102 protein-coding genes and 1 other RNA gene (2 of these 103 cut by a window edge) are annotated in these 114,869 nt (G+C 62.6%); 48 read left to right on the top strand and 55 right to left on the bottom strand.

The genetic code is table 11. From position 1 onward, the window contains the following. From QD280_RS08210 to argC, 21 genes are all read right to left on the bottom strand, one after another. Positions 1 to 605: the 5' portion of a DeoR family transcriptional regulator gene (locus QD280_RS08210; RefSeq protein ID WP_043331724.1), read on the bottom strand. The gene continues 175 nt to the left of window position 1, outside the view; the window shows 605 of its 780 coding nt (coding positions 1-605); its start codon is at positions 603 to 605; its stop codon lies beyond the left edge, outside the window. A 221-nt stretch (positions 606 to 826) separates the two neighbouring features. Next, on the bottom strand, positions 827 to 2,197 hold the full coding sequence (gene glmU, locus QD280_RS08205) for a bifunctional UDP-N-acetylglucosamine diphosphorylase/glucosamine-1-phosphate N-acetyltransferase GlmU (protein ID WP_279836536.1): 1,371 nt from the start codon (positions 2,195 to 2,197) through the stop codon (positions 827 to 829). 326 nt (positions 2,198 to 2,523) lie between these two features. Further along, positions 2,524 to 2,946 (bottom strand): F0F1 ATP synthase subunit epsilon, encoded by a 423-nt coding sequence (locus tag QD280_RS08200; protein ID WP_054556360.1) that lies wholly within the window; start codon positions 2,944 to 2,946, stop codon positions 2,524 to 2,526. A 29-nt stretch (positions 2,947 to 2,975) separates the two neighbouring features. After that, entirely contained in the window at positions 2,976 to 4,349 is a 1,374-nt protein-coding gene (gene atpD / locus QD280_RS08195) for a F0F1 ATP synthase subunit beta (protein WP_043331716.1), read from the bottom strand. A gap of 56 nt (positions 4,350 to 4,405) precedes the next feature. Beyond that, positions 4,406 to 5,272: a F0F1 ATP synthase subunit gamma gene (gene atpG / locus QD280_RS08190; RefSeq protein WP_107335781.1), complete on the bottom strand. Its 867-nt coding sequence runs from the start codon at positions 5,270 to 5,272 to the stop codon at positions 4,406 to 4,408. A gap of 67 nt (positions 5,273 to 5,339) precedes the next feature. Continuing rightward, on the bottom strand, positions 5,340 to 6,884 hold the full coding sequence (gene atpA, locus QD280_RS08185; protein WP_200018224.1) for a F0F1 ATP synthase subunit alpha: 1,545 nt from the start codon (positions 6,882 to 6,884) through the stop codon (positions 5,340 to 5,342). 16 nt (positions 6,885 to 6,900) lie between these two features. Beyond that, complete coding sequence (locus tag QD280_RS08180) at positions 6,901 to 7,443, bottom strand: F0F1 ATP synthase subunit delta (RefSeq protein WP_043331710.1); 543 nt, start codon at positions 7,441 to 7,443, stop codon at positions 6,901 to 6,903. A 13-nt stretch (positions 7,444 to 7,456) separates the two neighbouring features. Then, the gene (locus QD280_RS08175) at positions 7,457 to 7,927 is read right to left on the bottom strand and encodes a F0F1 ATP synthase subunit B (RefSeq protein WP_043331708.1); all 471 of its coding nucleotides are present in this window, start codon (positions 7,925 to 7,927) and stop codon (positions 7,457 to 7,459) included. A 64-nt stretch (positions 7,928 to 7,991) separates the two neighbouring features. Next, positions 7,992 to 8,240 carry a F0F1 ATP synthase subunit C gene (atpE, locus tag QD280_RS08170; RefSeq protein WP_011508579.1) on the bottom strand — a complete coding sequence of 83 codons (249 nt, stop codon included), beginning with the start codon at positions 8,238 to 8,240 and terminating at the stop codon, positions 7,992 to 7,994. 101 nt (positions 8,241 to 8,341) lie between these two features. Then, complete coding sequence (gene atpB, locus QD280_RS08165) at positions 8,342 to 9,205, bottom strand: F0F1 ATP synthase subunit A (RefSeq protein ID WP_043331706.1); 864 nt, start codon at positions 9,203 to 9,205, stop codon at positions 8,342 to 8,344. Between the two features lie 9 nt (positions 9,206 to 9,214). Further along, the gene (locus tag QD280_RS08160; RefSeq protein ID WP_043331819.1) at positions 9,215 to 9,619 is read right to left on the bottom strand and encodes an ATP synthase subunit I; all 405 of its coding nucleotides are present in this window, start codon (positions 9,617 to 9,619) and stop codon (positions 9,215 to 9,217) included. Positions 9,620 to 10,024: 405 nt separating this feature from the next. Then, positions 10,025 to 10,972: a ParB/RepB/Spo0J family partition protein gene (locus QD280_RS08155; RefSeq protein ID WP_043331703.1), complete on the bottom strand. Its 948-nt coding sequence runs from the start codon at positions 10,970 to 10,972 to the stop codon at positions 10,025 to 10,027. A gap of 18 nt (positions 10,973 to 10,990) precedes the next feature. Then, on the bottom strand, positions 10,991 to 11,758 hold the full coding sequence (locus QD280_RS08150; protein ID WP_043331702.1) for a ParA family protein: 768 nt from the start codon (positions 11,756 to 11,758) through the stop codon (positions 10,991 to 10,993). A gap of 149 nt (positions 11,759 to 11,907) precedes the next feature. Then, a complete protein-coding gene (gene rsmG / locus QD280_RS08145; protein WP_043331700.1) occupies positions 11,908 to 12,558 on the bottom strand; it encodes a 16S rRNA (guanine(527)-N(7))-methyltransferase RsmG in 651 nt (216 codons plus the stop codon). After that, positions 12,555 to 14,477 carry a tRNA uridine-5-carboxymethylaminomethyl(34) synthesis enzyme MnmG gene (gene mnmG, locus QD280_RS08140; RefSeq protein ID WP_279838887.1) on the bottom strand — a complete coding sequence of 641 codons (1,923 nt, stop codon included), beginning with the start codon at positions 14,475 to 14,477 and terminating at the stop codon, positions 12,555 to 12,557. Before mnmG ends, rsmG begins: the two co-directional genes overlap by 4 nt. 17 nt (positions 14,478 to 14,494) lie before the next feature. Further along, positions 14,495 to 14,779: a hypothetical protein gene (locus QD280_RS08135; RefSeq protein WP_192839015.1), complete on the bottom strand. Its 285-nt coding sequence runs from the start codon at positions 14,777 to 14,779 to the stop codon at positions 14,495 to 14,497. A gap of 1,073 nt (positions 14,780 to 15,852) precedes the next feature. Next, the gene (locus QD280_RS08130) at positions 15,853 to 16,599 is read right to left on the bottom strand and encodes an amino acid ABC transporter ATP-binding protein (protein ID WP_054556363.1); all 747 of its coding nucleotides are present in this window, start codon (positions 16,597 to 16,599) and stop codon (positions 15,853 to 15,855) included. A gap of 109 nt (positions 16,600 to 16,708) precedes the next feature. Further along, positions 16,709 to 17,380, bottom strand: a complete 672-nt coding sequence (locus QD280_RS08125) for an amino acid ABC transporter permease (protein ID WP_107335776.1) — start codon at positions 17,378 to 17,380, stop codon at positions 16,709 to 16,711. Positions 17,381 to 17,530: 150 nt separating this feature from the next. Further along, a complete protein-coding gene (locus QD280_RS08120; protein ID WP_225996613.1) occupies positions 17,531 to 18,238 on the bottom strand; it encodes a transporter substrate-binding domain-containing protein in 708 nt (235 codons plus the stop codon). Positions 18,239 to 18,541: 303 nt separating this feature from the next. Next, positions 18,542 to 18,895: an iron-sulfur cluster insertion protein ErpA gene (gene erpA / locus QD280_RS08115; RefSeq protein WP_043331693.1), complete on the bottom strand. Its 354-nt coding sequence runs from the start codon at positions 18,893 to 18,895 to the stop codon at positions 18,542 to 18,544. A 147-nt stretch (positions 18,896 to 19,042) separates the two neighbouring features. Next, positions 19,043 to 20,086, bottom strand: a complete 1,044-nt coding sequence (argC, locus tag QD280_RS08110; RefSeq protein WP_054556364.1) for an N-acetyl-gamma-glutamyl-phosphate reductase — start codon at positions 20,084 to 20,086, stop codon at positions 19,043 to 19,045. A 253-nt stretch (positions 20,087 to 20,339) separates the two neighbouring features. Between argC and QD280_RS08105 the strand changes: the two genes are divergently transcribed. From QD280_RS08105 to QD280_RS08080, 6 genes are all read left to right on the top strand, one after another. Then, positions 20,340 to 22,091, top strand: a complete 1,752-nt coding sequence (locus QD280_RS08105) for a chloride channel protein (protein ID WP_131432849.1) — start codon at positions 20,340 to 20,342, stop codon at positions 22,089 to 22,091. Between the two features lie 169 nt (positions 22,092 to 22,260). Further along, positions 22,261 to 22,692, top strand: coding sequence for a protoporphyrinogen oxidase HemJ (gene hemJ / locus QD280_RS08100; RefSeq protein WP_043331686.1), 432 nt, complete (start codon positions 22,261 to 22,263; stop codon positions 22,690 to 22,692). 14 nt (positions 22,693 to 22,706) lie between these two features. Next, a complete protein-coding gene (locus tag QD280_RS08095; protein WP_279838884.1) occupies positions 22,707 to 23,591 on the top strand; it encodes a hydroxymethylpyrimidine/phosphomethylpyrimidine kinase in 885 nt (294 codons plus the stop codon). Between the two features lie 251 nt (positions 23,592 to 23,842). Beyond that, positions 23,843 to 25,135, top strand: a complete 1,293-nt coding sequence (hemL, locus tag QD280_RS08090; protein WP_043331681.1) for a glutamate-1-semialdehyde 2,1-aminomutase — start codon at positions 23,843 to 23,845, stop codon at positions 25,133 to 25,135. Positions 25,136 to 25,346: 211 nt separating this feature from the next. Then, positions 25,347 to 26,867, top strand: a complete 1,521-nt coding sequence (locus QD280_RS08085) for a bifunctional aminoglycoside phosphotransferase/ATP-binding protein (RefSeq protein ID WP_225347450.1) — start codon at positions 25,347 to 25,349, stop codon at positions 26,865 to 26,867. 125 nt (positions 26,868 to 26,992) lie between these two features. Further along, positions 26,993 to 27,403: a hypothetical protein gene (locus QD280_RS08080; protein WP_279838882.1), complete on the top strand. Its 411-nt coding sequence runs from the start codon at positions 26,993 to 26,995 to the stop codon at positions 27,401 to 27,403. 151 nt (positions 27,404 to 27,554) lie between these two features. On the opposite strand, the gene QD280_RS08075 is transcribed toward QD280_RS08080, so the two are convergent. The 7 genes from QD280_RS08075 to QD280_RS08045 form a co-directional block, all read right to left on the bottom strand. After that, the gene (locus tag QD280_RS08075) at positions 27,555 to 28,661 is read right to left on the bottom strand and encodes a hypothetical protein (protein WP_192839019.1); all 1,107 of its coding nucleotides are present in this window, start codon (positions 28,659 to 28,661) and stop codon (positions 27,555 to 27,557) included. A 312-nt stretch (positions 28,662 to 28,973) separates the two neighbouring features. Further along, complete coding sequence (locus QD280_RS08070) at positions 28,974 to 29,462, bottom strand: hypothetical protein (protein WP_279838881.1); 489 nt, start codon at positions 29,460 to 29,462, stop codon at positions 28,974 to 28,976. A gap of 357 nt (positions 29,463 to 29,819) precedes the next feature. Next, the gene (locus tag QD280_RS08065) at positions 29,820 to 30,653 is read right to left on the bottom strand and encodes a CsgG/HfaB family protein (protein ID WP_054556370.1); all 834 of its coding nucleotides are present in this window, start codon (positions 30,651 to 30,653) and stop codon (positions 29,820 to 29,822) included. A 26-nt stretch (positions 30,654 to 30,679) separates the two neighbouring features. Next, complete coding sequence (locus tag QD280_RS08060) at positions 30,680 to 31,093, bottom strand: curli assembly protein CsgF (protein ID WP_054556371.1); 414 nt, start codon at positions 31,091 to 31,093, stop codon at positions 30,680 to 30,682. Between the two features lie 76 nt (positions 31,094 to 31,169). Continuing rightward, the gene (locus QD280_RS08055; protein ID WP_043331669.1) at positions 31,170 to 31,673 is read right to left on the bottom strand and encodes a CsgE family curli-type amyloid fiber assembly protein; all 504 of its coding nucleotides are present in this window, start codon (positions 31,671 to 31,673) and stop codon (positions 31,170 to 31,172) included. Between the two features lie 11 nt (positions 31,674 to 31,684). Further along, complete coding sequence (locus tag QD280_RS08050) at positions 31,685 to 32,368, bottom strand: LuxR C-terminal-related transcriptional regulator (RefSeq protein WP_043331668.1); 684 nt, start codon at positions 32,366 to 32,368, stop codon at positions 31,685 to 31,687. Between the two features lie 582 nt (positions 32,369 to 32,950). Next, on the bottom strand, positions 32,951 to 33,589 hold the full coding sequence (locus QD280_RS08045) for a LuxR C-terminal-related transcriptional regulator (protein ID WP_052384307.1): 639 nt from the start codon (positions 33,587 to 33,589) through the stop codon (positions 32,951 to 32,953). 482 nt (positions 33,590 to 34,071) lie between these two features. Between QD280_RS08045 and rdgB the strand changes: the two genes are divergently transcribed. From rdgB to rlmJ, 4 genes are all read left to right on the top strand, one after another. Further along, positions 34,072 to 34,692, top strand: coding sequence for an RdgB/HAM1 family non-canonical purine NTP pyrophosphatase (gene rdgB / locus QD280_RS08040; protein WP_043331666.1), 621 nt, complete (start codon positions 34,072 to 34,074; stop codon positions 34,690 to 34,692). Next, positions 34,692 to 35,891, top strand: coding sequence for a radical SAM family heme chaperone HemW (gene hemW, locus QD280_RS08035; RefSeq protein ID WP_279838879.1), 1,200 nt, complete (start codon positions 34,692 to 34,694; stop codon positions 35,889 to 35,891). The genes rdgB and hemW overlap by 1 nt, the downstream gene beginning before the upstream one ends. A gap of 85 nt (positions 35,892 to 35,976) precedes the next feature. Continuing rightward, positions 35,977 to 36,639, top strand: a complete 663-nt coding sequence (locus QD280_RS08030; protein ID WP_279838877.1) for an OmpA family protein — start codon at positions 35,977 to 35,979, stop codon at positions 36,637 to 36,639. 228 nt (positions 36,640 to 36,867) lie between these two features. Then, entirely contained in the window at positions 36,868 to 38,577 is a 1,710-nt protein-coding gene (rlmJ, locus tag QD280_RS08025) for a 23S rRNA (adenine(2030)-N(6))-methyltransferase RlmJ (RefSeq protein WP_279838875.1), read from the top strand. Between the two features lie 126 nt (positions 38,578 to 38,703). On the opposite strand, the gene QD280_RS08020 is transcribed toward rlmJ, so the two are convergent. The 6 genes from QD280_RS08020 to rpmH form a co-directional block, all read right to left on the bottom strand. Then, complete coding sequence (locus QD280_RS08020; RefSeq protein ID WP_279838873.1) at positions 38,704 to 40,521, bottom strand: ABC transporter transmembrane domain-containing protein; 1,818 nt, start codon at positions 40,519 to 40,521, stop codon at positions 38,704 to 38,706. Beyond that, positions 40,521 to 42,413 carry an ABC transporter transmembrane domain-containing protein gene (locus QD280_RS08015; RefSeq protein ID WP_279838871.1) on the bottom strand — a complete coding sequence of 631 codons (1,893 nt, stop codon included), beginning with the start codon at positions 42,411 to 42,413 and terminating at the stop codon, positions 40,521 to 40,523. Before QD280_RS08015 ends, QD280_RS08020 begins: the two co-directional genes overlap by 1 nt. A 151-nt stretch (positions 42,414 to 42,564) precedes the next feature. Next, positions 42,565 to 43,983: a tRNA uridine-5-carboxymethylaminomethyl(34) synthesis GTPase MnmE gene (mnmE, locus tag QD280_RS08010; protein WP_279838870.1), complete on the bottom strand. Its 1,419-nt coding sequence runs from the start codon at positions 43,981 to 43,983 to the stop codon at positions 42,565 to 42,567. A gap of 210 nt (positions 43,984 to 44,193) precedes the next feature. After that, on the bottom strand, positions 44,194 to 45,858 hold the full coding sequence (gene yidC, locus QD280_RS08005; RefSeq protein WP_043331659.1) for a membrane protein insertase YidC: 1,665 nt from the start codon (positions 45,856 to 45,858) through the stop codon (positions 44,194 to 44,196). Positions 45,859 to 45,977: 119 nt separating this feature from the next. Continuing rightward, entirely contained in the window at positions 45,978 to 46,367 is a 390-nt protein-coding gene (rnpA, locus tag QD280_RS08000; protein WP_052384306.1) for a ribonuclease P protein component, read from the bottom strand. A gap of 11 nt (positions 46,368 to 46,378) precedes the next feature. Further along, complete coding sequence (rpmH, locus tag QD280_RS07995) at positions 46,379 to 46,513, bottom strand: 50S ribosomal protein L34 (RefSeq protein ID WP_043331656.1); 135 nt, start codon at positions 46,511 to 46,513, stop codon at positions 46,379 to 46,381. 886 nt (positions 46,514 to 47,399) lie between these two features. On the opposite strand from rpmH, the gene dnaA reads away from it, so the two are divergent. The 4 genes from dnaA (at position 47,400) to gyrB (ending at position 53,835) form a co-directional block, all read left to right on the top strand. Continuing rightward, positions 47,400 to 48,887: a chromosomal replication initiator protein DnaA gene (gene dnaA, locus QD280_RS07990; RefSeq protein WP_043331654.1), complete on the top strand. Its 1,488-nt coding sequence runs from the start codon at positions 47,400 to 47,402 to the stop codon at positions 48,885 to 48,887. Positions 48,888 to 49,032: 145 nt separating this feature from the next. Next, on the top strand, positions 49,033 to 50,136 hold the full coding sequence (dnaN, locus tag QD280_RS07985; protein WP_043331653.1) for a DNA polymerase III subunit beta: 1,104 nt from the start codon (positions 49,033 to 49,035) through the stop codon (positions 50,134 to 50,136). A 176-nt stretch (positions 50,137 to 50,312) separates the two neighbouring features. Next, positions 50,313 to 51,398: a DNA replication/repair protein RecF gene (recF, locus tag QD280_RS07980; RefSeq protein ID WP_153636738.1), complete on the top strand. Its 1,086-nt coding sequence runs from the start codon at positions 50,313 to 50,315 to the stop codon at positions 51,396 to 51,398. A 19-nt stretch (positions 51,399 to 51,417) separates the two neighbouring features. Next, the gene (gyrB, locus tag QD280_RS07975; RefSeq protein ID WP_043331649.1) at positions 51,418 to 53,835 is read left to right on the top strand and encodes a DNA topoisomerase (ATP-hydrolyzing) subunit B; all 2,418 of its coding nucleotides are present in this window, start codon (positions 51,418 to 51,420) and stop codon (positions 53,833 to 53,835) included. A 159-nt stretch (positions 53,836 to 53,994) separates the two neighbouring features. Here gyrB and QD280_RS07970 read toward each other — a convergent pair whose 3' ends face one another. From QD280_RS07970 to glyQ, 5 genes are all read right to left on the bottom strand, one after another. Beyond that, positions 53,995 to 54,924: an alpha/beta fold hydrolase gene (locus QD280_RS07970; RefSeq protein WP_279838868.1), complete on the bottom strand. Its 930-nt coding sequence runs from the start codon at positions 54,922 to 54,924 to the stop codon at positions 53,995 to 53,997. 170 nt (positions 54,925 to 55,094) lie between these two features. Continuing rightward, positions 55,095 to 55,607 carry an S-ribosylhomocysteine lyase gene (gene luxS, locus QD280_RS07965; protein WP_043331647.1) on the bottom strand — a complete coding sequence of 171 codons (513 nt, stop codon included), beginning with the start codon at positions 55,605 to 55,607 and terminating at the stop codon, positions 55,095 to 55,097. A 137-nt stretch (positions 55,608 to 55,744) separates the two neighbouring features. Continuing rightward, positions 55,745 to 56,374, bottom strand: a complete 630-nt coding sequence (gmhB, locus tag QD280_RS07960; RefSeq protein WP_153634999.1) for a D-glycero-beta-D-manno-heptose 1,7-bisphosphate 7-phosphatase — start codon at positions 56,372 to 56,374, stop codon at positions 55,745 to 55,747. Positions 56,375 to 56,750: 376 nt separating this feature from the next. Next, on the bottom strand, positions 56,751 to 58,820 hold the full coding sequence (gene glyS, locus QD280_RS07955; protein ID WP_279838866.1) for a glycine--tRNA ligase subunit beta: 2,070 nt from the start codon (positions 58,818 to 58,820) through the stop codon (positions 56,751 to 56,753). 2 nt (positions 58,821 to 58,822) lie between these two features. After that, positions 58,823 to 59,779, bottom strand: coding sequence for a glycine--tRNA ligase subunit alpha (gene glyQ / locus QD280_RS07950; RefSeq protein ID WP_107335756.1), 957 nt, complete (start codon positions 59,777 to 59,779; stop codon positions 58,823 to 58,825). Positions 59,780 to 59,948: 169 nt separating this feature from the next. Here glyQ and rfaD point away from each other — a divergent pair, with 169 nt between their 5' ends. From rfaD to QD280_RS07935, 3 genes are all read left to right on the top strand, one after another. After that, on the top strand, positions 59,949 to 60,905 hold the full coding sequence (gene rfaD / locus QD280_RS07945; protein ID WP_131431083.1) for an ADP-glyceromanno-heptose 6-epimerase: 957 nt from the start codon (positions 59,949 to 59,951) through the stop codon (positions 60,903 to 60,905). A gap of 117 nt (positions 60,906 to 61,022) precedes the next feature. Next, complete coding sequence (waaF, locus tag QD280_RS07940; protein ID WP_279838864.1) at positions 61,023 to 62,042, top strand: lipopolysaccharide heptosyltransferase II; 1,020 nt, start codon at positions 61,023 to 61,025, stop codon at positions 62,040 to 62,042. Beyond that, entirely contained in the window at positions 62,039 to 62,950 is a 912-nt protein-coding gene (locus QD280_RS07935) for a hypothetical protein (RefSeq protein WP_279838862.1), read from the top strand. Before waaF ends, QD280_RS07935 begins: the two co-directional genes overlap by 4 nt. A 162-nt stretch (positions 62,951 to 63,112) precedes the next feature. On the opposite strand, the gene QD280_RS07930 is transcribed toward QD280_RS07935, so the two are convergent. The 4 genes from QD280_RS07930 to QD280_RS07915 form a co-directional block, all read right to left on the bottom strand. Continuing rightward, positions 63,113 to 64,246, bottom strand: coding sequence for a glycosyltransferase family 4 protein (locus QD280_RS07930; protein WP_279838861.1), 1,134 nt, complete (start codon positions 64,244 to 64,246; stop codon positions 63,113 to 63,115). 2 nt (positions 64,247 to 64,248) lie between these two features. Next, on the bottom strand, positions 64,249 to 65,094 hold the full coding sequence (locus QD280_RS07925; protein WP_279838860.1) for a glycosyltransferase family 2 protein: 846 nt from the start codon (positions 65,092 to 65,094) through the stop codon (positions 64,249 to 64,251). Positions 65,095 to 65,166: 72 nt separating this feature from the next. Continuing rightward, the gene (locus QD280_RS07920) at positions 65,167 to 67,173 is read right to left on the bottom strand and encodes a DUF3413 domain-containing protein (RefSeq protein WP_279838859.1); all 2,007 of its coding nucleotides are present in this window, start codon (positions 67,171 to 67,173) and stop codon (positions 65,167 to 65,169) included. A 176-nt stretch (positions 67,174 to 67,349) separates the two neighbouring features. Next, on the bottom strand, positions 67,350 to 68,132 hold the full coding sequence (locus QD280_RS07915) for a 3-deoxy-D-manno-octulosonic acid kinase (protein ID WP_347881956.1): 783 nt from the start codon (positions 68,130 to 68,132) through the stop codon (positions 67,350 to 67,352). A gap of 4 nt (positions 68,133 to 68,136) precedes the next feature. Here QD280_RS07915 and QD280_RS07910 point away from each other — a divergent pair, with 4 nt between their 5' ends. Genes QD280_RS07910 through waaA form a run of 3 tightly spaced genes read left to right on the top strand, consistent with a single transcriptional unit; the run spans position 68,137 to position 72,055 of the window. Next, positions 68,137 to 69,300, top strand: coding sequence for a glycosyltransferase family 9 protein (locus QD280_RS07910; protein WP_153635005.1), 1,164 nt, complete (start codon positions 68,137 to 68,139; stop codon positions 69,298 to 69,300). Then, on the top strand, positions 69,300 to 70,730 hold the full coding sequence (gene hldE / locus QD280_RS07905; RefSeq protein ID WP_253063439.1) for a bifunctional D-glycero-beta-D-manno-heptose-7-phosphate kinase/D-glycero-beta-D-manno-heptose 1-phosphate adenylyltransferase HldE: 1,431 nt from the start codon (positions 69,300 to 69,302) through the stop codon (positions 70,728 to 70,730). The genes QD280_RS07910 and hldE overlap by 1 nt, the downstream gene beginning before the upstream one ends. Before the next feature lie 2 nt (positions 70,731 to 70,732). Then, positions 70,733 to 72,055 (top strand): lipid IV(A) 3-deoxy-D-manno-octulosonic acid transferase, encoded by a 1,323-nt coding sequence (gene waaA / locus QD280_RS07900; protein ID WP_279838856.1) that lies wholly within the window; start codon positions 70,733 to 70,735, stop codon positions 72,053 to 72,055. 135 nt (positions 72,056 to 72,190) lie between these two features. Here waaA and QD280_RS07895 read toward each other — a convergent pair whose 3' ends face one another. After that, on the bottom strand, positions 72,191 to 72,967 hold the full coding sequence (locus QD280_RS07895) for a DeoR/GlpR family DNA-binding transcription regulator (RefSeq protein ID WP_054556386.1): 777 nt from the start codon (positions 72,965 to 72,967) through the stop codon (positions 72,191 to 72,193). Positions 72,968 to 73,285: 318 nt separating this feature from the next. Between QD280_RS07895 and QD280_RS07890 the strand changes: the two genes are divergently transcribed. After that, positions 73,286 to 74,554 (top strand): NupC/NupG family nucleoside CNT transporter, encoded by a 1,269-nt coding sequence (locus QD280_RS07890; RefSeq protein ID WP_279838855.1) that lies wholly within the window; start codon positions 73,286 to 73,288, stop codon positions 74,552 to 74,554. A 349-nt stretch (positions 74,555 to 74,903) separates the two neighbouring features. Beyond that, positions 74,904 to 75,758 (top strand): outer membrane protein OmpK, encoded by an 855-nt coding sequence (locus QD280_RS07885; RefSeq protein WP_082388693.1) that lies wholly within the window; start codon positions 74,904 to 74,906, stop codon positions 75,756 to 75,758. A gap of 126 nt (positions 75,759 to 75,884) precedes the next feature. Here QD280_RS07885 and QD280_RS07880 read toward each other — a convergent pair whose 3' ends face one another. Next, on the bottom strand, positions 75,885 to 76,604 hold the full coding sequence (locus QD280_RS07880; RefSeq protein WP_279838853.1) for a DUF3157 family protein: 720 nt from the start codon (positions 76,602 to 76,604) through the stop codon (positions 75,885 to 75,887). 9 nt (positions 76,605 to 76,613) lie between these two features. Beyond that, on the bottom strand, positions 76,614 to 77,285 hold the full coding sequence (gene rpiA, locus QD280_RS07875) for a ribose-5-phosphate isomerase RpiA (RefSeq protein WP_054556388.1): 672 nt from the start codon (positions 77,283 to 77,285) through the stop codon (positions 76,614 to 76,616). Positions 77,286 to 77,522: 237 nt separating this feature from the next. On the opposite strand from rpiA, the gene ilvA reads away from it, so the two are divergent. Beyond that, a complete protein-coding gene (ilvA, locus tag QD280_RS07870) occupies positions 77,523 to 79,046 on the top strand; it encodes a threonine ammonia-lyase, biosynthetic (protein ID WP_279838947.1) in 1,524 nt (507 codons plus the stop codon). 780 nt (positions 79,047 to 79,826) lie between these two features. Here ilvA and QD280_RS07865 read toward each other — a convergent pair. The 3 genes from QD280_RS07865 to QD280_RS07855 form a co-directional block, all read right to left on the bottom strand. Beyond that, positions 79,827 to 80,543, bottom strand: coding sequence for a 5-formyltetrahydrofolate cyclo-ligase (locus tag QD280_RS07865; protein ID WP_279838852.1), 717 nt, complete (start codon positions 80,541 to 80,543; stop codon positions 79,827 to 79,829). A gap of 22 nt (positions 80,544 to 80,565) precedes the next feature. Continuing rightward, positions 80,566 to 80,748: non-coding RNA, 6S RNA (gene ssrS / locus QD280_RS07860), on the bottom strand. A gap of 73 nt (positions 80,749 to 80,821) precedes the next feature. Then, positions 80,822 to 81,199: a cell division protein ZapA gene (locus QD280_RS07855; RefSeq protein ID WP_064503224.1), complete on the bottom strand. Its 378-nt coding sequence runs from the start codon at positions 81,197 to 81,199 to the stop codon at positions 80,822 to 80,824. 260 nt (positions 81,200 to 81,459) lie between these two features. Here QD280_RS07855 and QD280_RS07850 point away from each other — a divergent pair, with 260 nt between their 5' ends. The 4 genes from QD280_RS07850 (at position 81,460) to QD280_RS07835 (ending at position 86,363) form a co-directional block, all read left to right on the top strand. Next, complete coding sequence (locus QD280_RS07850) at positions 81,460 to 82,101, top strand: UPF0149 family protein (RefSeq protein ID WP_279838851.1); 642 nt, start codon at positions 81,460 to 81,462, stop codon at positions 82,099 to 82,101. A gap of 134 nt (positions 82,102 to 82,235) precedes the next feature. Continuing rightward, entirely contained in the window at positions 82,236 to 83,579 is a 1,344-nt protein-coding gene (gene pepP, locus QD280_RS07845; RefSeq protein WP_279838850.1) for a Xaa-Pro aminopeptidase, read from the top strand. 4 nt (positions 83,580 to 83,583) lie between these two features. After that, positions 83,584 to 84,846: a 2-octaprenyl-6-methoxyphenyl hydroxylase gene (ubiH, locus tag QD280_RS07840; protein WP_279834038.1), complete on the top strand. Its 1,263-nt coding sequence runs from the start codon at positions 83,584 to 83,586 to the stop codon at positions 84,844 to 84,846. A 191-nt stretch (positions 84,847 to 85,037) separates the two neighbouring features. After that, entirely contained in the window at positions 85,038 to 86,363 is a 1,326-nt protein-coding gene (locus QD280_RS07835) for a UbiH/UbiF/VisC/COQ6 family ubiquinone biosynthesis hydroxylase (protein ID WP_279838848.1), read from the top strand. Positions 86,364 to 86,584: 221 nt separating this feature from the next. Here the strand turns inward: QD280_RS07835 and QD280_RS07830 are convergent, their stop codons facing one another. From QD280_RS07830 to gpmI, 3 genes are all read right to left on the bottom strand, one after another. Continuing rightward, positions 86,585 to 87,979, bottom strand: coding sequence for a S41 family peptidase (locus QD280_RS07830; RefSeq protein WP_279834040.1), 1,395 nt, complete (start codon positions 87,977 to 87,979; stop codon positions 86,585 to 86,587). Between the two features lie 226 nt (positions 87,980 to 88,205). Beyond that, complete coding sequence (locus QD280_RS07825; RefSeq protein WP_279838846.1) at positions 88,206 to 89,375, bottom strand: peptidoglycan DD-metalloendopeptidase family protein; 1,170 nt, start codon at positions 89,373 to 89,375, stop codon at positions 88,206 to 88,208. A gap of 118 nt (positions 89,376 to 89,493) precedes the next feature. Continuing rightward, entirely contained in the window at positions 89,494 to 91,056 is a 1,563-nt protein-coding gene (gene gpmI / locus QD280_RS07820; RefSeq protein ID WP_043331623.1) for a 2,3-bisphosphoglycerate-independent phosphoglycerate mutase, read from the bottom strand. A gap of 444 nt (positions 91,057 to 91,500) precedes the next feature. Here gpmI and QD280_RS07815 point away from each other — a divergent pair, with 444 nt between their 5' ends. The 11 genes from QD280_RS07815 (at position 91,501) to QD280_RS07765 (ending at position 100,155) form a co-directional block, all read left to right on the top strand. Next, the gene (locus tag QD280_RS07815; protein WP_043331622.1) at positions 91,501 to 91,920 is read left to right on the top strand and encodes a rhodanese-like domain-containing protein; all 420 of its coding nucleotides are present in this window, start codon (positions 91,501 to 91,503) and stop codon (positions 91,918 to 91,920) included. 125 nt (positions 91,921 to 92,045) lie between these two features. Next, entirely contained in the window at positions 92,046 to 92,549 is a 504-nt protein-coding gene (gene secB / locus QD280_RS07810) for a protein-export chaperone SecB (RefSeq protein WP_043331620.1), read from the top strand. 165 nt (positions 92,550 to 92,714) lie between these two features. After that, positions 92,715 to 93,461 carry a 16S rRNA (uracil(1498)-N(3))-methyltransferase gene (locus tag QD280_RS07805; RefSeq protein WP_192839041.1) on the top strand — a complete coding sequence of 249 codons (747 nt, stop codon included), beginning with the start codon at positions 92,715 to 92,717 and terminating at the stop codon, positions 93,459 to 93,461. 212 nt (positions 93,462 to 93,673) lie between these two features. After that, positions 93,674 to 94,645: a glutathione synthase gene (gene gshB / locus QD280_RS07800; RefSeq protein WP_192839042.1), complete on the top strand. Its 972-nt coding sequence runs from the start codon at positions 93,674 to 93,676 to the stop codon at positions 94,643 to 94,645. 108 nt (positions 94,646 to 94,753) lie between these two features. Further along, the gene (locus QD280_RS07795; protein WP_192839043.1) at positions 94,754 to 95,668 is read left to right on the top strand and encodes a TonB family protein; all 915 of its coding nucleotides are present in this window, start codon (positions 94,754 to 94,756) and stop codon (positions 95,666 to 95,668) included. Between the two features lie 15 nt (positions 95,669 to 95,683). After that, complete coding sequence (locus tag QD280_RS07790) at positions 95,684 to 96,241, top strand: YqgE/AlgH family protein (RefSeq protein WP_043331610.1); 558 nt, start codon at positions 95,684 to 95,686, stop codon at positions 96,239 to 96,241. Then, entirely contained in the window at positions 96,234 to 96,689 is a 456-nt protein-coding gene (ruvX, locus tag QD280_RS07785; RefSeq protein ID WP_054556397.1) for a Holliday junction resolvase RuvX, read from the top strand. The genes QD280_RS07790 and ruvX overlap by 8 nt, the downstream gene beginning before the upstream one ends. 98 nt (positions 96,690 to 96,787) lie before the next feature. Next, a complete protein-coding gene (gene pyrR, locus QD280_RS07780; protein ID WP_279838844.1) occupies positions 96,788 to 97,321 on the top strand; it encodes a bifunctional pyr operon transcriptional regulator/uracil phosphoribosyltransferase PyrR in 534 nt (177 codons plus the stop codon). Further along, positions 97,318 to 98,370, top strand: a complete 1,053-nt coding sequence (locus tag QD280_RS07775; RefSeq protein WP_052384301.1) for an aspartate carbamoyltransferase catalytic subunit — start codon at positions 97,318 to 97,320, stop codon at positions 98,368 to 98,370. Before pyrR ends, QD280_RS07775 begins: the two co-directional genes overlap by 4 nt. Further along, positions 98,367 to 99,632: a dihydroorotase gene (locus QD280_RS07770; RefSeq protein WP_279838843.1), complete on the top strand. Its 1,266-nt coding sequence runs from the start codon at positions 98,367 to 98,369 to the stop codon at positions 99,630 to 99,632. Before QD280_RS07775 ends, QD280_RS07770 begins: the two co-directional genes overlap by 4 nt. A 337-nt stretch (positions 99,633 to 99,969) precedes the next feature. After that, on the top strand, positions 99,970 to 100,155 hold the full coding sequence (locus tag QD280_RS07765; RefSeq protein WP_043331603.1) for a tautomerase family protein: 186 nt from the start codon (positions 99,970 to 99,972) through the stop codon (positions 100,153 to 100,155). A gap of 289 nt (positions 100,156 to 100,444) precedes the next feature. On the opposite strand, the gene serA is transcribed toward QD280_RS07765, so the two are convergent. After that, positions 100,445 to 101,695 (bottom strand): phosphoglycerate dehydrogenase, encoded by a 1,251-nt coding sequence (gene serA / locus QD280_RS07760; RefSeq protein WP_043331602.1) that lies wholly within the window; start codon positions 101,693 to 101,695, stop codon positions 100,445 to 100,447. A 321-nt stretch (positions 101,696 to 102,016) separates the two neighbouring features. Here serA and xseB point away from each other — a divergent pair, with 321 nt between their 5' ends. From xseB to QD280_RS07735, 5 genes are all read left to right on the top strand, one after another. Then, the gene (xseB, locus tag QD280_RS07755) at positions 102,017 to 102,301 is read left to right on the top strand and encodes an exodeoxyribonuclease VII small subunit (RefSeq protein WP_279838841.1); all 285 of its coding nucleotides are present in this window, start codon (positions 102,017 to 102,019) and stop codon (positions 102,299 to 102,301) included. Beyond that, a complete protein-coding gene (locus tag QD280_RS07750; protein WP_054556401.1) occupies positions 102,301 to 103,233 on the top strand; it encodes a farnesyl diphosphate synthase in 933 nt (310 codons plus the stop codon). The genes xseB and QD280_RS07750 overlap by 1 nt, the downstream gene beginning before the upstream one ends. Positions 103,234 to 103,245: 12 nt before the next feature. After that, positions 103,246 to 105,168 (top strand): 1-deoxy-D-xylulose-5-phosphate synthase, encoded by a 1,923-nt coding sequence (dxs, locus tag QD280_RS07745; RefSeq protein ID WP_279838840.1) that lies wholly within the window; start codon positions 103,246 to 103,248, stop codon positions 105,166 to 105,168. A gap of 239 nt (positions 105,169 to 105,407) precedes the next feature. Next, complete coding sequence (locus QD280_RS07740; RefSeq protein ID WP_279838839.1) at positions 105,408 to 106,037, top strand: glutathione S-transferase family protein; 630 nt, start codon at positions 105,408 to 105,410, stop codon at positions 106,035 to 106,037. A gap of 674 nt (positions 106,038 to 106,711) precedes the next feature. Then, complete coding sequence (locus tag QD280_RS07735) at positions 106,712 to 108,007, top strand: DUF4172 domain-containing protein (RefSeq protein ID WP_279838838.1); 1,296 nt, start codon at positions 106,712 to 106,714, stop codon at positions 108,005 to 108,007. A 215-nt stretch (positions 108,008 to 108,222) separates the two neighbouring features. On the opposite strand, the gene QD280_RS07730 is transcribed toward QD280_RS07735, so the two are convergent. Beyond that, positions 108,223 to 109,032 (bottom strand): hemolysin III family protein, encoded by an 810-nt coding sequence (locus tag QD280_RS07730; RefSeq protein WP_279838837.1) that lies wholly within the window; start codon positions 109,030 to 109,032, stop codon positions 108,223 to 108,225. Positions 109,033 to 109,167: 135 nt separating this feature from the next. Next, the gene (gene ribA / locus QD280_RS07725; protein WP_043331593.1) at positions 109,168 to 109,803 is read right to left on the bottom strand and encodes a GTP cyclohydrolase II; all 636 of its coding nucleotides are present in this window, start codon (positions 109,801 to 109,803) and stop codon (positions 109,168 to 109,170) included. A 324-nt stretch (positions 109,804 to 110,127) separates the two neighbouring features. Between ribA and hemE the strand changes: the two genes are divergently transcribed. From hemE to QD280_RS07700, 5 genes are all read left to right on the top strand, one after another. Next, positions 110,128 to 111,225 carry a uroporphyrinogen decarboxylase gene (gene hemE, locus QD280_RS07720; protein WP_043331592.1) on the top strand — a complete coding sequence of 366 codons (1,098 nt, stop codon included), beginning with the start codon at positions 110,128 to 110,130 and terminating at the stop codon, positions 111,223 to 111,225. Between the two features lie 154 nt (positions 111,226 to 111,379). Next, on the top strand, positions 111,380 to 111,766 hold the full coding sequence (locus tag QD280_RS07715; RefSeq protein WP_159055817.1) for a VanZ family protein: 387 nt from the start codon (positions 111,380 to 111,382) through the stop codon (positions 111,764 to 111,766). A gap of 287 nt (positions 111,767 to 112,053) precedes the next feature. Beyond that, on the top strand, positions 112,054 to 112,917 hold the full coding sequence (gene speE / locus QD280_RS07710; protein ID WP_043331591.1) for a polyamine aminopropyltransferase: 864 nt from the start codon (positions 112,054 to 112,056) through the stop codon (positions 112,915 to 112,917). 430 nt (positions 112,918 to 113,347) lie between these two features. Beyond that, the gene (locus tag QD280_RS07705) at positions 113,348 to 114,373 is read left to right on the top strand and encodes an amino acid ABC transporter substrate-binding protein (protein WP_153635024.1); all 1,026 of its coding nucleotides are present in this window, start codon (positions 113,348 to 113,350) and stop codon (positions 114,371 to 114,373) included. A 240-nt stretch (positions 114,374 to 114,613) separates the two neighbouring features. Further along, positions 114,614 to 114,869 carry the beginning of an amino acid ABC transporter permease gene (locus QD280_RS07700; RefSeq protein WP_043331589.1) on the top strand. 935 nt of this gene lie beyond the right edge of the window, so the window shows 256 of its 1,191 coding nt (coding positions 1-256); it begins with the start codon at positions 114,614 to 114,616; its stop codon lies beyond the right edge, outside the window.

The following is a 114,869-nucleotide window of genomic DNA, read 5'->3' as shown; positions in this document are numbered from 1 at the left end:
ACCACTTCACGCGACACCTCGGCCATCACGCGCGACAGGCCGATCAGCTCGTTGAAGGTGGTGGTGCCACGCTCGAGATCGAGACCATCCGCGCCGAGAAACACCTGATCAAAGTCATAGCTGCGCAGCACCTGCTCCGCCACCTGCCCCTGGAAGGAATCGGAGTGCGGGTCCCAGGTGCCACCGGTCATCAGCAGCACCGGCTCGTTTTCCAGCTCGCGGATGGCATTGGCCACGCTCAGCGAGTTGGTCATCACGATCAGGTCATCCCGGCCCTTGAGCTCGGGAATCAACACCACCGTGGTGGTGCCGCTGTCGATGATGATGCGCTGGTGCGCGCGGATGCGGCTCGCGGCGAGTCGGGCGATGGCCTGCTTGGCGGCGCTGACCGGCTCGTCATGCACCAGCAGTTCACGCGGCATGGCCACGGCGCCGCCATAGCGTCTGAGCAGCAGGCCACTCTTCTCGAGGAAGGCCAGGTCCTTGCGGATGGTGACCTCCGAGGTGGCAAGCTCCCGCGCCAGTGCCTCGACACTGACCTCACCGTCACGCGCCAGCTGATCAAGGATCTGGTGACGCCGTTGTGGTGTCAGTCGCTTTGACATCGGGGACTCCCATAAAGTTTCGAACCGAAAGATAAGAGAGATAAATCGAAACATCAAGTGAAAGACGCTAGAGGATGAGGCGATTCACTCCCGGCAGGTCGTCCAGCACAATCAGCCGTGACGAAAAACGGGGAGACACCTGTCGGTGCCTCCCCGCTGGTGATGCTCATCTCCCCTCAGGGGCAAACATCGCTACCACTGCTGCCAATCACAGCTGCCGATCACTTCTTGGTCGGACGCGGCCATTCCGGCTTGTCGATACGCTTGCCACGCGCCACGCTCAGCGCGCCCTCGGCGACATCGCGGCTCAGGGTAGAGCCGGCACCCACGGTGGCACCGGCACCGATCTTGAGCGGTGCCACCAGCGCCGAGTTGGAGCCGATGAAGGCATTGGCGCCGATTTCGGTGCGGAACTTGTTGGCACCATCGTAGTTGCAGGTGATGGTGCCGGCGCCGACATTGACGGCCTCACCGAGGGTCGCATCGCCGACATAGCTCAGGTGATTGATCTTGGCATCGACACCGACCTGGGCATTCTTGGTCTCGACGAAGTTGCCGATGCGTGCGCCACGCGCAAGCTCGGTGCCCGGACGCAGACGCGCGAACGGACCGACATTGTTGTCGCCTTCCAGCACGGCGCCGTCGATGACGCTGTGCGGCGCGATGTTGGCGCCGGCACCGATGGTGGCATTGCGGATCACGCAGTGGGCGCCGATGACCACATCATCCGCCAGGGTGACGTCGCCTTCGAAGATGCAGCCGACATCGATGCTGATGTCAGTGCCGATGGTCAGCTTGCCGCGCACGTCGATGCGTGACGGATCGGCCAGGCTGGCGCCTTCGGTCATCAGGCGGTTGGCCTCACGACGCTGGAAGGCACGCTCGAGATCGGCCAGCTGCAGGCGGTTGTTGACGCCCTGCACTTCCTCGACCGCCGCCGGCTGGGCGGTGGCGATGTTGACGCCTTCGCTGGCCGCCATGGCGATGATGTCGGTCAGGTAGTACTCACCCTGGGCATTGTCTGCGGACAGCGCCGGCAGCCAGCGCTTGAGCTGGGCACCGGTGGTGGCGAGGATACCGGTGTTGCCTTCCTGGATGGCCAGCTGCTCCGGCGTGGCATCCTTGTGCTCGACGATGGCGCTGACGCGGCCTTCGGCGTCACGCACGATACGGCCATAGCCTGTCGGGTCTTCCAGAATCACCGTCAGCAGGCCCAGAGTCTGCTCACTGACTTCGGCCAGCAGCGCCTCGAGGGTCTCGCGACGAATCAGCGGCACATCGCCATACAGGATCAGCACCTTGCCATCACCGATGGCGTCCAGTGACTGGGCCACGGCGTGACCGGTACCCTTCTGCTCTGCCTGCACCGCGAAGCTGGCGCCGGTATCGGCCAGCTGCTGCTGGACGCGCTCACCACCATGACCGATGACGACATTCAGATGCGCACCGTCCAGGCCTGCAGCGGTGTCAGCCACATGACGCACCATCGCCTTGCCTGCCAACGGGTGCAGCACCTTCGGCAATTTGGAACGCATGCGGGTGCCCTGGCCTGCGGCAAGAATGACGACGTCGGTACGCTCTGCGCTGCTCATCGGTGAACTCCTGTAGAAAGCGGGTCTTCATACCTGAAGCCCTGAAAATAGTGGCGCCATGATAGCAGCTGATCCGTGACCTGCCAGTGACGAGGTTTACCCACGGGACTGTCGCCGAGAACAGACCCGAGAAAGTAGCAGTGCTCGCGCAAGAGCTCTCAGCCAACCGGCTCAGCGCTCAAGGTGCTGACGGATGAGCACGCTCAGCCCTGAATCGCGCCAGGCTGCCCCAGTGGCAGACGGCCTGTCCCCGAGTGATGAGCACAAAAAAAGGCGACCCGAAGGTCGCCTCTTTCCTGTCACTGGCCGTCATGGCCCAGTGCATCTCAGCGCGTGTGACGACGCATCTGCTGCACGGTGCGCAGCTTGGCCATCGCCTCGGCCAGTTCGGCCGTGGCGCGTGAGTATTCCAGTTCGGAAGCCTGGTCGTTCATGGCCTTCAAGGCCACTTCCTTGGCTTCCTGGGCTGCCGCCTCATCCAGATCGTCGGCACGTACTGCGGTGTCGGCGAGGACTGAAACGAGGTTCGGCTGCACTTCGAGGAATCCGCCACTGACGTAGTAGATTTCCTCGGCCCCACCCTGACGCTGAACGCGAATCGGGCCGGGTTGCAGCTCGGTCAGCAGCGGAGCGTGACCCGGCATGATGCCGAGGTCACCTTCGCTGCCGGCAGCCACGAGACGCTCGACCAGGCCGGAAAAGATGCCTTTCTCAGCGCTGACGATGTCGCAATGGACGCTCATAGCCATACCTGTTTCCTCATGCCTGAACAGGGAAATTACATGCCCTTGGCTTTCTCGACAGCTTCGTCGATGGTGCCGACCATGTAGAACGCCTGCTCCGGCAGTGCGTCATATTCGCCGTCCAGGATACCCTGGAAGCCGCGGATGGTGTCCTTGAGGGACACGTACTTGCCCGGCGCGCCGGTGAAGATTTCCGCAACGAAGAACGGCTGTGACAGGAAGCGCTGGATCTTACGCGCACGTGCCACGGTCTGCTTGTCTTCGTCAGACAGCTCGTCCATCCCGAGGATGGCGATGATGTCTTTCAGCTCCTTGTAGCGCTGCAACACACCCTGAACGTTACGGGCAGTGTTGTAGTGCTCTTCGCCAACGACCAGCGGGTCGAGCTGACGAGAGGTGGAGTCGAGCGGGTCAACGGCCGGATAGATACCCAGCTCGGCAATCTGACGGGACAGTACGACTGTCGCGTCAAGGTGCGAGAAGGTGGTCGCCGGAGACGGATCGGTCAAGTCATCCGCGGGGACGTAGACGGCCTGCACGGAAGTGATCGAGCCAGTCTTGGTAGAAGTGATGCGTTCCTGCAGGACGCCCATCTCTTCCGCCAGAGTCGGCTGATAACCTACCGCGGACGGCATACGACCCAGCAGTGCGGACACTTCGGTCCCCGCCAGGGTGTAACGATAGATGTTGTCGACGAACAGCAGAACGTCACGACCTTCGTCACGGAACTTCTCGGCGATGGTCAGACCGGTCAGTGCCACGCGCAGACGGTTACCCGGCGGCTCGTTCATCTGGCCATAGACCAGGGCAACCTTGTCGAGAACGTTGGATTCCTTCATTTCGTGGAAGAAATCGTTACCTTCACGAGTACGCTCACCCACGCCCGCGAACACGGAATAACCGCTGTGCTCGGTGGCGATGTTGCGGATCAGCTCCATCATGTTGACGGTCTTGCCGACACCGGCGCCGCCGAACAGACCGACCTTGCCGCCCTTGGCGAACGGGCAGACCAGGTCGATGACCTTGATGCCGGTTTCCAGAAGCTCGTTGGACGCTGCCTGTTCCGCGAAGCTCGGGGCTGCACGGTGAATCGGCATGTGCTCTTCAGCACCCACGTCGCCAGCTTCGTCGATCGGCTGACCCAGCACGTTCATGATGCGACCCAGAGTCGCCGTGCCGACCGGCACGGAGATCGGAGCACCGGTGCTCTCAACTGCGAGACTGCGCTTGAGGCCTTCGGTCGAACCCATTGCGATAGTACGGACCACGCCGTCGCCCAGCTGCTGCTGGACTTCGAGTACGGTCTCGCTATCGGCGACGTTCAGGGCGTCGTAGACCTTGGGCACTGCGTCCCGCGGAAACTCGACGTCAATCACCGCGCCGATGATTTGTACGATACGTCCGCTCATTCCTGGTTCCTCTTAAACCTGCGATTGAAACCTGCTTGCCTGTTGCCACGCTGTCATCAGACGGCGGCGGCACCGGATACGATCTCGGAGATTTCCTGAGTGATCGCTGCCTGGCGGGCCTTGTTGTAGACCAGCTGAAGGTCGTCGATCAGGTCGCCGGCGTTATCGGTCGCACTCTTCATTGCGATCATTCGCGCTGCCTGTTCGCAGGCGATGTTCTCGACCACGGCCTGGTAGACCTGGGCCTCGACATAGCGCTTGAGCAGCTTGTCGAGCAACGAGACGGCATCCGGCTCATACAGGTAGTCCCATGTAGTGGGACCGGTTTCTTCGTCATTCAGATCAGCTTCGAGAGGAAGCAGCTGACGCACGACCGGCTTCTGCGTCATGGTGTTGACGAACTCGTTGAACACCACGTACAGACGGTCGAGGCTGCCCTCGTCGAATGCGTCCAGCATGGCCTTGACGCTACCGATCAGATCCTGGGCACCCGGGGAATCCCCGAGACCGGACTTGGCGGCAAGCAGGTTGCCACCGTAGTTGCGGAAGAAGGTACCGGCCTTGGAGCCGAGGGCACAGAAGTCCACCTCGACACCCTGGTCGCGCCAGCTCTTCGCATGCTTGGTGACAGCCTTGAACAGATTGGCGTTCAGGCCACCACACAGGCCGCGATCACTGGAGACCACGATATAACCGACACGCTTCACATCACGTTCCATCAGATACGGATGGCGATATTCCGGGTTGGCCCGGGCGATGTGTCCTACAACCTTGCGGATCTGATGAGCATAAGGCTGGCTGGCCGCCATGCGATCCTGCGCTTTACGCATCTTGGACGCAGCCACCATTTCCATGGCGCTGGTGATCTTTTGCGTATTTTTGATGCTCCCGATCTGGGAGCGAATCTCTTTTGCAGCTGCCATAGCGATCTGCCTTATTCATGCCACCCGAAGGGAAACGACAGGGCCCGGACTGGCCGGGCCATGCCACTTACCAGCTTTGAGTCGCCTTGAACTTCTCGACGCCAGCCTTGAGACCATTCTTGATCTCGTCATCGTAGCCGCCGGACTGATTGATCTTGTCCAGAAGATCCGCGTGCTCGGAGCGCATGAAGTCCAGCAGCGCCTTCTCGAAGCCCAGCACCTTGGCGACTTCGACGTCGTCCAAGTAGCCTTCGTTGGCCGCGAACAGCGAGATCGCCATGTCGGCCACGGACATCGGAGAGTACTGCTTCTGCTTCATCAGCTCGGTGACACGCTGACCATGCTCGAGCTGCTTGCGGGTCGCTTCGTCCAGATCAGAGGCGAACTGGGAGAAAGCTGCCAGCTCACGGTACTGAGCCAGTGCCAGACGCACACCACCACCCAACTTCTTGATGATCTTGGTCTGAGCAGCACCACCGACACGGGAAACAGACAGACCCGCGTTGATGGACGGACGGATACCGGAGTTGAACAGGCTGGTCTCGAGGAAGATCTGACCGTCGGTGATGGAGATCACGTTGGTCGGAACGAACGCAGACACGTCGCCACCCTGGGTCTCGATGATCGGCAGCGCAGTCAGGGAGCCGGTCTTGCCTTTCACTTCACCCTTGGTGAACTGCTCGACATAATCGGCGTTGACGCGTGCGGAACGCTCAAGCAGACGGGAGTGGAGATAGAAGACGTCACCCGGGTAGGCTTCACGGCCCGGCGGACGCTTGAGCAGCAGGGAGATCTGACGATACGCCCATGCCTGCTTGGTCAGATCGTCATAGACGATCATCGCGTCTTCACCGCGGTCGCGGAAGTACTCACCCATGGTGCAACCGGCGTACGGTGCCAGGAACAGCATGGCAGCCGGGTCGGAAGCGCCAGCAGCGACGATGATGGTGTGTTCCATCGCGCCGTGCTCTTCGAGCTTGCGCACGACGTTGGCAATGGTGGACTGCTTCTGGCCGACGGCGACGTAGACGCAGGTAATGCCCTTGCCCTTCTGATTGATGATGGCATCAATCGCGATGGCGGACTTACCAATCTGACGGTCACCGATGATCAGCTCGCGCTGACCACGGCCGATCGGCACCATGGCATCGATGGACTTCAGACCTGTCTGCACCGGCTGGTCGACCGGCTCACGGGCGATGACGCCCGGAGCGACCTTCTCAACCGCGTCAGTCAGCTTGGCGTCGATCGGGCCTTTGCCGTCAATCGGGTTACCCAGCGCGTCGACCACACGGCCGACCATTTCCGGGCCTACCGGCACTTCGAGGATACGACCGGTGCACTGCGCGGTCATGCCCTCTTCGAGCTGGAGGTAGTCACCCAGAACGACAGCACCGACGCTGTCGCGCTCAAGGTTAAGCGCCATACCAAAGACGCCACCCGGGAATTCAATCATCTCACCGAACATGACGTCTGCGAGGCCGTGGATCTGCACGATGCCGTCGGAGACGCTGACGATGGTGCCCTGATTACGGGCTTCGGATGCGACGTCAAGCTTTTCGATACGCTGCTTGATGATGTCGCTGATCTCGGAAGGATTCAGTTGCTGCATGCCATGTCCCTCGGACTCAGGAGTTCAGTGCTTCGGAAAGCCGGGCCAGCTTGCCGCGCACGGAGCCGTCAATGACGGTATCTCCGGCACGGATGATGACGCCGCCGAGCAGCGTACTATCCACCTGAGTGGTAATGGAGATGTCGCGGTTCAGACGCTTGCGCAGGGCAGTGGCGAGCTTTTCTTCCTGCTCACTCTCCAGTGCAAAGGCAGACACCAGGGTCACCTCGACACGCTGTTCCTGCTCGGCCTTCTGGGCCTCGAACAATTCGGCCACGGAGGGCAGGGCCGCAAGGCGGTCCTGCTCACCGAGAGTCCGGATGAAGTTGCGGGCGCTGTCATCCAGCGCCTCACCGCACACGTCCAGGAAGGTGCCAACCTTGTGCTCGGTGGAGAGCTTGGGGTTATCGAGCACCGCCTTGACGTTTGCGTCGACAGCGACGAGCGCCGCTGTCGACAACATGCCGGACCAGGCCTCTAGCGCCTGCTGGCCGCGTGCAAACTCGAACGCCGCCTTGGCGTACGGGCGAGCCGCGGTGGAGGTAGACGTTTCAGCCATGGAATCAGTCTCCTCAGAGCTCGGCAGCGAGCTTGTCAATCAGCTCGCGGTGCTTGGCTTCGTCGATGGAGGATTCCAGGATGCGCTCGGCGCCGACCACTGCAAGAGCAGCGACCTGACCACGGAGCTCGTCCTTGGCCTGGTTGATCTCCTGGGAGATTTCGGCACGGGCCTGCGCAACGAGACGCTCGCCTTCCGCACGTGCAGTTTCACGTGCTTCCTCGATCATCTGGTTGGAGCGCTTATGGGTCTGCTCAATGATGCGTGCTGCTTCATCCTTGCTTTCCCGCAGAGTCTCGGTGGCTTTTTCCTGCGCCAGTTCGAGGTCACGGGTAGCACGGCTGGCAGCATCCAGACCATCTGCAATCTTCTTCTGACGTTCTGCCAGAGCCTGTGTGACCGGCGGCCAGACATACTTCATGCAGAAATAAACGAAGACCGCAAAGGCGATGGCCTGACCAATCAGGGTTAAGTTCAGATTCACGCCAGCACCTCTCGCTTCACGATTGTTGGGTCAAAAACACGGTAGGCCGGAGGCCAGCCGATGTTTAACCGACAAACGGGTTGGCGAAGGTGAAGAACAGCGCGATACCAACACCGATCATGGTCACGGCATCCAGCAGACCAGCGACGATGAACATCTTGACCTGCAGCTGCGGGATCATTTCCGGCTGACGCGCTGCGCCTTCCAGGAACTTGCCACCGAGGATACCGAAACCGATGGCGGTGCCCAGGGCGCCCAGGCCGATCAGCAGGGAGACGGCGATAGCGGTCATGCCAAGAACTTGTGCTTCCATTGTGGAACTCCAGTTTTAGTCAAGTTTAAGTCAAGGGTTGAGGGTGTGAGCAGAGCTCGGAAATCTTGCCCCACGCCACGAATGGCGTGGGGCGAATTACATCAGTGGTCTTCGCTGGCCATGCTCAGGTAGACGATGGTCAGCATCATGAAGATGAATGCCTGCAGGGTGATGACCAGGATATGGAAGACCGCCCACGGGAAGTGCAGGGGCAGCTGCCAGATACCGACCAGCGAGATCAGGATGAAGATCAGCTCGCCTGCATACATGTTACCGAACAGACGCAGCGCCAGAGAGATCGGCTTGGCGATCAGCGTCACGAACTCAAGCAGGAAGTTGACCGGAATCAGCGCGATCTGTGCCAGCTTGTTCGGGGTGTTGAACGGGTGCAGCGTCAGTTCGGCCAGGAAGCCCTTGAGGCCCTTGACGCGAATGGAATAGAAAATGATCAGCGCGAACACGGACAGTGACATGCCCAGCGTGGCATTGATGTCAGTGGACGGCACCACCTTGAAGAACACGTGAGCCGGATCGGCGCCGAACATCTCACCGACCTTGGCAGCAACGCCAGGCAGCCAGTCGACGGGGATCAAGTCCATCAGGTTCATCAGGAAGATCCAGCAGAAGATCGTCAGTGACAGCGGTGCGATCAGGCGTGAACGACCGTGGAAGGTCTCACGCACGGACTGATCGACGAACTCGACCATCAATTCGACGAAGTTCTGCAGACCGCTGGGAACGCCAGTGGTGGCGGACTTGGCGACCTTGCGGAACAGGCACAGGAAGATCAGGCCCAGACCGATGGACCAGCCCATGGTATCCAGGTGGATGGCCCAGAATCCCATGTCGGCCGCTTCCTGAGCGCTGTGCGCCAGTGACCATCCGTGTTCCGGGTGGTTGCCGTACGTCAGATTCTGCAGGTGGTGCTGAATATATTCGGAGGGACTCGGGTTGGTGCCTGCCATGACTCTGCCTCAGGTTCGTGTGTACGGTGTTCGCTTCACCAGCCAGGGGCCCAGCCAGTGAACCGCCATTGCCGCCACGTAAGCGCAAAAAAATAAAGCGGGGTTTGAGGGCGGCACTGCAATGAAGAAGAACGCAAACAATACGGCCGTCAAACCGAACTTACCGGCCTCGGCCTGATAGAAGGCCTTGACCATTGCCTGGGCGTAGCGTGCACCGGTCACACGCAGTGAACGCCAGGCGAAAAACAGATTGGGCAGCAGGCAGACCAGCCCACCACACAGCGCGGAAAGCGCCGCACCACTGCCTTTCATCACTCCCGCCAGCAAGACGGCAATCACGATGACCAGCGCCTGGCCCCAGAGCAATCGAGCCACCTGAGGGCGTTGTAGAGCAGCGGGTGTCGTCTTGTGCATCTTGGACCTGTGTCTCGCAATGATGGCCTTCGCCATTTCTGGCGCTGCGCTGGACACAGCCCGGGAGCAAACTCGCCGGATTATAGGGGAGCGCTTCACCGCCATCAACCAAACGACAAGCTAAATTCCTTGATCTTTCGCAAGCTTACGACCAAAGCCTCACTATCTTGCGGGAAACCGATGACAGTTTGCTTACGTTGACAGTCGCTTGCGGTGCGAGCGACACAGGGTTGCATGAATCACAACCTGACGTCAGCAACATCCTTCAATATCTTGAATGTCAGATGCATTTCGCGCCCCTGCGACAATGAGTCACAGGGGCGCGAAAGAGGATCGTGATCCGTCAAGCGGAAAATTGCCGCCCGGGGAGGTGTGACGCGCGGTCAGCCCTCCCCTGCTCGCCCACTAGTGGATATGGCCAAGAATGCCGTCCAGCTCATCCAGACTGGTGTAGGAGATGGTGACCTTGCCCTTGCCGCTCTTGCCATGACGGATATTGACGGCAGCGCCCAGTTGCTCCGAGAGGCGCGTTTCCAGACGCTGGATGTCGGCGTCCGGTCGTGCCGGTGCCGGCTTGGGCTGCTCACCCTTCTGCACGCTTTTCACCAGCGCTTCGGTCTGGCGCACGGTCAGCTCGCGCTCGACGACTTCATGGGCCAGCTTGCGCTGACGTGCCGGGGTCAGGCCGATCAGGGCACGCGCGTGCCCCATGTCGAGCTCACCGCGTTCCAGCAGGGTCTGCACTTCCTGTTCCAGCGTCAGCAGCCGCAGCAGGTTGGTGACCTGGGCGCGTGAACGCCCGACGGCGTCGCCCACCTGCTGCTGGGTCAGCTCGAATTCCTCGAGCAGGCGCTTGAGCGCCAGGGCTTCCTCGACCGGATTGAGGTTCTCGCGCTGGATATTCTCGATCAATGCCAGCGCGAGCGCGATCTCATCGCTGATGCCTTCGCGGACGACGGCAGGAATGGTATCCAGCTCCGCCAGCTGCGAGGCACGCCAGCGGCGCTCGCCGGCGATGATCTCGTAGCGCCCCTCCCCCACCGGCCGCACCACGATGGGCTGCATCACGCCTTGAGCCCGGATGGAATCCGCCAGCTCCTCGAGCGCTTCCGGCTGAATGTCACGCCGTGGCTGATACTTGCCACGCTGCAGCTGCCCGAGCGGCAGGCGCTCGAGGCGCTCGCTGGGCAATTCCGCCGTGGCAGCGGCCGGATTCGCGGCCAGCGCGGCATCCGGTGACGCATCGATGGCGTCGCCATCGACAGCTTCTATATCGGCTTCGACATGGCGGCGGCGGTTTCCGGCGCCAATCAGGGCATCCAGGCCCCTTCCCAGGGCACGCTTACGCGTCATGGACCTTCCTCGGTGAAGTTACAGCGAGAGACGACGAATCAATTCCTTGGCGAGCACCCGATAGGCCTGGCTGCCACGCGACAGACGCGCATACTTGGTCACCGGCAGGCCGTGGCTCGGCGCTTCCGCCACCCGCACGTTGCGCGGAATGGTCGCCTTGATCAGGGTATCGCCAAAGTAATCGGAAAGTTGCTTGCTGACATCGCGGGTCAGACTGTTGCGAGCGTCGTACATGGTACGCACGATCCCGAACACGTCGAGGGCCGGATTCACGTTGCCTTGAATCTGCTCGACGGTATCGAGCAGTGCTGACAGACCTTCCAGCGCATAGAACTCGCACTGCAGCGGGATCAGCACGCCATGGGCGGCGGTCAGGGCATTGACGGTCAACATGTTGAGCGAGGGCGGGCAGTCGATCAGTACCACGTCATATTCCGCGGCGATCGGCGCCAGAGCTTCCGTGAGGCGGCGCTCACGCCCCTCGACACCGAGAAGATCGACCTCGGCGGCGGTAAGGTCGCCATTGCCGGGCAACAGGGCGTAGCCGGCATCGGGACAATCGAGAATCACGTCACTGGCACGCAGCTCACCCAGCAGCACATCCAGCACGCTGCCTTCGAGGTCGTGCTTGTCGATGCCGCTGCCCATGGTGGCATGGCCCTGCGGGTCGAGATCGATCAGCAGAACGCGGCGATCGAGTGCCGCCAGCGACGCCGCCAGATTGACGGCAGTGGTGGTCTTGCCGACGCCACCCTTCTGGTTGGTCAGCGCGATGATCTTGGTCACGAGCGACTTCCTTGGTTCCTTGAGAAGCGGGGCCATTGGCACCAGCCACATGCTCACGAGGACAGATCAATGATCTGCCCTCGTGAAAACATCAGGCTGCCTGCCTTTTGCGCCCGGCACAATCCCTGCGCACGCCTTAAGGCGCTTTATCAGTCGCGCTTGAGGCGCAGAAGGTGACGCTCCCCTTCCTCACCCGGCACTTCCAGCACCAATGTCTCGACCAGCGAGACACCCATCGGCAGGCGGGCAATCTCATCACTGGGGATGCGCCCTTTCATGGCCAGCCATTCGCCGCCCTCGGCGAGCACGGCCGCCGACAGATTGACGAAGGCATCGGTATCGGCGAAGGCACGCGAGATGATCTGTTCGAACGGCGCACCATCATAGGCTTCGATGCGTACCTGGGTCGGGCTCAGATTCTTGAGGCCCAGTTCATGGCCGGCCTGAATCTGGAAGCGCACCTTCTTGCCATTCGAATCCAGCGGCACGACGGCGATGTCGGGACGCATGATCGCGATCACGATGCTGGGCAGGCCCGGGCCGGCGCCGACATCCAGAAGGCGTGGCCCACTGATATATGGCAGCACACTGAGGCTGTCGAGCAGATGGCGAGTCACCATCGCCTCCGGCTCACGTACCGCGGTGAGGTTATAGGCGCGATTCCACTTGTGCAACAGCACCAGCAACGTCATCAGCTGGGCGTGCTGTTCCTCGCTCAGCGCCACTCCCATGGCGCTGGCACCACGACTGAGCAGCTGAGCGCAACGTTCACGCTGTGTCTCGTTGAGCGTCTGGCTCATTGCGCGGCCCCCGTGTCAGCCGTTGCGGCATCTGCGGGTGTCTCCGCCTTGATCAACTGACGCTTCTTCAAGTGAATCAGCAGGATAGAGACCGCTGCCGGCGTGACACCGGAAATGCGACCGGCCTGGGCCAGCGTCGCCGGGCGCGCTTCGTTGAGCTTCTGCTTGATCTCGTTGGAGAGACCGTCGACGGAATCATAATCGAGGCTGGTCGGCAGTTCGGTGTGCTCGTGACGACGCAGACGGTCGATCTCTTCCTGCTGACGCTGGATATAGCCTGCGTACTTGGCAGTGATCTGCACCTGTTCGGCGATGCGCCAGTCGTCGACCCCTTCCCCTTTCAGGTCTGCCACATCCGGATACTCGAGCTCCGGACGCTTGAGCAGCTCCATCAGGCTGGCTTCGCGCTTGAGCGGCGAGCTGAGCTTGTCGCTCAACGGGGCCAGCTCCGGGCTCTTCGGCGTCAGCCAGGTGCTCTCGAGACGCGCGGTCTCGCGGGCGATGGCTTCACGCTTGCGATCGAAGGCTTCCCAGCGGGCGTCATCGATCAGGCCCAGCTCGCGACCCTTGGCGGTCAGACGCAGGTCGGCATTGTCCTCACGCAGCAGCAGGCGATATTCGGCACGCGAGGTGAACATGCGGTACGGCTCGCGCGTGCCGAGGGTGATCAGGTCATCGACCATTACACCGGTATAGGCCTCGTCACGCAGCGGATGCCAGGACTCGTCGTCAGTGGCGCGCAAGGCGGCATTGACGCCCGCCAGCAGTCCCTGGGCACCGGCTTCTTCATAGCCGGTGGTGCCGTTGATCTGACCGGCGAAGTACAGGTTCTTGATGAAACGCGTCTCCAGGGAGTGATGCAGGTCCTGGGGATTGAAGAAATCGTACTCGATGGCGTAGCCGGGACGCGTGATGTGCGCGTTCTCCATGCCACGGATCGAGCGCACCACCTCGAGCTGCGTATCGAAGGGCAGCGAGGTGGAGATGCCGTTGGGATACAGCTCATGGGTATTCAGGCCTTCCGGCTCGATGAAGACCTGGTGGCTGTTCTTGTCGGCGAAGCGATGCACCTTGTCCTCGATGGACGGGCAGTAACGCGGCCCGATGCCATCGATGACGCCGGAGTACATCGGCGAGCGATCGAGATTGGCGAAGATGATCTCGTGAGTGCGCTCGTTGGTGTGCGTGATGTAGCAGTTGACCTGCTCCGGCTGCATCTCACGGCTGCCCATGTAGGACATCACCGGACGCGGAGTGTCGCCCGGCTGGGCTTCCATCTTGCTGAAGTCGACGCTCTTGGCATCGATGCGCGGCGGGGTGCCGGTCTTGAGGCGATCGACCCGGAACGGCAGTTCACGCAGACGCGATGCCAGGCCATTGGCGGGTGGATCACCGGCACGGCCACCGGCATGGTTGTCCAGACCGATGTGGATCACGCCACCGAGGAAGGTCCCGGTCGCCAGCACCACCGTGGTGGCGTGGAAGCGGATCCCGGTCTGGGTGACGACACCCCGCACGGTCTCGCCTTCGACGATCAGGTCTTCCGCACCCTGCTGGAACAGCGTCAGGTTCGGCTGGTTTTCCAGCACGTTGCGGATCGCGGCCTTGTACAGCGCCCGGTCAGCCTGTGCACGAGTGGCACGCACTGCCGGCCCCTTGCGGGCATTCAGGGTACGGAACTGGATACCCGCCATGTCGGTGGCCAGGCCCATGGCACCGCCCAGCGCATCGATCTCCTTGACCAGATGGCTCTTGCCGATCCCGCCGATGGCGGGATTGCAGGACATCTGGCCCAGCGTCTCGATGTTATGGGTCAGCAGCAGGGTCTGACGGCCCATGCGGGCAGCAGCCAGTGCGGCTTCCGTACCGGCATGACCGCCGCCGATGACGATCACGTCAAAGCGGTTCGGGTAATCCACGTTGGCACCTCGGGGTATCACGAAACTTGGGTGAAGCGCTGTTCGCTGGTTGGCGAAGCAGGCAAATCGGCCAGACAGGGCGATGAATCGATGCCTGGATGAATCAAGAACTGCCAGACGGCATGGCGAATGATGTCCGTCGCCGAAGGCATGTGCTCGACCGGTGAGGGAGCTTGCAAGCCAGCAGGATGACGTCCGGGCCGCACAGTATAAACCGCCTGTGGGTAAGCGTCAGGAGTTTTCCACAGCGCCTTGCCCTGGCAGGCCATGAGCGAATGCCCGGGTTGTTTCTTCTGGGGCATCAATCCACGCCGTGACGATTCACGAGCCTTGCGGATACGACGCGTCGATTTTCCGGGGAGGGATGCGCTACCCAGACAGCCGTTCGTTATCCCGAACACTTCGGATTCGGCGAGTTCACGTCAGGTCGATCGTGAGGTCTCGGTCCGTCCTTCGGGTTTCCGGATAACAAGATTATATAAAGAAAAGAAAAAGGGGTTCTGTTGATGTTGTAACTACTGTTGTGGACAAAATCAGTGGGAAATCGACTTTATTCGTTACAAATCAAAAGCTTACGATGTTGATATAGTTGGGGAGAAAATGCGGAGTACCTGAGGACGCCACCGGTCGCTTCCTGTGGATGAAATGCACCCTTGTCCACAGCCCCGATTATCCCCTGATTCATACCGAGCTGGTACCCGACTTTTCTGCCCTGCTGTGCACAAGAGGCGTTGTTACCCACAACCCCTAGTGCTGCATGGCCTGACGGCAAGAAGGCCGCGGATGATGCCGGAAAATGTCCACAGAGGCAAATGTCGATTTCCTGCGCTGCCCAAGGCTGTAGACAGCCATGGGATAAGTGGTGCGTGAATGGCTACAGCCCTCGCCAATGGTGCCAATGACGCGACGCGCCCCAGCCTGTGGATACTTTTTCGCTTGTTTTGCCCATGTCGCCCGCTGAGATTGCCTGAACGCTGTCCCGGCGGCTGACGGTGCACGTTATCCTCGTGTGGTTTTCCGGCTAGGCCCCTGATTTATCCCTGTTTTTCACACGCTTAAGCGACGCCTCAGCGAGGACTGTCAGGCGGGGAAAGCGTCATTCTTTCGAGCGCCAAGGCGTGTTTGCGTGACCTGGCAAGGGGGTGGCGGGGGCAAAAAAATTTGTTTTTTTCTTCTCGAAATGCCGACAGATGGCGTGGAGGGAGAAGATTTTTCATCGTTTGGCGATCCGCAGAGCTCGCGAGGGCCTCTGAGGACAAAAAAATGCCCCGACCTGACGGTCGGGGCATGCCCGCTGCACGCATGGCAGCGGGTAGGGTCATCACGTGCTCAACGCTTGTCTGACCAGTGGCTCAGCGAGCTTTGTGGAAGGCGCTCAGTGGGACAGTACGCGGGCCAGGAAGCTCTGGGTGCGTGGATGTTGCGGCGTATCGAAGACCTGCTCTGGCGTGCCTTCCTCGACGATGCTGCCCTGATGGATGAACACCACCCGGTCTGCCACTTCACGGGCAAAACTCATTTCATGGGTGACGATCATCATCGTCATGCCTTCGCGGGCCAGCTTGCGCATGACATCGAGTACCTCGCCGATCATTTCCGGGTCCAGTGCCGAGGTGGGCTCATCGAACAGCATCAGGCGCGGTTCCATCGCCAATGAGCGGGCAATGGCCACGCGTTGCTGCTGGCCGCCGGAGAGTTGCCCCGGGTACTTGTCGGCCTGCTCGAGGATATTGACCCGCTCGAGCAGCGTATCGGCTTGCTGCTCGGCCGCCGGTCGTGAGGTACCGCGCACCTTGATGGGGGCCAGGCTGACGTTGTCACGCACGCTCATGTGCGGGAAGAGGTTGAACTGCTGGAAGACCATACCGACTTCGGTGCGTATCGCCTTGAGCGCCCGGTGGCTCTTGCCGTGGGGGATCAGCGAATGCCCATCCACCTCGATGTTGCCGTCCTGAAACTCCTCCAGGCCGTTCACGCAGCGAATCAGTGTCGACTTGCCGGAGCCACTGGCCCCGATGATCACCACCACCTCCCCCTGGGCGACCTCGAGCTCGATGTCCTTGAGGACATGCAGGCTGCCGAAATGCTTGTTGAGCTTGTGCATCTTCACGATGGCAGTCATGGGGCGCTCCGAACCGGCGCTGCATGCCGGAAGGTCGTCAGGGAAATGAGATCAGGCTGAAGGAGAGAGGGCGCGGCTATATCCGTCGCGTGTGGGGGGCAGAGAGACATCATTGGCCCACCAACCCGCGGCGCTCGAGCATCCGCAAGCCAAATGACAGGCTGAGGGTGATCACCAGGTACAACAGCGCCACCATGAAGTAGGTCTCCAGCGCATTGAAGGTCGTGGCGATGTAGATCTGCCCCTGACGCACCAGCTCACCGACGCCGATCACCGAGAACAGCGAGGTGTCCTTGATCGAGACGATGCCCTGGTTGCCCAGCGCAGGGATCATGCGGCGCAGCGCCTGAGGCCAGATGACATAGCGGAAGGTCTGCGGGGTGGAGAGGCCGAGTGACAGGCCGGCTTCCCGCTGGCCACGGGCGATGGACTGTACGCCACCGCGCACGATTTCGGAGATATAGGCCGCCGAGTTCAAGGCGATCGCGGCGATACCGGCGGTCAGGGCATCGATGGGGCCACCGATGATCTGCGGCAGACCATAGAAGATGAAGAGCACCTGGACGAGCACCGGGGTGCCACGGAAGATCTCGATATAGGCGGTGGCGACCCAGCGCAGGAGGCGGCTAGGAGACAGGCTCAGCAGTCCGAACAGGATGCCGAGCACGAAGCCGATGGCGAGGCCACCGAAGGAAATGGCGAGGGTCCAGGGAATGCCCTCGAGCAGGTAGGGCACCGAATTGAGTGCGGCCTGCCAATCAAACTGGAACTGAACGTCCACGGGGGGCTCCTTGGCACGAACCTCTCATGCGCCGCTGGGCGCGCCGGAGGTTCGAGACGACCGACATTCCGGCAGGCTGTCGCTGCCGAAATGTCGTGATGATGATCTGCACTACGCGACGTGGGGCGTCTGAGACGAGTCGAAAGCGGCTTACTGGCTGTCGCCGGGCATGGCGCCGAACCACTTCTGGTAGATCTCGGCATAGCTGCCATCGGACTTCATCTCGGCCAGCGCCTTGTTGGCGGCCTCGGTCCACTCGCTGCCTTCGGTGAAGGCGATGCCGTATTGCTGGCCTTCATAGAGCGGCCCCACCGTCTTGACGCGTCCATTGCCCTTGGTCTTGGCGAAGTAGCCGACGTTGGGGGCATCGTAGAAGACGGCATCGACGCTGCCGGACATCAGGGCCATGTACATGTCGGCACTGCCCGGGTAAGGCGTGATGGTGGAGTCACCAAGGTTGGCGGTGAGGTAGTCGTAACTGGTGGAGCCGATCTTGGTGCCGATCTTCTTGCCTTCCAGGCCCTCGATATCCTCGATGTCGCCGTTGTTGGCCGAGGTCAGAATCTGCAGGCCGGAGTCATAGTAGGGGTCGGTGAAGTCGACGATCTTCTCGCGCGCCTCGGTGATGGTGATGCCGGCGATGGCGACATCGACGCTACCGGTCTGCACGGCGGGGATGATGCCATTGAAGTCCATGGTCTTGAGGTCGATATCGAAGCCGGCGCGCTCGCCGATGGCATTGAGGATGTCGATATCGAAGCCGACCATCTCGCCGCTTTCCTGGTCGAGCATCTCGAAGGGCACGAAGCTCGGGTCGGTCGCCGCCTTGAGGGTGACGGCATGGGCAGCGCTGGCCATGAAGGTGGCGGCCGCGAGGCCAGAGAGGGAGGCCAGCAGGTGAGATCTGCGCATTTTACATTCCTCTTTATATTTAGATTTTAGGATGTATAGCGTTTTTAGATTGACGAGCACACCGGACCCCGTCAAGTCTCCCGGCGCTGCCATGCGGCGAAGGGAAGCTTGCAAGCCACTGAGATGACGAAAAAAAATCGCCCCCTACCGGTTTCCGGTAGGGGGCGATCAGGCGCCAGCAAGGCGCCAATGTCGTGCGCAGGCGTGTCAGGCCCGCGTTCAGGCACTCACTGGTCAGACCCTCAATGATCAGACCATGAAGGATGACCCGCAGCCACAGGTGCTGGTGGCATTGGGGTTCTGGATCATGAAGCGGGCGCCTGCCAGACCTTCCTCATAGTCGATCGTCGAGCCGACCAGATACTGGTAGGACAGCGGGTCGATCACGATGGCGGCTTCGCCCAGCTCGACCACGGTGTCGTCATCGGCCAGATCGGTGGCGATATCGAAACCGTACTGGAAGCCGGAACAGCCGCCGCCAGTGACGTAGACCCTGAGACGCAGCTCCGGGTTGGCTTCTTCCGCGCGCAGCGCTGCAATCCGGGCACTGGCGCGCTCGGACAGGTACAACGGCGTCGGGATGAAGCTTTGTGCTTCGCTCATGCGGGCCTCCTGGAAGGAGTCGGAGGCCGGACGCTGGAGACAGCGCCCGGCACGGTATAGAGAACGGAATGAAGCCTATTATCCCTATATCCGAGCAAAAGGGTCAACTTTGTCTGACGTGCTGCCTTGCGGGCGTACGCTGGCGGTTCAGGGCATCATCGCCGGCGCGCCGATGCCCATCATCTCATCGAGACCGAACATCAGGTTGAGGTTCTGGATGGCCTGGCCTGACGCGCCCTTGACCAGGTTGTCGATCACCGACAGCACCACCAGGGTGTCGCCGTTGCCCGGACGATGCAGGGCGATGCGGCACAGGTTGGTGCCTCGCACGCTGCGTGTCTCCGGATGGCTGCCCAGTGGCATGACATCGACGGCGGGATGATCGGCGTAGCGCTGCTCGAACAGCGCCTGCAGATCTTCCAGCGTGCCGCTGAAGCCGCTCAGACGCGGATAGAGGGTGGAGTGGATGCCGCGGATCATCGGCGTCAGGTGCGGGACGAAGGTCAGACCGACCGCGCTGCCGGCTGCCAGGTCCAGCCCCTGGGTGATTTCCGGCAGGTGACGATGGCCGGAGGCGCCGTAGGCCTTCATGGACTCGCCGGCTTCACACAGCAGCGAGCCGACCTTGGCACCGCGACCCGCGCCGGAGACGGCGGACTTGCAGTCGGCGATGATGTTGTCGGTCTCGATCAGGCCGGCTTCCAGCAGCGGGATCAGCCCCAGCTGCACGGAGGTCGGGTAGCAGCCCGGCACCGCGATCAGGCGCGCTTCGCGGATGGCATCGCGATTGACTTCCGGCAGGCCGTAGACGGCTTCGCCGAGCAGCTCCGGCGCGCCATGCGGCTGGCCATACCACTCGGCCCAGACGTCGGCGTCCTTGATGCGGAAGTCCGCGGACAGGTCGATGACACGCGTGCCGCGTGCCAGCAGATCGCCGGCCAGGGCGTGAGCGACACCGTGAGGCGTGGCGAAGAACACGGCGTCACAGGCGGCCAGCACCTCGGCATCCGGCTCGCTGAACGCGAGGGTGTCGTAGTGGCCGCGCAGATTGGGGTACATCTCGTCGACACGCACGCCCTTCTCGCTTCGCGAGGTGATCACGGTCACTTCCACCTGCGGGTGGCTGGCCAGGAGCCTGAGGAGTTCCACTCCGGTGTAACCGGTGCCGCCGACGATACCTACCTTGATCATGCTGCCTCCCCGCCTTCGGGCGGTGTCCTGTTGATGCGAGATGTAATCTTGTGTCCGATCTGCTGCTGCGACCTTTGGTGGCCTGTGCGCGAGACAGGCGTTGCGCCATGCTGTGCCGAGGTTGTCGGATTGCGCACGGTCGCGACGGTTCGCAATCGATATGATACACAGGTGTCAGGCGGGCAGTAATGCGCTGCCGACATGGATGTCCTCTGTCATTGCCAGTGCCTTCAAGGAGTCGTGAGTGTCACGCCTGACGCGTCCGCATCTGCCTCGTCCCAGTCTCGACAATTTTCGGCGCAAGCTGGCGGCGGTCGATGCACTCCCGCAACTGTGTCTGCTGGGGCTGGTGGCAGGGCTGCTGACCGGCTCATTGATGGTCGGCTTCCGTCTGCTGTTGAGCGCCGGTGCCCTGGGCTTCATGCCCGATGACAACCCGGAGAACTTCGAAGGGCTTGCCCCCTGGGTGCGCGCCTCGCTGCCGCTGCTGGCGGTGCTGGTGATCGGCATCGTGCTGGGGCGACAGCATCCGGCGCAGCGCAAGCTGGGCATCGGTCATGTCATCGAGCGCCTGACATACCATCAGGGCAAGATGCCGCTGCGTGCCTGGCTCAATCAGGTCGTGGTCGGGGTCGTGAGCGTGCTCGGTGGTCTGTCGGCAGGGCGTGAGGGCCCGGCGATCCACCTGGGTGCCGGTGCCTCGAGCTGGATCGGCGAGCGTCTCAAGCTGCCCAACAACAGTCTGCGCGTGCTGGTCGCCTGTGGCACGGCGGCGGGCATCTCCGCCTCCTTCAATACGCCGATCGCAGGGGTCATCTTCGCCATGGAAGTGGTGATGATGGAGTACACCCTGATGGGGTTCATGCCGGTGATTCTGGCCTCGACCACCGGCGCGGTGGTCACGCAGATGGTCTACGGCTCGGCGCCGGCCTTCGCGGTGCCGTCTCTGCTACTGCATTCCCTGCTCGACCTGCCCTGGGTCATCGTCACTGCACTGGTCATCGGCCTGCTGGCGGGGGGCTTCGTGCATCTGGCACGTCAGCAGGCGCGCGTGGCACACCTGTCATGGGGGATGCGCATGGCGCTGGTCGGGGTCTCGACGGCCGCCGTGGCGTGGTGGTATCCCCAGGTGCAAGGCATTGGCTATGACAGCCTGGCCCAGTTGCTCGACGGCCAGCTGGCGCTGGATATCCTGTTGGCGCTGGTGATCGGCAAGCTGGTGCTGTCGGCACTGTGCGTGGCCTGTGGCGTGCCGATCGGCATCATCGGCCCGGTGGTGGTGGCGGGTGCCGCTGCCGGGGCATTGATGGGCATGCTGGGCGGCTGGCTGTTGCCGGATCAGGCCTCGGACATCGCGCTTTACGCCCTGCTCGGCATGGCGGCGATGATGGGCGCGGTGCTTCAGGCGCCACTGGCTGCCCTGATGGCACTGCTCGAATTGACGCATTCGCCGAATATCATCCTGCCCGGCATGCTGGCGGTGGTGGTGGCAGGCCTGACCTGTCGCCAGCTGTGTCACTGCCAGGGCTTCTTCATTTCGACGCTGACGGCGCAGGGCCTGCATCCGCTCCAGCAGCCATTGATGCAGGCGCTGTCGCGGGTGGCGGTGCCGGCGGTGATGGAGCGCTCGCTGGTCAGCGTGCCGCGCCGCATCACGCGTGAACGCGCTCGCGCCCTGCTCGACAGTAAGCCGGTCTGGCTGGTGGTCACGCGCTCGACGCCGGAAAAGCCGATGGTCGCGCTGCCGGCGGCGGATCTAGTGCGTGTGCTGATGGATGAGCACTGGCGAGAGCAGGAGGAGCTCGACCTGCTCGAGATCCCCGCTCAGCGTCTGGATCTCGCGCCCATCCACCTGCAGGCTACCTTGTCCGAGGCCTATGAGCGGCTGCTGCCCAGCGATGTCGATGCCCTCTATGTCGAGCACACCACCGCACCGATGATTCGCAAGATTTCAGGTATCATCACGCGGGATGCAATAGAGAGCTACTATCGCTATACGCCCTGAAGCGTGCCGTGGCACCTGCTTCTCAGGCGTGAATTCGCTCTGTGCGCGCCTGGCCGCGACCGCATACCGCATGGGCCTTGGCGGTGCAACATGCCATCGTGGCGATCCGATTGCTTCATCCGCGCGTCCACTTTCTGACCTTCCCGACCCTGACTGACGGAGCTCCCTCATGTATCTGTGGATCAAGGCTTTCCATCTGATTGCCGTAGTGTGCTGGTTTGCTGCCCTCTTCTATCTGCCCCGGCTGTATGTCTATCACGCCCAGGCGCGTGATGCCGGCGACCACAAGGCCATCGAGTACTTCAAGACCATGGAGCGCAAGCTCTATCGCGGCATCATGATGCCGTCGATGATCGCGACCCTGGTGCTGGGGATCTGGCTGCTGGCGCTGGTGCCGAGCTTCATGAGCATGGGCTGGATGCACCTCAAGCTGACCATGGTCGTGCTGCTGGTTGGCTATCACCATGCCTGTGGCCTGTATCTGAAGCAGTTCGCCGCCGATACCTGCAAGAGAACCTCGCGCTACTTCCGCTTCTTCAATGAAGTGCCGGTGCTGATGCTGGTGGTGATCGTCATCTGCGTCATCGTCAAACCGTTCTGAGGGATGGTTCAGCCATGACCGAGTGCTCAGCGCAACTGCCCTACGTGCTGGTATTGGCGGGGCATGACCCCAGTGGCGGCGCGGGTCTGATCGCCGACAGCGAGGCGATCCGCGCCGGTGGCGGCTGGGCGCTGACGGTGCCGACGGCACTGACGGTGCAGAACTCCTGCAATGTGCAGGCGGTGATCCCGCAATCGGGCGAGTCGATGCTCGCCATGGCCCGCACCCTGTGTGAGGACTTCCGCCCGGGCGCGCTCAAGATCGGTCTGCTCGCCAGCGAAGCGGCGCTCACGGCGTGCGTGACGCTGATCGAGGAACTCCAGCAGCGCTGGCCGGGGTTACCCGTGGTGTGGGACCCGGTGCTCAAGGCGGGCGGCGGGCTTGAGCTTTCCACCGAGTCGCTGATCCATCAGGCGCGTGAGAGCTTGCTGCCGCATGTGGATGTGCTCACGCCCAACCGCGCGGAGCTTGCGCGGCTGGCGGCTTGTCCCACGGGGTCGGGCGACGGCCAACTCGCCGAGCATCTGCTGGCGGCAGGCGCCGGGGCCGTGCTGGTCACCGGTACCGATCCTGTCGAGCGCGATGCTGACCCGCTGGGACACGGTGCTGATTCGCTGGCTGATTCGCTGGCTGATTCGCTGGCTGAGCCGTCGGTGATCCATCGCCTGTATCGCCGAGACCACGCCACGCTCGCACTGGACTGCCCGCGACTGACTGGCAGCTTCCATGGCAGCGGCTGCACGCTGGCCTCGCACCTGGCGGTGCGTCTGGCACGCGGCATGACATTGCCATCGGCATGGCAGGCTGCCCAGCAGGCCACCTGGCAGAGTCTCGTCGATGGCCAGCAGCATGGGCGAAAAGGCGCGCTGCCTGAGGCCCAGTTTCTGCCCTGGCGATAGCGCTATTGCCCCTTTCGATGCCGGCACCCCTTGCGCTCGCGCGGCTGCAACTCACCCGTGAGTCGCGTTAAGCTGTCGCCATCGATGGCATTCGGGTTATCCACACCCCCTTGCCGCCCCGAGGCTATCGGGCCGTTTCATCGCTTGTGGACAAGCTGCATTCACGTTATCCACAGCGTCTTTGTGTCTGATCCCCCTTTTCTCCATTTTCGCGGCCGATGGGCCGCTCGCCGCTTATCAAGAGGTATGTCATGACCACGTCCGCTGCCCAGTTCGAACGCGCCAGCCGTCATATTCCCGGTGGCGTCAACTCGCCGGTCCGCGCCTTCAAGGGACTGCATCGTCCGCCGGTGTTCATCGACCATGCCAAGGGCGCGTATCTGTTCGATGTGGAGAACACGCGCTATATCGATTACGTCGGTTCCTGGGGACCGATGATCACCGGCCACGCCGATGAAGATGTGCTCAGTGCCGTGCGCGAGCGTCTCGAAAGTGGCCTGTCCTTCGGCGCGCCCACCGAGATCGAATCCGAGATGGCCGAGCTGATCTGCGAGATGCTGCCGAGCCTCGACATGGTGCGCATGACCAACTCCGGCACCGAAGCCACCATGTCGGCGATCCGCCTGGCGCGGGGCTTCACCGGTCGCGACAAGATCGTCAAGTTCGAGGGCAACTATCACGGTCACTCCGACTCGCTGCTGGTCAAGGCCGGCTCCGGCGCGCTGACCCATGGCGAGCCCAGCTCCCCGGGCGTGCCGGCCTCGCTGGCCGAGCACACCATCACGCTGGACTACAACGACGCCGAGGGTGTGCGCCGTTGCTTCGCCGAGCTGGGTGACGAGATCGCCTGCATCATCGTCGAACCAGTCGCCGGCAACATGAACTGCATTCCGCCGGTTCCGGGCTTCCTCGAAAGCCTGCGTGAAGTGTGCGATGCCCACGGCAGCGTGCTGATCCTCGATGAGGTGATGACGGGCTTCCGTGTCGCCCTGGGTGGCGCTCAGGCACATTACGGCATCACGCCGGACCTGACCTGCCTGGGCAAGATCGTCGGCGGCGGCATGCCGGTGGGTGCCTTCGGCGGCAAGCGCGAGATCATGCACCATCTCTCGCCGCTGGGGCCGGTCTACCAGGCCGGGACGCTGGCAGGCAATCCGCTGGCGATGGCCGCTGGCGTCGCGCTGCTGCGCAAGCTCAAGGCGCCCGGCTTCCACGCCGAGCTTTCACGCAAGGTCGAGATGCTGTGTGAAGGCCTGGAAAGCCGTGCCAAGGCGGCAGGCATCCGTCTGATCACCCAGCATGCCGGTGGCATGTTCGGTGTCTTCTTCACCGATGACGCTGAGGTCAGCAATTTCGCCTCCGCCACGCGCTGCCGTCAGCAGGATTTCGTGACCTTCTTCAACGCGATGCTCGCCGAAGGCGTCTATCTGGCGCCCTCCGCCTATGAAGCCGGCTTCATGTCCGCGGCGCACACTGATGCTGATATTCAGGCCACGCTGGATGCGGCTGAGCGGGTCTTTGCGCAGATGTCCGCATCGAACTGAGTGCGACGCGAGACAGTACCTGAGTCCGCGGGTTGGCCAACGCAGACAGGAACCCGCTCGGCAGGCTGCCGGGCGGGCTGCCATCCGGTACACTTGTCGCCAACGATAGCGATTGCGCTAATGACCTTATAGCCAGCTTGCCTTAGCGGAGACGACCTTGAGCCAGGCCTTGATTCGAGCCCTTCACACAGCCGATTGCTTCGATCACCCCGTGAAGGATATCGAAGTGCACGAGACGCATATCTCGTGGATCGTGCTGACCGGCGACTACGCCTACAAGATCAAGAAGCCGCTGGATTTCGGCAGCTTCCTGGATTTCTCGACCCTTGAGCGCCGCAAGCTCCTGTGTGAACAGGAAGTGCGCCTCAACCGCCGTCTGGCACCGACGCTGTACCTGGATACCGTGGCGATCTCGGGCACGCCCGAAGCTCCGCGCATCGGAGACGACAGTGCTGTCTTCGAGTACGCGGTCAAGATGCGCCAGTTCTCCAATCGCCATCTGTTCAGCGCCCTGCAGGCCAGTGGCGAGCTGTCGCTGGAATTGCTGGATGATCTGGTCGACCAGCTGGTGGCCTTCCACGAGCAGGCCGAGCGCATCCAGGGCGATAGCGAGCTGGGTAGCCCGCAGATGGTCAGTCGTACCATCGACAACGAGTTCGAGCTGATTCGTCCGCGCCTCGGTGATGATGCCGAGGCCATCAAGCGACTCGCGCTGCTCAAGCAGTGGACCGAAGAGACCTTCCAGCGCCTCAATCCCGAGTTCGAGCGTCGCTGGCAGGAAGGCTTCGTGCGTGAGACTCACGGCGATATCCACCTGGGTAACGCCGTGCGCCATGAAGGCCGTGCCCTGTTGTTTGACGGCATCGAGTTCAATGAAGAGTTGCGCTGGAATGATGTCGGTTGTGATCTGGCCTTCCTGGTGATGGATCTTGAAGCGCGTGATGAGCAGGCCTTTGCCCATCATGCGCTCAACCGTTATCTCGAGCTTTCCGGCGATTACTCGCTGGTGCGTCTGCTGCCGTACTACAAGATCTATCGCGCACTGATCCGGGCCAAGGTGGCGATGATTCGCTATCACCAGCCGGACCTGTGTGAAGCGGATCGCGCCGATGTGCTGGCCGAGTACGAGCGCTATATCGGGCTGGCGGAGCGCTATAGCGAGATCCGCTTCCCTTACATGATCATCGGTGTGGGTGTCTCCGGCAGCGGCAAGAGTCGCTTCACCGAAGAGATGGTGCGTGAACTGGGCGGCGTGCGTATTCGCAGCGATGTCGAGCGCAAGCGCCTGTATGGCTTTGCGGCGGATGCCGATACCGAGTCCGGGCTCAATGGCGGCATCTATACCCCCCAGGCCACCCATGCGACCTACGAGCGACTCTCGAATCTGTCAGCCACGCTGCTGGAATCGGGCATCCCCGTCTGCATCGATGCCACCTGCCTGAAGAAGGTGCAGCGTGATCGCCTGCGTCATGAGGCAGAAGCCCGTGGCCTGCCGGTGCTGATGATCAGCTTCGAGGCCGATGACGAGACGCTGCGCAAGCGCATCATCAAGCGTAGTCAGCGCAGTGGCGAGGCTTCCGAAGCAGGTCTGGAAGTGCTCGACAAGCAATTGGCCAATCGCGAGCCATTTGCGCCAGAAGAGCATGGTCAGCTGGTCCATATCGACACGACAGCGCCCAACGCCAATGTCACCTTGGCTCGCCTGATTCGTGAGCAGCTCAGGCTGCATTGAGACGAGCGATAGTTGTCATGGGGCATGGCGGAATGACCGCCATGCCCTTTTTTTGTATTGCATAGTGCGCTCCCGAGTGAGCCTTGGCTTTGGTTGGGAAGCTATGCATCTGAGAAGGAATTATCATGCGCCAACAATGGGTCAATACCGCCGCCGCTGCCATCAGTCTGGCACTGCTCGCGGGCTGCTCCAGCCAGCCGACAACCGCTGATCTCATGCGCGGTCAGGCTGAGGAAGCCAAGGCCGTCGCCAAGGTGCGTGATCAGCTGGCCGATAATTGGGAGAGCGGCAAGTCTCTGGTGGCCGCGGGTGAGAAGCAGATCGTCAGTGGTGAGAATCTGGTCAATGATGGCGAATCCAATATCGCCAAGGGTCAGGCACTGATCGACAAGGGCAATGGTCAGATCAAGAAGGGCAAGGCGCGGATCACAAGCGGTAACAAGCAGGTCAGCAAGGGCCGCCAGATGGTGGATGAAAGCCTTGAGAGTTATCGCAAGTCCTTCCCGGAGAATGTCGTGACACCGCCAAAGAAGTAACTTGCCGCTGCGATAGACGTTTCGCAGCTGGTACTGGAAGGCCGCTGACAACTCTGTCAGCGGCCTTTTTCATTATATGGATTCACCGAGCGGAAAAAACGAAAAACCCCGCTTGCGCGGGGTTCTGTAAGACATCCTGGCTGGGGCGTGATCAGTACTGCATCACGTTGGCTACGTTGCCACCGCCAGTCTGGGTCACGCTGGAGGTATTCATCGCACCTGACTGTGTCACGTGGGCACTATTGGTCGCGAAGCTCAGGAAACCTCCACCCTGTTGGAGAATTTCTGAACGATGGCCACTGCCTGACTGAATGACGTGGGCATGATCATAGGCGCCGCTCTGGGTGATCAGAGAATCGCTGTTGCTGCCAGTTTGAACAACGATGGCCGCATTTTTATAGCCACTCTGAACATTAATGGCCAGGTTGTTTTCTCCGCTCTGACTGATATCGGAGTACTGCAGCATATCGGACTGTGTCACTAGTGCGGTGTTTTGCATCCCGCTCTGATTGATCAGAGAGTCGTGTGAGCTACCCTCCTGAGTCACACGTGCGACCTGTAAATCACCTGCTTGAGTAACGGTAGAGTCACTGCGCGAACCGGCCTGGTCGACGACGGCAATACCCATAGTGCCTGTCTGTGTCACGGTCGAGTTATGGAAGCGCCCATCCTGGGTGACACGAGCGCGGTTATATTCTCCCACCTGCAGGACATCAGAATCATGCTGGTAGCCTGTCTGAGTGACACGTGCGATGGCATGGCTGCCCTGCTGGGTAGCGCTGGATTTGTTGAACACGCCCTCTTGTGACACGACTAGCAAGTTTTCACGCCCAGCCGGCGAGCCACTGGCGCCCTGCCAAGAGGAAGATTTGTTTGCAAGGCCTTGCTGCGTGATACGCGCGGTATGCTTGTAACTTTTCTGGTTCATATCGACAGTGTTACGGACACCCTTTTGATCCACGATGCCAGTATTTGTGCTGCTATATTGGGTGGTTTTTGCGCGGTTTCCACCACCGACCTGATTGATGCGGATAACATGATTGACACCGTTCTGATAGGTCTTGGCCTTGTTGAAAGCACCTGTCTGATCGATATCACTGTTGTGGTTGCTATCGAGAGACCCGCCATTACGTGATGTCTGGTCAACATTGGCCATGTTCATGAAGCCAGTCTGATCGACATCTGCGGTGTTGTTGTCTGCCATCGCCTGAGAGGTAAAAGCAATCGCGATAGCCAGCAAGCTCATTTGAATTTTCATGGTTTGTTCCCTTGTGTAGATCATTTTTTGAGTTGTGTTTTTATTATTGACTTGCTTCTGGTCATGCATCCCCTGACATGATGGCGGTCTGGTTTTCGTGATCCGCGACATCATGTTGTACTGCTACTGCTCTTTTATGGCCTTGCCAGGAGGTTGTATTCGTCATGCAGGACTCTTGACTACATGTAAGTGAGAACCTCTCCTGGCCAGGCAAAATTCGTATTGGCGATTCGATGAAAGCTGATATTCAGCCACCACCTTCACAAGCATCATCGTCATATAGCGATGTCATGCGAGCCATCGTGGTAAAGATCACTGTTGTATGACCTGGACACGCATATGGCCCCGTGAATATTGAGTGATACTTGCCGGTACCTGACTACTGGCCTGTTGTAGAAGCGTGGCGCTTCCCCCGATGCCTGTCTGCTGAATGCTGGCGCTTTGCCCAACACCTTGCTGAATGATCAGCGCATCATGATATTGGCCATGCTGAAGAATGCTTGCCTCATGCAGGGCACCCTCTTGCAGTGTGTATGCCGTGTTTCCATTGCCATATTGGTCGACCCCTGCTTTATTCAGGACACCGCTCTGGTCAATCAATGAGGCGTTGCCATTGCCATGCTGAACGATCATCGCCGAGTTATAAGCGCCAGATTGCTCGATGACCGCCACTGAGTGGCTGCTCCCCAATTCGGAGGTGGTCGCCAGGTCATTGGCCAACACCCACAAGCTGAGTGTCAGTGATGAAAAGAAAAGGCAGGCCTGTAGCATTCTTCTTTGTTGATGCTTTGCCGAAGCCATGGCGTGAGCCCATCCAGGTGACCGTCTAAGTGCACTAACTATTGGTCTTTATCGAGGCCATCACCATCAGTCCTTTTCGGGTTTATGAGGGCTAGAGATTGCTACTCATAATGTCTTGGCCAATAGCGGTGAGTAATGATAAAGGGTGGCCAGATTTTCAGCACCGTTCAGGGAGGTATTACTGTTGACGGTATTAGGCGCATGATATTTCATGCTTTGTTGTTTTATTTATTTCTTATGTTTTGCGCAGACACGAAAAAAGGCAGCCACCTCTTGTGAGGTGACTGCCTTTTAAGGAAGAGATAAACACCGCGAATACCCCGATGCTCTCTACGGGGTCTTGAATGTGGGCTGGCTCTACAACATCGGGGTCGGGGCTTGCAGGTAATCCATCAGCTCTGATGTCTGAAGGCTGTCCGGGTCCTGGAGAACCCAGAGCTGGCGTTCGACGCCTTGCGCAATCAAGTGAATCACGGCAGATTCGATGGCGGACATGACCGCCATCTGTACGGGTTCATTGCTGGTATACCCCGCCTCCATCTCCAGCAAGCGACTGAAATCGATGAAGCGATAGACGCCCGCCCTCAGCTCGCGAGAGTAGATCGTCTTGCTGGTATTGACGTTGGCGATGACCTGCCCCGTGGTGATATCGACAGCACGCAGATTGACCGTCACCTGGTCTACCTGATACTGACCAGAGGCGCCGATCCCGAAGTATTCCGCGCCCGCCCCGCCTGTTCTGACATTGGAGTCGAAGGCAATGATGCCACCCTCGAACAGCAGGTTGGCGGCTTGCAGCGCGGCAAGATCATTCTGGCCCGTGCGTTCCATGTTGGCGCGGATGATCTTGCGCTCTGTCAGCAGGTTCTGCAGTCCCACGCGCTCGAGGGGGATGAACCAGCCGGAGTCCGACAGTGCGGCGCTCAGCATGGCGGCGCCGCCCTGGGTGACCGCCGTAGAGAAGGTACTGGCAGGGGCAGGCCGGTACTGGCCCGTCTGGTCACGGAAGTCATAGATGGCGACCGGAATACGTCCGGCGGGAGGCGGCAGACTGATCAGATCCTGATAGGTGGCGGTTCTTGGCATCAAGGTGCTGGGCACCCCTTCAAGACCCTGGGTATTGGCGACCATCGGCGCACAGCCAGCAAGCGCCAGGCTGGCAACGGCCAGCATGGAGGTGAGTGTCTTCATTGAGCGAACCCTTCATCAGTAGCGGATCAGAATGTATTGCCTGATGTGCCGAGGTTGATGACGGTGGTTTCACCTGTGGCGCGGTCAAGCACCTGCATGGAGAAACCGCCATTGCCGTTACTGATGACTTCGACACGCAGCTGAGCGCTGTCGATCACGCTGGAACGGCCGGGCTCTGTGGAATCGACAGCATCGGTGATGGCATCGGATACCAGGCTATTGCGCAGGTCGCTGATGAAAAGTTCTGTTTCGGAAAGACTATCGAAGGAGTAGGCATCAGGATCCTCGTGGGTGTCCTGGGCCTGGGCCTTGCCAAGCAGGTAGCTGCCATTGAGAGGATTGCCACCGAAACTCGGGTTGATGGGCTGATAGATGAGTTCACCGGCATATAGCGGCATCGCCGATAACAGCAACGACACCGCGAGTGTCTGATGCTTCATGATGTTCCCCTGTTCCCTTGCGTATTGTCAGGGTCTCCGTGTCCGGAGCCCATTTATTATGTCGGTCTTCAATACATCAGAATTCGTCACCGGCCATGTCCGGGTCGTTGCGCAGGGCTTCCATGACCTTGCGACGCAGGAACTGGTCGGAGACGCTTGATACCGCGGCGCTGGCGTACATATCCACGTCATTCAGGCGCGGAGGGAGCGTCGCTTCGTACAGAACGTTGTTGCCTTCGGTGATCCAGATGAGGCTGCCCCAGCGTGCTGAGGGGCGTTCATGGATGCTGAGGGATGTGTTGCGGATGGCTGGGCTATCGAGGCGTTGCTGGCTGAACTGGCGGAAGAAGGTCTTGCCGATCATGGTCATGGTGCGATCGATCATCACGCCGCTGAGACCGTCGGAGAGCGTGGGACGAGTGCGCTGGATGGCGACCCCATCTTCCCCCTGACGGCGAGCCTGCTGCTCTTCACTGGCAACGGATACCTCGGGTCGCACCGCCTCCGGCGCGGATTGCGCGAAGGCGGGCGACAGACTGAAGCATGTCAGTCCCCAGGCGACCACCTGGCGGCTTGTCATGCCCCGACCGTTCACGACATCTGTGCTCTGCGAGCGATGCGTGGGGTGCGCGAGACAGGCATTGCCAGGTTCTGACGTGCCCAGTTCATGGCCTGAATGCGGTTATGCACCTTGATCTTGCGGAAGATGTTGTAGAGATGTGACTTGACCGTGTGTTCACTGACGAACAGCTGGTCAGCAATCTCGGTATTCGAGGCACCCGTGCCCAGCAAGCCGATGATTTCCACCTCACGCTGGGTCAGACCACAGACCGGGCGATAGGCGTTGAGCTGCTGACGGCGATAGAAATCCAGCAGGCGGGTCATCAGCGGTCGGGACATCCACATGTCGCCTTCCAGCAGTTTCGCGATGCCCTTGCTGATCAGTGAGAGGCTGTCCTGTCGGTAGAACACGCCTTGAAGATGGGTGCTGACCAGCAGGCTGGCAGCTTCCTCTTCATCACTGATGTTGATAGCGGCCAGCTCTGCGCTGGCATCTTGGCTGGCATCTGCATCCCAGCGTTGCATCGTGCCTTCATCGACGTGGTCGGTGTCCAGCAGCACTATCGTTCTTTCTGCCTGCCCGGGTGTGTAATCCTCGTCGGGGCTTGCGGAAGCCACCTGACACTCAAGCTGCTGGCGAATGTAATCCATGAAAAGCGCTGACTGCGGATTGCAGTCAGTCACCAGCAGCACCATTGCGTTCCCTGTAATCATGGTGCGAGACCTCTGAGTTGTCGTACCGATTTTTCTTGGCGGAGCCATATCTGAAGTGTGGTTGGGTGAGTCGTGTAGCACTGCACTCATTCACGTCGGGCATTACGCGCTGAGCACCTTTATAGGATTGCGCGATAGTGGGGATAAGGCAACCTCTAATCAGTACTTGCTAAAATAACCAGTTTATCCTTCCCCTCCAGTCCTGATTTGACCCAGAAAAAGAATAGGAAAAACAGTACGTAAACCTGATGAAATTAGCGCCGGTCATGATGACCCTTCTCGAGAGTGCAATGAAAACCAGACCTTTGCGCTTTTTTTACCAAGCTTTCCACTGGTTCAAAGGTACCACAAATCTAATGCTGGAAGGCTTCTCTTCAATGTCATTATGTAACCGGGCTTGTCTTTTTGTATCCCCGCATTCGAGGGGTGTCAGGAATGCGACGCAGTACTGCGCATGAGTCATTTCACTCTTGGAAAGTGAAGCGCTTACTACGCGTAGCCGGCGTGAGACATGCTCTGTCGCTGTGGTGACCTCACAGATCCACCTGCTGGAAGAGATGCTCGTCCAGCGTCACCTGAGCCTCAGGATTCCGGCTCCGTCGTACGCTTGGGGATGTAAAGGTTGAGGTGCTCGTGGGCCCACTGGATCGCCTGATGGCGGTTGTGGACTCTGATCTTGCGAAAGATGTTATATAAATGAGACTTCACGGTGTGCTGGCTCAACATCAATCTATGCGCGATATCTGCATTACTTTGCTGTGACGCTATGAGTGACAATATTTCCAGTTCTCGTTGTGTCAGTCCCATGACAGGCTGGAAGGCAATCTGTTGTTGTTGACGATAATGACGAATCAACGTCTGCATGATATTGCGAGTCAGCCAGTTTTCATTCTCGAGTATCTTGCCGATACCCTTGCTGATTTGTTCAAGGCTGTCCTGGCGATAGAAGATCCCGCTGAAAGGAATATTCAGAAGTAGTGAGATGGCATCGTCTTCATGTTCGACATTGAAGGCAGCGATCTTGTCGATATGGCTCCATCGCATCATCTGGGCCAGACTGCACTGGGTGCTGTCGATCAGCACCAGGCAGGGAGATGACGGCAGTGGGGCTTCATGGTGGCAGGCCTCGACGACACATTTCAGTGTCTCTTGCAGGTACTCGACGAACAGTTCGGTCTGCGGTGAAGGGCTTGTCACGAACAGGACTCTGGTAGCAGTCATGGGGCGCTCCTGTCGCAAGCGTTTTGGGGGGCTCATCATCAGCAGGCTGAGGCGGAGACATGAATCCACGGTGATTCGATGGTTGTCTTGAAGTCTAGTCGAGTGACACCTGAGGGCTGGCGCTGCGCATAGTGTTAGATGGCATAACGCACATTTCTTTTATTTCCCACTTAAAGGCTATACAAAACATTGAGTTACGGGATTTTTTCGGTTGATGTTTACTTGCTTGAGCCGCGAGGCACAGACAAATCCTGCACAGGCATTAGCCCGCGCTGAGGCAGATAGCCTGTATCGGCCTGTCAGTCATCAAGTTGAGCACATGAGTGACATCGGCCCATGACATCATGGATCTCAGTCGTGCCTGGCGCAGACCCCTCGCGTGTACGCACCGGACTCACGCGCTAGAATGGGGTGCTGCAAGCGCCTTGCCCGTGTGACTCACACGCGGCCGCATTCTCGTTGTTTCTATCCCGGAGATTCACATGTCCGCTTCTTCTCTCGTACTGGCCAGTGGCAATGCCGGCAAGCTACGTGAATTTTCCCACCTGCTCGCACCGCTGGGGATCGAACCGATGCCTCAAGGGCAGCTGGGAGTGAGTGACGCCGAAGAGACAGGGCTGACCTTCGTCGAGAATGCGTTGATCAAGGCGCGCCACGCCGCACAGGTCACCGGCCTGCCGGCGCTGGCAGATGATTCCGGGATCGAAGTCGATGCGCTGGGCGGGGAGCCGGGCATCTATTCCGCACGCTTTGCCGCGCGGCGTCAGCAAGGTAGCGGTGATGGTGACAACAACGCCGCCCTGTTGGCAGCGCTTGAGGGCGTGCCTGAGCAAGCGCGTACGGCGCGCTACTGGTGCGTGCTCGTCTATCTGCGCCATGCGGCAGACCCGGTGCCGATCATCGTTCAGGCCAGTTGGGAGGGGCGTGTCCTTGACGCGCCTCAGGGCGAGGGTGGCTTCGGCTATGACCCGCTTTTCTGGCTGCCGGAACATGGCATGACCGCCGCGGCCCTGGATGCCGAGACCAAGAACCGTCTTAGCCACCGGGGACGTGCGATGCAGCAGTTGCTCGAGGCGCTTGCCGCGCAGAGCGGTCAGGCGTGATGTCCGCCGCGAACCTGCCGCCTCTGTCGCTCTATATTCACGTGCCGTGGTGCGTGCGCAAGTGCCCCTACTGTGACTTCAACTCCCACGGGGTCGGGCGTGATGCCGGCTTGCCTGAAGAGGAGTACATCACGGCGCTGCTGGCCGATCTCGATCAGGACCTGCAGTTGCTGCAGGGCCAGCCCGAGCGTGAGTTGCACAGCATCTTCATCGGCGGCGGCACGCCGAGTCTGCTGAGCGGGGCGGCTTACCAGCGACTGTTCGATGGCCTGCGGGCGCGCATGACGTTCTCTGCCGACTGCGAGGTCACGCTGGAGGCCAACCCCGGCACGCTGGAGCAGGGCCGCTTTGCCGCCTATCGCGCCGCCGGCATCAATCGCTTGTCATTGGGCGTGCAGACCTTCCAGCCGGAGCAGCTCGAGGTGCTGGGGCGCATCCACTCCGCTGAAGAAGCCGGGCGCGCGGTGGCCAGCGCACGGGTGGCGGGCTTCGACAATTTCAATATCGATCTGATGCATGGCCTGCCGGGCCAGACATTGGAGACGGCGCTGGATGATATCCGGCGTGCGCTGGCACTCAAGCCGACCCATCTGTCCTGGTATCAATTGACGCTGGAGCCGAATACCGAGTTCTATTCGCGCCCGCCGGTACTGCCGGAAGATGACCTGCTGTGGGATATCCAGGATCACGGTCACGCCGAGCTGGAGGCTGCCGGTTTCCGTCGTTACGAGATTTCCGCCTATGCCCTTGAAGGGCGCAGCGCGCGTCATAACCTCAATTACTGGAAATTCGGTGATTACCTGGGCATCGGAGCGGGCGCGCACGGCAAGTTGACGTTGTTGAAGACCGACTCGGCAGGGAACTTGAACGGCGAGTTGCAACTCCAACGCCGTTGGAAAAGTCGTCAGCCTGAAGCGTACTTGCGCAGGATGCAGGACCCTCGCGGGTTCGTGGCGGGTCAGCAGGAAATTGACCGCGATGAGCTGGCGCTGGAGTTCATGATGAATGCACTGCGCTTGACCGGGGGTGTCAGCTTCGAGGATCTGCGTCGCACGACCGGGCTGGATCGCGAGGCATTGGAGCCGGGCCTGAGCCAGGCGCGCTCGCGCGGGCTCATCGTTGAGGATGACGTGCTGTTGCGCGCCACGCCCCAGGGCTTATTGTTCCTCAATGACCTGCTGGCCATGTTCGACACCTGATTGATCAGGCATTATCGGAGGCATGACGATTATTTGCGCAATTGTCGTCTTGCCTTTAATGAGTGTGTAGATAGGGAGCGTTACCATGAAGAAGTCTGTACTCCTGGCCCTGCCGTTGGCAGCCGCCGTCGCGATGGCGGGTTGTTCCACGACCAACCCGTATACCAATGAGCAGCAGACCTCCAGTGCGGCGAAGGGTGCCGGCATCGGTGCGGTCGTCGGCGCAATCGCCGGGGCGACCAAGAGTGGTAACCATCGTCTCGACAAGGCGCTGATCGGCGCCGCTGCGGGTGCCGCCGCGGGCGGTGGTATCGGCTATTACATGGATGTTCAGGAAGCCAAGCTGCGTGATCAGCTGCAGGGCACCGGTGTCAGCGTGACCCGTGTCGGCGACCAGATCATCCTCAACATGCCGTCCAACGTCACCTTCGGCTCCGACTCCAGCACCCTGTCCGGCCAGATTCAGCCGGTCATGGATGGCGTCATCACCGTGCTCAAGGAATACGACGAGACTCGCGTCAACATCGCGGGCTATACCGATTCCACCGGTGCCAGCAATTACAACCAGAACCTGTCCGAGCTGCGTGCCCAGGCTGTCGGCAACTATCTGGCCAGTGGTGGCATCGCCTTCAACCGTCTGAACATGCGCGGTTATGGTGAAGCCAGCCCGGTGGCATCCAACGACACCGCCTCCGGGCGCGCCCAGAACCGTCGCGTCGAGATCACGCTGACGCCGCTGGAAAGCTGAGCCCCATCAGCTGTCATGGGCGACATGACGGTGAATGACCACGAGGCCTGCGCATTTGCGTGGGCCTCGTTGCTTGGCAAGCACGGCTTTTGGGGTGACAAGTGATCATCTCTGCTATCCTTCAGCCCCTTCGGCGGCCTTGTCTGGTTTTCCTCTCGTCGCCGCCCCCCGATTTCTATCTGCTGCCTCGCTGGATGTGGCAGATATCGCCGTATCAAGGAGGCGCTCTTGCTCGCCTATCAGCACGCCTATCACGCTGGCAATTTTGCCGACCTGCACAAGCACCTGCTCGCCACCACCCTGGTCGAGCAGCTATTACGTAAAGAATCTCCCGTTACGTTTATCGACACTCACGCCGGTCGTGGCTGGTATCCGCTGGCGGCCCGCGAGACGGAACAGCTGCGCGAATACGAGCAGGGCGTTCTGCCGTTGTGGCAGGTGCGTGATCGCTGGTTGACCGATGCAGGTGAGCCAAAGTCTCCGTCAGCTGACAAGCCGCTGGCTCGCTGGCTGGCACGTCTGGCGGACATGCAGCCGGATGCCGCCAAGGGCAGCGCCAGCGAGCTGAGCGTCTATCCCGGTTCGCCCTGGTGGCTGAGCCAGTCGCTGCGTCGCGGCGATCGCCTGTTGGCCTATGAGCTGCATCCGGGCGAGATCTACCACTTCGATCAGGCCCCGGTGCAGCGTGACAGCCTCGGCAAGGTCATGCGTCGTCAGCAGGATGGTCTGTCCGGTCTGTTGGCGGCCGTGCCGGTCACCACGCCGCGCGTCGCCGTGCTGATCGACCCCAGCTATGAGCTGAAGAATGATTACCGTGATGTCGCCGAGGTCGTGGTCGAGACCCTGCGCAAGTCACGTCATGCCACCATCATGATCTGGTATCCGCTGCTGCCGGCGGGTCGTCAGCATGATCTGCTCGAGCGCCTCAAGAAGCATTCGCCGGCACCGATGTGGCGCAGCGAGCTGACGATCGATTCGCCGGAAGGCGAGCACGGCATGTACGGCTCCGGCATGCTGGTGATCAACCCGCCGTGGCAGTTCGATCGTCAGTTCTCCACCGCCATGCAGGAAGTGGTCGAGGTGCTCAAGGGCGCGTTGCCGGCTCCGCAGTCGGTTGCCGTCGAGCACAAGGGCCTGTGGTGGCTGTCGGAGGAAGTCGCCCGCGAACGCAACGAGCCCAAGCCGATGCCGCGTGAGCGCCTGCTGTCGCTGCGCAAGCTCAACCAGAAGGTCAAGCGCGACAGCGATGTCGAGGTGACCCAGGCCAAGCCCAAGCGCGAGAAGCTCAAGCGCGGTGAAGGCTGGGCCAAGCCTCGCGTGCGCAATGACAGTGCGACCCCCAAGGCCAAGGGCAAGCGCCATTCCGCGACTGCCAAGCCCAAGACCAGCATCAAGGCGCAGGTCAAGGACGAGGTGCATGGGCATTCCGCGCCGAGCCAGAAGCGCGTCAGCGAGAAGCCTGCCGAGCGCAAGTCGACGGCCGCTGTCGAGCCGACTCGTCCGCGTGGCAAGGGTGAGACGGCTGGCAAGGGGGCGGGCAAGGACTCTGCCAGCTGGAGCGACTGGTCCTCCAGTGTGCCAGGCAAGGGCCGCCGCGAAGGTTCCACGCGGGTCAGCATGCGCAGCACGCCGGCGATCGGTCGTGATGGTCAGGTCAACCCGAACAGCACGACCAAACTGCCCAGGAAGTACGCGGCCAAGCAGCGTCCTGAAGACAACAAGGATGTCGGCAAGCCGCTGGATGCGCGTGAAGCGCGTGCCCTGCGTGAGAAGCAGGAAAGCAATGCCATGAGAGGCAAGGCTGCCAAGGGAGGCGCCAGCAAGGACAGTTCTGGCAAATCAGCCCCAGGCAAGGACAGCTCTGGCAAGTCTACGCCTGGCAAGACCACTTCTGGCAAGAAACAGAGCAACAAGCCACGCGGCCCGCGCAAGCCGTGATGGCTGGTGTGAATGCAGAACGCTGAGCGCCATATCATGAGCTCGGACTGACAACGCCCCCACCGGCCATGCCTGTGGGGGCGTTTGCATCGTGGGGCGTTTGTATTGTGGTGACCAGTGGCCTGATCAGTGCGCGATGTCTTCTCGCCATAACCGCCGATAGAGGCCGGGTTCTGCCATCAGGGCATCATGGCTCCCCAGCTGGGTGATGCGGCCCTGTTCCAGCACCAGCAGGCGGTCCGCATCGCGCACCGTGGCCAGCCGGTGTGCCACCACGATCAAGGTCACTTCGCCGCGCAGTTCATGCAGCGCCTGCTGCAACAGGGCTTCGGTATGGCTATCGATGCTGGCGGTGGCCTCATCCAGCAACAGCACGCGTGGCGTCGTGACCAGTGCGCGTCCGAGCGCCAGCAATTGGCGCTCTCCCGTGGAGAGACTGAGGCCGCGCTCGCCCAGCAAGGTGTCGAGCCCCAGCGGCAGACTATCGACCAGCGGCGCCAGGTGCGCTTTGTGCAGGACCCGTGACAGGTGCTGCTGGCTGATCTCACGACCCAGCAGCAGGTTGTCGCGCAGTGTCGTGGCGCGGATGAAGGGCTCCTGCGGAACGACGGCTATCGCGGTAGCGCGTTGTTGAGCCGACCACTCCATCAGCGGACGACCATCCAGCAGCAGCTGAGGCGCCGGGGCAGGGCGCTGCCCGCTGAGCAGATCGAGCAGGGTGGACTTGCCGCTGCCCGTCGGGCCGACCACGCCGAGAAACTCACCGCTCTCGATGGCAAGCGTCAGGCCATTGAGGGCCGGGCCCTCCGCACCCTGATGGCGGAAACTCAGCTGCTCGAGCTGATAGTGACCGCTCGCTATCACGGCATTGTCCGTGTGCCCACGCGTGGCTTTCCTCGCGGCGCGCGTGTCTGGCTCAGGCATCTCGCGTGGCCGGTCCAGTACCTCTTCCAGCCGGCCTGTCGCCACCAGCGCAGACTGGAAGACCTGCAGTCGCTGCGTGATCTGGATCAGGGGCTCGCTGATGCGCCCCAACCAGGCGATGAATGCGTAGAGCACCCCCAGTTCCGCACCGCCCCCCAATTCGCGCAGCCCGAACACGGCGACCAGCGAGAGCGTGATCAGCATCGCCATCAGGTCGATGGCCGAGCGCAACAGCAGTCCCGACACACGCACCGTGCGCATGCGCGCCTGATACTGAGAGACGTTGAGGTGGTGATAGCGCTGACTGAAGCGTTCGGTCTGGTCGCTTGCCTGCAGCACACTCATGCCGCCGATCGCCTCGGCGATTCTGGCATTCTGCAAGGCACGCAGGCGGCGCACCTCGCGTGCAGCGCGCCCGGAGAAGCGCTGATACAGCCAGATCATGCCGATGGAGAGCGGCACCAGCGCCGTCGCGATCATCGCCAGGGTGCCATCCATCAGGGCCATCGCCGACAGGATGCCGATCAACAGCACCACATTGCCGATCAGTGTCGCCAGCACCCCGATATACAGCTCCTTGAGCGACTCGGTGTCGTTGGTCACGCGGGCCACCAATTCACCGGCGGCGATATTGTCGAGGGTCGATAGTGGCTGGTTAAGCAGGTGTGTGAAGACTCGCTCACGGATATCGCGCACGCTGGCGAGGGCCAGACGGGCAAAGCGCAGCTGCTGGAAATAGCGTCCGGCGGCGGCGCCCAGCTGGGTGATCACGTAGATGCCCACCAATCCGGCCAGGGCCTCGGGGGCGAGGTTGCCGGGAATCAGGTAGTCATCCAGATAGCGCTGGGTCAGCCACGGGCCAAGCACATCCAGTACGGTCGCCGCGATCAGGATCAACAGCGCGCGCAGGACCTCTGCGCGGCGCCTGCCCAGCGGTTGCCAGAGCAATGCCAGTCGCCGTCGGCTGAGCAGGCGAGTGCCGCTGAGGGTGTCGGGTCGTGTTGCGGCATCGTGGCTCATTAGCGCTCCGCCTTGGCATCGTCTTCGCGGTTGACCTGCTGGGCTTGCCAGAGGCGCCAGTAAGCGCCGCGGGCGGCCAGCAGACTGGCGTGATTGCCCTGTTCCAGGATGCGCCCATCCTCGAGCACCAGAATCTGCTGGCAGGCCTGTACGGCAGACAGACGATGGGAATTGATGATCAGCGTGCGCTTGAGGCCGTGGTGATCGGGTTGCTGCAGGCGCGCGAGAGTCTTCAGCAGGGTGCGTTCGGTGACCTGGTCGACCGCCGACAGGGTGTCGTCCAGCAGCAGGATAGGCGCCTCGCTGAGCAGGCTGCGTGCCAGTGCCAGCCGCTGACGCTGGCCGCCAGAGAGCGTGATGCCTCGCTCACCCACCAGCGTTTCCAACCCCTGGGGGAGGCGGCGCAGATCTTCCTCGAAGGCTGCTGCGCGCAGTGCCTCTCGAATTCGCTCGTCGGAGGCCTCGGGGCAGGCGAGGGCGACATTGTCGGCTACCGAGAGCGCAAACAGGAACGGGTCCTGGGGGACCAGTGAGAACTGCTGGCGCCAGGCAGGTAGTGTGTACTCACTCGCTTCTCTGCCACCGAGCGTCAGGACCCCTTGCTCAGGCGTCAGAGGCCAGCTGCGCGACAGCAGACGCAGCAAGGTGGACTTGCCACTGCCGGTCGCGCCGACGATCCCCAGACTCCCCCCTGCCGCCACATGAAGGGAGAGGGGCCCCAGAGCACGTTGCTGGCTGCCCGGGTAGTGGAATTCATTGATTTCAAGGCGTAGTGAATGATCACTGACCTCGTCCAGAGTGCCGCTGTCCTCAAGGGCTTGTGGCGCGGCGTGGAAGGTAGCCAGCCGCCGTGCGGCTGCCGCGCCGCGCTGCAGGATATTCAGGCACCAGCCAAGCGCGAACATCGGCCAGATCAACTGCGCCAGATAGAGCGTGAAGCTGGTCAGTTGGCCCAGGGTGATGGCGTCATCCAGATAGCGCCAGCTACCCACGCCCAGCGTCAGCAGCGTCGCCGCCGAGAGTGCAATGAACACCACCGGATCAAAGGCCGCCTCCAGCTTCTGGACGCGATAATCGACGGCTTCGGCGGCGGCGGCACGCTGCGAGAATCTTGCGCCTTCATCCTCCAGCAAGGCATGGCTTCTGAGCATGCGAATGCCGGCGAAGGCTTCCTGGGTCTGGTCATTCAGGTCCGAGAAGCGCTCCAGCGATTCGCGGAAACGCTCTCCGATCCGTCGCGAGATACGTGCGAAGGCCCAGGCCATGAAGGGGAAGGGCAACAGGGCGAGCAGCGTCAGTGGCACATCGATGGCGATCAGCATGATGCCGAGCACCAGCACGAAGGTCATGGCGCCATCGACGCTGGACAGCACGCCTTCCGCGGCGGCCATCTCCACGGCATCGATGTCCTGACTGGCGTGCGCCATCAGGTCTCCGGTGCGGTGGCGCTGATAGAAGCCGGGGTCCAGGCGCGTCAGCTTGGCATGGAAGGCATCACGCTGCTCCGTCCCCAGCTGATAGGCGGTGCCGAACAGCGTCACGCGCCAGGCATAGCGCAGTGCATAGAGCGCGAGCCCCGCGCCTACCAGCCACAACAGGCGGCTCAGCAAGGCGTCGTGGTCGAGGCTGCCATCACGCAACGCATCGATGGTGGCGCCGATCGCCCACGGCAACAGCAGATTCAGCCCCGCGACCCCGATCAGGAACGCGATGGCCAGCAGATAGCGGGGCCAATGGCGGGTGAAGAAGTCGAGCAGCAGGTGGCGCAACGGGGCCTCGGGGAGAGGCCCGGAAGTCAGTTCGGCGGCGGGGGCCGGCGGGGGAGAGGCGCTGGAGTCACGGGACTCGCGATGGGCATCCTGCGGTCTGTTCGATGTCGCGCGTCCCGCCATGTCGGCTCCCGGTCTGCCCCTGCCCGCCTCCGCCACTCGGAGGGGTCGGCAGAGGCAGTATAACGAGAGGGAGACAGCCAGACGCAAGCACTGCCGGCAAGAGAGCCCGCCTGTGGGCGGGAGTCAGCTCGGCGCGATCACTTCGGTGCGATCACTTGCCGATGCAGAAGCTGCCGAAGATTTCCCCGAGCAGGTCATCGGCAGAGAATTCACCGGTGATCTCGGACAGCGCCATCTGGGCGGCGCGCAGGTCTTCGGCCAGCAGCTCGCCGGCGCCGGCGCCATGCAGCTGGGCCTCGCCGTTGTCGAGAGATTCGCCAGCGCGTTCCAGCGCATCCAGGTGGCGGCGGCGGGCGCTGAAGCGCCCCTCTGCCGTGCCGGTGAAGCCCATGATGTCCTTGAGGTGATCGCGCAGCGCATCGAGGCCCTGATTGTCGCGCGCCGAGATGCGCACCACGCTGGCCTGGTGGCGTGCCAGCTCGGCATCGCCATCCTGTGTTGCGGTGATGGCGGTCAACCCCGGCGACTCGCCGCTGGTGTCGATCTTGTTGCGGACCAGCGTCAGGCGGGACGGGTCCGGCAGGCGCGCGACGAATTCCGGCCAGATCTCCATCGGGTCCGTCGCCGAGGTGGTCGCGGCATCGACCAGCAGCAGGACGCGGTCCGCCTTCTCGATCTCGTCCCAGGCGCGCTGCACGCCGATGCGCTCGACGGCGTCCGGCGTGTCGCGCAGCCCGGCGGTATCGATGATATGCAGCGGCATGCCGTCGAGATGGATGTGCTCACGCAGCACGTCGCGGGTGGTGCCTTCGATATCGGTGACGATGGCGGTGTCCTGCTCGGTCAGCGCATTGAGCAGGCTTGACTTGCCGGCATTCGGGCGGCCGGCGATCACCACCGTCATGCCCTCGCGCATCAGAGCGCCCTGGTTGGCAGCGGCTCGCACGCCCACCAGCTCGGCCTTGACCTCATCGAGGCGCGCCGCGACATGTCCGTCGGCCAGGAAGTCGATTTCCTCTTCGGGGAAGTCGATGGCGGCCTCGACGTAGATGCGCAGCTCGATCAGGCGCTGCACCAACGCGCTGACGCGCGTCGAGAACTCGCCCTTGAGCGAGCGCAGCGCATTCTCGGCCGCCGCACGTGAGCTGGCGTCGATCAGGTCGGCGATGGCCTCGGCCTGGGCGAGATCCAGCTTGTCGTTCAGGAAGGCGCGCTCGCTGAATTCACCGGGGCGTGCCAGGCGTGCGCCCAGCTGCACGCAGCGCTCCAGCAGCAGGTCCATGATCACCGGGCCGCCGTGCCCTTGCAGCTCCAGCACGTCCTCGCCGGTGAAGGAATTCGGGCCCTGGAAGTAGAGCGCGATGCCTTCGTCGAGGGCGATGGGGTTGCCCTGGGTATCGAGTCCCATGAAGGGGCCATAGTGGGCGCGGCGTGCCGACGGGCATTGGCCCAGCATGGCCTGGGCGATGGCCTGACAGGCCGGACCGGAGACACGGATGATGCCGACGCCACCACGGCCGGGCGGAGTGGCCAGGGCCGCGATGGAGTCAGGCTGGTAGGCGGTAGACATGCACAAACCTCGGGCGCGAAGCCGGAATGAAGATGAAGGAGATGGCCGCTATTGTCGCGGCTGGAGGCCCGTGACAGCAAGCGGGGTGACGGGAAAGGCGCCTTGCGGTGGGAGTGTCGGCGCAGCCCCCAGAATCAGGGTCCTGAAACGCCACGACCCCCGCCGAGGCGAGGGTCGTGGGTGAGTCATGTCAGGCGAACCTGAAAGGCATCATGCGCCTTTCTTGGTTGGCTCGGCATTCTCGATCTGACGGGTGATGACGTACTGCTGAGCGATCGACAGCGTGTTGTTGACGATCCAGTACAGCACCAGACCTGCCGGGAACCACAGGAAGAAGAAGGTGAAGACGATCGGCAGCATCTTCATGATCTTCGCCTGGGTGGGGTCCGGAGGCGTCGGGTTCAGCTGCTGCTGGATGAACATCGTCAGGCCCATGATGATCGGCAGGATGAACAGCGGGTCCTTCACTGACAGATCCTGGATCCACAGCATGAACGGCGCGTGGCGCAGTTCGACGGATTCCATCAGCATCCAGTACAGGGCGATGAAGACCGGCATCTGGATCACGATCGGCAGACAGCCCCCCAGCGGATTGATCTTCTCCGTCTGGTAGAACTTCATCATCTCCTGGGAGACCTTCTGGCGGTCGCTGCCGTACTTCTCCTTGATGCGCTGCATCTCGGGGCCCATCTTGCGCATCTTGGCCATCGAGCGGTACGCGGTCGCGGACAGCGGGAACAGTACGACCTTGACCAGAACGGTCAGCAGGATGATGGAGGCACCCCAGTTGCCGACCAGCGCGTGGATGTGCTCCAGCAGCCAGAACAGCGGGTTGGCCAGGAACCACAGCCAGCCGAAGTCGACGACCAGCTCCAGGTAGGGAGCGGTCGCTTCCAGCTGGTCCTGATCCTTCGGGCCGACGAACAGGGTCGCGCCGAGCTCAGCCTGCTGACCCGCGGCGATCTGGGTCGTCGGGCTCGCGAAGGCGGCGACATTGCGGTTCTGCTTGTCGACGTTGGCGTAGTAGAGGTTCTTCTGGTTGTCAGCCGGCACCCAGGCAGACACGAAGTAATGCTGGATCATGGACACCCAGCCACCCTGGACGTCGACATTCTTGAAGCTGCCGTCCTGGATGTCTTCGAAATCGACCTTCTGGTAGTGGTTCTCTTCAGAAGAGAACGCCGCACCCAGATAGGACTTCATGCCCATGCCGCCACCGGAGGTCGGGTCCGCGCTGTTGTCACGGGCCAGCTGACCGATGAAGCGAGCATTGACCGGCTGCTGGGACTGGTTGTCCAGCAGGTAGTCGACCTTGATCTGGTAGCTGTCCTGGCTGACGGTGAAGCGCTTGATGACCGCAACACCATTGATGTCGGCCTTCAGGTCCACTTGCAGGCTGTCGTCACCCTCGGCAAGGGTGTAGCTGTTGCTGTCGGCAGAGAAGGCGATACGGCCCTTGTGGCCATCCAGCTGCAGGCCGGACTTGGCCACGTAGCTGCGTGACTGATTGTCGGACAGCAGCACGAAGGGCGACTCGGAAGCGTTGTTCTGCTTGTGCTCGAGCAGCGCTGCATAGACCACGTCACCGCCCTGCGGATCGATACGCAGGTCCAGCACGTCAGTCTTGACTTCAATCAGGTTGTTGCTCGGGGTGCTTGCTGCGCTATCCGGCGTGGAGAGGCCGGTATCGCCATTGGCAGTCGTGCTGCTGCTTGGGGCTTCAAGGCCTTGCGCAGTGGCATTGGCGGCCTGAGAGGCAACCTGGGGAGCCTGTGTTTCCGCAGCCGGCTGGTCGTAGTCCTTGTTCCACTGGACCACCATCAGATAGGCGACAACCGCAAGCGGAATCACGAGGAGTAATCGTTTGACGTCCATGGTGTATACCCGTTGGAGGGTGAATCAATCTGGCGGGGAGTCAGATGAGTCCGGTCACGAACGGTAGGGCGTATAACGAAAAAAACGCCACATGCCGGACGCACCGGGCAGGTGTCGCGTCAGGCAGGTGGCGTTGACTTGGCCGCTTTCTGGCGTCTGGCGTCCTTCTCCAGACGAGCCCACATGCCGTCCAGCTGGCGATGCAGAGTCTCGTTGTCCAGCTCGGTCACGCCTCGCTTGGCCAGTACGACAATGTCGACGGCCGGAAGGCGCTGCTGGCGGAGGCGAATGGATTCGCGCGTCAGACGTTTGAGGCGGTTGCGATCTACGGCACGGCGCACGTTCTTCTTGCTGAACACCAACCCCAGGCGGGCATGTCCCAGGTCATTCGGACACGCCAGGGCCAGAAGCCCCTTGCCGTGTACCTTGAGGGTGGTGTGATCGAAGACGTGCCGGTAATCCCCGGCAGTCAGCAAGCGAAGCTGCCGGGGAAATCCCTGACGGGACATCCGGGCCTCGATCAGGCGCTCAGACGCTTACGGCCTTTCGCACGACGACGCTGGATGACCTCACGGCCACCTTTGGTCGCCATACGAGCACGGAAACCGTGTGTGCGCTTGCGCTTCAGGACGCTCGGCTGAAATGTGCGTTTCATAGCTGCTTCTTCCCACGTGGTTGTTTGGAAAAGGTCAACGAATGTTGCCCTGTATCCACATGAGGACAGGGCAGATTGGTCAGGGGCAGGGATTCTAGTGAATCTGCAAGTGGCTTGCAATGTCGCGTTGGAAGTTGTCCACAGCCCGTTCGCGGCATTTGACGACAGATATCGTCTACGCCGCCCGCCATATGGCGCTTCGTGTCTCACGCGGATCACGCGCAAGACAGGCCTTCGGGCACAAAAAAATTCGATTTGGCGTCCTTGAGCCTACAGGCACCGCTCGCCAGGCAAGCGATCAGCGCTTTTTCAGCGCTCAGTGGGGCTGAGTGATTGGCATCGCCCGCCATGGCCGATGCACGGGAAGGCGCAAGTCCTGTGTCGGTCGTGAGCCTCAAGGACTCGCGTTTCTGACGAGCGGTTGTGCACTCCCGTCCCTGACGTGTCAGGCGCGCCGAAAAGTCGCAGTGGATAACCCGGGATTCTGTCGACGCGATCACAGCCCCTCACACCTCGTGTGATTCGAAGATCGCGGGGCTGCTGTCATTACTACAGAGAAGTAGTTCTGAATAACCAATAACTATTAAGGAAGGCAGTTGCTGTGGATAACCTGTTTTTTCCTATCTTGCTCAATTGCATGTCGATAGGACAGCTCTGGCGATAAGTGGTGAGTAACCTGCGTTCAGCCTGTGCATGGCCATGTGCATAACTGTCGTCTTGTCCACAGTCGAAATCTTGTGCGCGGATGCTCCCCAGCCTGTCCCGATGCGGATACTTGAAGAATACCGATGTTGTCCACAGTGCTTTTTGCGGCAGATGTCGTGTGGATAACTCGTGGCTTGGCCTATACAATGGCCGCCCCTTCGACAACTGGATGTGAGGTCGCGTGTCGCTCGCACTTTGGCAACAATGTCTTGACGCCCTGCAAGACGAGCTGAATTCACAGCAGTTCAATACCTGGGTTCGCCCCCTGCAGGCTGAGGAAGGCGACAGCGGAGAGCTGTGCCTGCTCGCCCCCAACCGCTTCGTGCGTGATTGGGTCAATGACAAGTACCTCAAACGAATTCACGAGCTGCTGCGTGAGCTGGCACCGGGCAAGCCGCCCAAGGTCGAGCTGAGCGTCGGTAGCCGCCGGACCGTCTCGAACCCGCGTCCGGAAGGCGCGGCTGCGTCGCCGGTATCTGCCCAGGCGCAAGCGCCGGGCCAGATGCCGAGCCCGCGTGCCCCTTCCGTGCATACGCCACCGCGGGGCAATTTCGCGGAAGAGCGTGAGATGGCCGGCGATGGCGCCCGGGAACAGGCACCGCGTCGCAACACGCGTCAGGTGCAGGTAGAAGGTAGCCTCAAGCATTCCAGTGGCCTGAATCCGAACTTCACCTTCGAAACCTTTGTCGAAGGCAAGTCCAACCAGCTGGCCCGCGCGGCCTCGCGTCAGGTCTCCGAGAATCCCGGCGGCGCCTACAACCCGCTGTTCCTGTATGGCGGCGTGGGTCTGGGCAAGACCCACCTGATGCACGCGGTGGGCAATCATCTGGCCAAGCAGGGCGGCGAGAATGCCAAGGTGGTCTACCTGCATTCCGAGCGCTTCGTGGCGGACATGGTCAAGGCGCTGCAGCTCAACGCCATCAATGACTTCAAGCGTTTCTACCGTTCGGTGGATGCGCTGCTGATCGATGACATCCAGTTCTTCGCTGGCAAGGAGCGCTCCCAGGAGGAGTTCTTCCACACCTTCAATGCGTTGCTCGAGGGTGGTCAGCAGATGATCCTGACCTCGGACCGCTATCCGAAGGAGATCAATGGGGTCGAGGAGCGTCTCAAGTCACGCTTCGGCTGGGGGCTGACCGTCGCCATCGAGCCGCCGGAGCTCGAGACGCGCGTCGCGATCCTGATGAAGAAGGCCGATCAGGCCAAGGTCGATCTGCCTCACGATGCCGCCTTCTTCATCGCGCAGAAGATCCGCTCCAACGTGCGCGAGCTGGAAGGGGCCTTGAAGAAGGTCATCGCCGACTCCCACTTCATGGGCCGCGCGATCAATCAGGACTTCATCCGTGAATCCCTGAAGGACCTGCTGGCACTGCAGGACAAGCAGGTGGGTGTGGACAATATCCAGCGCACCGTGGCCGAGTACTACAAGATCAAGATTTCCGATCTTCACTCCAAGCGCCGCTCGCGCTCCGTCGCCCGCCCGCGTCAGGTCGCGATGGCGCTCGCCAAGGAGCTGACCAACCACAGCCTGCCGGAAATCGGCGATGCCTTCGGTGGGCGAGACCACACTACGGTGCTGCATGCCTGTCGCAAGGTGGCCTCGCTGCGTGAAGAGAACGCCGATATCCGCGAGGACTACAAGAATCTGCTGCGTCTGTTGACCAGCTGATCGAATTGCAGCGGCAGGTCGGGTTGGCGACAATCACGCTATCGGCCTGCTGTGCTCCGGGCTTGCCTGTCGCGGCCCCGAATTTCTTTTGCGTGCGCGCTGCCTGTCAGCGAGCATTGCCCCGTTTCCAGAGAGTGGAGTCTCCATGAAATTTGCCATTTCGCGTGAAGCCCTGCTGCGCCCGCTGTCCCTGGTGGCGGGTGTCGTCGAGCGTCGCCAGACACTGCCGGTGCTGTCCAATGTGCTGCTTGAAGTGTCCGATCAGCAGCTGTCGCTGACCGGGACTGACCTTGAGGTCGAGCTGATCGGGCGCGTCGAGCCCAGCCGTGTCGATGAGCCGGGTTCCGCGACGGTGCCGGCGCGCAAGCTGATGGATATCTGCAAGTCACTGCCCGAAGGCAGCGAGATCATTCTCGCGCTGGAAGAAGGGCGTGCCATTCTGCGCAGCGGTCGTTCACGCTTCACCCTGTCGACCTTGCCGGTGGCCGAGTTCCCGAACATCGATGATGGCCAGGGCGATATCACCGTCAGTCTGCCGCGCGGCACCCTCAAGCATCTGATCGACGCGACCTCCTTCGCGATGGCGCAACAGGATGTCCGGTATTACCTCAACGGCATGCTGCTGGAACTGACCAGCAACCTGGTACGTACCGTGGCGACCGATGGTCACCGCCTGGCCGTCTGCGAGCAGGCCGCTGACATCAGCGTGCCGGAAGCGCAGAAGCTGATCATCCCGCGCAAGGGTATCCTTGAGCTGACACGCCTGCTCGACGGCAGCAATGAGCTGATGACGTTGACGGTCAGCGGGACGCACGTGCGTGCCCAGACCGGCGACTTCACCTTCACCTCCAAGCTGGTGGACGGCAAGTTCCCGGATTACGAGCGCGTTGTCCCGCGTGGCGGTGACAAGGTCATCGTGGCCGAGCGTGCCGAGCTGCGTCAGGTACTGTCGCGCACCGCGATCCTCTCCAACGAGAAGTACCGTGGCGTGCGTCTCTATCTGGAGGCCGGCAACCTGCGTGTGCTGGCCAACAACCCCGAGCAGGAAGAGGCCGAAGAGAATATTGCCCTTGATTATCAAGGGGCTGGCCTCGAGATCGGCTTCAACGTCGGTTACCTGATCGATGTGCTGGGAGTGCTGGATGCCGATCGCGTACAGCTGACGCTTTCCGATGCCAACAGCTCAGCGCTGCTGGAAGAGCCGGGTGGCGGCGATGCGCGTTACGTAGTGATGCCGATGCGTCTGTAATATCGTAATTGCTATTTAAATCAGCATCTTGAATCGTAATTGTGGCGCAATTGACGCGCGCAATCGCAGAATGAGCCTCGACAACACCCGCCATTTTCACTCCTGAATGGCGGGTGTTGTCGTATTTGAGCCCCGAAGGCGGCCATGGCTCTTTCTCTCTATCGAATGAGGCCGTCATGGCGCTTGAACGACTCCAATTCCAGAATCTGCGCAACCTGGCGACAGTCGATATGGCGCCGGGAAAAGGGGTGAATCTGGTCAGTGGTGCCAATGGCAGTGGCAAGTCGAGTCTGCTGGAAGGTATCCATGTGCTGGGGCTGGCGCGCTCTTTCCGCACGCACAAGCTCAAGCATGCCATTGCGCATGACACGGCGGGAATGACGCTGTTTGGCCGCCTGGCAGGCGATCCGCCGCGCCCCCTGGGGGTAAGGCGCGATCAGGCCGCAGATGGGCTGGAGATGCGGCTGGATGGCGAGAAGGTCGAGCGAGTCGCCCAGCTGGCTCAGGCCTTGCCGTTGCAGCTGATCAACCCTGATGCCTTCCGGTTGCTGGAGGGTTCACCCTCTGCCCGACGTGAGTTCCTCGATTGGGGAGTGTTTCACGTGAAACACGACTTCTTCGACGTCTGGCGCCGCGTGCGTCGGGCGCTCAAACATCGGAACGCACTGCTCAGGCATGGTAAGATGGACGTTCAGGCACTTAACGTCTGGGATCGAGAGTTTGCTCACTGGAGCGAGCGTCTTGATGCCCTGCGCATGGAATATATGCAGGCGCTGGCGCCTCTGTTTCAAGCCACGCTTGCCGAGCTGATTGATTTACCCGAGCTGACTCTGCGCTATCAGCGCGGTTGGGATGCCAAGCGCCCTCTGGGCGACGTGCTGGCAGCAGGGCGCGACAGTGATAGCCATATGGGCTTTACCCAGACTGGCCCACAACGCGCCGACTTGCGTATTCGCCTGGGGCGACGCCCTGCAGTCGAGGTGTTGTCCCGCGGCCAGCAGAAGCTGGTGGTCAGCGCTCTCAAGCTGGCTCAGGGTCGCTTGCTCGAAGAAATGAACGGACGTACCTGTGTCTACCTGATCGACGATCTGCCGGCGGAACTGGATGGCGAGCATCGCCGTCTGTTCTGCCAGCTGTTGGCAGGCCTCGAGTGCCAGGTCTTCGTGACCTGCGTCGAACCCGAAACATTGGATCGGGTATGGTTGCCGAACACTGATGTCAGGATGTTTCACGTGGAACACGGGCGACTGCACACGGAATGATTTCACGACGGAGAAGCCAATGAGCGAACAGGCTTACGACTCATCAAGCATCAAGGTCCTCAAGGGCCTGGATGCCGTACGCAAGCGCCCCGGCATGTATATCGGTGATACCGATGACGGCACGGGGCTGCATCATATGGTGTTCGAGCTGGTGGATAACTCCATCGACGAGGCGCTGGCCGGTCACTGTAGCGAAGTCCGGGTCGTTATTCATGCCGACGAGTCAGTTTCCGTCAGCGACAACGGTCGTGGTGTGCCGACCGAGATCCATGAAGAGGAAGGCGTCAGCGCAGCGGAAGTCATCATGACCGTGCTGCACGCAGGCGGTAAGTTCGATGACAACTCCTACAAGGTCTCCGGCGGTCTGCACGGTGTGGGTGTCTCGGTCGTCAACGCGCTATCCGAAGAGCTCAAGCTGACCATCTGGCGTCAGGGCAATGTCCACGAGCAGATCTATCGCCATGGCGAGCCGCAGTCGCCGCTGGGCATCGTGGGCCAGACCGAGAAGACCGGTACCCTGGTGCGCTTCAAGCCTTCCCCGCTGACCTTTGCCAATATCGAATTCCACTACGAGATTCTGGCCAAGCGTCTGCGCGAGCTGTCCTTCCTGAACTCCGGTGTCGCCATCCGTCTGATTGACGAGCGCAGCGGCAAGGAAGAGCTGTTCCATTACGAAGGTGGCCTCAAGGCGTTTGTTGACCATATCAACACCAACAAGGCGCCCTTGAATCCGGTGTTCCATTTCGAGATGGAGCGCGAGGATGGCATTGCCGTCGAAGTGGCGATGCAGTGGAATGAAGGCTTCGCCGAGAATATCTTCTGCTACACCAACAATATTCCTCAGCGCGATGGCGGGACGCACCTGGCCGGCTTCCGTGCGGCACTGACGCGTACGCTCAATAGCTATATTGAGGCGGAAGGTCTGCTCAAGAAATCCAAGGTCGGTACGACCGGGGACGATGCCCGTGAAGGTCTGACCGCGATCATCTCGGTCAAGGTACCGGACCCGAAGTTCTCCTCGCAGACCAAGGACAAGTTGGTCTCTTCCGAGGTCAAGACAGCCGTCGAGCAGGAAATGGGCCGTCTGTTCTCCGAGTATCTGATCGAGAAGCCCAACGAAGCCAAGGGCATCGTCAACAAGATGCTGGATGCAGCGCGGGCGCGTGAAGCCGCACGCAAGGCGCGTGATATGACGCGTCGCAAGGGCGCCCTGGATATCGCAGGTCTGCCGGGCAAGCTGGCTGACTGTCAGGAGAAGGACCCTAGCCTCTCCGAACTGTACCTGGTCGAGGGTGATTCCGCTGGTGGCTCTGCCAAGCAGGGGCGTGATCGTCGTACCCAGGCGATCCTGCCGCTGAAGGGCAAGATCCTCAACGTCGAGAAGGCGCGCTTCGACAAGATGCTGTCGTCTGCCGAGGTTGGCACGCTGATCACCGCGCTGGGTTGCGGTATCGGTCGTGAAGAGTTCAACCCCGACAAGCTGCGCTATCACTCCGTCATCATCATGACGGATGCCGACGTCGATGGTTCGCACATCCGTACGCTGCTGCTGACCTTCTTCTTCCGTCAGATGCCGGAGCTGATCGAGCGCGGTCATATCTTCATTGCCCAGCCGCCGCTCTACAAGATCAAGCGTGGCAAGCATGAGCAGTATCTGAAGGACGAGCAGGCGCTGCAGGACTATCTGACCGCCACGGCGCTGGACGGCGGCAAGCTGCACGTCAACGCCGATGCCCCTGGTATCGCCGGCGCTCAGCTGGAAGCACTGGTCAACCAGTATCGTGGCGTGATGAAGCGCATCGATCGTCTGGCGCGTGTCTATCCGTCTGCCGTGCTGCGCAAGATCGTGCACGCTCCGCATCTGGATGAGGCCGCACTCGCGGACCAGTCTCAGGTGCAAGGCTGGATCGACGGTCTCCAGAAGGAAATGGATGACCTGATTGCCTACGAGGGTGGCCCGCACTACAGCTTCACTCTCAGCCACGACGGCGAGCGCAATCTCTATCTGCCGGCGGTGACGCTGACGGCACATGGTGTCAGCAGCGATTACCTGTGGGATGTCGACTTCTTCAAGTCCGCCGACTACCGCGAGATGAGTGAGCTGGGCAACATGCTGGAAGGCCTGCTGGAAGTTGGCAGCTACGTCTCGCGCGGTGAGCGCAAGAAGGAAGTCGTCACCTTCTACGAAGCCCTCGACTGGCTGATGAAGGAAGCGGCACGTGGCTTCAGCATCCAGCGCTACAAGGGGCTGGGTGAGATGAACCCGGATCAGCTGTGGGAAACCACCATGGATCCGGAGTCCCGTCGCATGCTGCGTGTGACCGTCGAGGATGCGATCGGTGCCGATCAGATGTTCAACACCCTGATGGGTGACGAAGTCGAACCGCGCCGTGACTTCATCGAGCGCTTCGCGCTGGTGGCCAACCTCGACGTCTGACGGTGTTGAGCTAGCGCTTGGCGGATGTCTTGCCAAGCCGGGCCAGAAAAACGGCCCCTGATCTTCGATCAGGGGCCGTTTTTGCATGTGCGTGTTGCCGCAATCAGGGGCAAGGATAACAGCGAGGAGTAGGGCTCGGTCACGGCCGAGGGTGTCGTCTCAGCCGGTGCGTTGCTCGGCCAGCCAGGCGGTGATTCGCTCTGCCGTGATGGAGGACGTCGCAAGCCCCAGGTGATCAATTGTCTCGAGGACTTCCACCTGCGCCGCGGGGTGGTGGGGTTGCAGACATTGAGCAAGGCGCTCGGCATGAAACGCCTCGTCATGCTCGCCGATCAGCGCCAGCACTGGCAGCTGATGATGGGCGAGCGCCTTGAGGTCACTTTGATAGTCGCGAGGATTGAGGCCCGTCATCAAGCGCCACGAGTAGGCGTCGGTGGTATGTGCATCGCGGTACTCTGGCGGGATATTGAAGCCAAGGACCTCAATATGATCCAGGCGATGGATGCCGAGCCGATTCAGCAGCGCGCAGGCCAGCATTCGCGCGATACGCGGCTGCGCCCAGCGCGAATCACGGCGCATGTTGGGCGCGAGATGATGCAGGTACGGTGCCAGCAGTATGACGCCGTGCAGCGGAATGTTGGCAAGCTGGCGCTGGCAGACAGCGGCCGAGAAGCGCAGTGCCAGGCCGCCTCCGGCAGAGTGGCCAGCGACAATGACTCTGGCATCGGCTGGTATCTCGAGCGACAGGATCAGGTCCTCGAGATCTTCCTCGAGCTGAAGCAGGTGGTCGATGTCGCCACGTCGCTGCGGGGCTGGGCCGTGGCCGCGCAAGTCCGGCGTATGCACGTGATGACCAGCTTCAGCCAGGCGCGTTGCCAGCGATGCGAGATAACGGCTGTCAGCGCTGGAGCCATGCAGCAGGATGAGGTGTGAGTGGCTCCCTGACATGCCTGCTGCGGGATAATGGCGACAGCCCAGGCTGCTGTCATCGCGGCAGCGGTAGGGGACGAGTTCATTCGGCGCTGACCACGCTTCCTTGTCTGCCAGGAAGGTCGTGAAATCAAAGGCATGGCTGCTGGAATCTGGCATTGGCTACACTCGCTTGGATGTCACGTCATGAAAAAAGCCCGCTATCTGATCCGGTCAGATAGCGGGCTTTTTCGTTCAAGTGCTCGGCGCACTCGACAGGCTGATCAAGCACCGTGCCTCAAGGCTCGATGTCTCAAGGCTCGATGTCTCAAGGCTTGCTGCCTCAAGACTCAGTGCGCCTGATTGAGGAAGCCTTCATCCAGCTTCAGCTCGTCATTGCGGTTGACGCCGATATCGCGAGACAGGATGTTGCTGGCGATCTGCTTGGCTTCTTCCAGAGAGTGCATCTGTGCGGTGCCGCACTGATAGACGTTGAGCTCCGGAATCTCTTCCTGACGCGCCACGTTGAGCACGTCCTGCATGGCAGCAGACCAGGCTGCGGCAACGCGAGCTTCTTCCGGTTCACCGATCAGGCTCATGTAGAAGCCGGTACGGCAACCCATCGGTGAGATATCGATGATCTCGACGTCATCACCGTTGAGGTGCTCGCGCATGAAGCCGGCGAACAGGTGCTCGAGGGTGTGAATGCCTTTCTCGGAGAGAATCTCTTCATTCGGCACGCAGAAGCGCAGGTCGAAGACGGTGATGTTGTCGCCTTTCGGGGTGCCCATCTTCTTGGCCACGCGCACGGCAGGCGCCTTCATGATGGTGTGATCGACAGTGAAGCTATCCAGCAGTGGCATGTGAAGCCTCCAGCATGAGGAAGTGAGACAGGCAGGCAGTCGCCCGCCCGGATTCATGTCTGAAGGGTAGCATATCGCCGCTACTGATTAGAGAGGCAAGCGCGCCGTGCGCAGGGTTATCAGAGGGTAGGCATGCCTCACAGATAGCTTTCGGCAGCGGCTTCACAGCTCACGCAGCGGCGCTGGGACTTTCCCGGCTCACCATCCGACATGGGGTGGTTGAGCTCACCATCGAGCAGGCGGTTGGTGAAGTCGGCCAGGTTGGCCACTACCAGCACGTCCTTGAGCCCCTCGCCATCTGCCAGCGTCTTCTGGCCCTTGCCGGTCATCACCAGCGCGGCGCGACAGCCGGCCTTCTGGCCCGCGATGAGGTCACGCAGGCTGTCGCCCAGCATCCAGGCCCCTTCGAAGTCGGGAATCTGCAGGGCATCCTGGATCTGGTGGAGCAGACCGGGTTCCGGCTTGCGGCAATCGCAGCCGTCGTCCGGGCCATGCGGGCAGTAGGCAATGTGAGCGATATCGCCACCGGCTTCCTTCACCAACTGCATCATCTTGGTGTGCATCTGGTCGAGTTCGCGGTGGCCGAAATGGCCACGGGCGATGCCGGACTGATTGGTCGCCACGGCCACGGTATAGCCAGCGCGGGTCAGACGGGCAATGGCCTGGATGGAAGTGGGGTATTCGATCCACTCCTCGGCGTTCTTGACGAAGGCATCGGAGTCTTCATTGATGACACCATCACGGTCGAGCACGATCAGTTTTTGCATGGTCAACTCTTCACTTCAGGGCAGTCAGGGGCGTCAGCCGGGCTGCTTGTCAGGGGTCGCCGCTTTGCCTGGAAAATTGTGAGCCGAGTCACAAGATGACGCTCGCACGTGGGGATGGGCAAATGGCGCCGAGTGGTCGAAGTGCGTGGTGCGACAGGCTGCCGCGCTTTTCGAACACTGTTTCTATACTGGAATACTAGTGCGACCTAGGTAGGGGATCAAGGCAGAAATTGTGACATCGCTGCCGTGTTGCGTGAAATCCTGTCACGCAACACGGCATTTCGGGACCCCGGATGCAAAAGAACCCCGCCGTGGCGGGGTTCTTTTGCAGAGACTGCGAGTTACCGATGTCAGGGACAGCGTGGATCGGCAGTTCTTATTGGGTCAGCAGACTGATGTCGGCCACACCCATGAACAGGCCTTGCAGACTGGCCAGCATCGCCAGACGATTGGCGCGCACGGCGGCATCGTCGGCGTTGACCATCACCTGATCGAAGAAGGCATCGACCGGCTCGCGCAGGCTGGCCAGTGCATCGAGGGCCTCCTGGTAGCGCGCCGCGGCGAACAGCGGTGCCACTTCCGCGCCACGTGCCGTCAGGGCGTCTACCAGTGCCTGCTCGGCCGGCTCGCTCAACAGGCTCGCATCCACCTCGGTGCGACCATCGTGCTCGGCCTTGGCGAGGATGTTGGAGACGCGCTTGTTGGCTGCAGCCAGAGCAGCAGCCTCCGGGCGTTCGCCGAAGGCGTGCACGGCACGCAGACGACGTGCGAAGTCCAGCGGATTGCTGATCTTCAGGGTACGCACGGCCAGGTACAGTTCGGCACCCATGCCTTCATCGCTGGCCCAGGCGCGGAAGCGATCGAGCATGTACTCGAGCACGTCCTCGACCAGTCCTTCGGCCTTGGGCAGATCACGATGCTGCTCGGCGCTGACGGTCAGCAGCTCGCGCAGGTCGAGGTCCAGCTCACCCTTGATCAGGATGTTGAGCACCCCGATGGTGGCGCGACGCAGCGCGAACGGGTCCTTGGCGCCGGTTGGACGCTGACCGATGCCGAAGATGCCGGTCAGGGTGTCGAGACGGTCGGCAAGGGCAATCGCCATGCCGGCCTTGGTCGTGGGGATCGCATCACCGGCGAAGCGCGGCAGATACTGCTCTTCCAGCGCGAGAGCGACGGTGGCATCTTCGCCATCGTGACGGGCGTAGTAGTGGCCCATGATGCCCTGCAGCTCCGGGAACTCCAGCACCATCTCGGTGACCAGGTCGGTCTTGGCCAGCTGTGCGGCACGTGCGGCGTGGTCGACATCGGCACCGATGCGTTCCGCGATGTGGCGTGCCACGGCTTCGCTGCGACGGGCCTTCTCGGCCATGCTGCCCAGCTTCTGCTGGAAGACGACGCTCTCGAGCTTCTCGCGACGCGATTCCAGCGTGCTGCGCAGGTCGGTCTCGTAGAAGAAGGCGGCATCGCCCAGACGCGGACGAATCACCTTCTCGTTACCGGAGATGACCTGTTGCGGGTCCTTGCTCTCGATATTGGAGATGGTGATGAAGGCCGGCTTGAGCTTGCCATCGTTGTCCAGCAGGTGGAAGTACTTCTGGTTGGCCTTCATGGAGGAGATCAGACACTCCGCCGGCACTTCCAGGAAGCGCTCGTCGAAGGTGCCCGTCAGCGCCACCGGCCATTCCACGAGGCCGTTGACCTCGTTGAGCAGGGCTTCCTCGATGACGGCGTTGGCACCATAGACTTCCGCTTCGGCCTGGACCTGTTCGCGGATACGCTCACGACGCACCTCACGGTTGGCCAGCACGCGGGCATCTTCCAGCGCGTCGAGGTAGTCCTCGGCGTGCGCCAGCGTGATGGCCTGCGGCGCATGGAAGCGGTGGCCGAAGGTGGTGCGACCGGAGTCGAGGCCGAGCACGCTGGCCTCGATCACTTCGCTGCCGTAGAGCGCGACCAGCCAATGCACCGGACGCGAGAACTCGATGCGTGAGGCACCCCAGCGCATGTTCTTCGGTACCGGCAGGCGAGCCACGACCTGCTCCAGCATGGTCGGCAGCAGGGCGGAGAGATGCTCGCCCGGCTGGGTGTGACGATAGCCGAGCCAGGTGCCCTTGTCGGTTTCCAGCTCGATCAGGTCACTGACTTCGACGCCGCAGGAGCGGGCGAAGCCCTGCACCGCACGGGTCGGTTCGCCATCCTTGAAGGCGGCGGCCTTGGCCGGTCCGCGCTTCTCGATCTCGCGGTCCGGCTGGCGCTCGGCCAGGGATTCGATCATCACCGCCAGACGACGCGGTGTGGCGTAGGCACGTACCTGACCGAAGGCGACTTCGGCGTCGCGCAGACCATCGGCGAGGCCGTTGGCGAGGCTGTCAGCGAGTGCGTCGATGGCGCCCGGCGGCAGTTCTTCGCAGCCCAGTTCGATCAGCAGGGTATTCACGGAGGCCATGCTTACGCGTCTCCCTCGGTAGTGGTGTCATCGGCGGCGAGCAGCTCATCACGCAGCGCCTGCGGGGCCAGCGGGAAGCCAGCGGCCTTGCGCGAATCGTAATAGGCGTGGGCCACATCACGGGCGAGAGTGCGCACGCGCAGGATGTAGCGCTGACGCTCGGTGACGGAGATGGCGTGACGCGCATCCAGCAGGTTGAAGGTATGTGATGCCTTCAGGACCTGCTCGTAGGCCGGCAGCGGCAGGTTGGCGGTCAGCAGCTTCTGGCACTCGCTCTCGCAGTGATCGAAGGCAGCGAACAGCTCCGGCACGGCAGCGTGCTCGAAGTTGTAGGCCGACTGCTCCTTCTCGTTCTGCAGGAAGACGTCGCCATAGGTCACGACGGAGCCGTCCGGCGCGGTGGTCCAGATCAGGTCGTAGACGCTGTCCACGTCCTGCAGGTACATCGCGATGCGCTCGAGGCCGTAGGTCAGCTCGCCGGTGACCGGGAAGCATTCGATGCCACCTGCCTGCTGGAAGTAGGTGAACTGGGTCACTTCCATGCCGTTGAGCCACATTTCCCAGCCGAGGCCCCAGGCGCCCAGCGTCGGAGATTCCCAGTTGTCCTCGACGAAACGAATGTCGTGGACCAGCGGGTCGATGCCCAGACGCTCCAGCGAGCCCAGATAGAGCTCCTGCAGGTTGGCCGGTGACGGCTTCATCACCACCTGGAACTGATAATAGTGCTGCAGGCGATTGGGGTTTTCGCCGTAGCGGCCGTCGGTGGGACGGCGGGAAGGCTGCACGTAGGCAGCGTTCCAGGTTTCAGGACCGATGGAGCGCAGGAAGGTCGCCGGGTGGAAAGTCCCCGCGCCAACCTCCATATCCAATGGTTGCAGGATGATGCAACCCTGTTCGGCCCAGTATTGCTGCAGGGCCAGAATCAGGCCCTGGAAGGTTTTCACGTCTGGCTGTGTCATTGGTGAAGCCCGTTGGCCCATGAATTCGAGAACTGCCGAGTATACAATCCCCGCTTATCGGGTTATAGGCCGCAGACGAAACCGAGTGCGTGCCATTTCCAAATTCTGATGTGTCGCGTTACTGAACGCGCGCGTTGCCTACAAGCCTCTAGAGGCTCTGGGAGCTCAAATGATCGTCGTTACCGGAGGCGCCGGTTTCATCGGTGCCAATATCGTCAAGGCACTCAATGACCGCGGCCGTACCGATATCCTGGTGGTGGATGACCTGAGTGACGGCACCAAGTTCGTCAATCTGGCGGACCTGACCATCGCCGATTACCTCGACAAGGACGACTTCCTGATTCGCGTCCAGTCGAGCCTGATGGGCGAGTATGCCGAGTTGCCGAAGATCGAGGCGATCTTCCACGAAGGCGCCTGCTCCGACACCACCGAGTGGGACGGCCAGTTCATGCTCGAGAACAACTTCGAGTACTCCAAGGTGCTGCTCAACTTCTGCGAAGCGAACCGGATTCCCTTCCTCTACGCGAGCTCCGCGGCGACCTACGGCGACAGCCAGGTCTTCAAGGAAACGCCGGAGTTCGAAGGTCCGCTCAACGTCTACGGCTACTCCAAGCTGCTGTTCGATCAGCACGTGCGCCAGCGCTGGGACAGCCTGACCACCCAGGTCGTCGGCTTCCGCTATTTCAATGTCTACGGCCCGCGTGAGCAGCACAAGGGCAAGATGGCCAGCGTTGCCTATCACCATCACACCCAGGTGAAGGCGGGCGAGAATCCCAAGCTGTTCGGCGCCTACGATGGCTACGATGCCGGCATGCAGAGCCGTGACTTCGTCTATGTCGGTGATGTGGTCGACGTGAACCTGTGGTTCCTCGATCACCCGGAAGCCTCCGGCATCTTCAATCTGGGTACCGGTCGCGCCGAGCCGTTCAAGGCGATCGCCGAGACCGTCATCGAGTACTACGAGAAGGGCGAGATCGAGTACATCGACTTCCCGGAAAACCTCAAGGGCCGCTACCAGAGCTTCACGCGTGCCGATATCGGCAAGCTGCGCAAGGCCGGCTGCAACGTCGAATTCAAGACCGTTGCCCAAGGCACGCGCGCCTATCTCGAATGGCTGAATCGCTGAGTCCGAGCACGTGTGGACTGAGCGTGTGTGGATTGAGGGTGAGCGCCTGCCTCGCAAGGGCGATGGGGCAGGGCAAGCGCACCCGCAAGGAGGATTGGCCGTGAAGAGGAGCAAGGCATGAGTGAGCGCATTCTGGTGGTCGGGCCCAGCTGGGTCGGCGACATGGTGATGGCGCAGAGCCTGTTCATGACGCTGAAGCAGCGCTCGCCCGGCTGCCGGATCAGTGTGCTGGCGCCCGCCTGGTCGCAGCCGATCATCGAGCGCATGCCTGAGGTCGAGGAGGCACTGGCGTTGCCGGCGGGGCATGGTGACTTCGCCCTCAAGGCGCGCTGGCAGCTCGGGCGTTCGCTGCGTGGGCGCTTCGACCGCGCCATCGTGTTGCCGCGCTCGTGGAAGGCAGCGCTGGTGCCGTTCTTCGCGCGCATTCCGGTGCGCGTCGGCTTCACCGGCGAGCAGCGCTACGGCCTGCTCACCGAGTGCCGCAAGCTCGACAAGTCGGTGCTCGATCAGACCGTCAAGCGCTTCACGTCGCTGGGCCTGCCCGTTGAGGAGGCCAATCCGCCGGCGGGCATCCCGGAGCCCGCTCTGGTCACTGACAGCGCCAATCAGCTGCGCTTGCGCGGCGAGTTGGGACTGGTGGCGCCGCCGGCGCCCATCATCGGCATGATGCCCGGGGCGGAATATGGCCCGGCCAAGCAGTGGCCGCTGGCGCACTTTCGCGCGCTTGCCGGGTCATTGACTCGCCAGGGGGCCGAGGTGCGCATCTTCGGTGGCCCCAAGGATGTCGCGGCGGGGGAGGAGATCGCCCAAGGGCTTGCGGGCGTTCACAACCTGTGTGGCAAGACGCGGCTGGCGGATGCGGTGGACCTGATCGCCGAGTGTCGGGAAGTGGTCAGCAATGACTCCGGCCTGATGCATGTGGCGGCCGCGGTAGGAGCCCGTATCCAGGGCATCTACGGTTCCTCGTCGCCGCATTACACGCCGCCGCTGACGGCCAATCGCGAAATCCACTGGCTGGCGCTGGAGTGCTCACCCTGCTTCAAGCGCGTCTGCCCGCTGGGGCATACCAATTGCCTGAATCATATTGCTCCCGAGCGACTGTTGACGGCGATCTCGCTGGATGAGGATGCGCGGTGAACCTGCCGAGAAACCGTACGACGGATGATCTGATCCACCCGCGCATGCGCGGGGCCATGCAGCGTGCTCAGCGGATCGAGGCGCTGCGTGCCTGGTGCGAGCACCACCTGATACTGCCGTTCAGTCGTTGCTGGTTGATGCGCTGGAAGCGCCAGCGTGCACGCCACCAGTCCCTTGAACGCCGTGGCCTGCCGCGTCATGCGCTGGAAGACGTGATGGGGCAGGAGGCGTTGACGGTCTGGGTCAATCCGCGTGAGCTGGTGCGCGACGTCAATTTCGGGCGTGACAAGCGCAACCGGCCTTCCTCCAACGCCTTCATCTGGGATGGCGACTGGGACCTGCGGCGCGGCGCCTTCCGCTTCGGTTCACGCTCGCGGCTGATGCGGGACCTGATCGAGCATGGCGATGACCTGACAGTGACGGAGCGCTATCAGCACTTGAAGGCCTTGCTGGAAGCGGGTAAGCCGTGGTCGTCGCCGCGTGATGGACTGTTGATGGATAGCGAAGAGCAGATTCTCGGCTATCTGCGCTGTTATCGCGGTTATCTGCAGGACATGGCCAGCAATGGCTTTCGTCAGGGGGTCACCAAGGACGAGATGGGTGTCGCGGTGACGCGTGAGGGGCGCCTGCTCAAGATCAACCGTGGCCTGCATCGTCTGGCCATGGCGCAACAGGTCGGTGTGCCCAGCGTGCCTGTCGTCATCAAGGCGGTACATCGTGAGTTCTGGGACAGAGTGACCGCTGGTGCCGAAGGCGATGAGGCCTTGCAGCGGCTGCAGACTGCGCTGCGTGAGTGTCGCCCCGAAAGCGAACCAGGCCCGCTGGATCCCCGGACATATCCCGTGTTGGGTGTGGACGAAAACTGGCCGGATCTGCGCGGCCTGGAGGACGTTGATTCGCGCGCCTGAGTTGCTGACCTGCTGTTTGGAAAAACGAAAAAAGCCCTGTTTCATTGTGATGTTTCACATGAAACAGGGCTTTTTTCGTTCTTTAGCCGAGCGATAGGTACCTGGACGATAGGTGCTTGTGGGCCAGGTACTGGGGCGATAAGCGTCCGAGAGGAAAGCGGTCTAGCGTGCCAGCCGCTGATAAAGCCCCAGATAGGCCTCGCCCATGGCGCTGGGAGTGAAGCGTGCCAGATGCGCACGTGCCCCCGCGACCAGCCGCTCCCGACGTGGTGCATCAGCGACGAGTGCCACGATGGCGGCAGCCAGTGCCTGGGCATCGTCGGTGGGTACCAGCACGCCGGTGCTGTCGTCATGCACGATATCGGGGATGCCATCCACATCGCTTGCGATGATCGGGACGCCGTGATCCATCACGTCGAGCAGAATCGAGCCGAGACCCTCGTTGCGCGACGGGAAGGCGAACAGATCGAAGGCTTCCAGATAGTCGCCGACATTGGTGTGGAAGCCTTCCCAGACCAGATTGTCGAGATCGCCACTTTCCGCCTTGAAGGCCGCTTCGTCCTCGCCGGCGCCCAGGCAGACGAACAGCAGCTGCGGGTGGCTGTCACGCAGCCTGCGGGCCACCTCGATCAGCACTCGCTGGCCCTTGTGGCGGTCCACCAGGGCGCCGACATGCCCTATGACAACACGATCTCCTGCGGGCGTATTGCCGAAGCGCTGGCGGAGCTCGGCCACGGCTTGCTTGTCGCTGGGCAGATGGGCGAGGGTGCTGGGAATCAACGCCGTCTCACCCCATTGGCGCTCCCGCAGGTGAGATTCGATCACCGACGAAATCGCCACCCGGCAGGCGGCCGCGCGATAGGTCAGGCGATTGAACGGCTTGTCCTTCACCGGCTGGGGCACCCGGCGTGTCAGCAGGTAGGGCGTGCCGGTGAGGCGCTGATGCAGCCATGCCCAGTGCACGGCCTTGGCTTCGTGAGCATGCACGATATCGGCGCGGGGCTGGCCGAGATGGCCCTTGAAGCGTCCGCTGATCTCGATCACGTCCACCGTGGCGGCAAGCTCGAGCGCCGCCAGTTCGCTGATCAAGGGCGAGCCCCGCAGGCACACCAGTGACTGGCGGATCGGCGCGCCGGCTTCGCCGTTCTCCCCCGGGCTTGCGCGTCGCGCCAGGTCCGCGATCAGGTTGAGCGTCTGGCGCTCACCGCCGCGAAAGCCGCGTGCCAGATTGACATGGCGTACGTGAAGCGGGCGCGTCACACCTCGCGCGGCAGTCGGCTCACAGCTAGAGGTCATGGTCACCATACCTTGTTGAAATCTTCGGCCTCACGCACCTTGGCGTCGCGCTGGAATTCCAGCAGCTTGGCGTATTTCAGGTAGGCATTGACGCTGGCCGACAGCGCCACCGAGAAGCCATCGACGCCATCACGGAAGCCGGCCTGGAAGACGAACTTGCGCATAAAGGCATTGCTGGCATGCAGGAAGGGAGTGAAGGCGTTGGCGCGTTTTCCCTTCTGATACATGATCTTGGCGGCACGGTTCGAGAAACGGCCACTGGCCTTGACGAACAGTTCACCGAGATTGGCGAAGCTGTAATGCTCGAGATCGGCGTCCAGCTCGCAGGGGTGGTTGGCCTGCACCGAGCTGTGCTGACGCGAATCGCGGAAGGCGAGTTTCTCGCGGTCATACAGGCGCAGGCAGTAATCGGGGTACCAGCCGGCATGTCGCACCCAGCGCGAGCCGATGAAGTTGCGACGGCGCAGCGCGAAGCCATCGTGGGGCGTGCTGTCGAGTGCCAGTTCCCGGATGGCGCTGACGGCGCCATCGGTCAGGCGCTCATCGGCGTCCAGTGACAGCACCCAGCGGTGGCTGGCATGGCTCGGCCCGACATTCTTCTGCGGCCCGTCGCCCAGGTAGGGTTGATCGATCACCACGGCGCCCATGTTGCGCGCCAGCTCGCAGGTGGCATCGGTGGAGCCGGAATCGACCACGATCAGCTCATCGCAGACCTGGGCCAGCGAGCGCAGGCAGTCCTCGATGTTGTGGGCTTCATTGAGGGTGATGACACAGCCGGTGATGGGCACCGCGGTGCGCAGCTTGCCATCGGGTGAAGGGACGGCCGAGGCCTCGTCGCTCGTGTTCATGACGGTCTCTGTCTGAAGAGCGCCTGCAGCACGACGGGGTGGGGCAGGCGCCGATGGGACTCAGTGGCAGGCTCAGTTCGCGTAGAAGCGGCGCATGGCCTCCATCACTTTCATGACGGGGTTGGCGCCTTCGCCGAGCGCCTGCCGACGATTCATGTCGCCATCGTACACTGCATAGCCGCCGGTGCCTTCCAGTGCGTAGATGCGATCGCGCTGAATGATACCGAAGTCCTGATAGCTACCGGAGAGCACCCATTCGTTGTCGACCTCTGGTTGATGGTCGAGAGTGCGCAGCAGGTCATGGCCCATGCTGTAGTCGCTGGGGGGATTGCTGATGCCCATCACATGGCGTAGCAGTGTCGGGACGACATCATAATGCGCGGTGACGGGAGGCAAGGGCAGCTGGCTTCCATAGTGACCGGCAGGAATGCCGGGGCCGCGCAGAATCAGCGGTACCTGGGTCTGGTAGCGAGTGAAGTTGCCATTGTGTCCCCAGAAATTCTTGCCGCTGTCATTGAACTCCTGAGCATGATCACCGGTGACGACCAGCACCGTATTGTCCCACTCGCCGTGTTCTTTCAGGTCCTGAATCACACGCGCCAATTGCCTATCCAGATGATACAGCGAGTTCAGATACAGGTTGCGCACAGGCGTCGGGTCGGTGTCGGGACCCAGTGTCAGATAGTCCATGCCGGTGGCGCTGGGCTGGAAGGGAGTACTGGCACCTCTGGGTAGCGAGTATCCATGCGGAGCATCGTAGAACAGCACGCCCAGCCACGGTTTCAGCGCATGAGCGCCCTGCTGCAGCGCTGTCTGGCGGCGCTGGGCCTGCCAGGCGAGCCAGTCGGTCGTCATCACGCGGTCCCGCATGGCGGGACTGTCGCCCAGTGTGCGCAAGCGCAGATCTGGCACTTTCGGGAAGAGGCTGCGGTCCAGGCCGACACCATTGAAGCTTGCCGAGGAGAATAGCCCCAGCGGCCACTGGCGCTGCAGCGCCTGATTGACCAGCACGCTGCCCAGGCCGTCATTCTCCATCGGGGTGACGTAATTGGCGGTCAGGCCGGATAGCAGGCTGAAGAAGCCGGTGCGGGTGCTGTTGCCACCGGAGATGTGATCCGGGAAGTGCAGACCATCCGCCAGGGCAGCGTGCAAGTGGGGCATCGCCTCGGCAGTGAAGCTATCGGCGCGCCAGGAGTCGATCACCAGAAACAGGATGTTGGCAGGCTGGCCGTCGCCACCTCTGCTGGTGATGACATCGTCATCCTGTTTAAGCGGTACGGCAGGATAGGCCAGCGAACCCGCCCCGAAATTCTGGATATGCACCTTGGCCGCTTCTGCAGTCCGGGCATCCAGCCACCCGTGGTCTTCCATGAAGTCGCGCGCTGTGGCGGGGAACAGCAGCGGGAAGGCGGGCGCTTCGCGTGTCACCTGCAGGTTGTGATGGGCATCTGACACGATGTGCTGGATGTGGCTCGCCAGCAGCATGAGGAACAGCAAGGCATGCAGCTTGCCTGTCGGCAAACGGTGAGCGCGCTTGACTGCCGCAGGCCCACTCAGTCGATAAGCCAGCCCGCAGCAGAGCGCGATCAAGCCGAGCAGGGTGCAGGCACCCAGTAACCAGGTCGTGGCATCGAACTCGAAGATTTCACCGTTGCTGTCATTGAGGAACATCGACAGCATGAAGCCATTGAGATGGAAGCGGTACTGGGCATAGACGAGGCTGTCGATGATCAGTGCGCTCAATGCACTGCCGGCCAGAATGCCCGCAGGGAGCCACAGCCAGCGGCGAGCGCTGCGCGCGGGCAATATCATGCCGAGCAGGCCAACTGGCAGCCACAGTAGTTGGGCAAGCAGTCCGTAGTGACCCAGCCAGGTGGTGGCCAGGTAGGCCCAACCGCTCAGGCTGGCGGCACTTACTCCTTGCGGGAATGGGGTAAAGGGCAGATAGCGGGTCGCGACCAGCCAGATCAACACCAGGATGGCGAGAGAGAAGGTGGCGCTGTCGCGAAGATAGCGTCGGCGGCTGTCACGAGGTCGGGCGTTGGCGGGCGCAGGCGAGTCAGGGGTCTTTGCTGTCATCGGTCATATCCGGCGGATAGGAATAAGCGCGATAACCCATCAAGCGTGGGGAGCGGCAAGATAGTTATCATGCATAATATATTGTTAGCATGATATCTTGTTTTGCGCGCCAGATGACCACTTTGTCAGTAAAGAGTTGAACGGGGTGTCAGCAAAGAGTGGAACGGAGCGGGCGCCTACCCTTGATAGGCGCTGCGGATGCGGGCCAGGCACGCCGCATGATGTGTCGGGGTGAAGCGGGCCAACGAACGGCCCAGGCGGGAGAGATTGCTCTCGCGCCAGCGTGCATCCGTGGGAGCCTCGGCATGCAGCTGGCAGCGATCGAGATCGATCACGTAGACGCGTTCGCTTTCATCGATCAGCAGGTTGCGTGCGTTGAGGTCGACATGCTCGAGCCCGGCGTCATGCACGGCGCGGATGGCGTGGCCTGTGGCGTCGAGCAGGCGGAGCAGGGCTTCGGGCAGCTCGGCCCCGGCAGGCAGGCGCTGTGCTTCGAGGGCGATCAGGTCATCGGCGAAGGCGCGTGCGCCGGGAATCAGCACCGTGATCAGGGCGGCCTCGTAGGTCAGACCATGCCGCCACACGCAGGCACCGACGGGCTCTGGCACTGGCAGCCCCTGGCGATACAGGCGCTCCGTCAGGCGCAGTTCGGCGAAGGCGCGGGTGCGCTCAAGGCCGGTATAGAGGTAGCGCTGACTGGCGAGCTTCGCGATCAGGCCGCCGCGACGATAGGGGCGCAGTGCCCAGCGGCGAGCCGGTGTCGCGTTGGTATTGGCGGGTTGCAGTTCGGCGGGCAAACGACAGACATCGAGGAACAGACTCGCCCCGCGCCCCGGCGCTTCGCCGGTCACGGCGTCGTGTTCACGCCAGAACGATGGCATGAACCAGTCCGGCGTCATTTGTGGCGCTGTTTCGCCATCATATAGAATGTGGGCATTCTCATTTCGGAAAACTGCCATCCGCATGAAGCATCCTCTCCCTGCCCAGCCCGCACATATCTGCGTGCTCCGGCTCTCCGCTCTCGGCGATGTCTGCAATCTTGTGCCAACGGTACGCGCCTTGCAGCGTCAGTGGCCTGAGGCCCGCATTACCTGGATCGTCGGCAAGGGGGAGCACAGTCTACTGTCCGGCCTGACCGGGGTCGAGTTCGTGGTCTATGACAAGTCCACCGGTCTTGCGGGCATGCGCGCCATCTGGCGACAGCTCAAGGACACGCACTTCGATGTGCTGCTGCACATGCAGCAGGCACTGCGCGCCAGTGCGCTGTCGCTGGGCCTCAAGGCCAAGGTGCGCATCGGTTATGACCGTGCGCGTGCCAAGGACTGGCAGTACCTCTTTACCTCCCATCAGCTGGCCCCGCGAGAGCGCGCCCACGTGCTGGAGTCGTTCATGGACTTCGCGCGTACGCTGGGTGTCGAGGACTGCCGCCTCGACTGGCGCCTCGATGTACCGCCCGAGGCCTACACTGAAGCCGCACGCGTCACCGGTGAGGCGCCGTATCTGATCATCAGCCCGTGTGCCAATCCGCGACTGCGCAACTTCCGCAACTGGTCGCCGGAAGGCTATGCGGCGGTCGTCGATCATGCCTGGCAGCAATATGGCATCCGCAGCGTGATGACCGGTGGCGGCAGCCCGCAGGAACGTGAAATGGGCGCGCGAATCAAGGCGCTGGTCAGCGAAGGCGCGGTCATCGATGCCATCGGTGGCACCTCGCTCAAGGGCCTGCTGGCGATGATCGATCGCGCGGTGGCCGTGATCGCGCCGGACTCCGGCCCGGTGCATATGGGCAATGCGCTCAACACGCCGGTGATCGGCCTGTACGCCACCACCAATCCCGAGCGCGCGGCACCGTACTGCTGGCAGCATCTGGTGGTCAATCGCTATCCGGACGCCGTGAAGACCTATCTTCACAAGCAGATGGACGAGATCAACTGGGGTCAGCGCGTGCGCCATCAGGACGCCATGAGCCTGATTCGCGCCGAGGATGTCATCGCGCGCCTCGCTGAGCTGCTGGCGGACACCGATGGCGTCATTCGCGGCCAGAGCTGCGAACGTCTGCCGGTCGCGGCTGTCTCCTCTACGGATACCTCTTCTTCCCAATCCCCTTCTGCACGCGGAGACGCCTGATGAAGCTTGATCTGACTGCGCTTGAACAGGCTCGCCTGCTGGTCGTGGGTGATGTGATGCTCGACCGCTACTGGCACGGTGGCACCTCACGCATCTCGCCGGAAGCGCCGGTGCCGGTGGTACGAGTCGGCGAGAGCGAAGACCGCCCCGGCGGTGCCGCCAACGTCGCGCTCAACATCGCCTCGCTCGGCGCACACGCCACCCTCGCGGGTGTGGTCGGTCAGGATGACAACGCCGCCATCCTCACGCGCGCGCTGGAAAACGCCAATGTCATCACGCGCTTCCAGGCCAGTGACAGCGTGCCGACCATCACCAAGCTGCGCGTGATGAGCCGCAATCAGCAGCTGCTGCGCCTCGATTTCGAGGAGCCGCTGCACGAGGTGGATACCAGCGCGCTGGTGAGCCAGGTCGAGGCCGAGCTGGGCGCCAGCGGCGTGATGATTCTCTCCGACTACGGCAAGGGCTCGCTGAATCAGGTCGAGGCGCTGATCGCCGCCGCGCGTGCGGCGGGCAAGCGTGTGCTGGTCGACCCCAAGGGCAGTGATTTCTCGCGCTATCGCGGCGCCAGCATCATCACCCCCAACCTGACCGAATTCGAGACCATCGTCGGGCCGTGCCGCAGCGATGAGGAACTGGCCGAGAAGGGCGAGGCACTGCGTGCCGAGCTCGAGCTGGAAGCCCTGCTGGTGACGCGCAGCGAGAAGGGCATGACTCTGATCCGCGAGGGCTATCAGCCGCTGCACCTGCCGACGCATGCGCGTGAGGTCTACGACGTCACCGGCGCCGGCGATACGGTGATCGGCGTGCTGGGTCTGGCGCTGGCAGCCGGTCACGCCTTCCCGGAAGCCGTGATGCTGGCCAACCTGGCCGCGGGTCTGGTGGTCGCCAAGCCGGGTACCGCGACCCTGTCGGTGGCAGAGCTCTACACCGCGCTGCACGGCGACAAGCTGGCGGAATTCGGCGTGATCCAGGAGTCCGCGCTCATCCCGGCAGTCAAGGCCGCCCAGGCACGCGGCGAGCGTGTGGTGATGACCAATGGCTGCTTCGACATCCTGCACGCCGGTCACGTGGCCTACCTGCAGGAAGCGGCACGCCACGGCGATCGCCTGATCGTGGCCGTCAACGACGACGACTCGGTGGCACGCCTCAAGGGGCCGACACGCCCGATCAACCCGGTGCTGCGCCGCATGCAGGTGCTGGCGGGCCTCGGTGCGGTCGCCTGGGTGGTGCCCTTCAGCGAGGACACTCCGGCACGCCTGATCGAGGCCGTGCTGCCGGATGTGCTGGTCAAGGGCGGCGACTATCGTCCCGAAGAGATCGCCGGGGGAGAGGCAGTGATCGCCAATGGCGGTGAAGTCCGTGTGCTCGGTTTCGAGGACGGCGTCTCCACCACCGCGATGATCGCCACCATTCTCGATCGCGAGGACTAGGCGTGAGCCTTGCCCGCGGCCTCTACAGCACCGCGCTGACCCTGCTGTCGCCCCTCATCTGGCAGCGGGTCTGGCGCGAGCACGATGCCCAGCACCCGCGCCTGGAACGGCTGGGCATCATCCCCTCCACGCCGAACACCACGCCCGACAGTGAACGCCCCATCTGGCTGCACGCCGCCTCGCTGGGCGAGGTGGTGATGGTGGCGAGTCTTGTCGAGGCACTGCGTCAGCGCTACCCACGGCGCCCGCTGGTGCTGACGACCATGACAGCCACCGGCGCTGCACAGGCTGCACGTCTGCTGCATACGCCGCAGGGCTCGTCAGAGCTGGCCCCGGCCCGTCACCATTACCTGCCGCTGGATTTCCCGCTGAGTGCGCGGCGCTTCGTGCGTCGGCTGCGTCCGGCATTGGCGATCATGGTGGAAACCGAGCTGTGGCCCAACCTGATGGCGGCCTGCGCGCGGGATGACATTGCGCTGTGCGTCATCAATGGCCGCCTGTCACCGCGCGCCTTCCAGCGCTATCGCAGGATCGGCGCCCTGATGCGCGACAGTCTTGCCCACGTCAGTGGTCTGTCGGCCAAGTCGCAGCAGGATCTGGAGCGTTTCATGGCGCTTGGCCTGCCGCCAGCGCGTGGCACGGCCGTCGGCTCGCTCAAGTTCGAACTGGACATTGCTGAACAGGTCATTGCCGATGGCCAGGCGCTGCGCCAGTCATTCGCGCAGCGGCCGGTATGGATCGCCGCCTCGACGCATGACGGCGAGGATGGCCAGATACTCGCGGCGCATGCCGCGGTGCGTGACCAGCATCCTCAGGCCTTGCTGCTGTTGGTGCCGCGCCATCCGCAACGCTTCGAGGCAGTGGCCGCTCAGGCGGCGCAGTGGTGTCAGGCGCGCGGCGAGAGCAGCCTGCGGCGCAGTGCCATGTCAGAGAGCGGCACCGAGGTGGCTGACGCCGTATCGGTACTGGTCGGTGACAGTCTCGGGGAATTGCTGACGCTGTATGCGGCCAGTGATATCGCCTTCATCGGCGGCAGTCTGGTGCCCATCGGCGGGCACAACCTGCTCGAGCCCGCCGCGTTGGGGCTGCCACTGCTGAGTGGCCCATCGCTGGACAACTTCAGCGAGATCGCCGAGGTGATGGCCGCAGAAGGCGCGCTTCAGGTCGTCGCGGATGACGCGGCATTGGCCGAAGCGGTGAATGCGCTGTTCTCGGATCAGGCCGCGCAGCAGATGGCTGGTCAGGCGGCCAGCCAGGTCGTGGAGCGCAATCGCGGCGCGCTGAGTGGCACCTTGGCGATGCTCGAGCACCACCTGCCGCTGTGACGTCCCCGCGCACGCAAAGTGTGCATTGACTGTCTGGTCAGACAGAAAACGCCGCACAATCGTGCGGCGTTTTCTGTTTGTCAGTGGTCTGGCGCTGCGAGCGGCCTGGCTCTTTCCAGCAAGGCAATCTGCAGCTCAGCAGTCGACAAGCTCGGCCGTCACGCCCATTTCTGCCTCCAGCGCCCCCAGACAATCACGTGCGGCGGGGCTGGCATTGCTGATCACCACATCAAAGTCACTCAGCGGGGCGATGAAGGCGGGGCGCACCATCTCGAACTTGCGCGCATCGACGATCAAGAAGCGCTGCATCGCGCTTTCCAGAGCGGCCTGCTTGGCCGCGACCTCATGGAAATGGAAGCAGCTGACGCCTCGCTCGGCATGCACTCCGCCCGCCGAGAGAAAGGCCTTGTTGATGCCGAGGCGGCGGATGGCCTCCGGCATGTCGGTGGCGGTGAATGACTGGGTGGCCGGGTGAAAAAGGCCCCCCAGCATCACCAGCCGCACTCCGGGCAGATGGCCGACCGCATTGGCCACATTCAGGGCGCAGGTCACCAGGGTCAGCGTCTGCTGGCGGTCGATGGCGGCCGCCAGATGGACCAGCGTGGTGCCGCAATCTACATACAGGGTGTCGCCATCCTCGATATGACTGGCCAGCTGCTGGCACAGCGCTTGCTTGATCGGGGCGCTGGCGTCTATCTCGCGATCCAGGCGATAGACGCTGCCGGCGGATGAATCAACCAGCAACAGGCGGCCACCCAGAATTTCCAGCAGTCCGTTGCTGTGCGCCACGTCGCGACGAATGGTCATCTCCGAGACGGCGCAGAGCTGTGCGGCGTCGCTCAGTTGCAGGGGGCTGCCTTCGCGCAGAATGGCCTGCAGGCGGTCGAGTCGGGCGGCGCTGTGATTGTTCATGCGGCTTTTGTCCTTTGGTGCCGGTTCCGATGAGGGAGCGTTGGCGAAAAACTGGGCGGAAGCGCCACGTCCCACGTCAGAAGCAGATGATAAACCACTGACACACAGGGAGAACCTCAAAATGCCCCTGACACTGCCAGTCTGGCACTGGAAGACAAGTGGGCGTGAGGTAAAACGGACGTATTGACTATTTGGTCAGGCTGTGACTTTTTGAACATGGTGAGAATGCAGGATAACACTGCACGACGTGGAGAACGGGTCGTCGCAGCCCTGCACGCAGCACCCATAACAACCACAAGAACCCTCAGGATCTTCCCAATGAATCCCCTCATGAGTCTCGTCGGGATGGCTTCGCTCATCCTCATTGCCGTGGCGCTGTCGTCGAATCGACGCGCCATTCGCCTGCGCACCGTGGGTGGTGCCTTTGCCATCCAGCTGGCCATCGGCGCCTTCGTGCTCTACACCTCCTTCGGTCAGGGAGTGCTGGCCGGTGTCTCCGGTGCCGTCAGTCAGGTGGTCAACTATGCCGATCAGGGCATCAACTTCCTGTTTGGCAGCCTGGCCAATCCGGGCAGTGGTGTCGGCTTCATCTTCGCGGTCAAGGTGTTGCCGATCATCATCTTCTTCTCGTCGCTGATCGCGGTGCTCTACTACCTCGGCATCATGCAGTGGGTGATTCGCCTGCTGGGCGGCGGCCTGCAGCGTGTGCTGGGCACGTCGCGTACCGAGTCGCTCTCGGCCACGGCCAACATCTTCGTCGGTCAGACCGAGGCGCCGCTGGTGGTCAAGCCGTATCTGGCCAGCATGACGCGCTCCGAGCTGTTCGCGGTGATGTGCGGTGGCCTGGCCTCCGTCGCCGGTTCGGTGCTGGGCGGCTATGCGGCGCTGGGCATTCCGATGGAGTACCTGGTGGCGGCATCCTTCATGGCAGCGCCCGGCGGGCTGCTGTTCGCCAAGCTGCTATTCCCGGAGACGGAGAAGCCGGACGACTCGATCGCCCTCGCCGATGCTGCCCTCAAGGATGATGATGCGCCCTCCAATGTGCTGGACGCTGCGGCCTCCGGTGCGTCTTCCGGCCTCAAGCTGGCGGCCAATGTCGGGGCGATGCTGCTGGCCTTCATCGCGCTGATCGGCCTGATCAACGGCATTCTCGGCGGCCTGGGTGGCTGGTTCGGCATGGACACGCTGAGTCTCGACATGATTCTCGGCTGGTTGTTCGCGCCGCTGGCCTTCCTGCTGGGCGTGCCGTGGAGCGAGGCGACCCTCGCGGGTTCCTTCATCGGCCAGAAGCTGGTGGTGAACGAGTTCGTCGCCTACATCAATCTGGCGCCCTACCTCAGCGGTGACAGCATCGTCGCGGCCACCGGCGCGGTGATGACGCCCTACACCATGGCAGTGCTGTCCTTCGCGTTGTGCGGCTTCGCCAATCTGTCGTCGATCGCCATCCTGCTGGGGGGGCTGGGCAGCCTGGCACCGACACGCCGTCATGAGATCGCAAGCCTGGGGATCAAGGCGGTACTCGCCGGCACGCTGTCCAATCTGATGTCGGCGGCGATTGCCGGTTTCTTCCTGGCGCTGGCGGCCTGATGCATTCCTCGCTCTCCGCCCGGTCAGTCGACGGGAGCCATCCTGCCGGCATGCGCCGGGCGGAGAGCGAGGAAACATCGGGATGTCAGCTCGGGGAAGCCGGGGGTGACAAGGTGCCTGGCGAGAGTGTGAAAAGGTTCACATTGTCGTCGAAGGCACGTTGATCACCCCCGAAATGTCGCTCTGTCGTTTTTGCGAGGAAGTGCTAACATCGCCGCCTTTCCAGACTGGGCCCCGTGCGAGTTTCACTCCCGCGCCTTCGTAGGACTTCATAGCGACAAGACCCGCTCAGCGGGCAAGACCACAAGAATTCGAACAGTCTCAACATTCAGGACAGGATCGTTACGCGATGACCATGCTCAAGACCCTCGCGGCCAGCACTCTGGCTGCCACCACGCTGCTGACCGCTGCAGCACCGGCGCAGGCTACTGACTTCAATGGCGATATCCACGCCAATGATTACAAGTGGCTGACCTTCAACCTGATGCGCAGTGAAGACAACCGCCTGCCGTTCCGCAACAGCGAAGATACCTACCTGGAGATGGAGTTCGGCGGCCGCTCGGGCATCGTCGATCTCTACGGGTATGTCGACTTCTTCGACCTGCTGGACGACAGCTCCGATGACCTGAATGACGGCGACAACTTCTTCGCCAAGCTGGCGCCGCGCTTCTCGCTGGACGCCATGACCGGTTACGACCTGTCGTTCGGCCCGGTGGATGAGCTCTACATCGCCACCGTCACCAACATCGGTGACAACGGCGCATTCGGCGGTCTGTGGGAGCACTACGTCGGCCTGGGCAGCGATGTGCAGGTGCCGTGGTTCGGCAAGATGGGCTTCAACCTCTACGCGCGTTACGTGCGTGAGAACTACGGCGGTGAAGACGAGAGCAAGTGGGACGGCTACATGGCCTCCACCAACTGGTTCAAGCCGTTCGTCAACTTCGATGATGGTAGCTTCATCGCCTATCAGGGCTATCTGGACTACAAGTTCGATGCCGACGAAGTGGGCAGCCAGGCGGGCCGCAGCGTCAACAGCATGGAGTGGTTCAACGGCATCTACTACCACACCCAGCGCTATGCGATCGGCTATGGCCTGAAGTACTACAACAACATGGCGTTCTTCACCGATGGCTCCACTGCCACCGGCGTTCGCCAGGACACCACTGGCTTCGGCAACTACTTCAGCATCAACTACAAGTTCTGATCACCGCTTCGCTCTCGCTGAGCGACCGGCGCTAAAACAGAAATGGGAAGCCCCTCAGGGCTTCCCGTTTTTCGTCTGGCTGCTGTGGCATCTGACGCCTGGAAGCTGGCATCCGGCATCTGATGATCAGCGGAACTCCACCTCGGTGACTTCCACGCGCACCAGCTGGCGTGACCACTCGCCCTCCGGCAGCGAGACACGTACCTCGCGGCTATCGCGTGTCTGGCCGGGGCGCAGGTAGGTCTGGGGCAGGCGATATTCACCGACCCACAGTGGCACTTCACGTGTCGCGAGCAGATGGCCATCATCGGCATACAGGCGCAGTCTGGCCTGCACGCCGATGACACTCTGGCCGGCCGTGTTGTCGAGGCTGAACTGCAGAAGCGCCTCGTCATCCTCTTCGCTCACCGAGGACAGACGCGCGACCAGACCATCGCGGTGGCCTTCACTCAACAGGCGCGGATTGGCCAGCGCGCTGCTGTTGAGGCGTGACGCGCTGTCAGGCGCTGCGTTGCTGGCGCTGGCAGAGGCTGCACTGGCTGATGGTGAGGCCGAGTCGCCAGCCGGAGCGACCGCCGCCGTCACCGGCACGGCCGTCGAGGTCGGCACCAGCGCGCTGCCAGCCTTCACTGAGGGCTGTGTGGCCGGGGCGGAAGCGGCCTGCACCTCATCCAGCTGATATTCCCAGCTGTGGTCCGGCTTGAGCAGGATCTTGACGCCACTGTCGAGCGTCACGGTGACTGGCTGGCTGATCGGCAGGCTATCGGCCAGCGCCAGCGGACTTGCGCTGGCTGCCAGCAGCAGTGCGGTCGCCAGGCGCAGTCGTGGGCGCAGTTTCATCGTCATGCCAGCTCCTCAAGCAGTGATGCGTTCGACGCCACTTTCGCGTCCCACCAGCAGCACATCGGCACCGCGTGCCGCGAACAGGCCATTGGTGACGACACCGACGATGGCATTGATACGCGCTTCCATGGCGATCGGGTCCTCGATCAGGAAGTTGTAGCAGTCGAGGATGCGGTTGCCGTTGTCGGTCAACACGCCATCGCGGTAGACCGGGTCGGCGCCCAGCTTGACCAGCTCACGCGCCACATAGGAGCGCGCCATCGGGATGACCTCCACCGGCAGCGGGAAGCCGCCGAGAATATCCACCTGCTTGGAGCCATCGGCGATGCACACGAAGCGCTCGGCGCAGGCCGCGACGATCTTCTCGCGGGTCAGCGCGGCGCCGCCGCCCTTGATCATCGCCAGGCGCGGGTCGATCTCGTCGGCACCATCCACGTAGACCGGCACGGTGCCGACATGGTTGAGTTCGAAGACGTCGATGCCATGGCCCTTGAGGCGCTCAGCAGTGGCTTCGGAGCTGGCGACGGCGCCGGCGAAGTCGTGGCGCACTTCCGCCAGCGCATCGATGAACAGATTGGCCGTCGAACCGGTGCCGACGCCGATGATGGTGTCGCGGCTCAGCAGTGGGCGAATCTCGTCAAGGGCGGCGCGGGCCACGGCCTGCTTCAGCTCATCCTGGGTCATGTGATACCTCGGGTCGGTGGGGCGGTGGTGAAAGTGGGCATTGGCGCGGTCTTCCCTGCGTGGCCAGCAGTTTACCGCCGACAGGCACTGGAAAACGGCTTGACGTGAAGCGCAACGCCGGAAAACGCCACATTATAACGGCAAACCCGGCGATGGCGCTGGACGCTCTCGCCAGCGGTCTGATAACAATGGGGGTTCGGTCGCGCTCATGCGGCCCGCGCTGTGACACATCAGGACATTCCTATAATGCTCGAACATTACGTCAAGAAAATCCTGTCGGCTCGTGTCTACGAAGCCGCCCATGAAACTCCGCTCTCGCCGGCACCCTTGTTGTCGCGTCGTTTCGGCAATCACATCTTCATCAAGCGTGAAGACCTGCAGCCTGTCTATTCCTTCAAGATTCGCGGCGCCTACAACAAGATGGCCCAGCTGACGGATGAACAGAAGGCATGTGGCGTGATTGCGGCCTCGGCCGGCAATCATGCGCAGGGCCTGGCGATGGCGGCCAAGCTGATGGGCGTCAAGGCAGTGATCGTGATGCCGCGCATTACGCCGGAAATCAAGGTGCAGGCCGTGCGCGAGCGCGGCGCGCGGGTGATTCTCAAGGGCGACGCCTTCCCCGAGGCACTGGCCCACGCGCGTACCCTGATGGACGAGCACGGCTATACCTTCATCCCGCCCTATGACGACCCGGATGTCATTGCCGGTCAGGGCACCGTCGGCATGGAAATCCTGCGTCAGCACCCCGGCAAGATCGATGCGATCTTCGTGCCGGTCGGGGGTGGTGGCCTGATCGCCGGTGTCGCGGCCTACGTGAAGTACCTGCGCCCCGAGATCCGCGTCATCGGGGTCGAGGCGGAAGATGCCGCCTGCCTCAAGGCGGCCATGGAAGCCGGCGAACGCGTGGTGCTGGACCAGGTCGGCGTGTTCGCCGAGGGCGTGGCGGTCGCGCAGATCGGCGCGGCACCGTTCGAGCTCATCCAGCACACCGTCGATGAGGTCATCACCGTCAATACCGACGAGATGTGTGCAGCGGTCAAGGATATCTTCGAGGATACGCGCGCCGTTTCCGAAACCAGTGGCGCACTGTCTCTGGCGGGCCTCAAGAAATACATCCAGCAGTCAGGCGCGGAAGGGGAGACGCTGGTGTGCATCAACTCCGGCGCCAACACCAACTTCGATCGCCTGCAGCACATTGCCGAGCGCACCGAGCTGGGCGAGCAGCGTGAGGCGATTCTGGCCGTGACGCTGCCGGAGCGCCCGGGGGCCTACAAGCAGTTCTGCAAGGTGATCGGCAAGCGCATGGTCACCGAGTTCAACTATCGCTATGCCAACCCGGAGGAAGCGCATGTCTTCGTCGGCGTGCAGGTCAAGCCGGGCGGTGAAGACCGCGCTGCTGTGGTCGAGAAGCTGCGTGAGGCGGGCTATGCGGTGGAAGACCTGACCGACAACGAACTGGCCAAGCTGCACACGCGTCATCTGGTCGGTGGGCGCACGACCAGCGATCTCGAGGAAGAGGTCTATCGTTTCGAGTTTCCGGAGCGTCCCGGCGCCCTGATGAATTTCCTCACCCACCTGCCGGCGGACTGGAATATCTCGCTGTTCCACTACCGTAACCACGGCGCGTCGCATGGCCGGGTGTTGATCGGCATGCAGATCCCCAATGGCGACCGCGCGCGGGTCGAGGAATATTTCAATGAGATCGGCTATCGCTTCTGGAAAGAGAGCGACAATCCCGCCTACCGCCTGTTTCTGTCCTGAGTGAGGCAAGCGATGGGGCGATGATGGCTATATGAGTCATTGGCGTTGAAGGCGGCGAGCTGAGGCGCAGCTCATCATGCTTCATTGGTCACATTCGTGGATAGAAAAGCCCCGGCCTTCGCGTGGAAGGTCGGGGCTTTTTCATGCGTATCCGGCGGGCATGCCGCAGGAAATTCCACATTTCATGCCGAGCGCGAAAAAGAACGGTGTTTTTGACGAAAGCCCTTGTCGGCTGGGGCGAGCAGACATCAAAAGCTGCGTGGAAAAGCGTCCATTCAAACGATTGCATGGTGATTGTCATACAGAAGTCAGATGCCTATCATCTGGTCACTGTCAGGAAGACAGTCATCGACAACCGTCACGCGAAAGCCACTGACGATATAAGAAGAAGCCCGCTCTCATGAAACGTAAGCCCGATCTGGTCATGGCCCTGGTATTCATCTTCGGGATTGGTGTAGTGGCAACCGGCTACGCCCAGACCGTAATGGGTTCCTGAATCCTGCGCTGCTGCCCTCACCGGCGGTAGCGGTGCTGCTGGCGTCAGTCTCTCTGGCGCCACGCACCAATGCCATGACCCTCCTGCCAGGCTTTCCAGCGTTTCTGCTCCCGGCTTTCCAGCTCCCCGACTCCCCCCTCAGCTTGACCCCTCGTCTGGCTTCACTGCGTTGCTGCTTCGCCTCCTCACAGATAGCCCCTTTCTGCCTGCTGTTACCCGCGTGCTTCGGCGTCTCGCGGTCGTCTCATGGTCGTGCCATCGATCTCGTCATAAAGCCCAGCGCCTCACTCAGGGCGGGCAGGGTGCACGACTTCACGATCACTGACGATGGCGTCCAGCGGGACATCCCAGGGCTGTACCGGCAGGGCGGAGACCTTCTGACAGTGGTGGGCGAGACCGATCAACAGTGGCCGTGGGCCGGGACGGCGGGTAAAGGCGAAGCTGCGATCGTAGAAGCCGCCGCCCATGCCGATGCGGGCTCCGCGCCCATCGAAGCCGACCAGTGGCATCAAGACGACATCCAGCGCCCAGGCAGGCAGCCGCCGTGCCTTGGAAGCACCATGACGGGTGTCCGGTTCGGCGATGCCGAAGCGATTGCTGACCAGGGGGGTCTGATCGTCGTAGCGCACGAACCATAGCGAATTGGCCGCGAACGGACGCAGTACCGGCAGATAGACCTTCGCCCCCCGTCGCTGCAGCCAATCGCACAGACGCGTGGCATCGATCTCGCCATCGTAGGGCAGATACAGGGCGACGTGGCGGGCGCGCAACAGTTCCGGCAGCCGTTTCAGCTGACGCAGGAGCGCATCTTCGGCTTGCAGGCGAATGGCAGGTGGTAGCTGACGGCGGCGTTGGCGCAGCAGACGGCGAAGCGCACGGCGGTCGGCCTGAGGGTGATCGAGCTCGCTGGGCAGTGCCCAGAGCGTGGTATCGAGTGCTGCAGAAGGGTGTGGCGAGCGTGGGCTCGCGGGTGCGGCATAGACCGCGGGGGGCTTGCGCATGCCTGACAATCTCCGTCAGACAGGGTTCTCCAAGGTGCCGGTGTTACCGGGGGCCCTTGAACCCAGCGGTTCAAGGTGGGTAGTCCCGCGCAGCGCATCAGGCGTTCCGACGCACGGACATGCACACAGCACTGCGCAGTGGACTCCCTGGGAATAGCTTATAAGCTCGAGGGACATCGGCAACTGTCGTACACCCCAGAGAACTCATTCAGTCTACCAAACCCCGCCTGCCTGCCCAAGGGCTAATCCTGTCGGGAACAATCTGTTGCCTGAATGTATCAGTTATTTGATTCTGAAGCGTTTTTACGCTCAGCAGCGCGTGCCTTCGCCTGATCGGCATAGTCGGCTGGCAGCTGACTGAGCGCGGCATCCAGTTGACGGTCCAGCGCGGTGAGGCGAGTCTCGAAGTCGCGCTGCAGGGCGCGTTCGCTGTCACGGCTGTTGATCAACTCATGCGAGATATTGAGCGCTGCCATCAGGGCGACCTTGTCGGCGCTGATGGTGTTGCCGCGCTGCTGGATGCCTTGCATGGCGAGATCCAGATAAGCCGCCGCACGGGTCAGGCCATCTTCCTCGCCGGGCTGACAGCTGACGGTATAGCTGCGGCCGAGCAGGCTGATCTCGGTGGTATTGCGTGGGGTGGCGGAATCGCTCATGTAGATCCTCTCGGGCCTTGTCCGGCGTCATCCAGATTGATGCCGACGTCCTGCTGTCAGTGCGTCACCGTCGCAGTCAGGACGGCAAGCCAGAAGGAGGGCCAGTGCGGTAAGATGGGGGCATTCTCGAGCCACTATAGAGAGCCGCTTCTGGAGGGTCAACGCGCCGCGCGGCGCGGCTGCCTTGTGCTGCAGCACATCCTTCAGATGCCATTCTCCCGCTACAGAACCACTTCTCACTGACTCAATGGGGCCGCATCATGGCGATCATCAACGATACCTTCGACTTCTCGCTCATCGCAGACCACTTCCTGGCTCACGGCAGCCTCAACAATCCCTCCTTCCTCGATGGTCAGCTGGTGGCCGCACTGGCGCTGGATGACATCAGTGCCGAGGATTGGCTGGCGCGCGTCTGCGCCTCGCTGGGGGTCGAGCAACCGGCCACCCGTGAAGCCGGTGAAGTCTTCCTCACCTGGCGCACGCGCAATCAGGAGCGCCTGGCCGCCAGCGAGATGAGCTTCGAGCCGCTGCTGCCGGATGACATGTTCTCGCTGGCCGAACGTGGTCAGAGCCTGCGCGAATGGACGCTGGGCTTCCAGGAAGAGCTGGCCGGTGCCGATGACGATGTCCGCAGTGGCTGGAGTCAGGCGCTCAAGGATGCGCTGAGCGATGTCGAAGCCATCTCGAGTGGCCTCGCCAACGCCGAAGACCTCGACGACGACAACGCCGAGGACGAGGCCGATCTGTTCGCGCTGGCTGATCATGTGCGCATGGCGGCCTTGCTGCTGTATACCGAGCAGCACCCGGGCAACCCGAACGTCGAGAAGCCCAGCGATGACCAGCTGCCGGAAGGCGGTCTCGAGGGCAGCCTCGGCGTCAGCTCACGTACCGATACCCACTGAATCGATGGTCACCCACCGCTTGCGCCGCGTCTGATGCAAGGCTGGTACAAGAGGGCGGGTGACCCCATTTACAGCATCACGCCTGTTTGTCACTCGAACGCGCCATGCCCGGCGGGTTCTCGACGGAGATTGCCATGACTGCCCCAGCCATCCTGCCCGCACCTGCTGCCCTGACGGCAGAGGATTTTCGTGCACGCCGCCAGCGCCTGATCGCGCAGCTGCCGCAGGGGGCTGCCGCATTGGTGGTCTCGTCGGGCCTGGCCCAGCGCAACCGCGACAGTGAATACAGCTTCCGTCAGAACAGCGACTTCCACTATCTGACCGGTTGGCCGGAACCCGAGGCCGCCTTGCTGTTGCTGCCCGGGCGCGCCGAAGGGGAGAGCGTGCTGTTCTGTCAGGAGAAGGACCCGCTGGCCGAAGCCTGGACCGGCATCCGCATCGGCGCCGAGGGTGCCGTCGCCACGGCAGGCTTCGATCAGGCCTTCACCAATGAGGCCCGTGATGAGGTGATGGCCAGCCTGCTGGATGGCCGCGAGCGTCTCTATGTGCTGTTCGAGGATGACGAAGCTCTGGCGCTGGCTCAAGCGCTGCGCGATGAGCTGGCCGCTGCGGTGCGTCGCGGGGCACGGCCGCCGGCCGCCTTCGAGGATCTCGCGCCGCTGCTGCATGAGCAGCGCCTGATCAAGGATGAGCGTGAACTGGCACTGATGCGCCACGCCGCCGAGATTTCCGCGCGCGCGCATGTGCGTGCGATGCAGATCAGCCGTCCCGGCCTGCACGAGTATCATCTGCAGGCCGAGATCGAGCATGAATTCCAGTGGCAGGGGGCGCCGGCTCCGGCCTACACCAGCATCGTCGGGGCGGGTGTGAATGCCTGTGTGCTGCACTACATCGAGAATCGCGCGCCGCTGGAGGATGGTCAGCTGGTGCTGATCGATGCCGGCGCCGAGTACGCCCTGTATGCCGGCGACATCACGCGTACCTTCCCGGTCAATGGCCGCTTCAGTGAGCCGCAGCGCCGTCTGTACGAGATCGTGCTCAAGGCGCAGGAGCGCGCGGTGGCCGCCGTGGTGCCGGGTGCAACGTTGGTGGGTATTCACCAACAGGTGGTGCATGACCTGACCACGGGGCTGGTCGAGCTGGGCCTGTTGCAGGGTGAGGTCGAGGAATTGATCAGCAGCGATGCCTACCGTCGCTTCTATCTGCACTCCACCTCGCACTGGCTGGGGCTGGATGTGCACGATGTTGGCAGCTATCGCGAAGCGGGTGAGCCGCGTCCGCTGGTGCCGGGCATGGTGCTGACCATCGAGCCGGGCCTCTACATTCCGCAGGACGGCGACATTCCTGCCGAATATCGCGGGATCGGCATTCGCATCGAGGACGACGTCGCAGTGACTGCCGAGGGCCACGAGGTGTTGAGTCATGGCGTGCCCAAGTCCGTCGAGGCCATCGAGGCGCTGATGCGCGCGGAGGCCTGACGCCATGAGCGAGCCTGAAGCCATGAGCGGGCGTGATGCCGAACACTTCGACATCGTGATCATCGGCGGCGGCCTGGTGGGCGCCAGCCTGGCCTGTGCGCTGGCGCCGCTGATGGAACGTGTGGCCGACGAGAAGGGCCGTGAGGCCGCAGCGTTGCGTGTCGCCGTGATCGAGGCCAATGAGCTGCCCGCGGCGTCAGCAGATGCCCGGCGCTTCCAGCCCAGTTTCGATGCACGTGCCAGCGCCATCGCGGCGGGCTCACGCCAGCGGTTCACCGCCTTCGGGGTCTGGGAGGCGATGTGCGAGCACGCCACGCCGATTCGCACCATCCATGTCAGTGAGCGCGGCCACCTGGGCGCGACACGCATGCGGGCCTCCGAACTCGAGGTGGCCGCGCTCGGCCACGTGATTCCCAATGCCTGGATGGGCCAGGTGCTGCATCGCCAGCTGGCTGAGCTGCCGCTGGCCTGGTATTGCCCGGCGCGCGTGGCAGAAATCGCCGTTACGGCGCAAGGCCATCGCCTCACGCTCGAGGATGGTCGCCTGATCGAGGCTGAGCTGACCGTGCTGGCGGATGGCGGTCGCTCCGGGCTCAAGGAGCGCCTCGGTATCCACAGTGCGGCGCAGGACTATGAGCAGCATGCCTTGATCGCCACGGTGGAGATGAGCCAGCCTCACCAGGGAGTCGCCTACGAGCGCTTCACCAGCGAAGGCCCGATGGCGCTGCTGCCGCTGGCCGGCAAGCGCATGGAGCTGGTCTGGACGCGCTCCCCCGCTGACACGGAAAGCCTGATGACGCTGCCCGACAGCGACTTCCTGCAGGCACTGCAGCGCGCCTTCGGTGAACGCGCCGGACGCTTTCGCCGCGTCGGGCAACGCCACGCCTATCCGCTGTCGTTGGTGCGTGCCAGCGAAGGCACGCGCCCCGGCCTTGCGGTGCTCGGCAATGCCGCTCACGCCCTGCACCCGGTGGCAGGGCAGGGCTTCAATCTGGCGCTGCGCGGCGTGACCGACCTGGTCGCGGCCATCGAGGCGGGCCTGACGCGTGGCGAGTCGCCGGGGGCCACCAGCGTGCTGAGTGACTTCGAGGAGCGACGCGGCGCGGATCGCGACAATGTGGTGCTGTTCAGCGATGGCCTGATCCGCCTGTTCGGGGTCGAGAGTCGCTGGCTGGGGCATGCACGGGCAGCGGGCCTGATCGGGCTCAATCTGGTCTCGCCGCTCAAGCGCCTGTTGGCCAGACGCTCGATGGGCATTGAGCGCTGAAGTTGGTGGGCGCTCGCTGACTTGGCTCATTGGCAGAGCCTCGCAGGCAGGGCGTCACTGACAGGGCCTCACTGACAGCGCCTTGGTGTCGAGCCACGCGACGGGGCTTCGACATCAGGACACGAGATTGGTCTTCGAGATCAGGCTACGAGACTGAACTACGAGACAGAAAGACGAGACAGGGAGCAGGCATGAAGGACGGTCGATCAGCAGGTAGCGCACATGACGCCGATGTCGCCATCGTCGGTGCCGGTATCGTCGGTGCCACCCTGGCACTGCTGCTGGGGCAGGCGGGACTGCGGGTCATGCTGGTCGAGGGGCGTGAGTCCGCGACTCGCTGGCAACCTGATAGCGCCCCCGAGCCACGGGTGAGTGCATTGACGCCAGTCTCTCAGCAGCTGTTGAGCGGTCTGGGCGTGTGGCCGACGATCGCCGCCAGTCGCCTGATGCCCTATACCGGCATGCAGGTGTGGGACGCGGAGGGCAATGGCGAGATCCAGTTCAGTGCCGAGGACAGCGGTGTGCCGGTGCTGGGACATATCGTCGAGAACCGGGTCACGCTCGCCGCGCTGGAGCAGGCCATCGATGCCTGCCCGTCAATCACGCGCTGCTTCGGGGCGCGTGTGGCAGGCATGGCACTGCCACGCTCGGGCGCCACATCAGTAGTGAATGCTTACCAACTCGATGCGGCGGAATCGACCAGCCTGACGCTGACCGATGGCCGGACAGTCACCGCGGCGCTGGTGGTCGCGGCGGATGGTGCGCGCTCACGGCTGCGCGAGCTGGCCGGGATCGCCACGCGGGAACACGACACCGGCCAGGTCGCGCTGGTGGCCACGGTGCGCACCGAACTCGCGCATCAGGCCGTCGCGCGTCAGCGCTTCCTGCCGACCGGGCCGCTGGCCTTCCTGCCGCTGGCCGTCAATGACGCCCTGGCTCAGCCGGCCGATGGAGCCTCGGCCGCAGAGCGGCATTGCTCCATCGTGTGGTCGACCACGCCGGAGGAGGCCGAGCGGCTGCTGGCACTGTCACCGGCGGCATTCTGTAGTGAGCTGGAAGACGCCTTTGAAGGTCAGCTGGGCGCCATCGAATGGGCGAGTGAGCGCTTCAGTTTCCCGCTGCATCAGCGCCACGCCGAAGACTATGTGCTGCCGGGGCTGGCGCTGGTGGGGGATGCTGCGCATGCCATTCACCCGCTGGCAGGCCAGGGTGTCAACCTGGGCTTGATGGATGTGGCGGTGTTGGCAGACGAGCTGCTGGCAGGACATCGCCGCGGGGTGGCGCTCGGCGACGAGCGCTGGCTGGCGCGCTATCGCCGCCGGCGTCGCAGCGACAATGCCATGATGCTCAAGATGATGGATGGCTTCCGGCTGTTGTTCGGCAGCCGTCAGCCGGGCGTGCGGCTGCTGCGCAACTTCGGGCTTGGTTTCGTCGACGGCCAGGGCGATCTGAAGCGCATCCTGATGCGTCAGGCGATGGGGCAGCGGGGTGAGTTGCCCGCCAGCTGCAAGCCGTAACAAGAGTGAAGTTGGTGTAATTCCTGCGCCATCGGGGATGTGAGCGCCTACTATCATCGCTTGGGCACAGGTGGTCACAGGATGGCCGATCGCTGTCACACCTGTCGCTATATGCCTCCATGCAAGTGCGCATGTCATGCCCCCCCTGCAACGACAAGGCCCCGCCAGATGGCGGGGCCTTGTCGTTGTGGCCTGATGATCTGGCGATCATGGCGTGATGCTTACTCGTCGCTTGTGGGCACGGTGGCCTTGAGCGCCGCGCTGCGCCCCAGCACGTTCATGCCCTTGAGCAGATTGAGCGCCTCACCCAGCTGATAGTCGCTTTCCGCCACCACCGGGCTATCGGGCGCCTTGCTGCTGGCGGACTCGCTGGCGGCGTTGGCATTGTCGAGGCGCCCCTCGAGGTCAGCCTCGCGCACGCTGAAGTCACGCCGCGTGTCGCGCTCGAGGCGGCCTCGCACGACCTCGACATCCGGGCGGATGCCCTCGGCCTGGATCGAGCGACCGCTGGGCGTGAAGTAGAGCGCGGTGGTCAGCTTGAGTCCATCGCCATTGCCCAGCGGCATCACCGTCTGGACCGAGCCCTTGCCGAAGCTGTCGGTGCCCATGATGATGGCGCGGTGTTGATCCTGCAGCGCGCCGGACACGATTTCCGCGGCCGAGGCCGTGCCGCCATTGATCAGCACCACCAGCGGGGTGTCGCCCGCCGGGGTATCGGGCTTGGCCGAGAAGGACAGCTCGCTGTCGGGCAGGCGGCCTTCGGTGTAGACGATGCGGCCGCTGGACAGGAACAGGTCACTGATCTCGACGGCGGCCGAGAGAAGCCCGCCGGGATTGTTGCGCAGATCCAGCACCAGCCCCTTGAGCGGCTCGCCATCGTTGTCTTCCCGCAGCCTGGCCAGCGCCGTGTGGGCCTCGTCACCGGTCGCGCTCTGGAACTGGCTGATGCGCAGATAGCCATAGCCCGGGTCCAGCAGGCGCTGACTGACGCTGCTGCTCTTGATGATGGCGCGTTCCAGCACCACTTCGCGCGGCATGTCGGCGCCCTCGGACAGAATCAGCAGCCGAATGCGTGAGCCGGCCTCACCGCGCATCAACTTGACCGACTCCGACATCGACAGGCCGTCCAGCGGCGTATTGTCGATCTTGAGGATGACATCTCGCGGCTGCAGGCCCGCGCGCGCCGCCGGGGTGTCGTCGATGGGGGCGATGACGGTCAGCTGGCCATCGTCGCCGGTGCCGACCTCGATACCGATGCCGCCAAACTCGCCATCGGTATTCTCGCGCAGGTCCTGCCAGTCTTCCTGATCCAGATAGGCGGAGTGCGGGTCCAGCCCTTCGAGCATGCCACGCATGGCATTCTTGAGCAGCGTGCGGTCATCGACCTGATCGACGTAGGTGCGCTTGATGCGCTCGAAGACCTCGGCGAAGGTGCGCAGCTCATCCAGCGGCAGGTCCGTGCCCTGACGGGCATCCTGAGCGCTGTCGGCCGGTGAGGTGACATCTTCTGCACTGGCCGGCAGTCCGCCGCCCAGCAGGGCAAGGCTCAGCGGCACGCTGACCGCCAGCTGACGCAGGCGGCGCGGGGCAGGACGGAACGGCGACATTGCAGACATGCGATTTCCTTCTCGACGGATACTGACTCGACTGGTACCGAAATGCGCTGAGCGCCGGGGCCGGGTGTCGAGGCATGGCAGGGGGAACACCGCCCAGCATGCTCGCAGTCACAGGCTACTGCGAGCATATCCCGCGCGAGTGCCTGGCGACTAGCCCGCTGGGTGTTGGTGGCATTCAGCGCTGGCTGACAATCAGACGATGCGCGAGGTGCCGCTGCCAGGCACTTCAGCGGCGCGAGAGCCAGCGACTCGGGTCTGTCGGCTGACCGCTGCGGCGCACTTCGAAATAGAGCGCCGGGCCATCACGCCCGCCGCTGCTGCCGACACTGCCCAGCTGCTGGCCACGTGACAGGCTGTCGCCCGGGCCCACGCTGAAGCTTGCCAGGTGGGCGTAGAGCGTCAGCACGTTGTCACCGTGATCGAGTATCAGCAGGTTGCCATAGCCGCGCATCCAGTCCGCGAAGACCACGCGACCGGCGTGCGGCGCCGTGACGGCGGTACCCTGCGTCGCGCGAATCAACACGCCATCACGGTTGACGCCCTCGCCACGCCCATAGGCGGAGATCACCTTGCCCGGCGCCGGCCAATCCATCTTGCCCATCGCACGCGTGATGCGGGTCTTGGGTGGCGGCGCGCTCTTGATCGACTTGAGGCGCTTCTCGAGGGTCTGGATCAGCTGATTGGCATGTGCGCGGTCCTGGTCCAGTTCGGCGATCTTCGCCTCATGGCTGGCATAGCGCGCATCCAGCTTGCGCAGCAGGGCGGCGCGTTCATTCTGTTGCGCGATCAGCTGACTGGCCTGCCGCTTGAGTCCTGTCTGTACGTCATCCAGGCGTGTCTGGCGAGCCAGCAGTTGTGCGCGGGTGTCGGCCAGTGACTGGTTCAGCTCGGCCAGGCGCTCCAGCGCCGCACGCCGTGATTCGCTCAGGTGGTTCAGATAGACCTGCAGGCGCTCAAGACGTGCGGGATCATCCTGATTGAGCAGCAATTTCAGTTCAGGCTGACGACCGAGGCGATAGAGGGCGGCCATCTCTTCGGCGACCGCCGCCTTCTGGGCCGTCTGCTGCTGGCTGAGGGCTTCACGCTTGCGCGTCAGTGCCACCAGCTGCTGCTTGATGTCATCGCGCTCATCCTCGAGCTTGCCGGTCTGCTGGCGCGTGGCGTTGAGCTGGCGCTCGATCTTCTCCAGCCCGTTGCGCGTGTCGCTGCGCCGCGCTGCCGTGGCCTTGAGCTCGCCCTGCATCGCCTGGATCTCGCGCTTGAGGCGCTTGAGGTCTTCCTGGGAGGCCTGCTTCTTCTGGGTCAGGGTGGCGGTGTCGTCAGCGGCCTGCGCGGTGGTCGCCACCACGGGGCCGAGTGCCAGCGGGGCGAGACTCAGCAGCCAGGCAGACAGCACAACGCCGGAGACTCGGCTCCGGCGCTTGAAGATTCGGGGGCGGTCGCCCTGCCCGAGCGGCTTGCTCGGGCTGGGCGAGAGGCACGACGCACCGAAGGGTGCGCCATGCAGCCTGCTATCAGGCCTCGGCATAATCGACCAGCACCTTGCCATCCATCTCTTCCGGCACCGACTGGCCCATCATTGTCAGCAGGGTCGGGGCGAGATCGCACAGACGCCCGTCGGCGGCCAGCTTGGCATCACGCTGCGTCACGTAGATCAGCGGCACCTCGAAGGTGGTGTGCGCGGTCTGCGGATTGCCGGTTTCCGGGTGCACCATCTGCTCGGCGTTGCCGTGATCGGCGGTGATCAGGCATTCGCCTCCGACCTTCTCCAGCGCCTCGACCACGCGTGCCACGCACTTGTCGAGGAACTCGACGGCCTGGACGGCGGCGTCGAACTTGCCGGTGTGGCCGACCATGTCACCGTTGGCGTAGTTGCAGACGATGAGGTCGTAGCCGCCGGACTCGATGGCTTCCACCAGCTTGTCGGTGACTTCCCCGGCGCTCATTTCCGGCTTCTCGTCGTAGGTCTTCACGTCCTGCGGGGACGGCACGAGGATGCGCGTCTCGCCGGGATATTCCTCTTCGCGGCCACCGGAGAAGAAGAAGGTGACGTGCGCGTACTTCTCGGTCTCGGCGATGCGCAGCTGGGTCAGGCCACGGTCGGACACGACCTCGCCCAGGGTGTTGTGCAGCTCGGACGGCGGGAAGGCTGCCGGCGCCGGGATGTCAGCGGCGTACTGGGTCATCATCACCAGGCCGTCGTGGGCCAGCTTGGGCGGCGTGCGCTCGAAGCCTGCGAAGTCCGGTTCGACGAAGGCGCGGGTCAGCTCGCGGGCACGGTCGGCGCGGAAGTTCATGAAGATGGCCGCATCGCCTTCCTGCATGGCGACGGAATCGCCGATGCGGGTGGCGGTGACGAATTCATCGGTCTCGTCGCGCTCGTAGGCGGCAGCCAGACCGGCGACGCCGGTGGCGGCTTCATGCTCGGCTTCGCCGTTGGCGATCAGGCGATAGGCCTGCTCGACGCGGTCCCAGCGGTTGTCGCGGTCCAGTGCGAAGTAGCGACCGACCAGCGTGGCGACACGACCGTCTTCCAGGCCCAGGCCCGCGAGGTGCTCATCGGCACGCGCGATGGAGGCCTCGGCGCTCTTGGGCGCGGTGTCACGGCCATCGGTGATGGCGTGGATATAGATGCGCTTGGCGCCCCGCTCGGCGGCCAGGTCAGCCATGGCCAGGGTGTGGTCTTCGTGGGAGTGGACGCCACCCGGAGACAGCAGGCCGATCAGGTGCACGGCCCGCCCGGCCTTGACGGCGGCATCGATGGGCGCGGTCAGGATGTCATTGTCCTTGAGGGCATTCTCACGCACCGCCTTGGTGATGCGCGTGAAGTCCTGATAGACGATGCGACCGGCACCGAGGTTCATGTGGCCGACTTCGGAGTTGCCCATCTGGCCGTCCGGCAGGCCGACGAAGCCACCATCGGTGTGAATCAGTTCGCTGGGATATTCACGACGCAGGCGGTCCATCACCGGCGTGTCGGCGGCGAGGATGGCGTTGTCCTTCTCCTCTTCGCTGTGACCGTAGCCGTCCAGAATGATTAGGGCGACGGGACGCGGACCTTGTGCTTGAGCTGCCATGACTTCCTCGCTGTGATGACGAATGATCTGGGGTGAGCAGGGGCCGGGATGACAGGATGATGCTCGACGGGTGACGCATCATGCAGCTGTCATGTCCTGCGGCCATGCTGTGGCGCCTCCGTGGGGCAGAACCCTCGGCGGAGACGACATGTAGTGATAAAACTACCTGCTCGTTCTGCCCTCTATTAGAGGGGTGGTAAGGTGCCGAGTGCAAGTGCCGCAAGTGTATCGCCGGGATTGGGTTGCGCTATCGGTGGATCGCCCCGGCCCGGCTGAGCTGACAGCAGCCGGCGCAACGCCCGGCTACGCCTTTTTGATGCCATGCAGCGGCATTCATGCTTGGGCCTGTCATGTATAATGCTGGCTCCGTTACCTCAGGTAGCGGTCTATTTCCTTTGCCGCGTACGCGTCGGCATGCACGTCACAGCGGAGTTAGCCCGTCTCATGATCGAACAGCTGCTTCAGTTCGCGCAGAATCATCCCTTGCTGGTCGGCGCCTTCGTCGCCCTGCTGGTCGCCCTCATTGTCATGGAAACCATGCGTGGCAACCATGGCGTCAGCGTCAGCGAGGCCACGCGACTGGTCAATCGCGAAGAGGGTGTCTTCATCGACATCCGCGACAGCAAGGAATTCAAGGCCGGTCATATCGCCGGTGCCGTCAACGTTCCCAGCAGTCAGCTGACCAGCGAGACCACTCCGCTGGCCAAGTACAAGGAACGCCCGGTGATCATCGTCTGCAAGCACGGCCAGACGGCGGGACCGCTGGTGGCGCGCCTCGAGAAGGATGGCTTCAAGCAGGCCGTCAAGCTCAAGGGCGGCATGGGCCAGTGGGAAGCCGACAGCCTGCCGGTCGTGACTCGCTGAGTCGCAGACTCGCGCGTCGCGTGTCTGCCAGCTGTCATTGCCCCGCTGGCTGGGCAAGTTTGCGGGTCTGCTGGAGGCAGGCTCGCAACCAAGAATAAATCTCCGAACCCTCAAGGATATGTCTCATGGCTGAAGAACAGAACGCACAGGCTGCAGCAGGCGCAGAACAGGCTCAGGATCAGCTCCAGTTTGCCCTGCAGCGCATCTACGTGAAGGACGTGTCCTTCGAAGCCCCGAATTCTCCGGCGGTCTTCTCCCAGCCGTTCCAGCCGAAGGTCGCGCTGGAGCTGGATACCGAGCACCAGCAGGTCGGTGAGGAGCTGTTCGAAGTCTCCATCAAGGTCACCGCTCAGGTCACCAATGGCGAAGACAAGACCACTGCCTTCCTGGCGGAAGTCGAGCAGGCTGGCCTGTTCCGTATCGCTGGCCTGTCTGCCGAGCAGCTGGACCACACCCTGGGCGCCTTCTGCCCGAACGTGCTGTTCCCGTATGCGCGTGAAGCCATCGACAACCTGGTCAACCGTGGCAGCTTCCCTCCGCTGATGCTGGCTCCGGTCAACTTCGAGGCCATGTACGCGCAGCGCAAGCAGCGTGAAGCCCAGGGCGCCGCCGAGGCGACCGCTCACTGATCAGTGAGCCGGCCTTGATTGGCCACATGACAGGTACGACCAGCGACGGGCCCCAGTGGCCCGTCGCTGCGTTTTTGGGCGACAATGGCCGCCGCCTTGCCTGCGATGCTGCATCGACTCATCGCGGCCCACTTTCACTGCTTCTTAGTCCGCGAGACCCCGTCCATGGCCATCCGTCTGCACTGCCCCGATCTTGATCTCAATGTCAGCGCTGGGGCGTCCTTCGCGCTCCCCGAGGGGCCTGCACGCCACCTCGGGCTGGTGCTGCGCGCCAAGGTCGGCAGTGAGGCGCAGCTGTTCAATGGCCGTGGGCAGGAGGTGCGCGTGTTGCTGGAGGAGGTGACCCGCAAGGGCGTCAGCGTGCAGGTGATCGAGGCGGTGCCCAATGACCGCGAGGCGCCGCTGGCGGTGCATCTGGGACAGGCGATCTCCAAGGGCGATCGCATGGATTACGCCATCCAGAAGGCCTGTGAGATGGGCGTGGCTGCCATCACGCCACTCTATACCGCGCGGGGCGACGTCAAGCTCAAGGGCGAGCGCGCCGACAAGAAGCTGGCGCACTGGCAGGGCGTGGCGGCCAGCGCCTGCGAGCAATGCGGAAGAAGCGTCGTGCCGGTCGTGCACGCCCCGGTGGCGATGACGCAGTGGCTGGCCGAGCGTGATGAGCCGCTGCGCCTGATTCTGCAGCCGGGCGGTGCCGAGGCGCTGAACGTGGCCGAGGCCGAGGGCGGCGTGACCCGCGCCAGCCTGCTGATCGGCCCGGAAGGCGGCTTCACGCAGGAAGAGGTGGCAGAAGCGGCCGCCGCCGGTTGTGAGGTGCTCGGCCTGGGGCCGCGTATCCTGCGCACCGAGACGGCGCCGGTGGTGGCGCTGACCTTGCTGCAGCAGCGATTTGGTGACCTGCCGCGCTGATCTCCCATCATCTGGCACCCGGGCGGAATTGTTGATCTGCCGGCAACACAGCGTGAGCCGGCAAGGGCGTTTCGCCAGTGGTGAGCAGCACGGCGCTGCTGCATACTTGTCCCATCGCTCCCGCGCCATGGTGTCATGTCGCGACGGGAGTCTCCGTTATCCCCGCTGCCGGCCGCGTTCCGGGCTGGCAGTGTCGTCACAAGGTTGCCTCAATGACTGCTCGCAAGCTCAAGATCGGCGTGGTGATGGACCCGATGTCCAGCGTCGCCTACAAGAAGGACACCACTCTGGCCATGTTGTGGGCCGCCAGCCAGCGTGGCTGGTCGCTGCATTATCTCGAGCAGGAAGACCTCTATCTCGAGAATGGTCGCGCCATGGGCCGGATGCGTGATCTGGAGGTCTACCACGACCCGGACAACTTCTATCAGCTGGGCGAGGTCGTCGCGACTCCGCTGGCCGAGCTTGACGTGATCCTGATGCGCAAGGATCCGCCCGTCGACGAACACTTCCTGAATGCCGTTCACCTGCTGGGCTTTGCCGAGCGGGAAGGCGTGCTGGTGGTCAATCCGACAGCCGCGCTGCAGACCTGCAACGAGAAGCTCTTCGCTCAGCAGTTCCCGCAGTGCATCCCGCCGACCACCGTGTCGGCCAACGACAAGGTGCTGCGCGCCTTCCACGCCGAGCATGGCAACGTGATCTTCAAGCCGCTGGATGGCATGGGTGGCAGTGGCATCTTCCACGTCGCCGAAGACGGCCGCAATCTCGGTTCGGTGATCGAGCAGCTGACGCTGCGGGGCACCCGTCAGATCATGGCCCAGCGTTATGTGCCGGAAATCAGTGCCGGCGATACGCGCATTCTGCTGGTGGATGGCGAGCCGGTGCCGTTCGGCCTGGCGCGCATTCCCAGCGCCGGAGAGACGCGCGGCAACCTGGCGGCTGGCGGACGTGGCGAATCGCGTGAGCTGACCGACCGCGATTACTGGCTGATCGAGCAGGTCAAGCCGGTGGTGAAATCATTGGGGCTGATGTTTGTCGGGCTGGACGTGATCGGCGACTACATCACCGAGATCAACGTCACCAGCCCGACCTGCGTACGCGAGATCGATACCCAGCGCGGCACTGATATCGCCGGTCTGTTGATGGATGCCATCGAAGCGCGTCTGGCGGCGCAGCCGTCCGTCTGATCAACATCGCGGTGAGGTCGGCACCAGTTGGCTGACCCGCGATGGATTCGCAGTAAACGGCAGGGAAGCCGAAGCTGCCAATGAGGTTCCGTGGACAGGGAGTGGGGTATGGCAGCACCCGTCGAATGGTGGGCAGGCAATCATAGCGTCACCGACCCGATCACCTATGTTCCGGTGACGCGGGTGCATCGCCGTGTGGTGGCATGGGGCGCGGCACTGGCCGTCCATGCCGTCATCGGCTGGTGGTTGCTGGGCAGCGGCCTACTGACGCCGCCCGAGGTGCCGCCGATGCCCAAGCCGGTGATGCTCGATGTGACGCTGGTCAGCCAGGCCAGCGCCACTGCCGTCGACTCGCAGGTGGTGGCCGAGCAGGACCAGCAGGCCAGTGGCAGCGGGCGCGAGGCGGCGGTGCAGGCCGGGCCAGTCAATCAGGCGCCACCGCAGCCGGGCGAGCAGAGTGCATCCGAGGCCAGCGAGCCGGCCGTGGCAGAAGCCCAGGCCCCGGCCACGCAGGCGCTGGTACTGCCCGAGCGCATCCCCGAGGTCATCGCGACCCAGCAGGCGTCGTCACAGCAGGTGACGCGTTCCGAACTGCTGCCGGATACGCCGGACAACGAACAGCAGGCCAGCGAGCAGGACGTCCAGCGAATCCAGGCCTCCGGCCAGTCGCGTGAGGTGGTGGGTGACACCGCCTCACGCAAGGCGGCGCGTGCCTCGGCCCGCGCGCGCTATATCAATGACTGGACCGGCACGGTGCAAGCATTCGGCAATCAGCACTATCCGGCGCCTGCTCATCTGAGCGGCGAGCTGCGGATTCGCGCCGTCGTGCTGCCCAGCGGTCAGCTTGAGTTCGCGGAAGTGTTACAATCCTCGGGACATGCTGAACTCGACCAGGCGGCTCTGGATACGGTCTACGGCGCGGCTCCTTATGCGCCCTTTGATGAAAGTCTCAAGGGGATGAGCCAGCTGACCATCACCCGCATCTGGCGATTCGGCCCCGGCAACGATTCTGGCGCGCCCTGACGCCTCGGGAGGACCATGCAAAGTCTGCGAGACTATTTCCTGCTGGCGATGCCGCATCTCGATGATGACAATTTTTCCGGCTCGCTCAGTTACCTCTGTGATCATGATGACAAGGGCACCCTCGGTGTCATCGTCAACAAGCCGATCAAGCTGACCATGCGCGGTCTGTTCGAGCAGCTCGAGATCGCTGCCGACAGCTGTGAACGCCTCGATGAGGTGGTCTATTACGGTGGCCCCGTCCACAAGGACCGCGGCTTCATCCTGCATCGCGGCAAGGCCAGCGAGTGGGATTCCAGCCTGCAGGTGACCGACGAGCTGGCGCTGACCACCTCGTTGGACATCCTGAAGGCGATAGCCGGCAACGAAGGCCCTGATGACTTCATGGTCTGCCTCGGCTGCGCTGGCTGGGAGCCGGACCAGCTCACCAACGAGCTGAAGGAAAACAGCTGGCTGATCGTCGAAGGCGACAGCGGCATCCTCTTCGATGCCGACAGCGAGTCCCGTCTCGAAGCGGCTGCCAGCAAGCTGGGCGTCGACATGAATCTGATGTCGCGGGAGATCGGGCATGGCTGAGCGGCAAGTCAGCCGTACGGCGCTGGCGTTCGATTTCGGCACGCGTCGCATCGGTGTCGCGGTGGGTACCGAGATGCTCGGCACCGCGACGCCTCTGGTGCCGCTGCATGTGCGGGACGGCATTCCGGACTGGAATGTCGTCAATCGCCTGATCGAGGAATGGCAGCCCGACCTGTTCGTGGTCGGCCTGCCGCTCGAGCTGGACGGCAGCGAGACACTGATGTGCAGCCGAGCCCGCAAGTTCGGCAAGCGCCTGTATGGCCGCTACGGCAAGCCGCTGGAAATGTGGGACGAGCGCGGCTCCACCAAGGCGGCCAAGGGCTTGGCGCGCGAGCGCGGCCACCGCGGCAATTATCGCGATGATGGCGTGGACGGCCTCGCCGCTCAGCTGATTCTCGAGAGCTGGTTTGCAAGCCAGCGAGGCGAGGGCGACCTTGTCGGTTACTGAATACTCCACCCGCTTCCTTTCCGGAAGCGGGTTTTTTTTGTCTGTTTGCCGCCATCCGGCAGGGAAGATAGGAAGCGATATCCATGCAAGAGTCTGAGATGCACGAAGAACATGAGGCACTGCCAGAGGTCGAGGCACTGCTCGAGGCCATGACCGAGGAGCTCGAATTGCTATTCGAGCGCCGTGAACTCGATCGTGAACGTCTGATTCCGGTCGGCATTCATACCGGCGGTGTCTGGGTCGCCCAGGCACTGCGTGAGCGGCTGGGGCTGGAAGAGCTCCTCGCGACACTGGATATCGGTTTCTGGCGCGACGACTTCGGCCACAAGGGCCTGCCGGATGGCGGCCAGGGGTCACAGCTGCCGGATATCGAGAATCGCGATCTGCTGCTGGTGGACGATGTGCTGATGAGCGGACGTACCGTGCGCGCGGCGCTCAATGAGCTGTTCGACTATGGCCGTCCGCGCCGCGTGCTGCTGGCCTGCCTGGTAGAGCTGCCGGGACGTGAGCTGCCGGTGCAGCCGGACGCCCTGGGAGCCAACCTGGCGCTGGCGCCCGGCAAGCGCATCAAGCTGGAAGGCCCCGACAACCTGCGCCTGACACTGGTCGATACCGGCGAGGTGACGGCATGAACCTGTTTGATCTCTCGCAGGCCAGCGCGGATGTGCGGGCTGCCTCGCCGGCACAGGTCCAGCTGGATGAGCAGGGCCGGCTGCGTCACTTTCTGGATATCGAAGGCCTGCCGCGCAGCGTGCTGACCGAGATTCTCGACACCGCCGATCACTTCCGTGGCATCGGCGATGCCGAGGTCAAGAAGGTGCCGTTGCTGCGCGGGCGCACGGTGGCCAACCTGTTCTTCGAGAACTCGACCCGCACGCGTGCCACCTTCGAGCTGGCCGCCAAGCGTCTGTCGGCGGATGTGCTCAATCTGGACATCAAGACCTCATCGGCCGCCAAGGGCGAGTCGTTGATGGATACCCTGGTCAATCTCGAGGCCATGCAGGCGGATGCCTTTGTGGTGCGCCATGGCGACTCCGGTGCGGCGCACTTCATCGCCAGCCAGATCACGCCGCATGTGGCGATCATCAATGCCGGTGACGGTCGCCATGCGCACCCGACCCAGGCGATGCTCGACATGCTGACCATCCGCCGCCACAAGGGCGAGTTCGCCAATCTGCGCGTCGCGATCGTTGGTGACATCCTGCATTCACGCGTCGCTCGCTCGCAGATTCAGGCGCTCAATACGCTGGGCGCAGCGGAGGTGCGGGTGGTCGCGCCGCAGACGCTGCTGCCCATCGGGGTCGAGACGCTGGGCTGTCAGGTCTTCACTGAGCTGGCAGCAGGGCTGAAGGATGTTGATGTCGTCATCATGCTGCGCCTGCAGAAGGAGCGAATGGATGGCGCACTGCTGCCCTCGGAATCGGAATACTACCGCCGTTATGGCCTGACCCGCGAAAGCCTGGCACACGCGCACCCTGACGCCGTGGTGATGCATCCGGGGCCGATCAACCGGGGTGTCGAGATCGAATCCGCCGTCGCGGATGGCCCGCGTTCGCTGATACTCGATCAGGTCACCAACGGTATCGCGGTGCGCATGGCGGTGCTGTCGATGGCGGTCTCCGGACAGATGAAGGCGCGCGCCGAGCGCAGGGGTGAACGTTCACGAGGAGCTGGCGCATGAAACGCAGCCTGATCAATGCACGGGTGATCGACCCGACCAACGGCCGCGATGGCCAGTACGACCTGCACCTCGACGGCGGTCGCCTGATCGCGATCGGCGAAGCGCCGGCGGATTTCAGTGCCGAGCAGCGCGATGACCTGGCGGGCAAGCTGGTCACGCCGGCCTTCATCGATCTTGGCGCGCACCTGCGCGACCCGGGTCCGCGCTACAAGGGCAGCCTGGTCAGTGAGTCAGCTGCCGCACTGGCGGGTGGCTACGCGACCATCCTGCCGCGCCCCGACACCAGCCCGGTGCTCGACAGCGCCTCGCATATTCGCACGCTGCTGGACCGCGCGCGTGATGTGGCGGGGGTGCGTCTTGCGCCGCTGGGGGCACTGACGCAGGGGCTGGAAGGTGATCTGCTCGCCAATATGGCCGCGCTCAAATCCGCAGGCTGTGTGGCGCTGACCAACCTGCGCCAGCCGATACGCGATCTCGGCGTACTGCGCCGTTGTCTGGAGTACGCGCGGACCTTTGATATCACCGTCGTGTTCCAGGCCCAGGAGGCCGCCTTGGCCGGGCAGGGCTGCGCCCATGAGGGCGCCATTGCCTCACGTCTCGGATTGGCCGGCATTCCGGAATCTGCCGAAACGGTCGCCCTGACCCAGTGGCTGCTGTTGATCGAGCAGACCGGCGTACGGGCGCATGTGTCACTGCTCTCCAGTGCACGGGCCGTGGAGCTGGTACGTGATGCCAAGGCCAGAGGGCTGGATATCAGCGCGGATGTGTCGATGGCGCAACTGCACTGGACCGATGAGCAGCTGGAAGGCTTCAACGCCAATTTCCATCTGGAGCCGCCACTGCGCAGCGCGGCAGACCGTGATGCGCTGCGGGCCGGTGTGGTCGATGGCACCATCGACGCCATCGTCAGTGATCATCTGCCCCATGAAGCCGCTGCCAAGAGCGCGCCCTTTGCAGTATCCGAGCCCGGCATGACCAGCCTGGAAACCATGCTGCCGCTGGGACTGGCGCTGGTGAAGGCCGAGCTGCTCAGCCTGCCTCGCCTGATCGAGACATTGACGTTCAGTGCCAGACGCTTCGGACTCAAGGGTGGCATGCTGGAAGTGGGCGAGTACTGTGATCTGGCGGTGATCGATATGGCGCATGAATGGCGTGTCTCAAGCGAGACGCTGGTCAGTGCCGGCCATAACACGCCGCTGCTTGGCATGCTGTTGAACGGTCGCGTCGAAGAGGTGCTGCTGGGTGATTCCTGCTACGCCTAAGCAGTGTTTCACGTGGAACATGATGCTTGAGATATTTGGCTAAAGCGCGCCAACAGACTGATAGCCAAGCGATTTTTTGAATGACGTATGGAGAGAATTGGCTGCTTTTTCGTAAAGCAGCCAATTTCTTTACCAGCCTATGCCGCAGACTGACATCGCTGGGCTGCGCTCTTTGCTGCCGGCAGATGTTTCACGTGGAACAATGGCTTCAGGAGCGATTTGCGAGAGCCCATTGGCCACAGCGCCTTAAAGCGGCTGTGGCAATAGCGAGCAAGGCGGCTGGCCAGGCTGATCTGGCATGTAGAAAAAGAGATTTGAACAACAAGGAGAGAAAACCATGCCGATGATTCGTGCGGAATTTCTGACGGGCAAGACACAGGAACAGAAGCGGGAGCTGGTGGAGGCGTTGACGCGCGAGACGGCTCGCGTATTGGGCGTGCGTGAGCAGTCCGTCTGGGTGGTGCTGCAGGAAGTGGAGCCGGAAAACTGGGCCGTCGCTGGCACGCCATTGTCAGAGCGCTGAGAGAAGAAGTTTCAACTGGGCACTTGTTCTCAACTATCTGATTCAAAGGGTGTTTTACGAGGTATCAAGATGTTCCACGTGAAACATGCCCTTGGTCTTGGTCCGGCATTGCCAGTCTATGGAAAACCGGCTGAGGCATGACAGAGGCATGACAGAGGGGCGTGGGACGCAAGGCACGGGACGAGCAACACGCTTGGTAATCCGGAACAAAAAACGCCGCAGCCATTTCTGGCTGCGGCGTTTTCATTTGCCTGCCCTCTGCTCCACGGCCATGAAGCAGAACGCGGACTCAGTTCTCGAAATCAGCTTCCGAGTAGAGGGTCCGGATACGCAGGGTATGGTCGACGGTCTTGAGCGCTTCGAGCGCTTTCTTGCCGTAGGCCTTGTCGACATCGATGACCACATAGCCGACCGTGTTGTTGGTCTGCAGGTACTGGCCAGAGATGTTGATGCCTTCCTCGGACAGCACCTGGTTGATGCGTGACAGCACGCCCGGGACGTTGTCGTGGATATGCAGCAGACGGTGCTTTTCCGGGTGCGCCGGCAGGGCGACTTCCGGGAAGTTGACCGAGCCGATGGTGGTGCCGTTGTCGGAGTAGGTCACCAGCTTCTCGGCGACTTCGACACCGATGTTTTCCTGGGCTTCCATGGTGGAGCCACCGACGTGCGGCGTCAGGATGACATTGTCGAACTCGCGCAGCGGAGACACGAACTCTTCGCCGTTGCCTTTCGGCTCTACCGGGAAGACGTCGATGGCGGCGCCCAGCAGCTTGCCGCTGGAGAGGGCTTCGGCCAGGTCTTCGATGACGACGGTGGTGCCGCGTGCCGCATTGATGAAGACGCTGTTCTGCTTCATCAGCGCGAACTGCTGCTTGCCCATCATCCACTTGGTGGAGGGGATTTCCGGCACATGCAGCGTGACGATGTCAGCGCGCGCCAGCAGCTCTTCCAGGCTTGCCACCTGACGGGCATTGCCCATGCCGAGCTTGGTGACGGCATCGTAGTAGATGACGTCCAGGCCCAGGGATTCGCTGAGCACGGACAGCTGGGAACCGATGCTGCCGTAGCCCACGATGCCCAGCGTCTTGCCGCGGACTTCATGGCTGTTCTTGGCGGATTTCATCCACTGGCCACGATGTGCCTTGGCGCTCTTCTCCGGCACGCCGCGCATCAGCATGATGGCTTCGGCCAGTACCAGCTCGGCGACCGAGCGAGTGTTGGAGTAGGGCGCGTTGAACACGGGGATGCCGCGCTTCAGTGCGGCTTCCAGGTCGACCTGGTTGGTGCCGATGCAGAAGCAGCCGATGGCGGTGAGCTTCTCGGCAGCGGAGATCACGCGCTCGTTGAGCTGAGTGCGGGAACGAATGCCGATGAAGTGCACATCGCGGATCTTCTCGATCAGTTCTTCCTCGGCCAGCGAGGTCTGAAGCAGTTCGATGTTGGTGTAACCCGCGTTGAGGAAATTATCCACGGCGGATTGGTGGACACCCTCGAGCAATAGAATCTTGATCTTGCTCTTGTCCAGGGACGTCTTGGCCATTGTCGGATCAACCCTCTCGCCGGTCATGCCGGCGTTTCTGTTCGTTTGGTCTTTTTCATGACCTGCTGGCGTGTCACACCTCAAGAAAATGCCAGAGAAACAGCGGGGCGTGCTGTCAACAGGGGAGCAAAGAATATCACAGCCGACGGGGCCTCCGGATGAAATGTCCGCGTGCCGGGCATGAAAAATTCACAGCACAGCCGTTTGATGTGACTCTTCCTCCGTGCGCAGGGGGTGGGCAGCGTCGTGAAGCCCTTCGGGTTATACTGGCGCTCCATACAGAGACACCGGGCCCGCCCGGTCGGATGAGCGAGAGCACCCATGGCCGAAAAGGAAGTGCCACAGGATTTCGCCGCCACCCTGGCCCGTCTTGAAGGGTTGGTGACGCGGCTCGAAGCTGGCGACATGTCGCTGGAAGCGTCACTGGGCGCTTTTGAAGAGGGCGTGAGTCTGGCGCGCGAGGCGCAGCAGCGGCTCGATAGTGCCGAGTTGCGCCTGCAGGCATTGGTGGAAGGCCCGGAGGGGGCGCTGACACCCACGGCGTTTACGGCGCCCGATGCCGCAGACAGCATGGCGGGTGAAGCGGACGAGGAGAAGGACTGGTGATGTCAGGTGGATTGAATACGCAAGTCACGCCGACTGCATCGCAGGCCAGCGAGCTGATCCGCTCGGGACAGGCGCGCAGTGAGGCCGTGCTTGAGGCGTTGTTGACTCCCGGCAGTGCGGCGGTGAGTGAGCGTCTCGAGGACGCCATGCGCTACAGCGTGCTGGGTGGCGGCAAGCGTCTGCGCCCCGTGCTGCTGTATGCGGTGGGTCGTGCCCTAGGCTGCGATGAAGAGGCCGCTGACCGCGCTGCGCTGGACGCGGCGGCAGCGGCGCTCGAATTGGTGCATGCCTATTCGCTGGTCCATGATGACCTGCCGGCCATGGACGATGACGACCTGCGGCGTGGCCGTCCCACCGTGCATCGCGCCTTCGATGAGGCGACCGCCATACTCGCGGGCGATGCCCTGTTGACGCTCTCCTTCGAAGTGATGGCGACGACCGGCCATGTACGGACGCCTGCCCTGGTGCGTACCCTGGCCGAGGCCTCCGGGCGGCGCGGGATGGTGGCCGGTCAGGCGCTGGATCTCGAGGCGGTCGGGCAGTTCCGCGAGGTAGAGGCGCTGTCACGCATGCATGCCTACAAGACCGGCGCGCTGATTCGCGCTGCGGTCCGTCTGGGCGGATTGGTGGCAGTCGACGAGCAGGATTCGCGTCTTGCTGCCCTGGAGCGCTACGCTTCGGCTATCGGCCTGGCCTTCCAGATCCAGGATGACATCCTGGACGTGACGGGCGACACCGCAACGCTTGGCAAGACGGCCGGTGCTGACGCTGCACGCGACAAGCCGACCTATCCCTCGCTGCTTGGACTCGAAGGTGCTCAAGAGCGAGCAGGTCAGCTACTGCAAGAGGCCCTGGATGCCCTGGCACCGTTGGGAGAGGCCGCAGAGCCACTCGCGGTGCTGGCGCGCTACATGATCGAGCGAGACCACTGATTCCTGACGCCTATGAAGCTGTTTGACGAGATACCTCAGGCGCGCCCCGCGACGCCACTGCTCGATGCGGTCGAGACACCTCAAGCGCTGCGCGCCATGAGCGCGGCACAGCTGCGCCAATTGGCTGACGAACTGCGCGCCTACCTGCTGTACAGCGTCGGCTGTACCGGCGGGCACTTCGGTGCCGGGCTCGGTGTGGTCGAGCTGACCGTGGCCCTCCACCATGCGCTGGAAACGCCCCATGACCGTCTGGTGTGGGACGTGGGTCATCAGGCCTATCCGCACAAGATTCTGACCGGCCGTCGTGAAGCCATGTACAGCATGCGCCAGTACAACGGCCTGTCTGCCTTCCCCAAGCGTGCCGAGAGCGAGTTCGACACCTTCGGGGTGGGCCATTCCAGCACCTCGATCAGTGCGGCGCTGGGCATGGCGCTCGGCGCCCGCACGGCGGGTGAGTCACGGCGCGCCTGTGCGGTGATCGGCGATGGCGCCCTGACGGCTGGCATGGCGTTCGAGGCACTGGCGCATGCCGGGCACGTAAAGGCCAATATGCTGGTCGTGCTCAACGACAACGAGATGTCGATCTCCGAGAACGTCGGCGGCCTGGCAAGCTATCTTGCACGTATTCTGGCCAGCAAGCCGTATACCCAGATGCGCGCCAACGGCAAGCGACTGCTGTCGCCCTTGCCGGGTGCGCTGGAGCTTGCCAAGCGTACCGAAGAGCACATGAAGGGCTTCATCAGCCCGGCGACGCTGTTCGAGGAGATGGGCTTCAACTACATCGGCCCCATCGACGGCCATGACCTGCCGGCGCTGGTGCAGACGTTGCGCAACATGCGTGATCTGGATGGCCCGCAGTTCCTGCATGTGGTGACGCGCAAGGGCAAGGGCTTCCTGCCGGCGGAGCGTGACCCGATCGGTTATCACGCCATCACCAAGCTCGAGAAGGCCGCGCCTCAGGCAGCCGAGCAGGCACCTGCCGTCACCGACGCACCGGCTCCCAAGCCGCAGAAATACTGCAGCGTCTTCGGCAACTGGCTGTGTGACGCCGCCGCCGCGGATGCGCGCGTCATCGGCATCACGCCGGCCATGCGGGAAGGCTCGGATCTGGTGCGTTTCTCGAAGGAATATCCTGATCGCTACTACGATGTCGCCATCGCGGAGCAGCACGCGGTGACAGTGGCAGCGGGCATGGCCTGTGAGGGCATGAAGCCGGTGGTGGCGATCTATTCCACCTTCCTGCAGCGTGGCTATGATCAGCTGATTCACGATGTCGCGGTGCAGAAACTGGACGTGACCTTTGCCATCGACCGTGCCGGTCTGGTCGGCGAAGACGGCCCGACGCATCACGGTAGCCTGGACATGTCGTTCCTGCGCTGCGTGCCGGAGCTGGTGCTGATGGCGCCGGCCGATGAAGCCGAGTGCCGTGGCATGCTGAGTGCGGCACTGGCCCACTCCGGGCCTGCCGCAGTGCGCTATCCGCGCGGTACCGGGCCGGGGGTGGCCACCGATGCCGACCTGACGCCCATGGTCATCGGTCAGGGGGAATATCGTCGTCGTATCAGTGGCAGCCCCGAGGTGCGTGTCGCCATCGTCGCCGTGGGCAGCATGAACACGCCGGTGGCCGAGGTCGCCGAGGCGCTGGACGCGACCCACTTCAACCTGCGCTCCATCAAGCCGCTGGACCGCGAGGCATTGCTCGAGATCGCCGCGGAGCACGACCTGGTCGTGACCGTCGAAGAGAATGCCATCGCGGGTGGCGCGGGAGCCGGCGTGGCCGAGCTCTACCTGAACGCGGGACTGGCTCAACCCATGTTGCTGCTGGGGCTGCCGGATGGCTTCGTAGAGCATGGCAAGCCGGTCGAGCTGCTGCGTGATTGCGGTCTGGATGCCGCCGGCATCCGCGCCAGTATCGAGACTCGCCTCGGTAGCTGATCCTGGTGACATGCAACACCGAAACGCCTGTGGATGACTCGAGAGTTCGAGTTGTCCACAGGCGTTTTTCGTTGCGTGACTGCCTGCGGCGAGACGGCGAAGGATGCATGGAAACTCCGCGACTTCCCGCCCATGCTGGATGACCATCAAGCCCTCTGCTCAAGCAGCCAGGGCCTGGCTGGCGCGAAAGCCGTCACCTGCGCCAGTCACCACCGCAACGCCACGGAGTGCGCCCGACCATGTTGACTCTCTACAGCTATCCGAATTCCCGCTCGCTGCGGGTCGCCTGGACGCTCGAGGAACTGGGGCTCGATTACCGGATTCATAGTCTGGATCTGAAGGCCGGTGAGGGGCACAGCCCTGAATACCTGGCCATTCATCCCGATGGCAAGGCGCCAGCCCTGGTGGATAGTGAGCTGGCCCTGTTCGAGTCCAGTGCCATCTGTCGCTACCTGGCGGCGCGAGAAGGGCGCCTGCTGCCACAATCGCTGGCCGGGCAGGCACAGATGGATCAATGGCTCAGTTTCCTGACCACCGAGCTTGAGCAGCCGCTGTGGACATTGGCCAAGCACACCTTCGCGCTGCCGGAGGACCAGCGCTGTGATGCCATCAAGCAGACAGCCCAATGGGAATTCCAGCGTGCTCTCAAGGCACTTCAGCGCCGCTTCGGTGGCCAGGGCTGGCTGGTGGCCGATGAATTCAGTGTCGCCGATATCTTCCTCGCCCAGACCCTCAGCTGGGCGCAGATGGCCGGGCAACCTCTGCCGGCCGTGCTTGAGCAGTGGGGCGAAGAGGTGCGGGCGCGTCCTGCCTGCGAGCGGGCCCGCCAGCGCGAGCAACAGGCCGCCGAGGAGCGTCAGCAACACTGAGCCCTGTTGCCGGAACCGTCATCGAACGCCGTCACAGGCCAAGCTGACGGGCTGATCTGTCCTGCATGTTCTGCAATGAAGCCATGAGAGCGCTCTGAGAGCGCGCACACGCCATGAGGCGCCATCCTGATATCAGGGTGGCGCCTTTTGCGTTTCTGGGCCTCAGAGACGCTTGCAGGGCGCCTGACGAGGTTGAGAGGTCGCCTTGCTCGTTCAGCGGCGTCAACTGTCTGGGGCGGGTCCCAGGCTGCTGGTGGCGGGCTGACTCAGGTCGGTTAGAGGCAGGCCAGTTCGAGACAGGTCAGTTCGAGGCAGGGCAGCGCGAGGCAGGCCCTCGATCGAGGGCGGGTTTCAGGCATCCGGTGGTGAATGATGCGCTGTTGAATCTTTTGCGTATCTATTAATGATTCGGTAATTGGTTGTTTTCGTCATGGTGGTCAAGTGTTGATCGTGATGAGGTCGAGGGCAGCACTCATGCGATGTGAGTGGCGACATATCCGATGGAAATCATGGGGTTGAGAGGTTTATTAGATTTTCATGACATGATATTGATCAAATCAAGAGCGATGATCGCATCTTGCCTATTTTGCGCATCACTCAATGATTCGGTATATGGTTTATTGCGGATCTTTTTGATAAGATGTTGATGAAAACCTCAATGGGAATAACAACTTATGTGGATCTGGCAGCAGCCTGACTGGCCACGGGGGCGATTGGAGGTCATGCCCTTGATGGGGCAGTTGGCGGCGACCCAGGCGGTGATGTCGCCACTGGTCGCTCAGGGACAGAATCTCTATCCCCGACAACGCCTGCGTCTCGAGGCGACGCTCCTCAGCGAAGAGATGGAAGCCAGTGCCCAGCTGTCCGGCGTGGTGCTCGGGCGGGCGGCGTTGCGTGATGCGCTGTATCAGGCGCTGGGGCTGGAGTCCGGCCATCAGGAGTCACCGCGCGGGCCGGCGCCTGGCGTCGACGTCTTCGTGGATGTGACGCTGGAAGTCGTGCGCACGGCATTTCAGCCGCTGACCCGCCAACAGGTACTCGAGTGGCATCGGCGTCTGGGGCCTTTCCTGCCGCGCAGCAGTGGTCAGCCACTCGGTACATGGCGTGAGGCGCGCTACGAAGCGGTCAGCGGTCGTTACGGTCTCAAGCGCTTGCGTTATCGCGCTCCGGCGGAGAACCCCGATGCGCTGGACCGGGAGCTGGATGTCTTCTGGCAGCGTCTGGCGACGGAAGAACCGGATGTGGATAACTCAGGGGTGTTGAATGCCCTGCAGCTGCATGCGCACTGGCAGGCGCTCGCACCGCTGGCCTTGGGCAATGGCTTGATCGGGCGCTTGCTGCTGATGCGCTGGCTGACACGAATCGATGCCCTGGCCGCGTTGCAGCAGCAGGGCGAGTTTGTCGGCAAGGTCGCCGAGCGCTGGGAGCCGGAAGCGCTGGAGCAACTCTGCTGGCGCCGCCAGGCGCTGTTCTCGGTGGTGCTCGAGCATCAGGATGAATTGCGCGAGCTGGAGCAGCGTTATCTCGGCAAGCCCCAGACCTCGGCCAGCGGCCATCCGCTGCCGCCGCAACTGGACCGCGCGCTCAATGGTGAGGTGGAGGATGCAGCGCCCGGTGACATGAATGTCTGGGCCGAGTGGTGGCTTTTGCGACTGCGCGACGCCGGTCGTCGGACGGCCTTCCATTACCAGCGCGTCCAGCGCGCCGAGCGACTGTGGCTGGAGCACGCGCGTACGCCGCTGAATGCCCGCCAGCGCGAGCTGGTACTGACATTGTTGGAGCGAGACGACGAAGAGGGCGTGGGGCGCGCCGAATACCGTGCCCTGGTCGATACCTCCGACCCTACCGCCGCCCGCGATCTCGCCGACCTGACCGCCAAGCAGGTACTGGAAAGCTACGGTGTCGGGCGCGGTACCCGGTATCGCTTGCCGGTCTTTGCCCCTCAGGAAGACAGCCCCGCAGGAAGATAGCGCCACAGGGAAATAGCTCTTCAAGAAAACAGCCCTGTGAGGGGCGGCGAGCCCTGAAGCGTAAAAAAAATCGCGAAAAAAAGCGGGAAGGGTCATGACGACCCTTCCCGCTTTTTTGAGGTGGCTTGCCCGTGTTCTCAGTGCCGTGTTCTCAGTGCCGTGTTCTCAAGCCGGTGTACTCAAGAGCGCCGGCCAGCGTGGCGGCCCCGATCACGTCATACGGAATACGGCAGCACTGCGGTATAGATGGCGAAGAAGTGGCAGGTACTGCCGCCAAGCACGAACAGGTGCCAGATGGCGTGGTGATAGCGCAGGCGCGTCATCAGAAAGAAGATCACGCCCAGGGTATAGGTGATGCCACCGGCGACCAGCAGGATGAGCCCTGTCTCGGAGAGCTTCTCGACCAGCATCGGCGAGGCGAACACGATCAACCAGCCCATCAGCAGATAGACGCTCACGCGCAGGGCGCTGAAGCGTTCAGGCCAGCGCAGCTTGAGGAAGATGCCACCCAGTGCGAGCGACCAGATGATGGCGAACAGCGTCCAGCCGGTCGGGCCGCGAAGATTGACCAGCAGGAAGGGTGTATAGGTGCCGGCGATCAGCAGATAGATGGCGCAGTGATCCAGCAGCTGGAAGGCATATTTCAGGCGTGGGTGACGAATACCGTGATAGAGCGTCGAGGCCGCATACAGCACCACCAGGGTCAGGCCGTAGAGGCTGACGCTGACTATCTTCCAGGGGTCGACTTCGGCAGCGAGGCTGGCCATCACGATCAGCACGATCATGCCGACGAGACCCATGACGGCGCCGATGCCGTGGCTGGCGCTGTGCAGCCATTCCTCCAGCCGGGTATAGAGAGCAGGCGTCGCGGAGGTGTCGCGTGAATCTGCGTCATCGGCAGGCGATGCGCTGGAAGAGGGCGATGCCTGAGGAGGTGTCGAGGCGGGCCGTGTTGACGAAGGCTGTGATGACTGAGGTTGCGATGAAGAAGGCTGTGATGATGCAGCCGCTGAGTCTTTGCGCATGGCGATGTCTCCGGCGCGGGTTCGACTCCAGCCTACTCTCTGGCGGGTGACGTCGTCATGTCACGCTCGCTGCGCCAGCCAGTCAATTTGCCTATATAAGGAAGGGGGAACCCATCAGGCTCCCCCTGCGCGCGGCTACTCGCTGCGCTCGATATCCACGTCGCTTGCCTGGGTGAAATCATCCAGTGCCATCATGTGGCCCAGCTTGCCCGCCTTGGTCGAGAGATAGTGCTCGTTGTGCGGATTCAGGCCGGTGGTGATCGGCTGGCGCTCACTGATGGTGACACCATCACGCGTCAGGGCATCGACCTTGCGCGGGTTGTTGGTCATCAGCTTGAGAGTGCTGACGCCGAGATGCTCCAGCATCGGCACACAGATATCGTAGCGGCGCATGTCAGCCCCGAAGCCGAGGCGCTCATTGGCTTCGACGGTATCGGCGCCGCCATCCTGCAGCTCATAGGCGCGAATCTTGTTGAGCAGACCGATGCCGCGGCCTTCCTGACGCAGATAGAGCAGCACGCCGCGACCTTCGGCGGCAATGCGCTTGAGCGCTTCCTGCAGCTGATAGCCGCAGTCACAGCGCATCGAGAAGAGGGCGTCGCCGGTCAGGCACTCGGAATGCACGCGGCCCAGCACCGGCGCGCCGTCATCGATGTCGCCCAGGGTCAGGGCGATGTGGTCCTTGCCGGTGGTCTCATCCTCGAAACCGTGCATGGTGAAGGTCGCCCAGGGCGTTGGCAGCCGCGAGGCGGCGATGAATCGAATGGTCACTGTTCACCTCGAACGCCCGGACAATCGCCGGGCTGAAAAAGCGCGGGCATGCGGTGGTCCGGCAATGTCTCGATGAGTCGCTCGAGATACCGGCGGCCAGCATGCAGTCATGTGGCGAGTTTACCAGTCTGTGGCCGATGACTCATCGCTCTGTATGGAAAAGCGTTGTTGCCGCCACCACCACAATGGCCGGATGACGCCAGCAAAGGAACTATAAAGGCGGGGCGATTTGCCAATGCATTTGTTGCATCACCACGATGGGCGGGATTTTTCTCAGGCTCTGATAGAATGCCGAGACATTCCCCGAGCTGATGTGTGATTCCGATGACCTTGAAGAATGATCGCTTCCTGCGCGCGCTGGCCCGTCAGCCGGTCGACCGTACTCCCGTCTGGATGATGCGCCAGGCTGGCCGCTATCTGCCGGAATATCGCGAAGTCCGCGGTCAGGCCGGTGGCTTCATGGACCTGTGCATGGACACCGCGCGTGCCTGCGAGGTGACGCTGCAGCCGCTGGAGCGCTTCCCGCTGGATGCCGCCATCCTGTTCTCCGACATCCTGACCATCCCGGATGCCATGGGGCTGGGCCTTTACTTCGAGACTGGCGAAGGCCCGAAATTCCGCAAGACAGTGCGGACTGCCGAGGAAATCGCGGCGCTGAGCGTGCCGAATGTCGAGCGTGATCTCGATTACGTCATGCGTGCCGTGTCCACCATCCGCCGTGAGCTGAACGGCCGCGTGCCGCTGATCGGTTTCTCCGGCAGCCCGTGGACACTGGCCACCTATATGGTCGAGGGCGGTTCCAGCAAGGACTTCCGTCATGTGAAAGGCCTGATGTATTCCAATCCGGAAGCCATGCATCAGTTGCTCGACACCCTGGCGCAGGCCGTCACCGACTACCTGAACGCCCAGATTGCCGCGGGTGCTCAGGCGGTGCAGATCTTCGATACCTGGGGCGGCACCCTGTCCACGCCGGCCTACCTCGAGTTCTCGCTGCGCTACATGGAGCAGATCGTCGCTGGCCTCAAGCCGGACAGCGAAGGCAACCGTGTGCCGGTGATCCTGTTCACCAAGAATGGTGGCCAGTGGCTCGAACACATCGCCGCCACTGGCTGTGATGCCGTCGGCCTCGACTGGACCACCGAGATGTCCAATGCGCGTGAGCGTGTCGGCCATCGTGTGGCCCTGCAGGGCAACCTGGACCCGAATGCGCTGTTCGGTACGCCGGCAGCCATTCGCGCCGAAGTCGGGCGTATCCTCGACAGCTACGGCCAGGGCCCGGGCCACATCTTCAACCTCGGTCACGGCATCAGCCAGTTTACCGACCCGGGCAACGTCAATGCCCTGATGGACGCGCTGCACGAGCTGAGCCCGGCCTACCATCAGGATGACGCCGCCAATGCGACACCGGTCGCCCGCGGCTGATGGGAGAGCCCTTCATGGTCTTCTCTGTTGCCCCCCCTGTTGCTGCCTATAGAAGGTGGCAAGCAGCAGGGCAGCAAGCAGAAGGGCGCCGGGCTGTGTGCCCAGCGCCATGGCAGGCCGGGCACCGCGCTGGCCGCAAAGCGGGGGTGTCAGCATGACGCCGGTCGAGCAGCGTCTCATCCCGCGCCGCGGTTGGGCATTCGTGGCTCTGCTGTGCCTGTTGCTGATCCTGTTCGGCACGCTCTCCCCGGGCGTGCCGCACCCGGAGCAGACCTTCCCCTGGGACAAGCTGCAGCATTTCTCCGCCTTCGCGTTGCTGGCGCTGACGACACGGCTGGCGGGCTTGACCAGCTTGATCATCCTGCCGGTCCTGCTGCTGCTGGGCGTCGCCATCGAATGTCTGCAGCTGGCGATTCCCTATCGCGGCGCTGAGGTGCTGGATGCACTGGCGGACCTCGCCGGCATCCTCATCGGGCTGGGAGTGTTCCAGTGCGTCCGACTGATTCTGCATCTGATCCGCCTCGGGCCGGCCTCTCGCTGAGCCTCTCCTCCGGGCCGCGTGTCATCGATACGCGGCCTGTCTGAAATTGTCATGCATCAACACTTTCCACTCCGGCCGTCTTTGGCTATGGTGCAGCGCCTGCGCCATGTTGGCGCTTGCCCGGCATGTCGCGTATCAAGACATCACGCCGCATGGTCGTCATGCGGGCCGTGAACTGCCGGCCTGACGCTGGCGCAGTGCTGATTGGCGCAATTTTCGATGGCCATCGTGCCGTCTCTATCCATACCTTGATATCCCGTCTGTGATATCCAATGCGAGGGTCCCCCATGACCGAACGTCTCGATGGCTCCTGGTTTACCGAAATCTTCGATCGCCACGGCAGCGCCTTCTCGCTCAAGGTCAGCCACAAGCTGCATGACGAGCAGACCCCTTATCAGCACCTCGAAGTCTATGCCACCGAGACCTACGGCAACCTGATGGTGCTGGACGGCTGCGTGATGCTGACTGACCGTGACAACTTCCTCTATCACGAGATGATGTCGCACCCGGCGCTGTTCGCTCATGCAGACCCCAAGCGTGTCGTCATCATCGGCGGTGGCGATTGCGGCACCCTGCGTGAGGTGCTCAAGCACCCGGGCGTGGAGAAGGTCACCCAGATCGATATCGATCCGGCGGTCACGCGTGCCTCCGAGCAATTCTTCCCGGCGCTGGTCGAGTCCAATGACGACCCGCGTGCCGAGCTGCTGTTCGAGGATGGCGTCAAGTGGGTCGACAACTGCCCGGACGAGAGTATCGATGTGCTGATCGTCGATTCCACCGACCCGGTCGGCCCGGCGGAAGGTCTGTTCAAGACCGACTTCCTCAAGCGCTGCCATCGTATCCTCAAGCAGGGTGGCCTGATGGTGCAGCAGAGCGAGTCCCCGCTCTATCATACCGATTCCATCATCAAGGACCTGCGCAACGACATGGGCGAAGCGGGCTTTGATAGCGTCGCGACCCTGCCGTTCCCGCAGCCGGTGTATCCGTCCGGCTGGTGGAGCTGCACCCTGGCGGGCAAAGGATGTGACGTGAAGTCCTTCCGCGAGGAAGATGCCGCTGCCGCCACCTTCGCGCGTGACTTCTATACCGTCGAAGGCCATCGCGCTGCCCTGGTGCTGCCGCCCTTCATGCAGCGCCTGCTGGAGAAGTGATCCGCATGCACCTTGCGGTGGCAAGGGAGTCCCATCAGGCACGAAAACGTGCCTGATGGGATGAACAAGCGTTGAGTCAGTAAGACCGAGACATTGGTCGCAATCTGCCACTCGCGCCACATCGCTGCTCCGCCAACGGCCGTTTCGCAATGAAACGGCCGTTTTTATTTTGCACCGATATGAGGCGAACTGGTCTCGCCATGAGCCTAACTGCGCGGCAATCGCGCGGAATGATCCGCCGCCCCACCCCGAGGCTTTGGCCTATATCACTGGGTTTTAGCGCTTTTTTCAGCGTTGAACGCAGCGGATCACGCGATAGGCGGAAATTGGAACGCGGCTTGCTATTGTCGATAGGTGCCATGCAATGCATTGCACCACTTCTGACTCGAGGCTGATCGAGCGGACTCCAGACTTTCGCGAGGGAATCACGATGCATAACAACAAGAAGCCACTGCTGATCGCTAGCGCCGCTGTCCTGGCCGCCTCCATGGCGACAGGCGCCAGTGCCGCGACCCTGGATAGCGTCAAGGAAAAGGGCTTTGTCCAGTGTGGCGTCAGCACCGGCTTGCCGGGCTTCTCGGCACCGGATGACGCCGGTAACTGGCAGGGCCTCGATGTCGATGTCTGCCGCGGCGTCGCGGCAGCCGTGCTGGGCGATGCCAGCAAGGTGCGCTATGTACCGCTGACGGCCAAGGAGCGTTTCACCGCGCTGCAGTCCGGCGAGATTGATGTCCTGTCCCGCAACACCACCTGGACGGCGACCCGTGACACCTCACTGGGCCTCAACTTCGCTGGCGTGAACTATTACGACGGCCAGGGCTTCATGGTCAGCAAGGACCTGGGCGTCTCCAGTGCCAAGGAGCTGGACGGGGCAGCCGTCTGCATCCAGTCCGGTACCACCACCGAGCTCAACCTGGCGGACTATTTCCGCCTGAACGACATGTCCTTCGAGCCGGTCGTCTTCGATACCTCTGACCAGACCGTCAAGGGCTTCGAAGCCGGTCGTTGTGACGTCCTGACCTCCGACCAATCCCAGCTCTACGCGCTGCGTATCAAGCTCTCCGATCCGGCGTCCGCGATGGTGCTGCCGGAAGTCATCTCCAAGGAACCGCTGGGCCCCGTCGTCCGTCAGGGTGATGACCAGTGGTTCAACATCGTCAAATGGACCCTGTTCGCCCAGATCAACGCCGAAGAGATGGGGCTGAGCTCCGACAACATCGAAGAGAAGAAGTCGGACACCAACCCGAACGTCGCGCGCCTGGTCGGTGCTGATGGCAACTACGGGGAAGCCATGGGGCTGCCGGCTGACTGGGCCTACCAGGTCATCAAGCAGGTCGGTAACTACGGCCAGATGTTCGAGCGCAACGTCGGTACCGGCTCCGCACTGGGTATCGAGCGCGGCTTGAACGCACTGTGGACCGATGGCGGCGTCCAGTACGCCCCGCCGGTTCGCTGATGCGCGGGCTCGCCCTGTACTGCGGGTGGGCCTTGCCCTCATGACAGGCTGAGCAAGGACGCTGGCCAGGGGAAGTGAGCGTCTTGCTCCACTTCCTCTGGCCAGCGTCATGTGGGCCCCGGTTAATGAGCCCCAGCCTGTACCTCGTGACCCATTCATCGAGTGCCGAGAGATAACTGATCTGCCGTTCGATAGGACGGCAGGCGGAAGTCGCATAGCTTTCCGGCGGAGATTGCCTGTATGACACAACCTGCTTCTCGCCCGCCGGCCACGGTCAAGCCGCCATTCTGGCGTGACCCGGCCAAGCGGGCACTGATCTTCCAGCTATTGATGCTGGCAGGCGTGTTCGGTGTGTTGGCGATCATCGTCAGCAATACCCTGACCAACCTCGAAAGCCGTGGCATCACCACCGGCTTTGCCTTTCTGGACAACACCGCAGGCTTTGGCATCCTGCAGAGCCTGATCGACTATTCCGAGCAATCCACCTATGGCGATA

The organism is Cobetia sp. 1AS1 (assembly GCF_029846435.1).
Classification (GTDB): domain Bacteria; phylum Pseudomonadota; class Gammaproteobacteria; order Pseudomonadales; family Halomonadaceae; genus Cobetia; species Cobetia amphilecti.
The sequence above is the reverse complement of the archived record's forward strand: the minus strand, read 5'-3'. Positions and strand labels throughout refer to the sequence as shown.

Excerpts from the sequence above, each read along its gene's own strand:
- glmU (WP_279836536.1), bottom strand. The coding sequence starts at position 2,197 with ATGAGCAGCGCAGAGCGTACCGACGTCGTCATTCTTGCCGCAGGCCAG.
- QD280_RS08200 (WP_054556360.1), bottom strand. The coding sequence starts at position 2,946 with ATGGCTATGAGCGTCCATTGCGACATCGTCAGCGCTGAGAAAGGCATC.
- atpD (WP_043331716.1), bottom strand. The coding sequence starts at position 4,349 with ATGAGCGGACGTATCGTACAAATCATCGGCGCGGTGATTGACGTCGAG.
- atpG (WP_107335781.1), bottom strand. The coding sequence starts at position 5,272 with ATGGCAGCTGCAAAAGAGATTCGCTCCCAGATCGGGAGCATCAAAAAT.
- atpA (WP_200018224.1), bottom strand. The coding sequence starts at position 6,884 with ATGCAGCAACTGAATCCTTCCGAGATCAGCGACATCATCAAGCAGCGT.
- QD280_RS08180 (WP_043331710.1), bottom strand. The coding sequence starts at position 7,443 with ATGGCTGAAACGTCTACCTCCACCGCGGCTCGCCCGTACGCCAAGGCG.
- atpE (WP_011508579.1), bottom strand. The coding sequence starts at position 8,240 with ATGGAAGCACAAGTTCTTGGCATGACCGCTATCGCCGTCTCCCTGCTG.
- atpB (WP_043331706.1), bottom strand. The coding sequence starts at position 9,205 with ATGGCAGGCACCAACCCGAGTCCCTCCGAATATATTCAGCACCACCTG.
- QD280_RS08160 (WP_043331819.1), bottom strand. The coding sequence starts at position 9,619 with ATGCACAAGACGACACCCGCTGCTCTACAACGCCCTCAGGTGGCTCGA.
- QD280_RS08155 (WP_043331703.1), bottom strand. The coding sequence starts at position 10,972 with ATGACGCGTAAGCGTGCCCTGGGAAGGGGCCTGGATGCCCTGATTGGC.
- rsmG (WP_043331700.1), bottom strand. The coding sequence starts at position 12,558 with ATGAGCCAGACGCTCAACGAGACACAGCGTGAACGTTGCGCTCAGCTG.
- QD280_RS08135 (WP_192839015.1), bottom strand. The coding sequence starts at position 14,779 with ATGCCCCAGAAGAAACAACCCGGGCATTCGCTCATGGCCTGCCAGGGC.
- QD280_RS08130 (WP_054556363.1), bottom strand. The coding sequence starts at position 16,599 with ATGACTGCCATCGTGAAGATGCACAAGCTCAACAAGCATTTCGGCAGC.
- QD280_RS08120 (WP_225996613.1), bottom strand. The coding sequence starts at position 18,238 with ATGGCCAGCGCTGCCCATGCCGTCACCCTCAAGGCGGCGACCGACCCG.
- erpA (WP_043331693.1), bottom strand. The coding sequence starts at position 18,895 with ATGAGCGAAGCACAAAGCTTCATCCCGACGCCGTTGTACCTGTCCGAG.
- argC (WP_054556364.1), bottom strand. The coding sequence starts at position 20,086 with ATGATCAAGGTAGGTATCGTCGGCGGCACCGGTTACACCGGAGTGGAA.
- hemJ (WP_043331686.1), top strand. The coding sequence starts at position 22,261 with ATGTATCTGTGGATCAAGGCTTTCCATCTGATTGCCGTAGTGTGCTGG.
- QD280_RS08095 (WP_279838884.1), top strand. The coding sequence starts at position 22,707 with ATGACCGAGTGCTCAGCGCAACTGCCCTACGTGCTGGTATTGGCGGGG.
- hemL (WP_043331681.1), top strand. The coding sequence starts at position 23,843 with ATGACCACGTCCGCTGCCCAGTTCGAACGCGCCAGCCGTCATATTCCC.
- QD280_RS08080 (WP_279838882.1), top strand. The coding sequence starts at position 26,993 with ATGCGCCAACAATGGGTCAATACCGCCGCCGCTGCCATCAGTCTGGCA.
- QD280_RS08075 (WP_192839019.1), bottom strand. The coding sequence starts at position 28,661 with ATGAAAATTCAAATGAGCTTGCTGGCTATCGCGATTGCTTTTACCTCT.
- QD280_RS08070 (WP_279838881.1), bottom strand. The coding sequence starts at position 29,462 with ATGGCTTCGGCAAAGCATCAACAAAGAAGAATGCTACAGGCCTGCCTT.
- QD280_RS08065 (WP_054556370.1), bottom strand. The coding sequence starts at position 30,653 with ATGAAGACACTCACCTCCATGCTGGCCGTTGCCAGCCTGGCGCTTGCT.
- QD280_RS08060 (WP_054556371.1), bottom strand. The coding sequence starts at position 31,093 with ATGAAGCATCAGACACTCGCGGTGTCGTTGCTGTTATCGGCGATGCCG.
- QD280_RS08055 (WP_043331669.1), bottom strand. The coding sequence starts at position 31,673 with ATGACAAGCCGCCAGGTGGTCGCCTGGGGACTGACATGCTTCAGTCTG.
- QD280_RS08050 (WP_043331668.1), bottom strand. The coding sequence starts at position 32,368 with ATGATTACAGGGAACGCAATGGTGCTGCTGGTGACTGACTGCAATCCG.
- QD280_RS08045 (WP_052384307.1), bottom strand. The coding sequence starts at position 33,589 with ATGACTGCTACCAGAGTCCTGTTCGTGACAAGCCCTTCACCGCAGACC.
- rdgB (WP_043331666.1), top strand. The coding sequence starts at position 34,072 with ATGTCCGCTTCTTCTCTCGTACTGGCCAGTGGCAATGCCGGCAAGCTA.
- hemW (WP_279838879.1), top strand. The coding sequence starts at position 34,692 with ATGTCCGCCGCGAACCTGCCGCCTCTGTCGCTCTATATTCACGTGCCG.
- QD280_RS08030 (WP_279838877.1), top strand. The coding sequence starts at position 35,977 with ATGAAGAAGTCTGTACTCCTGGCCCTGCCGTTGGCAGCCGCCGTCGCG.
- QD280_RS08020 (WP_279838873.1), bottom strand. The coding sequence starts at position 40,521 with ATGAGCCACGATGCCGCAACACGACCCGACACCCTCAGCGGCACTCGC.
- QD280_RS08015 (WP_279838871.1), bottom strand. The coding sequence starts at position 42,413 with ATGGCGGGACGCGCGACATCGAACAGACCGCAGGATGCCCATCGCGAG.
- mnmE (WP_279838870.1), bottom strand. The coding sequence starts at position 43,983 with ATGTCTACCGCCTACCAGCCTGACTCCATCGCGGCCCTGGCCACTCCG.
- yidC (WP_043331659.1), bottom strand. The coding sequence starts at position 45,858 with ATGGACGTCAAACGATTACTCCTCGTGATTCCGCTTGCGGTTGTCGCC.
- rnpA (WP_052384306.1), bottom strand. The coding sequence starts at position 46,367 with ATGTCCCGTCAGGGATTTCCCCGGCAGCTTCGCTTGCTGACTGCCGGG.
- rpmH (WP_043331656.1), bottom strand. The coding sequence starts at position 46,513 with ATGAAACGCACATTTCAGCCGAGCGTCCTGAAGCGCAAGCGCACACAC.
- dnaN (WP_043331653.1), top strand. The coding sequence starts at position 49,033 with ATGAAATTTGCCATTTCGCGTGAAGCCCTGCTGCGCCCGCTGTCCCTG.
- recF (WP_153636738.1), top strand. The coding sequence starts at position 50,313 with ATGGCGCTTGAACGACTCCAATTCCAGAATCTGCGCAACCTGGCGACA.
- gyrB (WP_043331649.1), top strand. The coding sequence starts at position 51,418 with ATGAGCGAACAGGCTTACGACTCATCAAGCATCAAGGTCCTCAAGGGC.
- QD280_RS07970 (WP_279838868.1), bottom strand. The coding sequence starts at position 54,924 with ATGCCAGATTCCAGCAGCCATGCCTTTGATTTCACGACCTTCCTGGCA.
- luxS (WP_043331647.1), bottom strand. The coding sequence starts at position 55,607 with ATGCCACTGCTGGATAGCTTCACTGTCGATCACACCATCATGAAGGCG.
- gmhB (WP_153634999.1), bottom strand. The coding sequence starts at position 56,374 with ATGCAAAAACTGATCGTGCTCGACCGTGATGGTGTCATCAATGAAGAC.
- glyS (WP_279838866.1), bottom strand. The coding sequence starts at position 58,820 with ATGGCCTCCGTGAATACCCTGCTGATCGAACTGGGCTGCGAAGAACTG.
- glyQ (WP_107335756.1), bottom strand. The coding sequence starts at position 59,779 with ATGACACAGCCAGACGTGAAAACCTTCCAGGGCCTGATTCTGGCCCTG.
- rfaD (WP_131431083.1), top strand. The coding sequence starts at position 59,949 with ATGATCGTCGTTACCGGAGGCGCCGGTTTCATCGGTGCCAATATCGTC.
- waaF (WP_279838864.1), top strand. The coding sequence starts at position 61,023 with ATGAGTGAGCGCATTCTGGTGGTCGGGCCCAGCTGGGTCGGCGACATG.
- QD280_RS07930 (WP_279838861.1), bottom strand. The coding sequence starts at position 64,246 with ATGACCTCTAGCTGTGAGCCGACTGCCGCGCGAGGTGTGACGCGCCCG.
- QD280_RS07925 (WP_279838860.1), bottom strand. The coding sequence starts at position 65,094 with ATGAACACGAGCGACGAGGCCTCGGCCGTCCCTTCACCCGATGGCAAG.
- QD280_RS07920 (WP_279838859.1), bottom strand. The coding sequence starts at position 67,173 with ATGACAGCAAAGACCCCTGACTCGCCTGCGCCCGCCAACGCCCGACCT.
- QD280_RS07915 (WP_347881956.1), bottom strand. The coding sequence starts at position 68,132 with ATGGCAGTTTTCCGAAATGAGAATGCCCACATTCTATATGATGGCGAA.
- QD280_RS07910 (WP_153635005.1), top strand. The coding sequence starts at position 68,137 with ATGAAGCATCCTCTCCCTGCCCAGCCCGCACATATCTGCGTGCTCCGG.
- hldE (WP_253063439.1), top strand. The coding sequence starts at position 69,300 with ATGAAGCTTGATCTGACTGCGCTTGAACAGGCTCGCCTGCTGGTCGTG.
- QD280_RS07895 (WP_054556386.1), bottom strand. The coding sequence starts at position 72,967 with ATGAACAATCACAGCGCCGCCCGACTCGACCGCCTGCAGGCCATTCTG.
- QD280_RS07890 (WP_279838855.1), top strand. The coding sequence starts at position 73,286 with ATGAATCCCCTCATGAGTCTCGTCGGGATGGCTTCGCTCATCCTCATT.
- QD280_RS07885 (WP_082388693.1), top strand. The coding sequence starts at position 74,904 with ATGACCATGCTCAAGACCCTCGCGGCCAGCACTCTGGCTGCCACCACG.
- QD280_RS07880 (WP_279838853.1), bottom strand. The coding sequence starts at position 76,604 with ATGACGATGAAACTGCGCCCACGACTGCGCCTGGCGACCGCACTGCTG.
- rpiA (WP_054556388.1), bottom strand. The coding sequence starts at position 77,285 with ATGACCCAGGATGAGCTGAAGCAGGCCGTGGCCCGCGCCGCCCTTGAC.
- QD280_RS07865 (WP_279838852.1), bottom strand. The coding sequence starts at position 80,543 with ATGCGCAAGCCCCCCGCGGTCTATGCCGCACCCGCGAGCCCACGCTCG.
- QD280_RS07855 (WP_064503224.1), bottom strand. The coding sequence starts at position 81,199 with ATGAGCGATTCCGCCACCCCACGCAATACCACCGAGATCAGCCTGCTC.
- QD280_RS07850 (WP_279838851.1), top strand. The coding sequence starts at position 81,460 with ATGGCGATCATCAACGATACCTTCGACTTCTCGCTCATCGCAGACCAC.
- pepP (WP_279838850.1), top strand. The coding sequence starts at position 82,236 with ATGACTGCCCCAGCCATCCTGCCCGCACCTGCTGCCCTGACGGCAGAG.
- ubiH (WP_279834038.1), top strand. The coding sequence starts at position 83,584 with ATGAGCGAGCCTGAAGCCATGAGCGGGCGTGATGCCGAACACTTCGAC.
- QD280_RS07835 (WP_279838848.1), top strand. The coding sequence starts at position 85,038 with ATGAAGGACGGTCGATCAGCAGGTAGCGCACATGACGCCGATGTCGCC.
- QD280_RS07830 (WP_279834040.1), bottom strand. The coding sequence starts at position 87,979 with ATGTCTGCAATGTCGCCGTTCCGTCCTGCCCCGCGCCGCCTGCGTCAG.
- gpmI (WP_043331623.1), bottom strand. The coding sequence starts at position 91,056 with ATGGCAGCTCAAGCACAAGGTCCGCGTCCCGTCGCCCTAATCATTCTG.
- QD280_RS07815 (WP_043331622.1), top strand. The coding sequence starts at position 91,501 with ATGATCGAACAGCTGCTTCAGTTCGCGCAGAATCATCCCTTGCTGGTC.
- secB (WP_043331620.1), top strand. The coding sequence starts at position 92,046 with ATGGCTGAAGAACAGAACGCACAGGCTGCAGCAGGCGCAGAACAGGCT.
- QD280_RS07805 (WP_192839041.1), top strand. The coding sequence starts at position 92,715 with ATGGCCATCCGTCTGCACTGCCCCGATCTTGATCTCAATGTCAGCGCT.
- gshB (WP_192839042.1), top strand. The coding sequence starts at position 93,674 with ATGACTGCTCGCAAGCTCAAGATCGGCGTGGTGATGGACCCGATGTCC.
- QD280_RS07795 (WP_192839043.1), top strand. The coding sequence starts at position 94,754 with ATGGCAGCACCCGTCGAATGGTGGGCAGGCAATCATAGCGTCACCGAC.
- QD280_RS07790 (WP_043331610.1), top strand. The coding sequence starts at position 95,684 with ATGCAAAGTCTGCGAGACTATTTCCTGCTGGCGATGCCGCATCTCGAT.
- ruvX (WP_054556397.1), top strand. The coding sequence starts at position 96,234 with ATGGCTGAGCGGCAAGTCAGCCGTACGGCGCTGGCGTTCGATTTCGGC.
- pyrR (WP_279838844.1), top strand. The coding sequence starts at position 96,788 with ATGCACGAAGAACATGAGGCACTGCCAGAGGTCGAGGCACTGCTCGAG.
- QD280_RS07775 (WP_052384301.1), top strand. The coding sequence starts at position 97,318 with ATGAACCTGTTTGATCTCTCGCAGGCCAGCGCGGATGTGCGGGCTGCC.
- QD280_RS07770 (WP_279838843.1), top strand. The coding sequence starts at position 98,367 with ATGAAACGCAGCCTGATCAATGCACGGGTGATCGACCCGACCAACGGC.
- QD280_RS07765 (WP_043331603.1), top strand. The coding sequence starts at position 99,970 with ATGCCGATGATTCGTGCGGAATTTCTGACGGGCAAGACACAGGAACAG.
- serA (WP_043331602.1), bottom strand. The coding sequence starts at position 101,695 with ATGGCCAAGACGTCCCTGGACAAGAGCAAGATCAAGATTCTATTGCTC.
- xseB (WP_279838841.1), top strand. The coding sequence starts at position 102,017 with ATGGCCGAAAAGGAAGTGCCACAGGATTTCGCCGCCACCCTGGCCCGT.
- QD280_RS07750 (WP_054556401.1), top strand. The coding sequence starts at position 102,301 with ATGTCAGGTGGATTGAATACGCAAGTCACGCCGACTGCATCGCAGGCC.
- dxs (WP_279838840.1), top strand. The coding sequence starts at position 103,246 with ATGAAGCTGTTTGACGAGATACCTCAGGCGCGCCCCGCGACGCCACTG.
- QD280_RS07740 (WP_279838839.1), top strand. The coding sequence starts at position 105,408 with ATGTTGACTCTCTACAGCTATCCGAATTCCCGCTCGCTGCGGGTCGCC.
- QD280_RS07735 (WP_279838838.1), top strand. The coding sequence starts at position 106,712 with ATGTGGATCTGGCAGCAGCCTGACTGGCCACGGGGGCGATTGGAGGTC.
- QD280_RS07730 (WP_279838837.1), bottom strand. The coding sequence starts at position 109,032 with ATGCGCAAAGACTCAGCGGCTGCATCATCACAGCCTTCTTCATCGCAA.
- hemE (WP_043331592.1), top strand. The coding sequence starts at position 110,128 with ATGACCTTGAAGAATGATCGCTTCCTGCGCGCGCTGGCCCGTCAGCCG.
- QD280_RS07715 (WP_159055817.1), top strand. The coding sequence starts at position 111,380 with ATGACGCCGGTCGAGCAGCGTCTCATCCCGCGCCGCGGTTGGGCATTC.
- speE (WP_043331591.1), top strand. The coding sequence starts at position 112,054 with ATGACCGAACGTCTCGATGGCTCCTGGTTTACCGAAATCTTCGATCGC.
- QD280_RS07705 (WP_153635024.1), top strand. The coding sequence starts at position 113,348 with ATGCATAACAACAAGAAGCCACTGCTGATCGCTAGCGCCGCTGTCCTG.